The organism is Streptomyces sp. NPDC091412 (genome assembly GCF_044756885.1).
Classification (GTDB): domain Bacteria; phylum Actinomycetota; class Actinomycetes; order Streptomycetales; family Streptomycetaceae; genus Streptomyces.
In genome coordinates this window covers 1-114,341 of the sequence record NZ_JBIVTV010000013.1, presented here as the reverse complement: position 1 = coordinate 114,341, position 114,341 = coordinate 1, and the positions used below count along the sequence as shown (strand labels likewise).

The window sequence follows — 114,341 nt, the reverse complement described above, 5'->3', positions numbered from 1 at the left end:
GGCCGCCGCCTTGAACACCGCGAACTTCCCGGCGAAGCCGGAGGTCAGCGGAATGCCCGCGAAGGCCAGCAGGAACACCGCGAACACGGCCGCCACCAGCGGGGAGCGCCGGCCCAGCCCCGCCCACTTGGACAGGTGCGTCGCCTCGCCGCCCGCGTCGCGCACCAGCGTGACCACGGCGAACGCGCCGATCGTCACGAAGGAGTACGCGGCCAGGTAGAACAGCACGGACGAGACGCCGTCCTTCGAGGTCGCGATGACACCGGCGAGGATGAAGCCCGCGTGCGCGATCGACGAGTACGCGAGCAGCCGCTTGATGTCGGTCTGGGTGATCGCGACGATCGCACCGCCCAGCATGGTGACGATCGCGACCCCCCACATGACCGGCCGCCAGTCCCAGCGCATGCCCGGCAGCACGACGTACAGCAGCCGCAGCAGCGCGCCGAAGGCCGCCACCTTGGTGGCCGCCGCCATGAACCCGGTGACCGGGGTCGGAGCGCCCTGGTAGACGTCCGGCGTCCACATGTGGAACGGGACCGCGCCCACCTTGAACAGCAGACCCATCACGACCATCGCGGCGCCGATGAGCAGCAGCGCGTCGTTGCCCATGGTGTTGGCGAGCGCCGGATCGACGTTCGGCACGTTGCCGTCGACGACCTGCGCGATCCGGGCGTACGACACCGAGCCCGCGTACCCGTACAGCAGCGCGATGCCGAACAGGGTGAACGCGGAGGCGAAGGCGCCCAGCAGGAAGTACTTGACCGCGGCCTCCTGCGACATGAGCCGCTTGCGGCGGGCCAGCGCGCACAGGAGGTACAGCGGCAGGGAGAAGACCTCCAGGGCCACGAACAGGGTCAGCAGGTCGTTGGCCGAGGGGAACACCAGCATGCCGGCGACCGCGAAGAGCAGGAGCGGGAAGACCTCGGTGGTGGTGAAACCGGCCTTGACCGCGGCCTTCTCGCTCTCGCCGCCCGGTACCGCCGCCGCCTGCGCGGCGAAGGAGTCGACGCGGTTGCCGTGCGCCGCCGGATCCAGTCGCCGCTCGGCGAAGGTGAACAGGGAGACCAGGCTCGCCAGCAGGATCGTGCCCTGGAGGAAGAGCGAGGGTCCGTCGACGGAGATGGCCCCCATGGCCGCGATGTGCGCCTTGGTGGTGCCGTATCCGTCCGCCGCGAGCGCGACGACCGCGGCGAACGCGGCGGCGAGCGCGACGACGGACACGAACACCTGCGCGTAGTAGCGCGACTTGCGCGGGACGAACGCCTCGATGAGCATTCCGACGATCGCCGCGCCCACGACGATCAGGGTGGGCGACAACTGCCCGTATTCGATCTTCGGCGCCTCGATCTTCGAGATCGGGTCGGCCGCGGTTGTCCACAGGCTGTGGACGGCTGCTCCGCTCACTTGGCCGCCTCCACTGCGGGCTTCGGGTCGGTCTTGTGTACGTCGGACATGGTCTGCTGGACCGCCGGGTTGACGATGTCCGTGACGGGCTTCGGATAGACGCCCAGGAAGATCAGCAGCACCACCAGCGGTGCCACGACCACCAGCTCCCGCACCCGCAGGTCCGGCATGGCCGAGACCTCCGGCTTCACGGGGCCGGTCATCGTCCGCTGGTACAGGACGAGCGTGTACAGCGCGGCGAGCACGATGCCGAAGGTGGCGACGATGCCGATCGCCGGGTAGCGCGTGAACGTGCCGACCAGCACCAGGAACTCACTGACGAAGGGCGCCAGTCCCGGCAGGGACAGGGTGGCGAGGCTGCCGATCAGGAACGTGCCGGCGAGCACCGGAGCGACCTTCTGCACACCGCCGTAGTCGGAGATGAGCCGGGAGCCGCGCCGGGAGATCAGGAAGCCGGCGATCAGCATGAGCACGGCCGTCGACAGGCCGTGGTTGACCATGTAGAGCGTCGCTCCGGACTGGCCCTGGCTGGTCATCGCGAAGATGCCCATGATGATGAAGCCGAAGTGCGAGATCGACGCGTACGCGATCAGGCGCTTGATGTCCCGCTGGCCCACCGCGAGCAGCGCCCCGTAGATGATGCTGATCAGGGCGAGGACGAGGATGGCCGGCGTGGCCCACTTGCTCGCCTCCGGGAACAGCTGGAGGCAGAAGCGGAGCATCGCGAAGGTGCCCACCTTGTCGACGACCGCGGTGATGAGGACGGCGACCGGCGCGGTCGACTCCTGCATCGCGTTGGGCAGCCAGGTGTGCAGCGGCCACAGCGGCGCCTTCACCGCGAAGGCGAAGAAGAAGCCGAGGAACAGCCAGCGTTCGACGTCGGTCGCCATGTGCAGCGAGCCGTTGGCGCGGGCCTGCGCGATCTCGGTGAGCGAGAAGCTCCCGGCGACCACGTACAGCCCGATCACCGCGGCCAGCATGATCAGACCGCCGGTCAGGTTGTAGAGCAGGAACTTCACCGCCGCGTACGACCGCTGGGTCGACGCCGTCTCCTCGCCGTGCGCGTGGGCACGGTCCCCGAAGCCGCCGATGAGGAAGTACATCGGGATCAGCATGGCTTCGAAGAAGATGTAGAAGAGGAAGACGTCGGTGGCCTCGAAGGAGATGATCACCATCGCCTCGACGGCCAGGATCAGCGCGAAGAAGCCCTGTGTCGGCCGCCAGCGGCGGCTTCCGGTCTCCAGCGGGTCGGCGTCGTGCCAGCCGGCCAGGATCACGAACGGGATGAGCAGGGCGGTCAGCCCGACCAGCGCCACCCCGATGCCGTCGACGCCCAGTTCGTACCTGACGCCGAAGGACGCGATCCAGGAGTGGGACTCGGTGAGCTGGTAACGGGCGCCGCCCGGGTCGAAGCGGACCAGGACGGTGACGGCCAGCGCGAGCGTGGCCAGCGAGGCGACCAGCGCGAGCCACTTCGCGGCGGTGCGCCGGGCGGCCGGCACGGCGGCCGTGGCGATGGCCCCGAGAGCCGGGAGCACCGCCGTCGCTGTCAGCAGAGGAAAGGACATCGGTATCAGACCGCCCTCATCAGCAGGGTCGCGGCGACCAGCAGTGCCGCACCGCCGAACATCGAGACCGCGTAGGAGCGCGCGAAGCCGTTCTGCAGCCGGCGCATCCGCCCGGACAGGCCGCCGACCGAGGCCGCCGTGCCGTTGACGACTCCGTCGACCAGAGTGTGGTCGACGTAGACCAGAGACCGTGTGAGGTGCTCGCCGCCGCGGACCAGGACGATGTGGTTGAAGTCGTCCTGGAGCAGGTCCCGCCGGGCGGCCCGGGTGAGCAGCGAGCCGCGCGGGGCGACGGCCGGGACCGGCTTGCGGCCGTACTGGGCCCAGGCGATGGCCACGCCGACGACCAGGCACACCATCGTCGCGCCGGTCACCGTCCACGCGCTGAGCGGCGAGTTGCCCTCGCTGTGCCCGGTGACCGGCTCCAGCCAGTGCAGGAAGCGGTCGCCGATGCTGAAGAACGCGCCGCCCAGGACCGAGCCGACGGCCAGCACGATCATCGGGATCGTCATGGCCTTGGGCGACTCGTGCGGGTGCGGCTGGTTGCCGTTCTCGTCGGGCTGCCAGCGCTTCTCGCCGAAGAACGTCATCAGCATCACGCGCGTCATGTAGAACGCCGTGATGGCCGCGCCCAGCAGGGCCGCGCCGCCGAGGATCCAGCCCTCGGTGCCGCCCTTGGCGAAGGCCGCCTCGATGATCTTGTCCTTGGAGAAGAAGCCGGACAGGCCCGGGAAGCCGATGATGGCGAGGTAACCGAGGCCGAAGGTGATGAAGGTGACCGGCATGTACGCGCGCAGCCCGCCGTACTTGCGCATGTCCACCTCGTCGTTCATGCCGTGCATGACCGAACCGGCGCCGAGGAACAGCCCGGCCTTGAAGAAGCCGTGCGTCACCAGGTGCATGATCGCGAAGACGTAGCCGATGGGGCCGAGGCCCGCGGCCAGCACCATGTAGCCGATCTGCGACATGGTCGAGCCGGCCAGCGCCTTCTTGATGTCGTCCTTCGCGCAACCGACGATCGCACCGAACAGCAGCGTGACCGCGCCGACGACGGTGACCACGAGCTGCGCGTTCGGCGCCGCGTTGAAGATCGCCGCGGAGCGGACGATGAGGTAGACGCCCGCCGTCACCATGGTCGCGGCGTGGATGAGGGCCGAGACCGGGGTCGGGCCCTCCATCGCGTCCCCGAGCCAGGACTGCAGCGGCACCTGGGCGGACTTGCCGCACGCGGCGAGCAGCAGCATCAGCGCGACGGCGGTGAGCTTGCCCTCGGTGGCGCCGCCCACGAGACCGGGTTCGGCGTGGGTGCCGAGCAGCGGACCGAAGGCGAAGGTGCCGAACGTCGCGAACATCAGCATGATCGCGATGGACAGGCCCATGTCGCCGACCCGGTTGACCAGGAAGGCCTTCTTCGCCGCGGTCGCCGCGCTGGGCTTGTGCTGCCAGAAGCCGATCAGCAGGTAGGAGGCGAGACCGACGCCCTCCCAGCCGACGTACAGCAGCAGGTAGTTGTCGGCGAGGACGAGCACCAGCATCGCCGCGAGGAACAGGTTGAGGTAGCCGAAGAAGCGGCGGCGCCGCTCGTCGTGCTCCATGTACGCGACCGAGTACAGGTGGATCAGCGAGCCGACACCGGTGATCAGCAGGACGAACGTCATCGACAGCTGGTCGAGACGGAACGTGACGTCCGCCTGGAAGCCGCCCACCGGGATCCAGCTGAACAGGTGCTGGGTCAGCGTCCGTTGGTCGGCGCTTCTGCCGAGCAGGTCCGCGAAGAGGACCAGGCCGATCACGAAGGAGACGGCCGCGAGCAGGGTGCCGAGCCAGTGGCCGACGGCGTCGAGTCGCCGGCCGCCGACCAGGAGGACGGCCGCTCCGAGCAGGGGCGCCGCGATCAGCAGCGCAATCAGGTTCTCCACGATTCTTCCGACCCCTTACAGCTTCATCAGGCTGGCGTCGTCGACCGAGGCCGAGTGACGGGAACGGAACACCGACACGATGATCGCGAGCCCGACCACGACCTCCGCCGCGGCGACGACCATCGTGAAGAACGCGATGATCTGGCCGTCGAGGTTGCCGTGCATCCGCGAGAAGGTGACGAGCGCGAGGTTGCAGGCGTTCAGCATCAACTCGATGCACATGAAGACCACGATGGCGTTGCGCCGGATCAGCACGCCGGTGGCGCCGATCGTGAACAACAGGGCGGCGAGATAGAGGTAGTTCACAGGGTTCACTTCGACGCCTCCTCGGGCCGCTTGAAGGCCGTCGGCTCGATCGCGGTGCGCTCCAGTCGTTCCGCGGCGCGCTGCTCCAGGGCCTTGAGGTCGTTGAGGGCCTCGGCCGAGACGTCACGGATCTGCCCGCGCTCGCGCAGCGTCTTGCTGACGGTGAGCTCGGACGGGGTGCCGTCGGGCAGCAGTCCGGCGATGTCCACGGCGTTGTGCCGGGCGTAGACGCCGGGCGCCGGCAGCGGCGGTACGTGCCGTCCCTCACGCACGCGCTGCTCGGCCAGCTCGCGCTGGGTTTTGGCCCGCTCGGTGCGCTCCCGGTGGGTGAGCACCATGGCGCCGACGGTGGCCGTGATCAGCAGCGCGCCGGTGAGCTCGAAGGCGAAGACGTACCGGGTGAAGAGGAGGGAGGCCAGTCCCTCCACGTTGCCGCCCGCGTTGGCCCTGCCGGTGCCGTTGAACTCCTTCAGGGAGGCGTTGGCGATGCCCGCGACGAGCAGGACGCCGAAGCCGAGCCCGCACAGCAGGGCCAGCCAGCGCTGGCCCTTGATGGTCTCCTTCAGGGAGTCCGCCGCGGTCACGCCGACGAGCATCACCACGAACAGGAACAGCATCATGATCGCGCCGGTGTAGACGACGATCTGCACGATGCCCAGGAAGTAGGCGCCGTTGGTGAGGTAGAACACCGCCAGGACGATCATGGTGGCGGCCAGGCACAGCGCGCTGTGCACGGCCCTCTTCATGAAGACGGTGCACAGGGCGCCGATCACCGCGACGGTGCCGAGTACCCAGAACTGGAAGGCCTCTCCGGTGGAGGTGGAGTAGGCGGCGAGCTGCGCGCTCATGCGTCAGCCCCCTGTTCCTCGGCCGCGCCCGAAGGGCCCTCCACGTGCTCCTGTTCTCCCTTGGAGACGGCGACCTGGCGCACCGTGCCGGGCGCGGCCTCCGTCACCAGGCCGCGGTAGTAGTCCTGCTCGTCCGTCCCCGGGTAGATGGCGTGCGGTGTGTCGACCATGCCCTCTTCGAGACCGGCGAGCAGCTGCTCCTTGGTGTAGATGAGGTTGGCGCGGCTGGAGTCGGCCAGTTCGAACTCGTTGGTCATCGTCAGCGCGCGCGTGGGGCACGCCTCGATGCACAGGCCGCACAGGATGCAGCGGGCGTAGTTGATCTGGTAGACGCGGCCGTACCGCTCGCCCGGCGAGTAGCGCTCCTCGTCGGTGTTGTCGGCGCCCTCCACGTAGATGGCGTCGGCGGGGCAGGCCCAGGCGCACAGCTCGCAGCCGACGCATTTCTCCAGGCCGTCCGGATGGCGGTTGAGCTGGTGCCGTCCGTGGAAGCGCGGAGCCGTGGTCTTCTGCTGCTCCGGGTACTGCTCGGTCAGCCGCTTCTTGAACATGGCCTTGAAGGTCACGCCGAAGCCGGCCACGGGGTTCTGGAAACCGGGTTTGGTCTCCTTGGGCTCCTCAGCCATCGGACGCCTCCTTTCCATCCAGAGGTCCGTCACTGGCAGTGTCCGTCCCGCCACTGACAATCAACTCCCGCTCGCGGCGCGAGCGGCGCCGCGGCACCGGCGGCAGCTCCTGCCCCGGCAGCGGCGGTACGGGGAATCCGCCGGCCATCGCGTCGAAGGCGGCCGGCTGGGCTTCGGGCTGCTCGGCGCTCTTCGTACGCTCGCGGAACATGTCGGCGACGAAGGACAGAACCAGCACGACCAGCACGGCACCGGCGACGTAGAGGGCGATGTCGGCGAAGCCGTAGTTCTCGTTGCGCAGGACCCGGACGGTCGCGACGAGCATCAGCCAGGCCACGGAGACCGGGATGAGGACCTTCCAGCCGAGTTTCATCAGCTGGTCGTAGCGGACCCGCGGGAGCGTGCCGCGCAGCCAGATGAAGAAGAACAGCAGCAGCTGGACCTTGATCACGAACCAGAGCAGCGGCCACCAGCCGTGGTTGGCGCCCTCCCAGAAGGTGCTGATCGGCCAGGGGGCCCGCCAGCCGCCCAGGAAGAGCGTGGTCGACACCGCGGAGACCGTCACCATGTTCACGTACTCGGCGAGCATGAACATCGCGAACTTGATCGACGAGTATTCGGTGTTGAAACCGCCGACCAGGTCGCCCTCGGACTCCGGCATGTCGAACGGCGCGCGGTTGGTCTCCCCGACCATCGTGACGATGTAGAGGAGGAAGGAGACCGGCAGCAGCAGGATGTACCAGCGGTCGTGCTGCTGCTCGACGATCGCCGACGTCGACATCGAGCCCGAGTACAGGAAGACCGAGGCGAACGCGGCGCCCATGGCGATCTCGTAGGAGATCATCTGCGCGCAGGACCGCAGTCCGCCCAGGAGCGGGTAGGTCGATCCGGAGCTCCAGCCCGCCAGCACGATGCCGTAGATGCCGACGGAGGCGACCGCGAGGATGTAGAGCATCGCGATCGGCAGGTCGGTCAGCTGCATCGCGGTGCGGTGGCCGAAGATCGAGATCTCGTTGTTCGCCGGCCCGAAGGGGATCACCGCGATCGCCATGAAGGCCGGGATGGCCGCGACGATCGGCGCGAGGACGTACACGACCTTGTCGGCGCGCTTGACGACGACGTCTTCCTTGAGCATCAGCTTGATGCCGTCGGCGAGCGACTGGAGCATGCCCCAGGGCCCGTGCCGGTTGGGGCCGATGCGCAGCTGCATCCAGGCGACGACCTTGCGCTCCCAGACGATGGAGAACAGCACCGTCACCATCAGGAAGGCGAAGCAGAACACCGCCTTGACGACGACCAGCCACCAGGGATCGGTGCCGAACATCGACAGGTTCTCAGCGGCGAGGTACGGGCTCATGCCTCCACCTCCTTGGGGGCCTCGGTCGAGGACGTCGCCGGGCCGATACGGACCAGGGAGCCGGGCAGCGCCCCGGTGTCGGAGGCGACGCCCCCGCCGACGGAGTTCAGCGGGAGCCACACCACCCGGTCGGGCATCTCGGTGATCTCCAGCGGGAGCTCGACCGTGCCGGCGGGACCGGTCACGGCGAGCGCGGCGGAGTCCGCGACACCCGCCTCGGCGGCCGTGGCGGCCGACACGCGTGCGCGTGCGGCGTGCCGGGTCCCGGCGAGCGCCTCGTCGCCCTCCTGGAGGACACCCTGGTCGAGCAGCAGCCGGTGTCCGGCGAGCAGGGCCTCCCCGGCGGCCGGGCGCGGCGCAGCGCCCGCGCTGTGCACCGGGTCGTCGGCGCGCGGTCCGGTCCAGGCACCCAGCCGGTCCAGCTCCGCGCGCACGGTCCGCAGGTCCGGCAGGCCCAGGTGCACGTCCATGGCGTCGGACAGCATCTGCAGCACGCGCGCGTCGGTGGGCGACAGGGTGCGGGTCATCTGCTCCGGCTTGAGCGCGGCCTCGAAGAAGCGGACCCTGCCCTCCCAGTTGAGGAAGGTGCCGGCCTTCTCGGCGACGGCGGCGACGGGCAGGACCACGTCCGCGTGTTCCGTGACCTCGCTGGGCCGCAGCTCCAGCGACACCACGAAGCCCGCCTCGGTCAGAGCCGCACGCGCGCGTGCCGGATCGGGCAGGTCGGCGATCTCCACGCCCGCGACCAGCAGGGCCTGGAGCTGGCCTCCCGTCACGGCCTCGATGATCTGCCCGGTGTCGCGGCCGTAGCGGTGCGGGAGTTCGGCGACGCCCCAGAGTGCGGCGACCTCCTCCCGCGCACGCGGGTCGGTGGCCGGGCGCCCGCCCGGCAGCAGCGACGGCAGCGCGCCGGCCTCGACGGCGCCGCGCTCGCCGGCCCGGCGCGGGATCCACACCAGCTGTGCGCCGGTCGCGGCGGCGGCCCGTACGGCGGCGGTCGGGCCGCCGGCCACCCCGGCGAGCCGCTCGCCGACGACGATGACCGAGCCCTCGGCCCGCAGGGCCTCGGCGGCCCAGGTGCCGTCGTCCTCCAGTCCGACGCCGCCCGCCAGCGCGTCCAGCCACTCGTTCTCGGTGCCCGGCGCGGCCGGCAGCAGGGTGCCGCCCGCCTTCTCCAGGCCCCGCGTGGCGTGCGTGGCCAGCGCGAACACCTTCTGCCCGTGCCCCCGCCAGGCCTTGCGCAGCCGGAGGAAGACGCCGGGCGCCTCCTCCTCGGACTCGAACCCGACGAGCAGCACGGCGGGCGCCTTCTCCAGCGCGGTGTACGTGACACCGCTGCCGTCGAGGTCCCGGCCGCGGCCGGCGACCCGGGAGGCGAGGAAGTCGGCCTCCTCGCCGCTGTGCACGCGCGCGCGGAAGTCGATGTCGTTGGTGTCGAGCGCCACGCGCGCGAACTTGCTGTACGCGTAGGCGTCCTCGACGGTGAGCCGGCCGCCGGTGAGGACACCGGTCCGCCCGCGCGAGGCGAGCAGGCCCTGGGCGGCGATCTCCAGCGCCTCCGGCCAGGACGCCGGCACCAGCTCGCCCTCGGGGTTGCGCACGAGCGGCGTGGTCAGCCGGTCCTTCATCTGCGCGTACCGGAACGCGAAGCGCCCCTTGTCGCAGATCCACTCCTCGTTGACCTCGGGGTCGTTGGCGGCGAGCCGCCGCATGACCTTGCCGCGCCGGTGGTCGGTGCGGGTGGCGCAGCCGCCCGAGCAGTGCTCGCACACCGACGGCGAGGAGACCAGGTCGAAGGGGCGGGAGCGGAAGCGGTACGCCGCCGAGGTGAGCGCCCCGACAGGGCAGATCTGGATGGTGTTGCCGGAGAAGTACGACTCGAAGGGGTCGCCCTCGCCGGTGCCGACCTGCTGGAGCGCGCCCCGCTCGATCAGCTCGATCATGGGGTCGCCGGCAATCTGGTTGGAGAACCGGGTGCAGCGGGCGCACAGCACGCACCGCTCCCGGTCGAGGAGCACCTGCGTGGAGATCGGCACGGGCTTCTCGTAGGTCCGCTTCCTGCCCTCGAAGCGGGACTCGGCGTTGCCGTGCGACATGGCCTGGTTCTGCAGCGGGCACTCGCCGCCCTTGTCGCAGACCGGGCAGTCCAGCGGGTGGTTGATGAGCAGCAGCTCCATCACGCCGTGCTGGGCCTTCTCGGCGACCGGGGAGGTGAGCTGGGTCTTGACGACCATCCCGTCCGTGCAGGTGATCGTGCAGGAGGCCATCGGCTTGCGCTGGCCCTCGACCTCGACGATGCACTGGCGGCAGGCGCCGGCCGGGTCGAGGAGGGGGTGGTCGCAGAACCGGGGGATCTCGATGCCGAGCTGTTCGGCGGCCCGGATGACCAGGGTGCCCTTGGGCACGCTGATCTCGGCCCCGTCGATCGTCAGTGTCACGAGATCTTCCGGCGGGACCGCCGCCTCTCCCCCGCCCGCGGGAGCGTTGGTGGTCACGGTCATGCTTTCACCTCCGTGCGATCGGCCCAGGCCGTGGACTTGGCCGGGTCGAAGGGGCAGCCCCGGCCCGTGATGTGCTGCTCGTACTCCTCGCGGAAGAACTTCAGGGAGGAGAAGATCGGGGAGGCGGCGCCGTCACCGAGGGCGCAGAAGGACTTGCCGTTGATGTTGTCGGCGATGTCGTTCAGCTTGTCGAGGTCGGACATGACGCCCTTGCCGGCCTCGATGTCCCGCATCAACTGCACCAGCCAGTACGTTCCTTCACGGCACGGCGTGCACTTGCCGCAGGACTCGTGGGCGTAGAACTCGGTCCACCGGGTCACCGCCCGCACCACGCAGGTCGTCTCGTCGAAGCACTGGAGGGCCTTGGTGCCGAGCATCGAGCCCGCGGCGCCCACGCCCTCGTAGTCGAGCGGCACGTCGAGGTGCTCGTCGGTGAACATCGGCGTCGACGAGCCGCCCGGCGTCCAGAACTTCAGCCGGTGCCCGGGGCGCATGCCGCCGCTCATGTCGAGCAGCTGACGCAGTGTGATGCCGAGCGGGGCCTCGTACTGGCCGGGGTTGGCGACATGGCCGCTGAGCGAGTAGAGCGTGAAGCCGGGGGACTTCTCGCTGCCCATCGACCGGAACCATTCCTTGCCGTTGTGCAGGATCGCGGGAACCGACGCGATGGACTCGACGTTGTTCACCACAGTCGGGCACGCGTAGAGGCCCGCGACGGCGGGGAAGGGAGGACGCAGCCGCGGTTGACCACGGCGGCCTTCGAGCGAGTCCAGCAGCGCGGTCTCCTCACCGCAGATGTACGCGCCGGCGCCGGCGTGCACGGTGAGGTCGAGGTCGAGGCCACTGCCCAGGATGTTCTCGCCGAGGTAGCCGGCCGCGTAAGCCTCGCGCACGGCCTCGTGCAACCGCCGCAGTACGGGGACGACTTCACCCCGCAGATAGATGAAGGCATGCGACGACCTGATGGCGTAGCACGCGATGACGATGCCCTCGATGAGGCTGTGCGGGTTCGCGAAGAGGAGCGGGATGTCCTTGCAGGTCCCGGGCTCCGATTCGTCGGCGTTGACAACAAGATAGTGCGGCTTGCCATCACCCTGGGGAATGAACTGCCACTTCATCCCCGTGGGGAACCCCGCGCCGCCGCGGCCGCGCAGACCGGAGTCCTTGACGTACGCGATGACGTCGTCCGGCGACATGGCGAGGGCCTTGCGGAGTCCCTCGTACCCCTCGTGCCTCCGGTACACGTCCAGCGTCCAGGACCTGTCCTCGTCCCAGAAGGCCGACAGCACGGGTACGAGCAGCTTCTCGGGGCTGCTCTCGTCGATTTCCGGTGCCAAGGTCATCCCTCCCCCTCCTCTCCGACGTCTCCGACGGGTCCCTGCGGATGGGACGGATCGGAGGCCGATGTGGCCTGCGGCGCGTCGTGCGAGCTCAGGTGCTCGGACGGCGACGGCTGGTGCACGGCTGCGTCGTGCGGTCCTCCGTCGCGCGGGTGGACCACGCGCACGGGGGCGGCCTCCCCCTTGGCCAGGCGGAGGCCCACCAGCGAGGCGGGTCCCGCGCTGCCGCCGGCCTCCGTCGCCCCTTCGCGCTCGTCGGGGAAGCCCGCCAGGATGCGGGCGGTCTCCTTGAACGTGCACAGGGGCGCGCCGCGCGTGGGCGTCACCGGCCGTCCCGCGCGCAGGTCGTCGACCAAGCGCTTGACGCTCGCCGGGTTCTGGTTGTCGAAGAACTCCCAGTTGACCATCACGACCGGCGCGTAGTCGCAGGCCGCGTTGCACTCGATGTGCTCGAGGGTGACCTTGCCGTCGTCGGTGGTCTCGCCGTTGCCGACGCCGAGGTGCTCCTGGAGGGCCTCGAAGATGGCGTCGCCGCCCATCACGGCGCACAGGGTGTTGGTGCAGACGCCCACCTGGTAGTCACCGGACGGCTTGCGCCGGTACATGGTGTAGAAGGTGGCGACCGCGGTGACCTCGGCCGTGGTCAGGCCGAGCACGTCCGCGCAGAACCGCATTCCGGTGCGCGTGACGTGGCCCTCCTCCGACTGCACCAGGTGCAGCAGCGGAAGGAGGGCGGACCGGGAGTCCGGGTAGCGGGCGATGATCTCGCGCGCGTCCCGCTCGAGCCGGGTGCGGACGTCGTCCGGGTAGTCGGGCGCGGGCAGTTCGGGCATGCCCAGGCTGACGCCCTGCTCCGAAGAACTGGTGGTCACCGGTCGACGCCTCCCATCACGGGGTCGATGGACGCGACGGCGACGATGACGTCGGCGACCTGGCCGCCCTCGCACATCGCCGCCATCGCCTGAAGGTTGGTGAAGGACGGGTCCCGGAAGTGGACCCGGTAGGGGCGGGTGCCGCCGTCGGAGACGACGTGCACACCGAGTTCGCCCTTGGGCGACTCGACCGCCGCGTACGCCTGTCCCGGCGGGACGCGGAAGCCCTCGGTGACCAGCTTGAAGTGGTGGATCAGGGCCTCCATGGAGGTGCCCATGATCTTCTTGATGTGGTCGAGGGAGTTGCCGAGTCCGTCCGGTCCCAGGGCGAGCTGCGCGGGCCAGGCGATCTTCTTGTCGGCGACCATCACCGGGCCCGGCTCCAGCCGGTCCAGGCACTGCTCGACGATCCTGAGCGACTGGCGCATCTCCTCCAGGCGGATCAGGAAGCGGCCGTAGGAGTCGCAGGTGTCGGCGGTCGGGATGTCGAAGTCGTACGTCTCGTAGCCGCAGTAGGGCTGCGTCTTGCGCAGGTCGTGCGGCAGGCCGGTGGAGCGCAGGATCGGGCCGGTGGCGCCGAGGGCCATGCAGCCGGCCAGATCGAGGTAGCCGACGTCCTGCATACGGGCCTTGAAGATGGGGTTCCCGGTGGCGAGCTTGTCGTACTCCGGGAGGTTCTTCGTCATCTTCTTCACGAACTCGCGGATCTGGTCCACCGCGCCGGGCGGCAGGTCCTGGGCGAGTCCGCCGGGCCGGATGTACGCGTGGTTCATCCGCAGGCCCGTGATGAGCTCGTAGAGGTCGAGAATCATTTCACGATCGCGGAATCCGTAGATCATGATCGTGGTGGCGCCCAGCTCCATGCCGCCGGTGGCGATGCACACCAGGTGGGAGGAGAGCCGGTTCAGCTCCATCAGGAGCACCCGGATGATCTTGGCGCGCTCGGTGATCTGGTCCTCGATGCCGAGGAGTTTCTCGACGGCGAGGCAGTAGGCGGTCTCGTTGAAGAAGGACGTCAGGTAGTCCATGCGCGTGACGAAGGTGGTGCCCTGCGTCCACGTGCGGAACTCGAGGTTCTTCTCGATGCCGGTGTGCAGGTAGCCGATGCCGCAGCGGGCCTCGGTGACCGTCTCCCCGTCGATCTCCAGGATCAGCCGGAGCACGCCGTGGGTGGACGGGTGCTGGGGGCCCATGTTGACGACGATGCGCTCGTCGTCGGCGCGGGCCGCGGACCGGGCGACCTCGTCCCAGTCGCCACCGGTGACCGTGTAGACCGTGCCCTCGGTGGTCTCGCGCGCGGAGGCCGACGACGGGGTGTGCGTGCTCATGAGTACGACCTCCGCTGGTCCGGAGCCGGGATCTGGGCGCCCTTGTACTCGACGGGGATGCCGCCGAGGGGGTAGTCCTTGCGCTGCGGATGGCCCTGCCAGTCGTCCGGCATCATGATCCGCGTCAGGGCCGGGTGGCCGTCGAAGACGATCCCGAAGAAGTCGTACGTCTCGCGCTCGTGCCAGTCGTTGGTCGGGTAGACGGGGACCAGCGACGGGATGTGCGGGTCGGCGTCGGGGGCGCTGACCTCCAGGCGGACCAGCCGGTTGTGGGTGATCGAGCGCAGGTGGTACACGGCGTGCAGCTCGCGGCCCTTGTCCTGCGGGTAGTGGACACCGCTGACGCCGGTGCACAGCTCGAAGCGCAGGGCGGGGTCGTCGCGCAGGGTGCGGGCGACGCGCACCAGGTGCTCGCGCTCGATGTGGAAGGTCAGTTCGCCGCGGTCGACGACCGTCTTCTCGATCGCGTTCTCCGGGAGGAGGCCCTGTTCCTCCAGCGCGCCCTCGAGTTCGTCGGCGATCTCGTCGAAGCATCCGCCCGGGCCGCCGTAGGGACGGCTCGCCGGACCCGGGAGCCGGACCGAGCGGACCAGGCCGCCGTATCCGGAGGTGTCGCCGCCGTTGTTGGCGCCGAACATGCCGCGCTGGACGCGGATCTCCTCGCCGCCCTGGCCGCGCTGGCCGGGGAGGTTGTCGGCGGACAGGTCCTTCTCGGGGTTCACCCCGTTCGCGGACCCGTTCACGTCCTTGCCGTGTCCGTCGCTCATCGCAGCAGCCCCTTCATCTCGATCGTGGGCAGGGCCTTGAGCGCGGCCTCCTCCGCCTCGCGGGCGGCCTCCTCGGCGTTCACGCCGAGCTTGGTGGACTGGATCTTCTGGTGCAGCTTGAGGATCGCGTCCATCAGCATCTCGGGCCGCGGCGGACAGCCCGGCAGGTAGATGTCGACCGGGACGATGTGGTCGACGCCCTGGACGATCGCGTAGTTGTTGAACATGCCGCCCGAGGAGGCGCACACGCCCATCGAGATCACCCACTTGGGGTTGGGCATCTGGTCGTAGACCTGCCGGAGGACCGGCGCCATCTTCTGGCTGACCCGGCCTGCCACGATCATCAGGTCCGCCTGACGGGGCGAACCGCGGAAGACCTCCATGCCGAAGCGCGCCAGGTCGTAGCGGCCGGCGCCGGTGGTCATCATCTCGATCGCGCAGCAGGCGAGGCCGAAGGTGGCCGGAAAGACGGACGCCTTGCGCACCCAGCCCGCGGCCTGCTCGACGGTGGTCAGCAGGAAGCCGCTCGGCAGCTTTTCTTCGAGTCCCATGTCGTTAAAGGCCCCTCAGTCCCATTCCAGGCCGCCGCGCCGCCATACGTACGCGTACGCGACGAAGACGGTGAGCACGAAGAGCAGCATCTCCACGAGCCCGAAAACACCCAGGGCGTCGAAGCTGACGGCCCACGGGTAGAGGAAGACGATCTCGATGTCGAAGACGATGAAGAGCATCGCCGTCAGGTAGTACTTGATGGGGAAGCGCCCGCCGCCGGCCGGCGTTGGGGTCGGCTCGATACCGCACTCGTATGCCTCGAGTTTGGCGCGGTTGTACCGCTTCGGTCCGATCAGCGTGGCCATGACCACGGAGAAGATCGCAAAGCCTGCCCCGAGGGCTCCCAGTACGAGGATGGGCGCATAAGCGTTCACCGCTCCTCGCTCCTCTCAGTCGGCACTGACTGCTGGCGGTCGCCGGGCCCACGGCTGCCTCACCCGTCCCCTGTTCCCGGCCCGTCCGGCCAAGATCGAGAACATGTGAAGCAGGTCACAAGCCCAACTGCCTCGCATCTTATGCCCGACGCTCTGTGATCTGCGACACGGGGTATTGCATGAGCTTTGTGATCTCCACCACCTGACGAACGATCATCAAGTCGGATGAGCGGTGATCTTCGCACGCGAAGCACCTGTGTGATCACTACTGGTCACATTTTACCTCGTATTTGCAGGTCGGAGGGGGTGTGCACTATCAGATGCCCGGCGTGCGGCGCAAAGTGGCGAACGGTGTCAAGACCTTGATATGGGCCTGCTTTTCACACATCAGGGGGACGGCGACGCGAGATGTGGACGCGTTCACCCGTTCACAAGGTCGATGTGCGACTCGGGAGGCTGCTCGGGCGCAGTTTCACCAATGGGACTCAAGTGACAAATGGGACCAGTGAGTCCACCGCGCGGACGCGCCGCGAGGCGGTGACCGTTCCGTGACCTCCGTCACGTTCATGAGAGGAGTCTGAGAGTCGGGCTTGGCCAACGATCCGTGCGGATGGTAGGCCGAGAGCAATTCGGGCGTAACAGCGAAAGACCATGATCAAAGGCATGATCACGCACGCCCGCAATGTCCGTTACGGCGTCAATAAGGAAACTCGGCCCCGGGATTTGGCCGCCCCGTTGAGCAAATGTGGCGCAGCACACGTTTCTTGAAGATATGAAGGAGCCCCTGGTACCGGTTGTTCCCATGTCCCACACCGCTCACATACGCAGCCACCGGAAGCCTCGCCGTAGCGCGTCGAGAGTCGCGATGCGGGCCGGTGTTGCCGGCGGCGTCCTCGGCACCCTGGCAGTGGCCGGCACGTCGGCCTCGTCGGCGAACGCCGCCGAGCCGGTGACCCAGACGCTCGAACTGCCCACACTGACCTCCGACCTGGCCGCCCAGGTGGCCCAGTCGGCGGAGGCCACGGAGCAGGCCGCCGCCAACTACCGGCTGGGCGCCGAGCGCGACGCGGCCGCCGCAAAGGCCGCGAAGCAGGCCAAGGCGGACCTGGCCGACGCCAAGAAGAAGGCGGCGGCCCGCAAGAAGGCCGCCGAGACCGCCCGGAAGAAGGCCGCCGAGGCCGCCGCCCTGCGTGCCTCGCGCACGGCCGAGCGGCCGACGCTCAGCGCCTCGGCGAGCGTCGGCAGCACCTCCGCGAGCGTGTCCACGGCGACCGGTTCGGCCGCGGCCGTGGTCTCGTTCGTCAAGTCCCAGGTCGGCAAGGCCTACGTCTCCGGCGCCACCGGCCCGTCCGCCTACGACTGCTCCGGCCTGGTCCAGACCGCCTTCAAGCAGGTGGGCATCAGCCTGCCGCGTGTCTCCCAGGACCAGTCGACCGCCGGCACCCAGGTGTCGCTGTCCAACCTCCAGGTGGGCGACATCCTCTACTGGGGCGGCGCGGGCAGCGCGTACCACGTGGGTGTCTACGTCGGGAACGGTATGTTCGTCGGTGCGCAGAACCCGTCCACGGGCGTCGTCGAGCGCCCGCTGTCCTACGACCCGCCGTCCGGCGCGGTCCGGGTGCTCTGAGGACACCCGCGGACAGCCGTAACGGACTGAAGGGCCGCAGCCGCTCGGGGGCAGCGGCCCTTCCGGCTTTCCCGATTCGCCCGCTTCACCCTCGTACGACACGGAGGGGCCGGCTCGCCAACGAGCCGGCCCCTCCGTCGTCCCCGCGTGTGCTCACGCCTTCGGGGCCACCTTGCTCAGGCCGTTGATGATGCGGTCCATCGCGTCGCCGCCCGTCGGGTCGGTGAGGTTGGCCAGCAGCTTGAGGGTGAACTTCATCAGCACCGGGTGGGTCAGCCCGCGCTGGGCGGCGATCTGCATGACCTTCGGGTTGCCGATGAGCTTCACGAAGGCGCGGCCCAGCGTGTAGTAGCCGCCGTAGGTGTCCTTCAGGACGCGCGGGTAGCGCCGCAGGGCGAGTTCGCGCTGGGCCGGGGTGGCCCGGGAGTGGGCCTGGACGATGACGTCGGCGGCGAGCTGGCCGGACTCCATCGCATAGGCGATGCCCTCGCCGTTGAAGGGGTTGACCAGACCGCCCGCGTCGCCGACGAGCAGCAGGCCCCGCGTGTAGTGGGGCTGGCGGTTGAAGGCCATGGGCAGGGCGGCGCCGCGGATCGGGCCGGTCATGTTGTCCGGGGTGTAGCCCCAGTCCTCGGGCATCGACGCGCACCAGGCCTTGAGCACCTCGCGCCAGTCCAGTTCCTTGAAGGACTCGGAGGTGTTGAGCACGCCCAGGCCGACGTTGGAGGTGCCGTCGCCCATGCCGAAGATCCAGCCGTAACCGGGCAGCAGCCGGTCCTGGGGGCCGCGCCGGTCCCACAGCTCCAGCCAGGACTCCAGGTAGTCGTCGTCGTGGCGCGGGCTGGTGAAGTAGGTGCGCACCGCGACGCCCATCGGGCGGTCCTCGCGGCGGTGCAGGCCCATCGCCAGGGACAGCCGGGTGGAGTTGCCGTCGGCGGCGACGACGAGCGGCGCGTGGAAGGTGACCTCGCGCTTCTCCTCACCCAGTTTGGCCTTGACCCCGGTGATGCGGCCGGTGCGGTCGTCGACGAGGGGCGCGGACACGTTGCAGCGCTCGAACAGCCGCGCGCCCGCCTTCTGCGCCTGGCGGGCGAGCTGCTCGTCGAAGTCGTCGCGCTTGCGCACGAGTCCGTAGTCGGGGAAGGAGGCGAGGTCGGGCCAGTCCAGCTGGAGGCGGACGCCGCCCCCGATGATCCTCAGGCCCTTGTTGCGCAGCCAGCCGGCCTCCTCGGAGATGTCGATGCCCATCGCGACGAGTTGCTTGACGGCGCGCGGGGTGAGGCCGTCGCCGCAGACCTTCTCCCGCGGGAACTCGGTCTTCTCCAGCAGGAGTACGTCGAGTCCGGCCCGGGCGAGGTGGTAGGCGGTGGTGGACCCGGCCGGCCCCGCGCCCACGACGATCACATCGGCGGTGTTCTCGGAGAGGGGCTCAGTCACGGTCACGGCGGGATCTCCCCAAGGTTCGGAATCTGTGTGCCGACTGGCACTGGACATGGGCAGTCTATGCAGCAGAATTGATCACCCGGCTGAAGGGCTGCCCCGTGAACCGAGCTCTCCCCGTCGTACGTCTGCGTGTGCCCACCGATGAGGACGCCGTTGCCTGGCACCGGATCTTCGCCGACCCGGACGTCATGGAGTTCCAGGGCGGCAGTCCCGCGGAGCTTTCCGTCTACGAGGAACTCACCGCCCGTCAGCGGCGGCACGACGCCGAACGCGGCTTCTGCCTGTGGACGATGCTCGACGAGACCGGCCGCGTCATCGGCTTCACCGGCGCCCAGCCGTGGGAGCGGGACTGGGGTCCCACGGGCGAGATCGAGATCGGCTGGCGGCTCGGCCGCGAACACTGGGGCCGCGGATACGTCACGGCGGCGGCCCACATGACCCTGGAGCGGCTGCGCGCGACCGGCCTGACGAGCGTGGTGGCCATGGTCGACTCCCGCAACAAGCGGTCCATCGCGGTCACCGAGCGCCTCGGCATGCGGCTGGCGCAGACCTTCGTGACGCCGGTGTCGCAGCGGCAGGGGCACTGCTACCGGCTGGACCTGTGACCGCGACCCATTACCTTGCGTAATCGAGTGTCACAGAAAGGCACTTGGCGCTTCCGGGTGGCACCCCCGGCCGGTTACCCTGCCAGTACCGCTGGGGGTGACGTCTGTGTACATGACACCCAAGACGCCCGAAGTACGCGTGCCGCGCCTGGTCGGGCTGATGGCCGTGGACGCGCGCGAGACCGCCCGTGCCCAGGGCCTGTTCCTCAACGCGCCGGACCGCCCGGACTTCCATCTCGCGGTCGTCGACTACGTCATCCGCCAGTACCCGCAGCCCGGCGCCGAGGTGCCGCGGGACTCCATGGTGTACGTGTGGTTCGACTTCGGCACGGGCGAGGGCGGCGGAGGCGTCCGCGAGCCGCGCGTCCCGCGGCCGCCCACGGGCGGCCTCCAGCGCGAAGCCGACGAACCGGGCGATCCGTACGCGGTCAGTCCCGTCTGACGGCCCGCGCGGCCGTCAGCCCTTGAAACCCCGGTGCAGGGAGACGATTCCGCCGCTGAGGTTGCGCCAGGCCACCTTCGACCAGCCGGCCGTCCGCAGCAGCCCGGCCAGCGCGGGCTGGTCGGGCCAGGCCCTGATGGACTCGGCGAGGTAGACGTACGCGTCCGGGTTGGAGGACACCGCGCGCGCCACGGGCGGCAGGGCCCGCATCAGGTACTCGGTGTAGACGGTGCGGAACGGCGCCCAGGTGGGGTGCGAGAACTCGCAGATCACCACCCGGCCGCCGGGCCGGGTCACCCGGTACATCTCGCGCAGGGCCGTCTCCGTGTCCTGCACGTTGCGCAGCCCGAAGGAGATGGTGACGGCGTCGAAGGTGTCGTCCTTGAACGGCAGCCGCGTCGCGTCGCCCGCCGTGAACGGCAGCCAGGCGTGCCGCCGCTTCCCGACCTGGAGCATCCCGAGCGAGAAGTCGCAGGGGACGACGTAGGCGCCGGCGCGGGTGAAGGGCAGCGAGGAGGTGGCCGTGCCGGCGGCGAGATCGAGGATCTTCTGCGCCGGCCGGGCGTCGACCGCCCTGGCGACCTCCTTCCGCCACCGCCGGTCCTGCCCCAGGGACAGCACGTCGTTGGTCAGGTCGTACCGTTCCGCCACGTCGTCGAACATCGAGGCGACGTCGTGCGGCTGCTTCTCCAGGGATGCGCGGGTCACCGGCCCATTGTGGCAGGCGGGGGTGGCGGTTGACGGAAGTGCCCCGGCGGCACGGCTTTCGATGGCAGGCTCGGAACGCGGTTCCCGGTCCGGAGGCAGGCTCTCTCCGGACCGGGATCCCGCCGTGTTTGGATTCCCGTACGGACATCACGAGGGCTGGTGCATGCGCAATGAGGAGTTTCCTGACGCCGGTGGCCGGGCTCACCTGCCTGTTCGCCCTGGCCGCCACGGGCTGCTCCGCGATGTCCGACGGCACCTCGGACGCGGCCCCCAAGGCCCCTGAGTCCAGCACCTCGTACGCCCCGTACGTGAGCGCGACGACGGCCTCGGGCACCGACTCCGCGGGCTCGCCCGCGACGTACAACCTCGCCTTCGTCATCTCCGGCGGCAGCGGCTGCACACCCGAGTGGGACGGCATGATGGGGCTGGACGACGCCGAGGTGAAGTCCCGGATCGGGAAGCTGAGGAAGTCGGGCGCCACGGTGCGCGTCTCCTTCGGCGGGGCCTCCGGCAAGGAGCTGGCGACGACCTGTGAGAACGCCTCCGCGCTGGCGGACGCGTACGGGAAGGCCCTGGACGCGGCGGGCTCGACCCAGGCCGACTTCGACATCGAGGGCCGTACGCTGACCGACTCGGCCTCCGTCGACCTGCGCTCGCGGGCGATCGCCCTGCTGCAGAAGCGGCGCCCCGGCCTGGAGGTGTCCTTCACGCTGCCCGTCATGCCGTCCGGGCTGGACTCCCACGGCCTGGCCCTGCTGGAGTCCGCGAACGTGCACGACGTGCAGGTCTCGACCGTCAACCTCATGACGATGAACTACGCCGAGTCCTACACCGGCGACATGGGCGACTACGCCCTGTCCGCCGCGAAGGCCGCCCACACCCAGCTGAAGAAGGTCTTCGGGTTGTCGAACGCCGCCGCCTGGGAGGGAATGGCGCTCACCTCGATGATCGGCGCCAACGACATCGCCGGCGAGACCTTCACGCTCGAGGACGCGGCCCAGGTGCGCTCCTTCGCCGAGGAGAAGCGGATCGCCTGGGTCTCGATGTGGTCCACCTTCCGCGACCGGCAGTGCGAGAAGGGCGTCCCGTCCCGGGAGGACGCGGCGACGGATTGCAGCGGGGTGAAGCAGAAGCCGGGAGCGTTTGCTCGGGTGTTGGGCGGATGAGGCGGGGGCGGGCGCGCGAGGACGGGGGCGGGGGCGCCTGGAGGCGGGGGCGGCCGCCCGGAGGCTGAGGCGGGCTTCACGGCTTCAACAGCCGAGGGGGGCGGGCGGCGGCTGAGACGGGCGCCCGGCGGTGCGGCGGGTTTTTCGGCCAGCCGAGGCAGGCGGACAGCGGCTGAGACAGGTGCCCGGCGGCATGGCGGGCGGCCGGGGCTAAGGCGGGCCTCACGACTTCAACAGCCGAGACGGGCGGACAGCGGCTGAGACAGGCGCCCGGCGGTGCGGCGGGCGCCCGGGGCTGAGACGGGCCTCACGACTTCAACAGCCGAGACGGGCGGGCAGCGGCTGAGACGGGCGCCCGGCGGCGTGGCGGCCTTCGCCAGCCGAGACGGGCGGACAGCGGCTGAGACAGGCGCCCGGCGGCATGGCGGGCGCCCGGGGCTAAGGCGGGCCTCACGACTTCAACAGCCGAGACGGGCGGCCAGCGGCTGAGACGAGCGCCCCGCGGCATGGCGGCCTTCGCCAGCCGAGACGGGCGGCGGCTGGGACGGGCGCGCGGCGACATAGCGGGCGCCCAGCGGCTGGGGCGAGCGGGGCGCCTCAGCGTCTGCGGTGCACCAGGCGCCCCGCGCACACGGTGGCGAGGCAGGCACCGCCGTCGTCGAAGACGGCGAGGTCGGCACGGCCGCCCTCCACCACCGCCGCGGGCCGGGGTCCGGCGAGGACGACGACGTCGTTGCGGGCGGCGGCCTCCCGTAGTCCGGGCGCGTCCGCGTGCCCGGCGAGCACGGCCGTCGCGCCGAGCTTGAGGACCGCGTGGACACGCTCGCGCGGACTCGGCGCGTCCGGCAGCGGCCCTTCGTGGACGCGCGCGGGACCGAGCACGCCCGGCCAACGCCGCACGCGCGCGTGCGGAAACCGCCGCTCCAGCTCGGCGAGCGTCCCCACGGCCGCGACCCGGGCGCCCTCGACGGCGACCGCACCGCCCTCGACGGGTTCCGCGTCCCAGCCGGCGCGGAACTCGTCCGCCGCGTGAATCGTCAGCACCCGTACCTCAGTTGGAGGCGAGCAGCTTCAGCTCGGGGTGGGCCGTCCCACCCGCGATCGCCGTCGACGAGATGTGCGACATCACGCGGTCGTCGACCGGGTCGTTCGCCGGGTCGTCGTGGACGACGAGGTGCTCGTACGTCGTCGCCCGCTGCGCCGGAACCCGCCCCGCCTTCCGGATGAGTTCGATGATCTCCATCCGGTTGGAGCGGTGCTTGGCACCGGCCGACGACACGACGTTCTCCTCGAGCATGATCGAGCCCAGGTCGTCGGCGCCGTAGTGCAGGGTCAGCTGGCCGACCTCCTTGCCCGTGGTCAGCCAGGAGCCCTGGATGTGCATCACGTTGTCGAGGAAGAGGCGCGCGATCGCGATCATCCGCAGGTACTCGAAGAGGGTGGCCTGCGTACGGCCCTTCAGGTGGTTGTTCTCCGGCTGGTAGGTGTACGGGATGAACGCCCGGAAGCCGCCGGTGCGGTCCTGCACGTCACGGATCATCCGCAGGTGCTCGATCCGCTCGGCGTTCGTCTCGCCGGTGCCCATGAGCATCGTCGAGGTGGACTCCACGCCCAGCCGGTGCGCGGCCTCCATGATCTCCAGCCAGCGCTCACCGGACTCCTTCAGCGGGGCGATGGCCTTGCGCGGCCGCTCCGGCAGCAGCTCGGCACCGGCGCCGGCGAAGGAGTCCAGGCCGGCCTCGTGGATGCGCGTGATGGCCTCCTCCACCGACACACCCGAGATCCGCGCCATGTGCTCCACCTCGGAGGCACCCAGCGAGTGGATCACCAGCTGCGGGAAGGCCTCCTTGATGGCGCTGAAGTGCTTCTCGTAGTACTCGACGCCGTAGTCCGGGTGGTGACCGCCCTGGAACATGATCTGCGTGCCGCCGAGTTCGACGGTCTCGGCGCAGCGCCGCAGGATGTCGTCGAGGTCGCGGGTCCACCCCTTCGCTGTGTCCTTGGGGGCGGCGTAGAAGGCACAGAACCTGCACGCGGTGACGCACACGTTCGTGTAGTTGATGTTGCGTTCGATGATGTAGGTCGCGATGTGCTCGGTACCCGCGTACTTCCGGCGGCGCACGGCGTCGGCAGCGGCGCCCAGCGCGTGCAGCGGTGCGTGGCGGTAGAGGTCGAGCGCTTCCTCGGGGGTGATCCGTCCGCCCGCGGCGGCACGGTCGAGGACGGCTGTGACATCAGGAGATGTGAGGTCGGCCTTCTCGGTCACCGGCGTCCCTTTCGCAGGATTCGTAAGGGTTGTGGACAGACCGAACCAGCCTACGTCAGCCGTTTCGCGGTGCTGACCTCAGGTTGCGTACGCGCCGATCAGAACTCCCGTGAACGCCCCCGCGATCAGAAACGGCCCGAACGCGATGGCCGTCTTGCGACCGGCCCGCCGTACGACGACGAGCGCGCCGCCGTACAGCGCGCCGAACAGGAAACCGGCGAAGGTACCCAGCAGGACGACGGGCCAGCCGTACCAGCCGAGGACGGCGCCCGCCCCGAGGGCCAGCTTCACGTCGCCGAACCCCATCCCGGCGGGGTTGACGAGGAACAGCACGAAGTAGCCGCCGCCGAGCGCGAGGGCGCCGTACAGCGCGGTCGGCCAGTGGCCGTCGTGTCCGGGAACCAGGGCGGCCAGGCCGAGGAGCGCGAGGGCGGCGCCCGCGAGGGGCAGGGTCAGCACGTCGGGCAGCCGTCGCACCCGGAAGTCGACCACCGCGAGCAGCACGCCGACCGGCGCGAGCAGCAGCCAGACGGCGAGTTCGGGCCGGCCACCGGTGGCAGCGGCGAGCGCGCCGCAGACGAGAGCGGTGACGGCGGCAGCCGGCAGGGCGCGCGGGCCGTAGGAGGCGCGGTCGCGGACGGGAGTGGTGGCCGAGGCGTCGGCGGGGGTGGTGGCCGGGGCGTCGGCGGGGGTGGTGGCCGGGGCGTCGGCGGGGGTGGTGGCCGGGGCGTCGGCGGGGGTGGCGGCCGGGGTGCCGGCGGGGGTGGCGGCCGGGGTGCCGGCGGGGGTGGCGGCCGGGGTGCCGGCGGGGGTGGCGGCCGGGGCGTCGGCGGGGGTGGCGGCCGGGGCGTCGGCGGGGGTGGCGGCCGGGGCGTCGGCGGGGGTGGCGGCCGGGGTGCCGGCGGAGGCGGCGGAGGCGGCGGAGGCGGCGGAGGCGGCGGAGGCGGCGGCACACTGCCCGCACCGTCCGCGCCCGATCCAGCCCCGTACCGGATGTCCGCCCGGGCAGCGCTCCCGCCACGACTCCCCCGACGGCACGGAGAACCGGTACGCGGCCCGCGGCAGCGACGCGCCCGCCACCGCGCCCCACAGCGCGGCGGCGGCGACCAGCGGCAGACCGGTCGACGGCACGGTGCTCATCCCGCCGCGGCGACGGCGCTGCGCCAGGCCGGCAGCAGTTCGTCGAGCAGGGCCTCGGTGCGCGGCGGCAGACCGCGGGCGCCGCCGCGGCCGACGAGGTCCGCGGCGAGCGCCTGGAGGCGGGCGGTGTCACCGGTGGCGTGCGCGGCGCGCAGCAGCTCGTTCCACAGGCGCTCGTCGGCCGGGGCGGTGCGCAGCGCGGCGTCCAGCGCCTCGATCGCCTTCTCCGCGCGGTCCTTCTCCAGGTGGAAGGAGGACAGGGCGAGCCCGATGTCCGCGACGATGAGCGGCAGTTGGGCGTCGACGATCTCGTGGGTGAGCCACCGGTAGCGGCCCTCGGGCCGGTCGGCGAGCAGCGGTCCGCGCACCACCACCAGCGCGTCGGTGAGCAGCCGGCCGCGTACGGCCCGGCTGTCCGCGCCCTTGCCCTGTGTGGCCTCGTGGTACAGCGAGCGCAGCACGTCCAGGTCGGAGACGACGGACTTGGCGAGGGTGAGCCGCCCGGTGTCGTCCGTACCGAGCCGGGGGGTGCCGTCGGGGTCGGTGCCGAGCCAGGAGCGCAGCCGCTCGACGAGCGCGTCCCGCACGTCGTCGGTGACCCCGCGCGGCCACAGCGCGGAGGACAGCACCCGCGGGTGCACGCCCTCCCGGTGCAGGAGCAGCAGTGCCAGCGCCTCGTGCAGCGGCGCGCTGCGTTCGTCGTCCGGGGTGTCGAGGCCGATGATCTCATACGGGCCCACGAGCCGCGCGTACACCGCCGGCCGCCCCTGCTCGCTGATGTCGACGAGGAACGGCGGGGTGGGCGCCGGCCCGTCGGGCCCGCTCTCCGGGTCGGCCTCGACGAACAGCTCGACCACCGCCTGCTGTTCGGCCGACGGCAGCATCTGGGCGTCGAGTTCGAGCCCGAGCAGTGGGGCGAGCAGCCTGCCCTCGCTGGTGATCTCCATCTCCCAGGCGGCGCCCGGCAGTTCGTCGGACTCGGTGCCGACGAGGTAGCCGATGCCCAACCGGCTGGCGTCGGCGGCGAGTTCGGCGAGCCTACGGGCATCCTCGGCCGAGGGCTGAGCGGCCAGCAGCACCAGGTGCGGGGCCCAACGAGTGTGCTGCGCGGGCCCGGTGCGGCCGGTGAGCACGGAGTCGTGCCCGGCGGCGCCCAGCGCACCGCGCCGCTGCCGCGTCTCGGCCTCCATGGTCTCGAGGAGCGCCTCGATGCCGTCGAGGTGGCGCAGGCGGCTGGGAGCCAGCGGGGTCAGGTCCTGACCGAAGCCGACGAGGGTGACGGTCATGCGGTCCGACCAGCCGTTGGTGGCGAGTTCGGCGGCGACCGAGGCGAACACGGCGGCCCGGTCGGAGGCGCGGCCGCTCAGCGAGACGATGCCGGGCACGGCCTCCAGGTTGAGCAGCAGGCGGGAGTCGTCCATGGTGCCGAGGCTGACGAGCCCGGGGTACGGGGCGGCGGTTTCGGTCTCCTCGTACTGCTCGGCTTCGGCGCGCGCCAGCATCCAGAACGTCTCGTCCTGCCCGGTCCGCCAGGGCGCGGGCGGCTTACCGGCCGGCTGTGCGAGCTGGAGGTGCAGGTCGCCTCCGGTGAGCCAGGCGGCGTAGACGACGGGCAGCGGCCGGGACTCGGCGGCAAGAGCGGCGGCGAGGGCGCGCAGGGACCGGTCGAGCCGCCGTACACCCTCGGGGTCGGCGCCCACCAGCAGCGCGTCCTGCACGTCCAGCGCGTCCCCGGTCGGCGTCGGCGGCTCCATGCCGCGCCGCCCGCCGACGGCACCGAGCGCCGACTGCCACAGCGCCTGCCGGCGCCGGTGACCGAGTGCGCCCAGGAGACCGGCGGCGAGGAGCGGGGCGCCGAGGAGGGCTTCGGGCAGTCCGAAGGAACGCCCGGAGGAGGCGGGGGTGGCGGCGGTGGCGCCGTCGCCGGCGTGCCGCTGCCGGTCCTGCTCGGCGTCGGGGGCGGGCCGCTGGGCGGGTACGGAGGCCTGGGAGCCACCGCCCTGCTGATGGCCGCCGCCCTGCGCGTGGTCGCCCTCGCCCTGGGCGTGGTCGCCGGTCTTGGCGTAGTCGTGGATCTGCTGCCGCACCTGCTCAGAGACGTCCGGCGCGCCGTCGGGCATCTCGACGAGCTCGCCGCCGTGCGCGTCCGCGGGCATCTCCATGATCCAGCCGGGCCGGATGAGGCTGGCCTCGGACAGCCGGGAGCCGTCGGGCTGGACCCGGTCCTTGTTGAGTTGGTAGATCTCCTTGTACCGGCGCCCGTCGCCGAGGTGCCGCTGGGCGATCTCCCAGAGCGAGTCGTGGTGGCGTCCCTCGGGCGGCTGGATCCGGTAGTACTTCGTGTCGCCCTGCTTGGCCTCCGCCTGCGCGGCGGCGCTCGCGGCCTGCTCGGCGACGGCCGCCGCGGTGTTCGCGGCCTGCTCCCGCTGCTGCCCGAACAGCCCGCCCGGCGTCTGCTGCGCGACGGCGACAGTCCCCTTCTGGTTCCCCTCCAGGCCGTGCCCGAGCTGCGACAGCCCCGGCGTGAGGCTGGCGGCCGTGGCCCCGACGAGCAGCAGCGCGGCGACGAGTTGCCGCGCGAGCAGCTGGCTGGGGCCGGCGCCGGGAACCCGCCCCGGCACCCCGACCCCGGAGAGCGCGGCCTTCATCTCCACGAGCACACAGGCGGTGAACTGCGCCCAGGCGAGCCAGACGACGACCGTCAGGATGCTCAGGAAGGTCTGGACGGTGATCTCCTGCTGGAGCCAGTCCAGGCTCGGCACGCCGTGCGGGAGCGGCCACCCGAACTGCACGGCCAGCGCCAGCGGTACGCCGACGAGCAGGACGAGCAGGGCCAGGAAGGCGAGGAACGCCTTCACGAAGTCCCCGACCGTACGCCGCCGCACCCGCACCGGCTGGGGTGTCCGGTTCCTCGGGGCCGTCGAGCCTCCCGTCGGGCTTCCCGTCGGGCTTCCCGTCGAGCTTGAACTACGGCGTCGCGGCATGGCGGGTGTCCTGATGGTGTGTGAAGTGGGTGCGGTAAATGGGGCGTACTGAGCCTACAGAGATCCTATTGACGGGGGCGACACAGCTTCCGCCCCTCAACCCCGGACGCCCCCACGCCGTTCACAACAGCCACGCCGTACCTCTCGACTTCCCCCACAATCCCCTGCCGAGCACCCAAATCCTCTCCTGTCGCCCCTGATAGCTTCGTTGTCCGCTGCACACGTCGTCGTCCTCCGGGGGAGATCCACCGTGGCCCGCCGCGCCCTACCCGTAACCGCCAGCGCACTCACCGCCATCGCGACCCTCACGCTGACCGCGTGCGGCGGGGGCGGGGACGCCAAGTCCGATGACATCAAGGGTGTGGAGACGGCGGGTGGCAGTCCGTCGGCCTCCGCCTCGGCAACTCAGTCGTCCGGGGTCCAGCGCCCCGACATCAAGCTCCCGACGGAGTTCCAGCTGACGTTCGACCGTTGGACGAGCGGTGACAGCGTCGAGCACGCCATCCTCAACGACGCCAAAGAACAACTCCGGGCAGGTTACGCCGCGATCATCGCCAACGAACCGGACGGCGGAGACGCCCTCGCCTTCTACGACACCAAGCCGGGTCTGTCACAGGACCGACAGTGGATCAAGACCTATACGAGCAAGGACCTCACCGTCTTCGGCAAACTGCCGGCGTACGACCCCCAGACCATCCTCCTCGGTGACAAGAAGACGCGTGCCGTGGTGACGTACTGCACGGACGAGAGCAAGGCCTACACCCGGAACCGCAAGACGAAGGAGGTTCAGGGGAATCCCGCGGGTACGGACCCGAAGGTCTTCTACAGCGTCACACTGGCCAAGAACGACGACGGAGTCTGGCAGAACGTCTCCACCCGTGCGAAGCGGGGCGGCTGCTGAGATGAGGCCCAGGCACGCCATTCCGACGACGATCGTGTCTGTGGCCGGGATTCTCCTCGCCTCCACGCCCGCCGACGCCATCGGCGGCGGAGGCACCAACGACGGAACGCACGGCGGCACCAACCACAAGGACATCTACGCCTCCGCCACTTACTCCCGGATCAAGGTCCGCCAGGTGAGCGGCCCCACCGGCGGAACGCGCGGCGCCCTTTCCTCGGTGGATGTGAACTGGGAGCCGCCCGCCTGTTGGTACGAGCCCGTGTTCACCGGCGAAGAGCTCAAGGCGTTCGTCGACAAGACAGACGGCGACGGCGACGTGGGCATCCACGAATCCTGGTTCGGCAAGAGGCTCTGGACCGACCACTACCAGGACGGCAAGCCCGAAACCAACTTCGACGACGAGCACAGCACGGCCAGGGGCTACAAGGACTACAACGTCGGCAGGAACGGCTACTTCTGGCGCAGCGTCGCCCCGGACGCCTCGGACCCCAAATCCTGGGACTGCGGCAGGATCATGTTCTGGCAGGATGCCGGCCAGGTCCCGAAGATCCCGCACGCCCCGACGCCCGAGATGCTGGCCGACTACGCGTACAACAAGGTCAAGGTCCCCGACACCGAGATCGAACTGAGGCCCACCAACAAGTCCACGGTGAACCTGCCGACTTGGGTCTGGCTGGACAAGGGCACTTTCAGGGAGATCAAGGTCCGCGCGGAACTCCCCCGCACGAACCTGTGGGCGGAGACGACAGCCAAGCCGGTCGCCCTCCACCTGACCCCCGGCACGGACGAGTCCGAGACCTACCCGGCTTCCGGCAACTGCACGATCAACGACGACGGCTCGATCGGCGCCCCGTACGTGAAGGGCAACGCGGACAGGACCCCGCCGTGCGGCATCAGGTACCTCCGCGCCACGAACGGACAGCCGTACCGCCTCAAGGCATCGATCACCTGGCAGATCACCTGGCAAGGCACCGGCGGAAGCGGCGGCAACCTCCCCGACGGCACCTTCGAGACGACCCAGGACATGAACGTCCAGGAAATCCAGTCGATCAACCGCTGACGAGCTCCACGTCGCCAGCGACCGGATCAGGTCCTGCCATCGGCGAACAGCTCTTCCGGACTGCTCACACTCAACGCCCGGCTCGCCCATACCCTGAGCTGATCGGGATCGGATGAGGAGTTCACCCTCGCGCGCAGGTCATCCGTCACCGTGAGGGGACTCGCCTCCAAGAGGGCCAGGACCCACTCGGAAATCCTGTCCGTCGGCCACTTCTCCTCGGCAGTCAGCTCGATGAAGGCCCGCATGAAGGCCGGGTGCTCGAAGAGAGGCACGATCGGGCACGCGTTGTCCTCACATTGTCCATCCATCAGTTCTCCTTCCTGTCCGACGTGATCAACGAGCTACGCCGCCAGCAGGTCACACCACACGTACTTGCCCCGGTTGCCCTCCCTGGACAGCGGCTGCCAGCCCCACAGGTCGGCGCAGGCCCGGACCAGGGCGAGTCCACGTCCCTCCTCCAGGTCGACGACCTGCTCCAGCGGCGCCGGCGGCTCGGGCGGCGCAGGGTCGGTGTCCCACGCCCCGACCCGGAGCACACCCGCCGACCAGCGCACCCGCAGGGCGGCCGGCCCCTTGGTGTGCCGTACGGCGTTGGAGACCAGCTCCGTTGCCAGCAACTCGGCCGTATCGACGAGGCGGATGAGGCCGTGCATCGTGAGGATCAGCCGGAGGGTCCGGCGGGAGATGGTGACGGCGCGAGGGTCGTTCGGGATGTACAGGGTGTACTCCCAGGGTTCGTTTTCGGGCATGGGTCACTCCAGTGACGTGAGGCGGGGTGGGGATGACGCCGCGGTGGTGGGCGGTGGCCTTGTCGCAGCCGTCATGGCAGGACGGAGCGGTGCGCTTCCGGATCCCCGGGTAGCCGCAGCGTGTGCGCCGCCTCACCGACAGTAGGGGCCAATTTTGGTCCGGCGCAAGCCGTTGCGTAATCTGCCGCTCGAACGAGACACCGGTGCGGGACAGTTGGCCCCAGGGAGGAAGCCATGCCACGCAGGCAGCAGGCGACTGCACGCCAGGAGCGTCTCGGCGCCGAGCTACGAAAGCTGCGCGAGGCGGCGGGCCTCAACGGACGTGACGCCGCAGCGCTGATCGGAACCGACTCGGCACGAGTGAGTCAGATCGAGGCCGGGATCGCCGGCATCAGTGAGACCCGCCTGCGCCTGGTCGCGGCTCACTACTCCTGTGCAGAACAGGAATTGATCGACGCGCTGGTGAACATGGCGACCGACCGAACACGCGGTTGGTGGGAGGAGTACCGAGGCCTCCTCCCCAACTCGTTCCTGAACCTGTCCGAGTTGGAGCACCACGCCAGTCATCGATGGGACGTCGACTTCCTGCATGTTCCCGGCCTTCTACAGACAGGAAGTTACGCCCGCGCGCTCTTCTCCTACGTCAACCCGGACTTTCCGGAAGGTGAGGTGGAGCGCCGGGTGGAGCACCGCATGAAGCGGAGGATCATCATCGAGCGCTCCAACCCGATCCGGTACGAGACCGTCGTCCACGAGGCTGCTTTGCGCATCAAGGTCGGCGACCCCGCCACAGGCCGCGCCCAGCTCCTCCGGATCCTGGAACTCTCAGAAGCCGATCACGTCACCGTGCGGGTCATCCCCTTCGATCTCGACGGCTTCGCCGGAGCAGGCAGTGCCATGGTCTACGTCGGCGGCCAAGTCCCCCAACTGGACACCGTGGTACGCGACGGGCCCCACGGCACCGTGTTCATCGACGCCGAAGCCCAACTCAGGCGCTTTCGAACCCTCTTTCGTAGGGTAGAAGCCGTGTCACTCGAGCCCGCACGTTCGCGTGACTTCATCCACAGGCTGTCGAAGGAGCTGTGAGGCAAACCATGACCGCGCCCGACACCTGGCGGAAGTCGTCCTACTCCGGCGGAGGCGACGGCAACGCCTGCGTAGAGATCGCCCACCGCCGCACCCACATAGCCGTCCGCGACTCAAAGGCCCCGGCCCGAGCCACCCTCTCCTTCCCGGCCGCAGCCTTCGTCGCCTTCCTCGACTCCCTCAAAGCGGCGAAAGGGGATCGTTGAGTCTGCGGCGGCACCTCAGGAAGCTGCTGATCGAGAGCGACTTGTCGTACACGACAGAGATCCCCTGGCCGTCGCTCTGGAAGTTCGCGCAGTTCGCGTACCTCGCCGAGCAGTACGGCTACCGCTGCGCCGGACTGGATCCGGACCTGCGAGAGTCCAGCACGCCGTTCTTCGTCTTCCGGTGCCTACCGGACGAGCCTGAGCGGGCCGCGCGTACAAGGGAACGGTTTCCCGATGCCACCGGCGGCGGTCGGCTGCCCGGAATGCGTTCCTGGCCTGTGCTGGTGCTGACGCTGCCGGAGGCGCGGCGCGAGGTGAAACTGCTGCACGCCAGGATTGCCGTCGACTACTACGGTGCGATCGGGCGGCAGCCGTCGCGGCCGGAGCTCATCGGCATCCCGCTCGTCGTTCTTCTCGTTCTGCTGGTGAACGGCGAGATGCACGCCGCAGGACTGCACGTCGCGGCCGGTGCGGTCGCGGCTCTGCTACTCGCGCTGGGGGCCTCCCGGATGTTCATGCGTCGGCGTATCGCGGCGTACCGGCGGTTACTGTCAGAGTGAGAGCGTCTTCGCGATGTCGTCGGCCATCTGCTCGGCCGGCTCGTCCAGGACCGGTTCCGTCCAGGAGACCAGCATCGTGAGGGCCGCCTCCATACCGTCCGGGCGGACGCCGTAGAACACCGTGTGGATCACCGGGCGTGGGCCGAAGAAGCCCTTCTTCTCGCCGATCAGGTTCTGCCGGATGCGGACGGCGTCGCCGAGGGGGAGCCGTACCTCGCGCACGTCCGGTTCGCCGAAGTCGTGGCCGGACATGTGCTCGACCAGCAGGTCGAGGGTGACCTCGGGGAGCGTCTCGTCGGGGTGGATGGCGTCGAGTTCCATGATGGCCGCCACCGTCTCGTGGCCGCTCAGGTACCAGCCGAAGGCGGCCAGCGGATCACGGGTGTGGCAGTCGGCGGCCGTGCGCTTCAGGTCCCGTGCCAGGCGGCGGGCGTCGCCCGTCTGGCCGTCGTGCGCGTACCGCACGGCGAGTTCCTCGGCCTGGCTCTTGGCCCAGTAGTCCAGGTCCACGCTCCCGGCGACGGGGAAGGGCACCCAGTCCTCCGAGCACTCCAGGCCGAGGTTGGAAAGGTCGTCAGTCATGTTCTCGGTCAATCCGTCCAGGTGAAAGAGTCGGCGATCGCGTCGAAGAGTCCGGCCATCGCGTCGGCGATCGCCTCGAGCGGCGTGGAGAAGGTCAACAGCAGGAACGCGCTGGTGCCGGGGACGGGGAGGTGATACTCCACCAAGAGCGAGTTGTGCGGGGGCTCGGTGCCTTCCTCGTCGCTCTCCTGCGGTGTCAGCCTGCGGACTCGGACGGCGGGGCCCGAGCTCAGTTCCTCGATGCTCACCGATCCCTCGCCTTCGTCGGCGAACCGCTGTGCCAGGGCTTCGAGCGGCAGCGGCTCGGGGTGCCGCAGTGGCGCCAGGGTGACCAGCAGCGAGGCGGGAATGGTGATGGGGCCGACCTCCTGGAGGCTGAGGTACAGCTCGATACCACCGCTGCGGTGCGCCTTGGCGGTGCGGCGCCGCATGTCCCTGCGGAGTTCCTCCTTGAGGTGCGGCGCGTTGTCGATGCCGTGGAACTGGCGCTCCACGAGCGCGTCGATCGCCCTGTCCCGCTGCTCGGGCTCGAGGAGGATCCGGAACCACCCGTCGGGAAGCAGCAGCCGGTAGTCGCCCGGAGGAGCGGTCTCCTCGGTCTGGTTCATGCGGGTTGCTCCGTGGGGGTCTGAGTCGGTGCCGGTCGTTCCAGCCAGAGCCGGCTGCGTAGCTGGTGTGCGGCGTAGGGCACGGCCTGCAGGACGAGGCCGGCCGCCCCAATTAGGATCGCCGCCATACCTGCTCCGGGGTGTTCGTTCGCGATCCACCGGCCCTGGACGGTGGAGAAGTACGAGCCGACCGCCATGAAGGCGGTGGACAACCCGCCGACGATGGTGCTGGGGAAGCGGGCCAGTTCACGTGCCGTCCGGGCGGAGTCGGGCAGTAGGCCGAGCACTGGTCCCTTGGGCCATTGTTCCTTCCCTGTCAGCCTGCGCTCGGAGGTGGTCAGTCCCGTGGCCTGGCGCAGCCTGGACCAGCCCTGCGCGCCCCTCCCTCCGCCGAACCAGACCTGCCACGGAAGAACGGCTCGCACCTGGTCGTGCGGGCCGCACATTTCGACCCCGAGGTGCTGACCCGCCCGGTCGCGCACGAGCACTAGGGAGGTCAGGGCGTGTGGGCCTGTGAGCGGAAACCAGTATTCCCGCCCACCGAGGACACGCAGGACAAGATCGCGGTCCTGTATACGCAACTCCGTGTCCCGGTAGAACCTGACGGTCGCTGCCGTTCCTTCCCCTGGCGCAGGCCGGATCCGTTCCCGTACGGCGGGGACGCACTGCCGCATACGCAGCCGAGTCCACGCCCTCACCGCCAACCGCGCCACCGGAGCGACGAAGGCGGTAGCGGCCTGCAACAGAATGAGCCACGGCTCGCTCGTCCCGGAGAACAAGGTCACCGTGAACACGGTGAACCAGGCCATTGCGGCCACGACACGGAGTCGCCAGTACCAATGTGGGAAGTCAGGCCCCGGACCAAGAGACTTGGCTCGACCCCAGCGTGACCCGGGAGCCAGTAGTGGGTCGTTCCTGTCCTTCACCACGTGCAGGGGAACACGTGCGGCCTTGAGCAGGGCGGCCACGCCCGTACGGTCGAGTAGTTCCTCGCCCTTCACGTATCGCTTCGAGAGCGCAGGCGACTCCGGCAGCCATTTCTCGATGTCGAAGCTACCGACCAGCGCACCGTTGCGGTCCTGCAGTTGGACCTTCCCCCATGAGCCCGGGATCGTGGGCCCCACGCGTTCCATGTCGGCACCGGGGACGTCGAGGAAGACCGCACGCACGATCCCGCCGTCTCCGGTCGGAAGTCGCAGCATACGCGTGCGGCTCCGCAGGACGAGGTCGCTGCCGTCCCGGTAGAACCGTGACCGGTGGCACACTTCAAGGCCCGGGCCACGCGAGGAGGCGGGCCTGAGCGCCGGCTCAGAGATCACCAGGTGCCCCTGTCGTAGAGATCCGTCACTATCCATAGACACCCTCGTAGCCTGCGGCCAATCCCGTCGCAGTCGCTCCCGTCCAGACTTTGGCCTGCCCGGAGAAACTGCTCAGCCCGCGGGCGACTTCCGGCATCTCCCGAGCCATGGGCGCGAGTTTCTCGAGTTCGGCGGCTGTCTTCGCAAGCTCGGGGCTCAGTGAGCTCACTGAACCGGGTGCGGCCACCTCGCGCACTCCTTGCCGCCATGCTTCCTTGGAGAACGCGCCCTTGATCGACTTCACGCCGTCAACGGTATCCTTGTATATGGCGCGCGGGCTGAACCCCTCCCCGACATTGCTCCACGACGGCAACTTCCCCTTCGGCATACCCTCCAGGGCCTTGACCCCGGCCTTTCCGCGGAGCGCGCCTGGAATGGCGCGGTTGACGAAGTTCCACGCCTTGTTCGTCTTCATGCCCGAGGCGATGGCCTGCTTGTACAGGCTGCTGCGCGCCAGGACCTTGGTCCCGGCCGCCGTTCCCTTGGCGCCCGCCATCGCCGCCCGCCCGATACCGAAGGTCAGCAGCCCCACGGTGTCGAGCAGCACCGACGACAGGCTCCCCTCACCGCCCAGCCAGAGCACCAGGTCCGTGGCGAGCGCAACGACGCTGGCCAGCAGTGCCACCGCGTCGGCGATCGCGGCGATGAACTGGCCGATGACGGGGATCCACCCGAGGGCGAGGGACAACGCACCTGCCCACAAGGCGACTTTTCCGGCGATTTTGGACAGTTTATTGAGCCAGTCGGCATTCTCGTGGACCCAGTTCTTGAACTTGTCCTTGAAGCCGTCCTTTAGTCCGTCGCCCTCGATGACGTCGTATATCGCCTCGGCGGCCGCCTTCGCGGCGTTGTCGCGGATCCCCTTCGCGGTCTGGAGGGCTTCCTTCGCCGCCTTCAGGCTGGAAGAGGCCTGTTCCTTCTGCCGGTTGTACTTCTTGGTGTCCGGATCATCCTTCGGAGTGTCGTCCGGCTGCCCGTCGAGGGAGCGCTCCGCCGAGGAGAGGTCGCCGTGGGCCTGCTCCGCGTCGCCCAGGGCCTGGTCGGCCATCTGCTGGGCGCGATGCAGCTCGGAGGCGTACTCGTTGCTGCACACGTTCTCGCGCACCTGGGTGCCGAGGGCGGTGGCTGCCTCGTCGTAGCGCTTGAAGGCCTTGCGCAGCTTGTCGCCCGCGCCTTCCGCCGAGTCCTGGAACTCGGTGGCGGCCTTGCCCTTCCAGTTCTCGACGGAGGCCAGCGCCTTGATCTCGCGGGCCTCCTTCTCGATGGCCTCGGCGGTCTTGCGCAGTTGCCGGCCGAGCCTCGCGACCTCGTACGGGTCACCGGGTATCGGATCGGACGTCTCGTCCAGCACCGACCAGCGGTGAGCGGCGGGCCGACTTGTCACTTCTTCGCCCCCTTCTTCCCGTCTTTGTCCGCGTTCCGGAGCGCTTCGGCGAGTTCGTGATCGATCTTCTCGTACGACTCCGCCGCGGCCTTGGTGATGCCGTGCAGCGACTCCAGCTCCTCGGTGAGCTTGCGCCGGTGGATCTTCCAGTTGCTGTCGAACTTCGAGAAGGCGTCGAGGATCCGCTGTGAGCCGATCTCCGAGATGCCGAACCCTTGTGCCGGGTTGCCCCGTTCGGCGAAGGTGTCACGGATGCGCTTCAGTGCTCTGGAGCACTCCTTGATCCGGTCGATGTCCGCTTGCTGATCGCTCATGGATGCCGTCACCCCACCTCGTTCTTGGCCACCGCCCGGCCGTGGACCACCACGCTGCCGCCGTAGAACATGCCGGTGAAGACGGGCGAGTACGTCAGCTGGATCTCGACCTGTACCTGGTCGGCGTCGGCTGCCACACAATGGCTCGCGGCGATGTCGGCGCCCGTCATGCTCATCTCCCGGGCGAAGGCCTTCACGCGGGCGTCGCAGTTCCCGTAGTTGATCGGCGCCGGGCCGCCCTCGTCGTTGTAGAGAGCCTCGCGGTCGATGTCCTGCGCGGCGTAGCGGGCCGCCTGTTCGGCTATGTCCGCGGCCCGCTCGCGCTTGGAGATGGACAGGCCGCCGTCGATGACGAAGGCGGACAGAGCCAGGAAGACCAGGGCGAAGATGATGACCGCACCGGCGCCCGAGCCACGGTCGGACATCCGGGAGCGACGGGCCTGCCACCAGGTCTGTCGGGCATGCCTCACGCCGACCTCCGGAAGGGATCGAGGGGAGAACTAAAGCTCGCGGACAGCCTCGTCGGGATGTTCAGGCCCAGCGACGCCAGGCCGCGCACCTCGCAGCTGACCTCGACCGTGAACAGGGTGTCGGGGGCGAAGCCCGCACTCGTCTGCACCACGGAGACCGGGCCCGAGCAGACGTCGGCCAGGTCCGCCTCCGCCGCCTTGCGCGCCTCGGCCATCGCCGTCGGGTGGTCCTTCTGGATCGAGCCCGCGCGGGCCGCGTCCCGCGCCGCGCCGTCCACCGCACCGCGGCCCTGGACAAGCTGGCCGAAGGCCACCAGTACCAGGATGAAGAGGATCATCACCGGAGCAAGGATCACGACTTCGATGGTGGACAGTCCGGTGTCGCCACGGGACGGACGGAGCGCCGACGCGTGCACATGCCAACGAGGTTGCCAACAGGGACGGTTCATCTAGTTCGGGTCCCCCTTCACAAACCTCTCCACCGGCCCCGAGGACTGCGCGTGCACCGTCAGGTCCAGGCCCGGGAACACCGTCGGGATCCGCGCCGAGATCTCCACGCCCACGGTGTTCTGCTCCGGCTGGAGCATCTTCACGTCCGGCGACAGCACCAGCTGCGGGCCCAGCTGGCGGATGTAGGCGTCGACGACGTTCCGCGCCTCGCCCCGCCAGGCGCCGGGCTGCTCGTCGGCCGTGGCGCGGGCCTTGCGGGCGCCGGCCTGGGCCGCCGCCTGAGCGACGTGGTCGGCGAAGAAGTACAGCGCGAACTGCACCGTCGCGAAAATCATGAAGAACAGTACGGGGGTGAGCAGCACGAACTCGATCGCGGTCATCCCGCGGTCGCCGCCGGTGGCCGCGGCCTCACGCGCGGCCCGCACCCTGCGGCGTACCGCGCGTCGCACCCGTCCGCCCACGTCCGCCAGCATCCCCGTCCACCCCGTCGTGCTTCCTCGCCGTACGTGCGTCGTACGTGCGTCGTACGTGCACGCGTCCTACGTACGCTCGCCGTACATGCACTCGCCGTGCGTGCCCTCGCCGTACGCCCGGTCAGCAGGTCTTGCCCGCGTCCGCACCCTTGATGCAGTCGCCCACCTTGTTGGCGCCCTCGCTCAGCGCCGAGTTGATGATGGCGGCCACCACGCCGACGATCGCCACGACGACCGCGGAGATGATGACCCACTCGACCGCGGAGGCACCACGGTCCAGTTCGCCGGAGCGGGCGCGCTGCACACGGCCGCCCAGGAAGGTGACCAGGAAGTCCACGGCCGGGATCCCGGTGTGGAAGTCTCGTCCGTTCATGACAGTCGTTTCCTCTCGAATTCAGGGCAGTTGGCAGGGTCTGGCAGGGGCGGCGCTCACACCTGGAACACCCGCATCGCCGCCGGGAAGATCAGGAACACCAGGAAACCCGCGCACAGCAGCAGCTGGGCCACGAGCATCGACTGGGACTTCTCGCCCGCGCTGCCCTCGATCTCGGCCAGTTCGCGGTGGCGCATGGTCTCGGCGCGCGAGGCGAGCGACTCGCGCACCTTCGCACCGTCGTCCGCGACCAGGGCCAGGGAGGCCGAAAGATCCTTCAGCTCCTCCACGCCCAGCTCCTCGCCGAGCTGCCCGAGCGCCTGCCACTGGCTGATGCCGGTGATCCGGGCGTCGGCGAGGGCGTTGCGGATCCGCTGGTTCGCCCAGCCGTCGGACACCTCGGCCGCCGCCATCAGCGCCTCCGGCAGACCACGGCCGCCGGCCAGGCTCATGGACACCAGGTCCAGATACGCGCCGATGACCCGGCGCAGGTCACGGCGCTTGTCGGCCGCGTCCCGCCGGATCTCCAGATCGGGCAGGAAGAAGAACAGCGCCGCGCACAGCAGCGCCAGCCAGACCGGGATGACCGGGCTGCGGCCGAAGCCCAGTGAGTAGACCACGGCGAACAGCAGCGGACCGAAGAACAGCCCCGCGACCGACAGCAGCACCTTCGTCGCCAGGAACCTCTCCCAGCTGCGCTCCAGCACCGCGAGATCGGCGCGCAACGAACGCTGTTCCCAGCCCTGCTGAAGATAGAACTCGGCCACGCGAGCGCCGACCTGGGCGCGGAACGTACCGAAGCGGCCCGTCTCCTCCCGGGTCTGGTGCCGCGTCTCGTACGCCGCGCCCCGCGCCCGCATCGCGTCGATCCGCGCGACCTGCGCGACCGCGCTCCGCCTGGACGGCATCAGGGCGCGTACGAGGGCGTAGACGCCGAGGCCGAGGACCGCTCCGACCACGACCGGCATCGTCAGGTTCACCGGCGTACCCCTTCCTCCTGCTGGGCGGGTGTGCGCGGCCGTACGAACTGGACCGCCGCCTCGTCCCGCACCAGGAAGCGTTCGGGCGTCTCGATCGTGGACAGCTTGCGCAGCCACCAGAAGCCGAGCGCGAACAGACCGCAGACGACCGCCAGGACCAACTGGCCGACCGGGGTGCCGTACGGCGACACGAAGTCGCGGTTGAAGACGGACAGTCCGAGCACGAAGGCGACGGAGACGGCGACGACGATCTGCACCGAGCGCCGGGTCGAGGCCCGCTGGGCCATCACGCGCTGACGCATGTCGACCTCCTCGCGCGACGACTTGGCCAGTGCGCCGAGGACCTGGCGCAGACCGGGGCCGCGCAGCCGGGCGTTGAGGATGAGCGCGGCGACGATGATGTCGGCAGAGGCGTCGTCGATCTCGTCGGCGAGCAGTTGCAGCGCCTCGGGCAGCGGAGTGCGGGCGCGCAACCGGTCGACCAGTGCGTCCAGATGCGGACGCAGGACCGGGGCGGCGGCGCGCGCCGAGGCCGGGATGGCCTGCTCCAGGCCGACCGCGCCGGCGATCGTGTCGCGCAGCGACTCCGTCCAGGAGGCCAGGGCCTCCACACGGCGCATCGCGGCCCGTTCCTCCGCGGCACCGCCGAAGAGGCGGTCCCAGAAGAAGACGAGGACACCGGCCGCGATCCCGGCGACCGCCCACCGGGTGAGCAGCAGGACGGCGAGGCCGACGAGAGCGGCGACGGAGCCGCGCTGTCCGGCGAAACGGAGCAGCTCGCTCGCCCGCCGGCTCGCCCGCTGCTTCTCGTGCTCGGGCTTGGCGGGCAGTCCGCGTACGGCGACGACCAGCAGGGCGAGACCGCCGCCGACGGCGACACCGGAACCGATCGAGTACAGCACGGTGGTGGAGAACAGGCCCCCCATGGAGCCGAGCGGGGCCAGTGCGGCAGACGTCATGGTCACCCCCAGGTTCCGTGGGGCTGGTAACCGTGCGCCATGAGGTCCTCCAGGCAGGCTATGGGCGCGTGCGGCACGACCCGGCCGTCGGGCGTTTCGGCGAACACCTCGCTGGACAGCACGCGGCCGTCGACGCCGTTGACCTCGCGGACCGAGGTCACCATGCGCTGAAGCCGGCCGCCGGTCTGGAAGTTGTTGCGCCGCTGGATGAAGACGACGAAGTTCACCGCGCCCGCGATCAGCATCTGGCTGGCCTCGATGGGCAGCCGCTCCGTCGCCTGCAACGCGTAGGTGGAGATGCGGTTGAAGACCTCGCTGGAGCTGTTGGCGTGGATCGTGGACAGCGAGCCGTCGTTGCCCTGCGACATCGCGTTCAGCATGGTCACGATCTCGTCGCCGAGCACCTCGCCGACGATGACGCGGGAGGGGTTCATACGGAGAGACCGACGCACCAGCTCGGCCATGGAAATGGTGCCCTGGCCCTCGGAGTTGGGCAGCCGTTCCTCGAACGCCACCGCGTTGGGGTGCAGTTCGGGGAAGGTGTCCAACCCGAGCTCCAGCGCCCGCTCGACCGTGATGAGCCGCTCGTGCGGCGGGATCTCGTTGGCGAGGGCGCGCAGCAGCGTCGTCTTTCCGGCGTTCGTGGCGCCCGCGATCATGATGTTCTTGCGGGCGCGAACCGCGCAGGCCAGGAAGTGACCCAGCTCCGGCGCGAGCGTGCCGTTGCCGACCAGGTCGGAGATGAACACCTTGCCCATCCGGGCCCGGCGGATGGACAGCGCGGGCCGGCGGGTCACGTCCATGACGGCCGACAGACGCGAACCGTCCGGCAGCCGCAGGTCGAGCTGCGGGTTGGCGGAGTCGAAGGGGCGGGACGACAGGCCCGAGTAGGCGCCGAGCACCTGGATGAGCTCGATCAGCTCCTCGTCGGTCTCGGCGACCGGCTCGCCCTTGACCTCGCGCCCGTCGGCGTACCCGACGAACACCTGGTCGCAGCCGTTGATGTCGACGTTCTCGACCTGCGGGTCGTCGAGCAGCGGCTGGAGCCGGCCGACGCCGAACAGCGCCGCGTGCACGGCGGCCGCGTACTGCTCCTCGGTCTCGGCGTCCAGCGGCGTACGGCCCGCGTTGATCTCGGCGCGGGCGTACTCCTCCAGTATCTGCGCTATGACCGCGCGGGCGTACTGCCGCTCGTCCTCGCCGGACATCGGCGTGACGCCGTTGACCTGGTCGAGTCGGCGCTGCTCGGCGATGCGGTCACCGGCGTCCTGCCGGAACCGCTTGACCATCTGGTGGTCGACAGCGGTCATCGCCCGGCTCCTGGCTGACCATTCGTATGGGACTGGTACGGCTGCTGGGCCTGGGGCATCTGCTGACCCTGGGCCGCTTGCTGTGCTTGGGCCGCTTGCTGGGCATGGGGCGCCTGCTGCGTCGGGCGGGCTTGCTGAATCTGGTGGGCCTGCTGCGTCTGGTGGGCCTGCTGCGCCTGTGCGGATACGGCCCAGGCGGCGCCGTACTGCTGGTACAGGTCGGCGGTGACCTTACGGGCCGAGCGGATCAGCAAGGACTTGTCCAGGCGGCCACGCCTGCGCCCGGCCAACTGCTCGGCGCCCGCCGGGTCGTCGGCGATGGTGCCGACGACGCGGGCACCGGTCTGGGCGTGCACCAGCATGTCGTTGACCTGACCGGAGACCTTGCCCGCGGTGTTCGTGTCGGCGACCAGGACGACGCCGACCACCGGGGTCGCCAGGCTCGCGGCACCGCGCGGGCCGCCGTGCAGCTTCGCGGACAGCGCGGCGGCGCGGTCGCGGACGCGGGCGATGGCCTCCGGCTCGGTGCGCGAGATCAGCAGGAGGAGGGAGGCGTGCGGGAACAGTTCCACGGCGGGGGTGTCCCCGCTGATCCGGCCGCAGTCGGCGATGACGTCGGCGGGCGCGTTCGGGGAGTCGGCGAGCGAGGCGAAGGCGTGACCCAGGGTGGGCCACAGGCCGGCGAGTCCGGCGGCCTGCTCGGCGATGCCGAGCCCGACGAGGACCTCCAGGCCGCCGTTCAACGGCTGTACGTGATCCCAGAGTTGGTCCGGCACGAGTCCGCGGCGCGCGGTCGCGGCGATGGACAGCATGCCGACGTTCGGGTTGAGCGGCCCGCCGTGGGCCGCGGCGCTGCGGTAGACGAGGTCACCGCCGGCCGGGTCCGTCTCGGCGAGCAGCACGCGCCGCGGCCAGACCGCGGCCAGCGCGACGGCGGCGGTGGTGACGCCGGGCGAACCCTTGTCGGCGGCCAGTGCGATGAGGGCCATGGATACGCTGCCGCCCTCAGTTGCCGGGAACGACGACGACGGCGACGGAACCCACGGACGCGGCCTGGGCGACGGCGGCGGCGTCGGACTGGTCGACGAGGAGGGTGAGCGACAGGTTGCCGGTGCTCACGGCGGCGTCGCCGTTGTCGCTCTTGGAACTGACGCGCGCCTTGTCGACGATGAGGCTGCCGCCTGCGGACGAGCCCGTGGAACCGCTGCCGGAGTTGGAACTCGACGCGTGGTCGCCGACGCGGTAGACGGCGACGATGTCACCGTTCTTGATGTCCGCCGGGTACTGGCCCTCCTTGAGAGCGACACCGACGAAGGCCTTGCCGTCCGGCAGGCTGCTCTTCGCGCCGAACATCTGCCCCATCACGACCGTGTCCGCGTAGATGGTGGACTTGGCCTTGAGGGTCTTGAGGGTGCCCAGTTTGACCCACGGAATGTAGTTGATGGAGTCGTCCGCGGCCACCATCACCGAGGTCACGTCATCGGAGGTGACGGACTCTCCGGCCGGGATGTCCTTCGTCACCTTGACGACCTCGATCCGGTCCCCGGCCTGGAGCACGAGCATCGTGGCGCCCAGCGCGCCCACCAGGATGAGCAGTACCGCCAGGGCCGCGAGCGCCGGTTTGCGCTCGCGAGGCGATGCGGGAAGCCGGTCACCGACCGTCGGCTGAGCCGGAGCCGCGGCGCGTCCCGCGCCCGCCCTCGTACGCTCCTGGATCTTCACGCAACCGCTCCCCGTACACCCAAGATGTCGTCTGCCAAGCTCTTTGCCTGGGCTGCAAACCCGGACACTTCACCAGCGATCCGGGCGATGTCGCGACTATCCGGCGCGGTGTCGAGTGTCAAGCCATCGCACGGTATCAGCCGCACATAAGCCCCTCAAGGCGAGTCAGGCCCCGTGGGCCACAGTTGACTTGACGTTATCCGTCAGCAACTCGGGCATGGGCCTGACCCCATGGGGTGCGACCGAATTACAGTCAGGCCAGTGTGCGACCGCGAACCCGTCGTCACGGTGACCCTCTGGCGTCCCGGCTCACACCTGGCCCGCGACCACTGAGAACGCACCATGCCTGCACGAATTGCTCACAAGGGAGCGGATCAGTCATGCCGTGATCTTCCCCATGAAGCAAGCACCGCTGACCTTGACCGGCTCTGAGCTGGTCGCCGTCGCGCTGTCCGCCTGCTTGAACGATGCAGAGGACATCGCCGCCGCCGACAAGGCGACCGCCCCGCCGTGACCCACTGGCACCGCCGCCACTGGGCCGCTCAGCCTGCGCTGCATCACACCTTGGCAGCAAGAAGTCCGAAATTGACCTACCCGGAGAGGGGTCCGGCTTGGCGGAAGCAACCGCAGCACCGATACCGTCGAACTCCCTGACTAACTCAGTGCTCACGGGGAGTCACAGTGAAGCGACGCTCTTTGCCCGTTGCTGCCGCGCTCGTCGCAGCCGCAGCCTTGTTGACGACGGCTTGCAGTGGCGGAGGCGGCAACTCCAAGGCCGACGACGCAATCCCGGGCGCCGACACCCGCGGTACCCAGGCGTCGCCATCGCCCAGCGCTGACACTTCGGACGAGCCTCATCGACCAGACATCACGCTGCCCGGCGACGTCAAGGACGTCTTTGAGGGATGGCATACCGGCGATCCGACCAATGACGCCATCCTCGCCGATGCCGGCCGTGCACAGACTGCCACCAACTACGCAATCATCAAGGGGAACCCCGACGAACCGGCTCTCGGGTTCTACCGGCAGGGGAACGCTCTCGTCGGCGGCGCCAAGTGGGTCAAGTCCTTTGTAGATGCTGGGATCACCTACACGGGCACTGTGCGGTACTTCAACCCCGACGTGATCATCTACAGCAAGACCTCGGCAGGGGTGACGTTCTGCACGGATGAAACGAAGGCGTTCAACAAGGACACGAAGACGCAGAAGGTCGACAGGACGCCCCCGGACAGCGACTCGTACGTCTACTACAACACGCACCTGAAGCGGAACAAGGACGGCGTCTGGCAGACCACGGAGCTCGTTTCCGACAGGGGGAACGCGAAGTGCACGCCGTGAGGTTGCACCACGCGGGGGCTGCTATCGGCATCCTTGCCGCTGCATGCCTGCTGGTCTCGAGCCCCGCCTACGCGAAGCGCGGTCCGGGCGGTTCCGACGGCGGCGCGAAGACGTCGGGGACCAGATCGGGGAACACGCTTGAGTCACGCATCACCTATTCCGGCCGCATGGGTGGGGTCAACGGCACCTCGACAGGCAACGTAGCCCCCATCGGCAATTGGAACCCGCCCGCGTGCTGGTACGAACCCGTGTCAGCCAAGGATTTCCAGAACCAGGTCGAGAGCCAGTACGCCGAGGTCGTCAACGACCCACGGCAACCCAACTATGCCAAGGCGGCGACGGGCCAGTTCCGGAACACCTACAAGGATGACAAGTACAAGAACTACAATCTTGACAAGGCCGATGAAGGCAACTGGTGGGTAGCAGTCCAGGACCCCAACCGCCTCGACGACCCGGGTGCGTTCACCTGTGACAAGCTTCCTTTTTGGGTCCAAAACGGCGACACGCCGGCCGTACAGAACGCCCTCACGCCACAGGTCCTCGCGGAACTCGCCTACAGCAGAATCCTGCTCCCCGACACCAAGGTCACCCTCGCACCCCGGAACGTGACCAAGGTCAACCTCCCGACCTGGGCGTGGCTTGACCCGTCCGCGTTCAAGCCGGTCCAAGTGATCGCTTCCCTCAACGTGGCCGGCCTCAACATCCAGGCGACGACCACCGCCAAGCCGGTCTCCCTCAAGCTCCAGCCCGGAACCGCTGACGCAGAGACCTACCCCGCCTCGGGTGAGTGCTCAATCAATAACGATGGTTCGATCGGCGAGTCATACACCAGGGGCAAGTCCGACCAAGCACCACCTTGCGGAATCAAGTACCTCCGGTCCTCCGGCAACGGAACGTACAACCTCAAAGCGACCATCACCTGGCGGATCAACTGGACCGGCACCGGCGGCGCCGGCGGAGAGCTTCCCGATGGCACCTTCGGGGCGACACAGGACGTCACCGTCCAGGAGATTCAGTCCGTCAACCGTTGAGCAACTGATGCCATGTCGAGAACGAGGCAGAAGCGATGACAGGCTGTTCTCCCTACTCAACAACAGCGGCGCACAGCGCTTCCCGGCTGGTCTGTCCTTCACCGTCTCGTACGTCGATACCGCCGCGGGAACCGCCGGCATCGGCGCGAACTGCGCCGCGATGCCGATCGCGGTGTACAAGGACGTCCGGGTTGGCGACACGGTGGAGTTTGCGGGGGTGATGTTCGAGATGCCGGACCTCGCCAAGAAGGGCGTGTGGTTGAGACAGGCGAGCAAGTAGGACAGGAAGGCCGCGCCGCCGTCCGTGCTGCCTTCTATCTCCTCACCTGCCTAGCCCCGCGTCGAGCACAGCTCGAGCCTGTCACGGCGACGGGCCACCAAGGTTGTCCGCAGTGTCCAACGTGCCATCACCGAGCCTTTTCGGGCTCGGCCCCGCCGGGTTCGATGGTTCCTCTACAGTCGTGTCGTTCCCTGATGCACAGGTCGCGATAGGAGTCAGGTATGGCGTTCGGCAGGAGCAGCAAGGCGAAGGCAGCGGAAGAGCCCCCTGTCGAGCCTGTCGCATGGCAGAGCGTCCGGAGGTTCGTCGTGGGGTCGGTGGAACGGCCTCTGTCACCCAAGCGGTCCCAGGCGGTGTCGGGCAGGCCCGCCGTTCGTGTGCCCATGGGCTCCAAGGATCTGCCGGTTCTGGCACCATGCGCGTTTTTGGGATCGTCATCCCTAGTGCGCCTTCCGTCACGTCCGGACTTCACGCTGTACGAAGATCCCGACGCGCAGTGCCTTCTTTGCTTCGTCGAGGAGCCACAGGAGGCGGACGGCGAACGGCACTACGTCGTCCGAGACCCACAGGGGCAGGCAATCGGCACCCTCCGGCGGATCCCTCCGAAGCGGCCCTTCAAGCACACCTGGCGTATAGACCAGCCGGGACACCCGGAGATCGTCGGACGCAACGAGTTGGCCAGTGGCGGCGCGAAGGACATTGCCGGGCGGGCGGCGGGTCGCTTCGTCAACGGCCTCGTCGATGACCTGTTGAATCCCGGCGATGGTGACACACCGAGCAAAGGCCGCTCTTTGGAGTGGCGAGCCGGTGACGAGGTCGTGATGATCTCGGAGGGCAGTGCGGAAGTCCGAGTACGGAAGGACTGGGTGGACCGTCGGCTGGCCTTCGCCTTCGCTCTGGTGGGCGACAAGTGAGCATTGCGTGCACATCGCTGTCCGCGTCGTTTTCCTGATTCGCAGCATGACAAGCGCACGTAGGGTATGAGGCCCACCCGCGGCCACTCCGGTACCAGCGGGACAATGGACTTTAGGGGGACCGAACGTGAGGGTCGTCAATCCGGAAGACGTGGAGCAACTCGCCAAGCTTCTGGATGGTCGGGGCGGCCTTCAGGACAAGCTCGACGAAGCCTTCACCAGGGCCTCCCTGCTAGGCGTATCCAGCAAGTTGTCCTCGCTCAAGCCGCTACGGGGCTGGGTTACCGATACCGCGCCGGACCTTCGCAAGCGTGCGGCGATCGCCCGACTGGAAAGCGGCGACCCCGAAGCCGGGTTGCGCTGGGCCGGTTTCAGCGCCAAGGACATTGAGAGGTACCTCAAGGATCACAAGGACAAAGGCCTTTCCCCCGGCGAGATTCTTCTCGCCAACTCCGTTGCTGCCAGCGACGATCCAAACGCCGATGTCTTCAAGCGAGACCCCCACGAGTCCCTGGACGACTGGGTCTTGCGGATCAAGACTCACGCGCTGGAGCAGATCCCCGGGCTCAAGCCTCACGCCGCGACGATCATGAGCGTGATCGACCTCTACGGCGACTGGAAGTCGACCACCAAGACCATGGCCACCGTGACAATTCAGGGAACGGCTCTGACCAAGGTTCTCCTTTTCAATTCTCTCGCGCAAGGATCGCTGCGGACCTGGAAGACCCGCATCGGAGTCGCGCTCAGAGGGTCGAATAACGGGCTGCTGCGCTGGTCCGGAACAAAGCTGATCAAGATAACCCCCAAGGTCCGTTCCCTCGGCGCACCCGGCAGCTGGTTTCCCAGCAAACTCAGCCAATGGGCCCAAAAGATCCCGGGCACCAAGGGCACGATCATCGATTGGACGGGCAGCGCCTACGACGCGGTCCGGGGCCTGAAGATCATGGACTCCCCCATCTGGAAAGGGGTTTCTGTCAACAGGGCCATCAACTTCTTGGTGGGCTCGGACGAGCTGGCCAAGAAGTTCGGTGCGCTCACCCACTCCGGTCAGGCTGTGACGCGGGCGGGTAATGCGAATCTCCTGACAGTCACAAGCAAGGCGTTCGCAGAGTCACGCGGAGCCGGTCTCAGCCGTACGGCCGCGCTCACCAAGGGACTCTCGACCGCGGGTAAAGTCTCCGGCCTCCTGCGAGGAGCGGGCATCGCGGGAAGCGCGGCCTCGACGGTGTGGAGTACCGCCAACGTCATTTCGCAGGGCAACCCGGTCGATGCCTTCAAACGTAAGGGTGCCGGGTATGTGGCCGACGTAGCCGAGGTCGGCTTCAACGCCTCCCTGACAGCCGCGATGATTGCCCCCAACCCGATCACCATCGGCCTCGCCGTGGGAACCGGCGTCATCTACGCCGGCGCCAAGGTCGTCGAGCACTGGGACGACATCAAGAAGGGGGCGGGGAAGGCTGCCGACTGGGTGGGAAACAAGACGAAGGACCTGGGCAAGAGCATCGCCAAGTCCAAGGTGAATCCAATGAACTGGTTCTGACCGCGGGGAGCGGAACGAGCTACGCCCGCCGCCGCAGGCGCCCGTACAGGATGAAAGCCTCCATCGACACGAGCAACCCGCCGCTGACCCACACCTGAGACGGGGACACCCCGGTAACCTCCGTGTTCATGCGCGGGGCGAGCCAGCCCTGCGGGTCGGTCACCACCGTGACGCGCTGTCCGGTCTTGAGTTCCTCACCGCAACCGTCGGTACCGTCCACGTCGTAGGAGCGGGAACCAGCCTCCGCCGTGTCCAGCGGTACGACCGTGCACGTTCGACCGTCAGCTCTCGTGTGTCTTGTGCGATAGATGCCGGTCTCGACGATCACCGCGTCTTTCCGCAGCCCACGCTGGTCCAAGACGTAGTCGCCCAGCGCAGGCCCCACGAAGAGCATGAAGGCAAAGCCGGAGGCTGCCACGAGAGCACCCGGCCCCGCACCGCACATCGTCCAGGCGGTGACCAGAACGAGCATTGCCAAGAACGCTCCGAGGAGGAGCACGAGCGTCCCCTGCTTCTGTGCGAGCCATGAACAGCCCACCATCACAGCTGGAGTGAGGACCAAGACGGCCACGGTGCCGGGCCACCGGCGCGGCCTCGCCACGTGCAGTGCGGTCTCCGTCCCGGTCGCCGGTCGCTCACTCTTCCAGGTTGTCATCGTGTTGTTCGGTCCTTCAATGCTTCCCGGTCGGCTGCGGCGCCATCGTCACTCGCTGCCGATCAGAAGCTCGTTCCTGTCCGGCAGCAGGTCCGTGATCTTGTCCCAGACCTCGGCAGAATCGGATTTCACCAGGACGAGTGGACTGTCCGGGCCTACCTGACCCGGCATGATGGGCTCCTCCGGCTGCTCCCGGATCCAGTAACCGAGTGGACCGCAGTCCCAGACGGCCAGGGCTCGGATCATCGCGGCGCGCTCGCCGTCGTGCTCGCCGTCCCAGGCCGTGGTGATGCGCCAAGTGGCATTGAGGGAGACGACCAGATCCAGGAACTGAGCGAGTTGCGGGTCCTTGAGATCGGCGTCGGCCTCGGCCAGCGCCTTGCGTACCAGCGCGCGCGTCTTGTCGTCGTCGGCGTCCGGCTCCTCGAGTGCCACGAACGCGGCGTCCAGCGCTGCCATCGTCGTCCCGATGCGGACCTCGGGCGCACGTTCCTCGGGCTTGTCCCCCCGGTGCAGATTGACCTTGCGGGACAGGTCCCACACAAGTGTGTTGGGCTCGATGGAGACGTACTCGGACTCCTCCTCGCCCGGCCATCCGTCGTGCGAGATCACCGCCTCCTGGCCGACGACCACACCGTGGTTGACCGGGCCGTGCTCGCCCGTGATTTCCACTTGGACCATGACCACCGGGTCCGCCAGAGCGCCGAGCAGGTCGCGGAGCAGAGGGGCCAGTTCACCCTCTTCTCCCACCAGACCGATGCGCTGAAGCTCGACCAACGACTCCCACAACTCCTCAGGAGGCGTCTCACCGTCCAGCAGGTGGGCGAAGACGGCGATATGGCGATCGGCCAGCCGGAAGCGTGCTCGCGAGCTGTCGTACGAGGGCACTGGTCTGGATTCCTCCCCTGAGGCGGCGGCGCCGGCTCACTTCTTCTTTTCCTGTAGGTCCTTGGCGTCCTGAGTGCACTGGTGCGCTTCGTCCCGCAGCGCCTTCGCAACCGTGCCACACGTCGTCTGCCAGATCTTCAGCCTGCCGCGCACGTTGTCCGCGTTCGGGCCCGACCAGGTCTTCATCCCCGTGGTCGCGTGCTTCTTGGCAGTGTCGACGAGCGAGTCGATGTGGTCGGCCAGCGACCTCAACTGGCCGGCACGATGGTTGAGTTCCTGAATATCAGGATTTGCCATAGCAGCCTCCCCCGCTGTCTCAGGACCTCAGCATACTGACGCTGTCTCACTCGCTCCGCTCGGTCCCATCGGCCGGACCATCACCGTTCGTTCACCGGAAGACCCGATCTCCTGCGGCGCTGGACGAGAACCACGGATGGTGAGGTAGCGTCCACTGTTGCAAACGGACAGTCCGCTTGCGTTTGAACCAACGGGGAGGATCGTTATGGATCGCGGTGCAGATCTCCATCGGCTCCGGGAGCTCTCGAAGCTCTACGCCCGCAAGTCTCACGATCTGCAGGTGCTCATCAAGGAGCTGGACTCGGCGACGGGCAGCAGCGAGAGCTACTGGAAGGGCCCGAAGGCCGACCGGTTCCGCCAGGACTGGCACGACGTCAAGCCGACGTTCTCGAAGTGGGTCGACACCCTGCACGACGCCAGCAAGTCGGCCAACACGAGCGCCGACAACATCGAGCGCGCCACCTGATCCCAGGAGCCTCTTGCTCGTGCCACATTCTGACAGTGCACCGGGACCCCAGGCCATCGCGGCGGGGGCCGGTGCACTGGTGGTACGTGGACGCGCTCCGGAGGGTCAGACGCCCTTCTGGTACAGCCGGGCTTCGGCCGCTGGGACCTTGTCGGGCTCGTTACGAATGGCAGCGTCGACAATGGGGAGCAGCTTGCCCACCTCTTCACCCAGCTTCTTGTGACGGCCTTCCAGTTCCCGATGCCAGGCGCGAGCGTTCTTTCCGACCCAGACCTTGTCGCCGCCGATGTCCCGTGTCGGCCCCTGCAACGCCTTCGTGAAGGACTCGACGTCTCTCGCGAGATCGCGGCGCAGCTTCTCCAGGTCCGCTTTTCTGGGGTTTGCGACTTCAGGTTCGGAATCCGTCATCCCTGTCACCTTTCAGCCTTTGATGCCTTCAGCACCGTGCGACGCCGTATCGCAAGGAAGATCGCACCAGCCAGCAAAACTGGGGCCAGCACCACCGACACCAGCATGGGCAGTGTCATAGCCGGCGGATTCTGCACCCACTTCGTCGTCAGCACCCTGCTCGGGTCCCGAGGGTCATAGGTCACAGACACGGAGGAACCCGCGGCCAGACCAGCAGGACGCCTTCCTCCCCAGTCACTGAGAGCGGTCTCCTGCTCCCCGCGCTTGGGATCGTTGAACCGGATCCTGATATTTCCCGGACTACCGAACTTGTCCCGCGGCGAGTCCACGATTTCGGCGGCAACGGACACTCCTCGGGAACGCAGGTCGTCCACGAGCGAGTGCGAGGGAAGCCAGAGCACCAGGAAGGCCCCGGCGGCAGCCACGGCCATGAGGAAGATGGCCGCGACAAGCCGTCTCTGCGGCAGTGGCGTCTGCCGCCCACCGGCGCGTAGCTTGCGCACCTCGGCCTCGGCAGCCAGCCGTTCGGCGGATTTCGGTGGCGGCGTCCAGTCATCCCGCGACCGCTTCTTTTTTCCCACGAGAACGATTCTCCGTCTCAAAGCCCCAGCCAGCCACCGAGCTTCTGGGCTGCGTGGCCTATCCCCTTGCCGACCTCCGAGGCAGCATGACTGACGGCGTGCACAGCCTTCTTGCCGGTGTCGGTGTTCAGGGCGTAGTAGGCAGCGTAACCAAGCCCGGCACCGACCACGATGCCTGCCGCCACGCCCCAGCCGACCGGCCCCCCGCACGCCGCCACAGCAGCCACGCCGGCCCAGGTACCGGCCATTCCGGCTCCCAGAGACGCGACGTTCGAGACGACGGCCACATCCGGGTCCGAGTGGTTGACCGCGATGTCGTATGCGATACCGCCGACCGTCAGCAGCGTGCCCACCAAGGGAACCCGCCCGCCCGCTCTGAACATCTTTCCGAGCCAGCCGGCGTTCGCACCCGCCGGCGCCGCCCTGATGAACGGGATCTTGTCAGCGCACCAGCGGACTCCATCCCCGACCGAGGCCTCCATGAGCCTGGACAGCGACCCCATACCGTATTTGGAGAAGACACGCTCGGCCTCGCGGGAGGCTGTCTTGGAGGCCTTCGCGTTGAACCTCGTCTCCTTCCTGAACCTTGCACGCTCTGCGGGCGTCATGGCGTTGATTCGTTTCTCATAGGCCGCCTTGGCTGCCTTCGAGAACTCTTCCGCCTCGTCCCAGAACTTGTCCGCCAGGTTGGACTGGACGCCAATGACAGCGGCCATGAGCCCTGCGTGCACAGTCCACGTCGCCTTGGGGTCCCCCAGGTCCGTAACTGCCTTCGTCAGGTGCTTCCACGCGGTATCCCACAGGTCGGGGTCGTCACCCTGCATCAGCGCACGGTTGAAAACCGCCCCCGGCTCATCCTCGGGGATGTCACCGTGGAAGAGGTCCAGCACCTTGTTGAATCCGGGTGCCGGGCTGGGGGCGTTCGCCGCTGCCGTGAACGCGGCACCGAACGTCTTGGCGTCCTCCTTGGCCGTCGGCGCATTGGACAGAGCGATGGCCATGGGAAGGTTCTTGACGAGGTTCGGGTCCATCTTGGCGTAGAACGCCGAGGTGAAGTCCGGATCACCCTTGTGTTTCGCCAGTTCCTCGGCGATGCGGTGGAATTCCGGGCCGGCCTCCTCGGGTGACATCCCCGCGAGCCCGTCGGCTTCCTTGGCCAGATCCGCGCCCTCCGTCCGCGCCTGTTGCACTGTCCAGACGGGCTCGCGCAGTTGAACCATGGTGGGCTTGGGTCCCACGCCCTTGAACTCCATGGCTTCGGCCAGTGCTTGGCGACGACGGAGCATAGGCAGTTCGTCGTCGACCCAGGAGGCGATCCGATCGATCCGAGTCAGACTGCCGGTATCGAGTCCGAATCTCTGGAATCGACCGAAGTACGCACTCTTGCCCGAATGAAGGGTCTTACTGCTTGACGTGAGGTCGTTGATGGTCTTCAGGAGGTTCGCCGGATTGATTCCCGAGAAGTTCGGATCAACCATCTGTCGGGTTTCCCGCACTGCCAGGAAGTCGCGGGTCCATGAGGATGGCTCCGGCGCCCGACCCTTGCAGTACCGCCTCCAGCTTGTCGGTCGGGAGGGCGACCCACGGCTGTTCCTCGCCCAGCGCCTCGACCAAGCGCGCCACGGTGGAGAAGGCGAGGGCGACGAGTTGCTCCCCGCCTGACTCCGTCTGAAGAGGGATGAGCATCACATCGACCGTGCCCGCCAGGATTGGTGCACCGTCTTCGTCTCGCGGCAGATCCGTCATCGTGGGCAGCACCAGAACATCTGGAGTTTCTGGCGGTGGCTGCGTCGAATCCATCGGCCCATCGTACGAGTTGTACGCCGATCGAAGCATGAGGCGCACTAAGGCTTGGCAACTTCCCCGCAATTCCCGGCCGCCACCACGGGCCGGCCGGGGCTCCATCCGCTCGGATGGAGCCCCGGCGCCTGCACCGTCGTGCCGTCAGTCGTTGATGACGGCTTGGATGGGCATGAACGAGCCTCCCGACACGAACAGCCCGCTGCCGGCCGGTCCGGCGCCGCTGTTCGCCGGGAGCCGGATGCCGAACAGTTCGCCGTCCGAGGCACTTTGGGGGGTGAGGAGCAAGCCGTTTCGGGACTTGCGGGCCTCCGTGACGAAGCCGCGATACTGGCCCGAAAGGCTGTCCGTCATGCCGGCGGCGATGAGCCCGAGGCCTCCGTCCCCTCCCTTGCGGACCACGCTCTCCAACGCCTCGTCGAGCCGAGTGTCGTAGAGGAGTTCCGCGTCGTCGACGACGACGACGTACGGGCCTCCCTCAAGGTTCTCGACCAGTTCGTCGAGGTCTTCCTCTCGGCTGTCGGCGTTGAGGAATCCAAGGACACCGGCACGCCCCTCCAGAGCACGCAGCGGTGAACGGCGCGGCGTGACGACGACGACGTGGGTACCGGCCGCCAGGAGTGACTGGGTGGCGGCCCTCAACAGGGTCGAACGGCCGGACTTCGGCGGGCCTGCGATGACGAAGCCCGGACCGTTCTCCTCCAGGTCGATACCGACTGGGCGCAGTTCGTCGCCACCGACGCCCAGAAGTGCCCACAGTGGCGACGAGGGTGCGAAGTCGGGGTCCAAGGCCAGCGCCTCGGAGGCCGTGATCCGGGAAGGCAGTGCGTCTACCCGCATGGGGCGGTGCCCGACGGGCAAACGGCCGTGGCGTGAGGCCGCCTCCTCCGCGATGGCTCGCAACGCACGGACCTGGGCTTGGCCCGAGGGATCGTCGTCCAGTAGAGCAATCTGGGTCTCGTCGACACCGTCGTCGGTGACGCGCAGGGCACGGCCGGGCGGCATGTTCTTGGGCACTTCGCGAGCTTGGAGGCCGGCCGCGGAGTAGTCGTTCGGATCGGCGAAACGCAGAACGAGCCGGTCGGCGAAGGCCGAGGAGACGTGCCCGCTCAGGCCACTGCGGTCGGCGGTCATGACCACCTTCAGGCCCACCGCGGAGCCTTCACGGAAGATCCGCTGCATCAGCTCGATCATCTGACCGTAGTTGAAGTTCTCAAAGGTGGAGGTGAAGCCTTCCCAGCTGTCGAGAAGCAGCACCATCCACGGGAGCCGCTCCTCGGGCGCCGCGGCTGCGCGCTGTTCCGCGGCACTGGAGGTGCCTTCCATGGCCAGCAGTTGCTGACGCCTTGCGATCTCGGCCAACAGCCGGTCGATCAGGCGCCGCACCCGGTCGGGCTCGTCGCGGCTGACCACGGCGCCGACGTGCGGCAGACGCATCAACGGCAGCAGTGCGTTGGAACCGCAGTCGATGCCGTAGACGTGCACGTCATACGGGGACGTGGTGCGGGCCAGGGAGCCGGCCAGCGTGCGCAGGGCTGTCGAGCGGCCACAGCGCGCGCCGCCCACCAGCATCGTGTGCTCGCCGTGCACAAGGTCCAGGACCATGGGCCTACGGCTCTGCTGGGCCGGGAGGTCGACCAGGCCGAACGGAATGGGCGGCACATCCTCGCCGTGTCCCTTCTGAGCCGAAGGGGCCTCGCCGTATGTGGCCAGTTCTTCCAACGTCACCTTCTGTGCCAGCGGCTCCAGCCACGGGCTGCGCTGCTCCCCGAAGCCCATCCGCACCGCGCTGTCCGCCACAGCGTCGACGAGGACCGCCAAGTCGGTGACCATGGTGCCGTCGTCCTCGGACTCCGCCGCTTTCGGCAGCGGGCGGCCATAGGAATTCCAGGGCAGGTGGACCAGCGTCGCCTTGGGGCCGGTACGGCCCGTGGCGGGGCGGCGGCCGCCGATACGCGCCGACTGCACGCCGACCAGGGACTGGGCACCGGAGCGGACGTACATGCGTCCGGGGGTGGACTTCGCGATGGCGCCCGAGTCGGGGGCGTCGATGACGTCCACGGACTCCGAGGCGTCCGTCACGCGTAGCGCGATCCGCAGGTTGGTGTTGGCGCGGATGTCCGCGCTGACCACACCCGCCGGCCGCTGCGTGGCCAGGATCAGGTGCACACCGAGGGAACGGCCACGGCGGGCGATGTCGACAAGGCCCGCGACGAAGTCGGGTAGTTCGGCGACGAGCGAGGCGAACTCATCGATGACCAGGACGAGCCGGGGCATCGGCTCGAGCTCGGGGCGGATCTTGCGCGTGTCGTTGTAATCCTCAATGTCCTTGGCGGCGGCATCGAAAAGGATCTTCTCCCGGCGGTGCAGCTCGGCCGCGAGGGATGCCAGGGCCCGCTCGGTCAGGTGCGCGTCCAGATCGCTGACCATGCCGACTGTGTGCGGCAGCCGGGCGCAGTCCATGAACGCGCTGCCGCCCTTGTAGTCGATGAGGACGTAGTTCAGGGCGTCGGGACGGTTGGCGACGGCGAGCGAGGCGATGATCGTCTGCAAGAGCTCCGACTTGCCGGCACCCGTCGTACCCGCGACCAGTGCGTGCGGACCGTCTCGCCGGATGTCCAGGACGAACGGCCCGTCCGCCGCGATGCCGACGGGCGCGGCCGTCGTCGACCCGCGCGCCTTCCAGATCCGCTCCACATCCAGGCCCGTGGGATCGGGCAGCCCCAGCAGACTCAGCAACCGGGCAGAGGTGGGCAGGCTGCTGTTGGCGTCGTCACGGCTGACATCACGCACGGGCGCGAGGGACCGGGCGAGCAGTTCACACCACTCCGGTGTGACTTGGTCGGCCAGAACGTCCCCGACGGACTCCAGGCCGTACCCGCGCACTCTCACATGGTGCGCTGCTTCGGGTGACCAGGCCACGACGGCCTTGCACTCCTCGGGCAGCAGGCGCTCGTCCTCGTCGATGCAGAGAGCGAGGATGCCGTACTGCGGTCCCTCGGTCAGTAGTTGGGGCATGCCGGGTACCCGGCGCAGAAGGCGTGCTCCGTCGAGGACCAACAGGATGTTGGGGTCCGGGTACAGCTGACCCGTCATGTTGTTCTGATCGCGAGCCGCCTTACGGCGGGCCAGTTCGTTGAGGAGCTCGTTGACCCGACGGGTGATGCCCTCCGAGTCGAAACCGACCAACGCGACGCAGTCCTGCCCCTGATCGGGGTTGGTGTGGGGCAGCCAGTGCGTCCACTGCCATTCGGCTCCGGCGGCCGGGGAGGCGGCGAGCGTCACGAGCGAGAGGTCCCGGGGGCTGTGGAGGACGGCGGCCTGCACGCCGAGCCACCGGGCCGTGGCGAGAGCTCGAGCCCGGTCGCCGGCGATGCCGACGACTCCGATCCGGGCGAAGGGGAGGGTGACCGGCACATCCGGCAGGACCGGAGGCTCCGGAGCGTCCTCGCCGTTCGAGGTGCCGCCGTTCGCGAGGACGAGTTCGACGTCGGAGGGCAGGCCGCCGACCCCGACTCTCAGCTGCATCGCGTCCGGGTCCGTGAGCCGGCGCTCCCAGAGGCGGCGGCGCGGACCGGTGGCGAAGAGCAGGATCTCGGCCGGGTCGGGGGTGTCCTCGCGCCGAGCGCGCTGCTCCTCCTTGCCCAGCATGGCCAGTTCGGCCTGGTGAGCGGCGAGGTCCTTCTTGTACTGCTTGAGTGAGGTCTTGTGCTTCTTCTTGCCCTCACGGTTCTCGCTCAGCCACTGGCCCGCCATCATCAGCGGGCTCATGAGACAGAACGCCAGCATGTAGATCTGCTTGGTGACGAAGTACATGCCCAGCCCGAAGAGCAGGGGCATGAACGCCATGAGGAACTGGAAGCGTGCCCGCTCTCCCTTCGTGGGTGGCACCGGCACAACGAGTCGTCGTCGGGGACGCAGTGAGGAAAGGCGCGGGGGACGGTTGTAGGCGAGGCCGCCCTCGCTCATCGGGGACAGATGTGCGTCGGGCTCGGACACCTTGTCGAGGACCAGAAGCGAATCTCCGACGCGTACGACACCGCCGAACGGCCAGGTCCTCCCGGTCCCCGCCGACTCGTCGTCCAGTCGTACGTCATTGCTGCCTTCAGGGCTGAGTGTGGCGTTGCCCCGCACATCAATGGTGAGCCGTAGCGCGACCGGCGGCACAGCGGCGTCGGGCAAGGAGAGCGAGCAGGTGGGCGCCGATCCGACGGTGGCCACACCGACACCGAGCCGGATCACCCGGCCCGACGCGGGGCCGGCTGAGACCCTGAGCTCGTACTGACCAACCGGCTCACCCCGACGCAGAAGTGGGCCTATCGAGTCATCGACGGAGACGCGCATGCCGTCGCGCAGCACGGCGACCGCAGGGGCGTCCTGGTCGCAGGAGACGCCGTCCGCCCACAGCGACAACGTCCCGGATGCCACGGCGTCGTAGTCGGGCGAGAAGGCAGGGGATCTGCCGGGCATCGGCACGACGTTTCCCCGGGTTTCACCGGACGGGCGCACCGGGTGTTCGAGAGCCGCCCTCAGCGCCTCCGCGACGTCTCCGGCGGTGGCCGTGTCGTCGGTGGTGACCACGACGTCGTGCGGCTCACCACCCTCGCGCACGACCGTGACTAGCGTCTGCATGATGGTCTTCCTCCCCGTTGGCATCTGTGGCCACATTCGTTGATACAGCTGACGGAGACTAGTGGCAGCCCGGTTTGCCGCTCTCGGCCGATGACCTCTCAGAGTCCTCCTGGTCTTCACGTCGTTCGCCGCGAGTGGGTCGCCGCGGATCAGGAGCAGGCCGTCGTACGTGAGAATCGGTACGGCGCGACCGGTGCCGTCGTTGGTCGCCGATTCGTATGCCACCGCGAGCCGCGCGAGTCGGACCGCCGAGGTGCGCACTGTGTGCTCCGGCAACTTCCCGCAGGGCTCACCCGTCCTTCCGCGTTGCCCTGTGCCGCACTGCGGCGTGAGCGGTTGATGTGCTGTCGTTCGCTGCAGCAGACACAGTAGTGACAGCGGAGGCGGGAGAGATCACTGGGCCGCAGACGGGGAGACTTGCTGGATCCGTCCTTTTCTGGGGCTACTTGACCTTCGACAACCGCGCCACCGGATTCCCCTCCGCGGAGCTGTCTGCCGTGTACTTGAGGTCGTTGCCGACCGGGGTGAGGCGGACCGTGTGCGGGGCGGGGTTGCAGCCCGAGTGGTTGGTCCTGGCGCCCCGGGAGACGGCGACCAGCTGGGTGTTCGTCACCTGCTTCAAGGTGAGTACGTCGTCGCAGACGCCGCCGAGCTGGTCCGTCTGGTGGAGGGTACCCAGTTCCCGGCCCACGGCGGCCTGGTGGACGGTCAGCCGGAAGTCGCCGAGGGGCAGGGTGCCGTCGAGGGCGGTGCCCTGGCCCTCCCAGGTGCCGAGGTAGCGGGCGGGGACGGGTGAGGCGGTGGCGGTCGGCCCGGTGGAGCGGTGGTCGCCGCCCGCGGTGGCGGCCGGTGTCGGTGTCCCGCCGGGGCCGGCGCCGGCGCTGTCGGCATGGTCGTCCCGGAACGGGAACAGCCACAGCGAACCGACGGTCACCGCCGCCAGCGCGCCCGCGACCGCGAGGAGCACGGTGCAGCTCAGGCGGCGGCCCCGGCCGTCTGCGCCGGGCGCCGCCTTGCCGGCCACGGTGACGGAGAACCTGCCGGGAGCGGCCACCGCGGTGGTCCCCGGCGGGGGCGCGTCCTGCGGGTCGGCGTGGGCAGGGGGCGCCACGGCTCCCATGGCCGCGGCTCCCATGGCCGCGGGTCCCATGAGGGGTGGCGGGCCGAACCCGCCGCCGGGTGCGGCTTCCGTGGGCCGCGGGGGCTCATCGGTGGCGACCGGGGCGGGGCCCGGCACCGAGACTCGGCTGAACCCCAGTGGACCGGACGACGGCTGAGATGGCGGTTCCGCCGCCGTCGCCTCCAGGTTGAGCAGCGACACGGCGCTGCGGCTGACCTGTTCGACCAGGCGGGACGGGAGCCAGCCGGCCGCGACCAGGCGGGAGGCGCCCTCGGGGGCGAGGCGGCGGGCCACCTCGCCGGGGCCGGGCCGGGCGCCGGGGTCCTTGGCCAGGCAGGCCACCGCCAGATCCCGCACGTCCCCTGCCAGGGAGCCCAGTTCGGGTTCCTCGTGGACGACCTTGTACAGGAGGGACGCCGAGGAGCCGCCCGGGAACGGGGGCTCGCCCGTCGCGGCGTGCACCAGCACCGCGCCCAGGGAGAAGACGTCGGCCGCGCCCGTGACGCCCTTGCCGAGGATCTGCTCGGGGGACATGTAGCCGGGCGAGCCGACCGAGACACCGGTCGAGGTCAGGGAGGCGGTGCCGTCGGTGGCGCGGGCGATGCCGAAGTCGATGAGCAGCGGGCCGTCGAGGGTGAGCAGCACGTTGGACGGCTTCACGTCCCGGTGCACCAGGCCCAGTTCGTGTACCGCCGCCAGCGCCTCGGCCAGGCCCGCCCCCAGCACCCGTACGGAGTGCTCGGGCAGCGGGCCGGCGTCCGCGATCGCCGCGGCGAGGGAGGGGCCGGCCGCGTAGGCGGTGGCCACCCACGGCACCGGGGCCTCGGGGTCGGCGTCCAGGACCGGCGCGGTCCAGGCGCCGCCCACCCGGCGCGCGGCCTCGACCTCGCGGCGGAACCGGGCGCGGAACTCCTCGTCGAGCGCGAAGTGCGGGTGCACGATCTTCACCGCGACGGTGCGGCCGCCCGCACTGCGGCCCAGGTAGACACGGCCCATGCCGCCGGAGCCCAGCCGGCCGAGCAACCGGTAGGGACCCACGGTGGCGGGCTCGTCTGCTTCGAGCGGCTGCATGGCGTCCTCCCCCTCCCCCGTACGCCTCACAGCAGAGTAGTGCGCTACGGCCGCAGCAGCTCCACCTTCACGTCCGCCGGGAAGCCGGTCGTCGGGCCGACGCGGCGCGCGAACTCGGCCACCGCGGCGAGCTGCGGGTCGCCGAAGCTGAAGTCGAGGGTGGTGAAGTACCGCTCCAGGACCTCCTGGTCGAAGGCCTCCCAGCGGGCCGCCTGCTCGGCGACCTTGGTGACCTCCTCCAGGGAGAGGTTGCGGGAGGCCAGGAAGGCCTCGTGCACCTTGCCGGTGATGTCCGGCTCACGCTCGAGGTAGTCGCGCCGCGCCGCCCAGATCGCGAAGACGAACGGCAGTCCCGTCCACTCCTTCCACAGCTGCCCGAGGTCGTGCACCTCGAGCCCGTAGCGCGGGCCGTCGTGGAGGTTGGCGCGCAGGGCGGCGTCACCGATGAGCACCGCGGCCTCCGCCTCCTGCATCATCAGGCTGAGGTCGGGCGGGCAGGTGTAGTAGTCGGGGGCCACCCCGTACCGCTCGGCCAGCAGCAGCTGGGCGAGGCGGACGGAGGTCCGGGAGGTCGACCCGAGGGCGACCCGGGCGCCGTCGAGCCGGTCCAGCGGGACCTGCGAGACGATCACGCACGACATCACCGGACCGTCGCAGCCGACGGCGATGTCGGGAAAGGCGACCAGGTCGTCCGCGTGCTTGAGGAACTCGACGAGGGTGATCGGCCCGATGTCGAGTTCTCCCCGCACGAGCCGCTCGCTGAGCTTCTCCGGGGTGTCCTTCGTCAGCTCGAAGTCGAGGAGCGTGCCGGTTCTCGCGAGCCCCCAGTACAGGGGCAGGCAGTTGAGGAACTGGATGTGGCCGACGCGCGGCCGGGTGCGAGAATTGTCCACATCGTGAGGCTAGACCCTGGGCGGCGCCGTCCCCCCGCCGCCCCTGCCGCCGCCCCCGGGGACCCCGATTGGCGGAGTCCCCGCCGTCCTCCTGTGAGGCGCCGCCGATCTCACTGCGTCAACCTCTCACCCGAGCCTTCAAACATCCGAGTGAAGTGATCTTGACCTCTATTGCATTCGGTGGCCCACATGCTAGGCTCGCCAGCAAGTTGCAGTTTGGTTTCCCTTGCAGTACAGAGCCTGCGGAGCATGTGACCGCGGGCTCTGGTCGTTTTCAGACGTATGCAGTTGTGCGGCGATTTCGTTATCACACTTGCAGGTTCTGGAGCAGGGCGACCCTTTGAGCCCAAGGAGGGCTTATGGCTACCGGAACCGTGAAGTGGTTCAACGCCGAAAAGGGCTTTGGTTTCATCGCCCAGGAAGGCGGCGGCCCCGACGTCTTCGTCCACTACTCCGCAATCAACGCGACCGGTTTCCGCTCTCTCGAAGAGAACCAGCAGGTGAGCTTCGACGTCACCCAGGGTCCGAAGGGCCCGCAGGCGGAGAACGTCACCCCGGTCTGAGCGTTCGCGCGCAGTATCCGTTCTGAGTGCAGTACCCAAGGAGCCCCGCGCCGTCAGGCGACGGGGCTCCTGCCTTTTCCCGGCCGGGGCGTCCAGATTCCGGACATACCGCCCGGTGAATTCCGGGCGAACTCTTTCCGAGGCATCGCCGGCCGTCCCGGAAATAAATGCCGCGCCGCTCCGGAGATGACCGGAGCGGGGCAAAGGCCGCGACGGCCGTGAAGGGGGCGCCGCGGCGGTTCGCACCATTGCGGACGCTACGCGTACAACCCCTCCACCTCTTGTGCGAAGTCGCGCAGGATCGCCTCCCGGCGGAGCTTCATCGTCGGGGTCAGGTGGCCCGCCCCTTCCGTGAAGTCCACGGGGAGGACGGCGAAGCGGCGGATGGACTCCGGGCGGGAGACGAGTTTGTTCGCCTCGTTCACGGCACGTTGCAGCACCACCGCCAACTCGGGGTCGTCGACGAGGTGTTCGGCGGGGACGGGGTGCCTGCCGTTCATCTGCCGCCAGTGGGCGATGCCTTCGGGGTCCAGGGTGATCAGGGCGGAGATGTAGGGGCGGCGGTCGCCCAGCACCATGCACTGGGAGATCAGCGGGTGGGCGCGGAGCCAGTTCTCCAGGGGGGCCGGGGCGACGTTCTTGCCGCCCGCGGTGATCAGGATCTCCTTCTTCCGGCCCGTGATCGTCAGGTAGCCGTCGTCGTCCAGGCGGCCAATGTCGCCCGTCGGGAACCAGCCGTCGTGCGTCGCCGGCACCACCCCGCCCGCGTGCGGGTTCCAGTAGCCGCGCAGGACCTGACCCCCGGCCAGCAGCACCTCGCCGTCCGCCGCGATGCGCACCCGCGTGCCCGGCAGCGGCCAGCCGACCGTGCCCAGACGGGGTTTCTGCGGCGGCGTGACCGTGGCCGCGCCCGTCGACTCGGTCAGGCCGTAGCCCTCGTAGACCTCGACGCCGGCGCCCTCGTAGAACGCGGCCAGGCGGCGGCCCAGCGGGGAGCCGCCGCAGATGAGATAGCGCAGGCGGCCGCCGAGGGCGGCCCGGATACGGCGGTAGAGGAGGACGTCGTAGAGGGCGCGGGCCGTCCGCAGGGCGCGGCTGGGGCCGGGGCCCGTACCGTGCCGGCGGGCCTCGGCCGCCTCGCCGTAGCGGCGGGCCACGTCGGCCGCGCGGTCGAAGGACGACGCCCGGCCGCCGCGCTCGGCGGTGGCGCGCGCGTTGTTGTAGACCTTCTCCAGCATGTACGGGATGGCCAGCAGGAACGTCGGCCGGAAGCTCGCCAGGTCCTCCAGCAGATCCTCCGACTTCAGGCTCGGCGCGTGGCCCAGCCGGACGCCCGCACGGACGCAGGCGACCGCGACCATACGGCCGAAGACGTGGGAGAGGGGCAGGAAGAGCAGCGTCGCGGCCTCCTCCGACGTCCTCGCCTTGAAGGCCGGGTAGAGGACCTCGATGGCGTTGTCGACCTCCGCCAGGAAGTTGCCGTGGCTGAGCGCGCAGCCCTTGGGGTGGCCGGTCGTGCCCGAGGTATAGACCAGGGTGGCGAGCGTGTCGGGTCCCAGGACGCCCCGGCGCACGGTGACCTCCTGGTCCGGGACGTCCGCGCCGGTCTCCGCCAGGCGGTCGAGGTGGCCCTTCTCCATGACCCACACATGGCGCAGGTCCATCAGGCGCTCGCGTTCCGGGCCGAGGGCCGCCGCCTGCCGGGCCTTCTCCGTCACCAGGGCGACCGCGCCGGAGTCCTGGAGGATCCAGCGGGTCTGGAAGACGGAGGACGTGGGGTAGACGGGGACCGTGACCAGACCGGCGGCCCAGGCGGCGAAGTCCAGCAGGGTCCACTCGTACTTCGTGCGCGCCATGACCGCGATCCGGTCGCCCGGCGCCAGGCCCGCCGCGATCAGGCCCTTGGCCATCGCCAGTATTTGGTCGGCGAACTGCGCGGCGGTCAGATGCGTCCAGCCGCCGTCGGCGTCCCGGCGGCTGACGACCTGGCGACCGGGGTCGGCGGCCGCGTTCTCGAACGGCAGGTCGGCCAGCGAACCGTGCGTCACCGGCGGCACCAGCGGGGGGATGTACGCCTCGCGCACCTCGCCGTCCAGCCGGCGGGTCTGCGGCGGCACGAACGCCGGGACCGCGTCGGGGTCGTAGTCGAACCCCGACGAGGACGACGCGGCCGGGCCGTGGGACGACGGGGACGAGTACGAGAGAGGCATGGCGGCTCCTGGGGCTTGCAGCTGCGCGCTGCTCTGCTGCACGTGGTACGCGCTGCGCTTACCGAGTCGTTCACCGGTGGTGCGCGCTGTTGGGGTGTTACCGCCGGTTGCAAACGGGATCGTACGGGGCCGGGGTGGGGAGTTCGTGCGGGTTCGGGAAGGGTCCGGAGACGGTACGGGGCAGGGCTGCGCACTCCTCGGTCTCCGGTACACCCACGCTCCGACGTAGGCTTACCTCCGGTAACCTTACTTTCGGACGAGTGAGGCGAGCCTGTGGGGAGAGAGGACTTGGCCGACCGCTTCACGGGCTTCGCCCGCACCGTGTCCGCGCCGGACCTCCGCCTGGCGACGACTCTGGCCCGTGGCGCCCTGCGCTCCCCCTTCAAGCGGCCCCGCCCTGACGCCCCCTTCCCCCGCACCCGGCTCGTGCTGCCCTCCGTCCGCGTCGACCTCGCGCGGCTGGCCGCCTACGAGCGGGCGTGCGGCTTCGCGACCGGAGACGACACGCTGCCGATCACCTATCCGCACGTGCTCGGCTTCCCGGCGGCCATGAGCCTGATGAGCGGCGGGGACTTCCCGCTGCCGCTGCTCGGGCTGGTGCACACCTCGGTCCACATCACCCGTCACACCGTCCTGCCCGCCACAGGCGGGTACGAACTTGCCGTGCACGTCGCCGGGTTGGCACCGCACCGGCGCGGCACGGAGGCCGCCGTCGTCACCGTGCTGAGGGCGGCGGACGGAGTCGTCGTATGGGAGTCGACGAGCACGTATCTGGCCCGCCACCGCACCGACGGGCCCGCACCCGAGAGCGCGCCGCGAGAACGCGAACCCCTGCCCGCCGTCGCCGAGTGGCGCCTCGGAGCGGACGTGGGGCGGCGCTACGCGGCCGCCTCCGGTGACCGCAACCCGATCCACCTCCACCCGCTCACCGCCCGCCTGTTCGGCTTCCCGCGGGCGATCGCACACGGCATGTGGACCGTCGCCCGCTGCCTCGCCGCCCACGGCGCCCCCGAAGCCGCCCTGGTACGGGCGGAGTTCGGATCCCCGGTACTGCTGCCGGGCACGGTCGTCCACGCCGCCGACGGCGTCGGCCGCTTCGAGCTGCGCGATCCCGCCGGGCAGCGGGTCCACCTGAGGGGCGAGGTGCTTCCGCCGCTCACGTGAGTGCGGTCGGCGCGGTGAGATCGCCGGCGGGCGGGGTCCGGGGCCGGTCCTCCATGAGGTCGCCCAGGCCCGCCCACGCGAAGTTCATCAGGGTCGCCGCCGCTTGGCGGGCCGAGGCGCCCGGGGTGGCGTTGGCCCAGTCGGCGAGGGACTCGGCGGTGCCGACCAGGGCCTCGGCGAGCCCGGCGACCTCGCGCTCCGGCAGACCGGGGTCGTGGTGGCCTCACGGGCGGTGACGAGGATCAACCGGGTGACGAACTCCACCATCTCCGCGCGCATCGCGGCGATCCCGGCCGCGAACGGCTCCCCGTGCGTACGGGCCTGCGGACGGAGCACCGCCCAGCCCTCCGGGTGCCGCGCGGTATGCGGGAAGAACGCCCGCAGTCCTTCCCGGAGTTGACGGTCGGCGGGCAGCCCGGGGCGGACTCCGGCCCGGACCGCCTCGGTCAGGGCGGCGGCCTCGCGGCGGATGCAGGCGGTGAAGAGGTCTTCCTCGGAGTTCAGGTACAGATGGACCAACGGCTTGGAGACGCCCGCCGGTTCGGCTGTCTCGTCCATCGACGCGGCGGTGTGGCCGTGCCGCCCGAAGATCTGGACGGCGGCGTCGAGCATCTGCCGCTCGCGCACCGCTCCCGGATCCGCCTGGCCCTCACGGCACCCATGAGGGCAAGCTACGGTTCAGGCGCCGGCCCAACGGCCGCGCGGACGCCGCACCGACCGGATCAGGACGTCAGGACGCCTGCCCCTGAGCCTGCTCCCGGGGCTGCGCCTGGTCCCGAGCCCGGTCGTCGGCGAGGTCCTCCTGGCCCGCGTTGGCCTCGAAGTTCGCCTTCATGCGGTCCACCCGCTCGGACACCCGCACCGACGCCCGGTCGCGCTCCTTGCGCAGGACGACGAAGCTGATCGGGGCCGAGATCACCAGGGCGAGCGTGACGATCCACAGCCCGTTGGAGCTGCCGAGGCCGCGCGGGGCGATACCGGAGTAGACGAGGCCCCAGACGACCACGAGGCAGCCCACGAAGATCCCGAGGCGCATCAGTGTGTAGCGGAGCATCTCAATCCACTCTTCCGTTCCGAAGGTTCCCAAAGGGGCACCGTCCAGTGAAGCACGCCGGACGCCGGATCACGCAAGGGGGTGCCAAGGACCGGTAAAGCCTCAGGTCAGCGGCAGAAGCATGATCACGTCGTCCCGGTCGTCGCCCGGCTCCACCCGGATGGCGCCGGGCACCCGCCCGACCTCCTTGTAGCCGCAGGAGGCGTAGAACCGCTCCAGGCCGAGCCCGCCCCGGCAGGTGAGCCGGATCGCGTCGATGCCCGGGAAGCCGCCGGCCGCGTCCGCGGCGGCCGCCAGCAGGTCCCGTCCGTAGCCCCGGCCCTGATGGCGCGGGTGCACCATCACCGTGTAGAGCCAGAGCCAGTGCGTCATCAGCCGGTGAGTGTTGAAGGTCAGGAAGGCGGTGGCGGCGACCCGGCCCTCCTCGTCGTGGCCGACCAGCAGCCGGGCACGGCCCTCGGTCAGCGCGAGGAACTGCTTGACCAGTTCCGGACGTATCTCCTCCCGCGTCGCGGGCGGCACGAAGCCGACCGCCCCGCCGGCGTTCGTGACATCGGTCCACAGGTCGAGGATGCCGTCGCGCAGAGCGGGGTCGACGGAAGGATCAAGAGTGAAAGTAAGGGGCATCGGGCGATGGTATCTATTACACCAGGGCGTGCGCAGCCACTTTCAGGTCGGAGACCAGCCCCCGGTACGCGGCCTCCCGGTCGTCCGCGCGCAGCACGGACGAGGGGTGCACGGTCGGCACCAGCCGCTCCCGGCGCCCGTGGATCTCCTCCTCCAGCACCGTCCCGCGCACTTCGGTCACCCGGAACGAGGAGCCCAGCAGGGCCTTCCCGGCCGTCGCGCCCAGGACCACGATCAGCTCGGGCTCCACGAGCCTGAGTTCGGCCGCCAGCCAGGGCCCGCACGCCGCCGTCTCGCGCAGGCTCGGCGCCTTGTGGATACGGCGCTTGCCGGGCCCGGACCGGGTGAACTTGAAGTGCTTGACCGCGTTGGTGACATACGTCTCGCCCGGGTCGATGCCCGCCTCGGCCAGCGCCCGGTCCAGCACCTTCCCGGCGGGCCCGACGAACGGCCGGCCCCGCCGGTCCTCCTGGTCCCCGGGCTGCTCGCCGACGAGCATGACCCGGGCGCCGGTGTCCCCGGCGCCGAACACGGTCTGCGTGGCGTCCCGGTGCAGCGGGCAGCCCCGGCAGCCCGCCGCCGCCTCGCGCAGGGCGGTCAGGTCCGCGCGCTCGGGCACGAAGGGCGCGGCGGTGTAGGCGTCCTCGGGCGCCTTCGCGGTGGCCATGCCGGACGGGTACCCGCCCGGCCGGCGACGTCACGGGGTGCGCGGAACGCGCGGGCTCACACCCGCATCGGCTGCGGCGACTCGCGGCGCGCCGGGTCCGGGCCCTCGTACTCCCGGATGATCTCGTAGCGCGTGTTGCGCTCCACCGGGCGGAAGCCGGCGTCGCGGATCAGGTCCAGCAGGTCCTCGCGGGTCAGCTTGTTCGGGGTGCCGTAGTTGTCCGCGTCGTGCGTGATCTTGTACTCGACCACCGAGCCGTCCATGTCGTCCGCGCCGTGCTGGAGGGCGAGCTGCGCGGTCTGCACGCCGTGCATCACCCAGAACACCTTGACGTGCGGGACGTTGTCGAAGAGCAGCCGCGAGACGGCGAAGGTCTTCAGCGCCTCCGCGCCGGTCGCCATGGTGGTACGGGCCTGGAGGCGGTTGCGGACCTTGCCGTCCTGCACGTCGACGAAGTCGTGCTGGTAGCGCAGCGGGATGAAGACCTGGAACCCGCCGGTCTCGTCCTGGAGTTCACGCAGCCGCAGCACGTGGTCCACGCGGTGGCGGGGCTCCTCGATGTGCCCGTAGAGCATGGTGCACGGGGTCTTCAGGCCCTTCTCGTGCGCCAGCCGGTGGATGCGCGACCAGTCCTCCCAGTGGGTGCGGTGGTCGACGATGTGCTGCCGGACCTCCCAGTCGAAGATCTCCGCGCCGCCGCCGGTCAGGGACTCCAGACCGGCGTCGATCAGCTCGTCGAGGATCTCGGAGGCGGACAGCCCGGAGATCGTCTCGAAGTGGTGGATCTCGGTGGCCGTGAACGCCTTCAGCGACACGTCCGGCAGCGCGGCCTTCAACTCGCGCAGGGAACGCGGGTAGTAGCGCCACGGCAGGTTCGGGTGCAGGCCGTTGACGATGTGCAGCTCGGTGAGGTTCTCCGACTCCATCGCCTTGGCCAGCTTCACGGCCTCCTCGATGCGCATCGTGTACGCGTCCTTCTCGCCCGGCTTGCGCTGGAAGGAGCAGTACGCGCAGGACGCGGTGCACACGTTCGTCATGTTGAGGTGCCGGTTGACGTTGAAGTGCACCACGTCGCCGTTCTTGCGGGTGCGCACCTCGTGGGCGAGACCGCCGAGCCACGCCAGGTCGTCCGACTCGTACAGCGCGATGCCGTCCTCACGGGTCAGGCGGACGCCCGCCCTCACCTTCTCCTCCAGCTCGCGCTTGAGCCCGACGTCCATGCCTCTACCTCTTTCCTGAAGACTGCGACCACCGTACTCCCCCACCCTCCGGGCGGGGGTGCCCCCAAACGGCGCTCCGCGCCTGGAGGATCAGACCTCCTCGGGCAGCTCACCCACCCGGTTCTCCCACTTCGTGGACAGCACGATGGTGGTACGGGTCCGGGAGACGCCCTTGGTCCCGGACAGCCGCCGGATGATGCTCTCCAGTCCGTCGACGTCCGAGGCGCGGACCTTGAGCATGAAGGAGTCGTCGCCGGCGATGAACCAGCAGTCCTCGATCTCGGAGAGGTCCTTCAGCCGCTGCGCCACGTCCTCGTGGTCGGCGGCGTCGGAGAGCGAGATGCCGATCAGGGCGGTGACCCCGAGACCGAGCGAGGCGGCGTCCACGGTGGCGCGGTAGCCGGTGATGACACCGGCGGCCTCCAGCCGGTTGATGCGGTCGGTGACGCTCGGTCCCGACAGGCCGACGAGGCGCCCCAGCTCCGCATATGAGGCCCGGCCGTTCTCCCTCAGGGCCTGGATGAGCTGCCTGTCCACCGCGTCCATGCGATCGAAGCCTTCCACTGAAGAGATCCGACGAGAGATCTGAAGAAAGTTCCTGAAGTGTCGAGTGGTGCTGGTACTGCTGGAGAGCGCCGCCCGACGCTCACGCGGGCCGGGAGCCGCCCAGTTCGCCCTCCCAGCGACGGTAGAGACGGTGGGGCACACCCACCGCGTCCAGGGCCCGGCCGGCGACGAAGTCCACGAGGTGCTGGATGTGCGTCGCCCCGGCGTAGAAGGCGGGCGAGGCGGGCAGGACGGTGGCGCCCGCGTCGTCCAGTGCCACCAGGTGCCGCAGCGTCTGGCCGTTCAGCGGGGTCTCCCGTACGGCCACGACCAGCGGCCTGCCCTCCTTGAGGGTCACGCTCGCCGCCCGTTGCAGCAGATCCTTGGACAGCCCGAGGGCGACCCCCGCCACACAGGCCGTCGAGGCGGGCACGATCAGCATGCCCTTCGCCGGGTATGACCCCGAGGACGGACCGGCCGCCAGGTCACCGGCGCTCCAGTGCCGCACCCCGGTGATGTCCACGTCGAACGTGCCGGGCTTGCCGTCGGCGCCGAGGGACAGCCATTCACGCAGGTCGTCCCCCCAGTGAGCGTCCCGGAACGAGATGCCGGTCTCGTCGAGCAGGGTGAGCCGCGAGGCCCGGCTGACCACCAGGTCGACGCTCTGTCCGGCGTCGAGCAGCGCACGCAGCACAGCGGCCGCATACGGCGTGCCGGACGCTCCGGACACCCCCACGATCCAAGGCGCGCGCCGCGTTTCTCCTGGCTTCATGTGTGGAGCCTATCCGTCAGTGCTCATGATCCGAACCGCGAGGGATCAGACCGTGAGACCGCGCACCAGCAGATCCAGCAGCGCGCACACAAAAAGGGCGATACCGATGAACCCGTTGACGCTGAAGAACGCCCGGTTGAGGCGGGACAGGTCGTGCGGGCGGACGATCGTGTGCTCGTAGACGAAGGCGCCCGCGACGACGATCAGGCCCAGCCAGAAGAAGGCGCCGGCGCCGGTGGCGACCGCGTACCAGACGAACAGCGCGGTGGTGACGAAGTGGCAGGCCCGCGCTCCCCGGATGGCGGCGGGGACGCCGAAGCGGGCCGGGACCGACTTCACGCCGATCTCGCGGTCGGTCTCCACGTCCTGGCAGGCGTAGATGAGGTCGAAGCCGCCGATCCAGATGCCGACGGCCAGGCCCAGGATCACCGCCTCCCAGGACCAGCTGCCGGAGATCGCCAGCCAGCCGCCGATCGGGCCCATCGCCTGGGCCAGGCCCAGGATGGCCTGCGGGAAGTTCGTGAACCGCTTGCCGTAGGGGTAGACCACCATCGGGATCACCGCGATGGGGGCGAGGGCCAGGCAGAGCGGGTTGAGCAGGGCCGCGGCCGCCAGGAACACGACGAGCGCGACGAGCGCGCCCGTCCAGGCGTGCCGCACCGACATCGCGCCGGTCACCAGCTCGCGCTGCGCGGTACGCGGGTTACGGGCGTCGATCTCCCGGTCGATGATCCGGTTGACGGCCATCGCGAACGTACGCAGCCCCACCATCGCCACGGTGACGAGCAGCAGCCTGCCCCAGTGGATGGTCCTGTCCCAGTCGTACATCGCGGTCAGGGAGGCGATGTAGGCGAAGGGCAGCGCGAAGATCGAGTGCTCGATCATCACCAGGCGCAGGAAGGCCTTGGTGCGTCCCGGCTGAGGGATCGCGGCGGACGCCGAGCTCACAGGCCGTACTCCTTCCAACGGCGGTCCACCAGGGCGGCCGTGTCGGGGTCCGAGAGGACCATCTCCGGCCACCCGCCGTCCCGCGTGTAGCCCTCCTCGGGCAGCTTCTTCGTCGCGTCGATGCCCGCCTTGCCGCCCCAGAACTGCTGGTAGGAGGCGTGGTCGAGATGGTCGACGGGGCCTTCCACGACCGTGAGGTCGCGGGCGTAGTCCGTGTTGCCGAGGGCCCGCCAGGCGACCTCGTGCAGATCGTGCACGTCGCAGTCGGAGTCGACGACCACGATCAGCTTGGTCAGCGACATCATGTGTGCCCCCCAGATGGCGTGCATCACCTTCTGGGCGTGCTTGGGGTACTTCTTGTCGATCGAGACGATCGCGCAGTTGTGGAAGCCGCCCGCCTCGGGCAGGTGGTAGTCCACGATGTCCGGGACGATGATCTTCAGCAGGGGCAGGAAGAAACGCTCGGTGGCACGGCCGAGCGGCCCGTCCTCCGTCGGGGGGCGGCCCACGACGATCGACTGGAGCAGGGGCCGTTTGCGCATCGTCACGCAGTCGATGGTCAGCGCCGGGAAGGGCTCCTGCGGGGTGTAGAAGCCGGTGTGGTCGCCGAACGGCCCCTCGGGCAGCATCTCGCCGGGCTCCAGCCAGCCCTCCAGGACGACCTCGGCGTTCGCCGGGACCTGGAGCGGGACGGTCTTGCAGTCGACCATCTCGATCCGCCTGCCCGCGATGAACCCGGCGAACAGGTACTCGTCGATGTCGCCGGGGAGGGGCGCGGTCGACGCGTACGTCACGGCCGGGGGGCAGCCGAAGGCGATCGCCACCGGCAGCCGCTCCCCGCGCCGGGCGGCGACCTGGTAGTGGTTGCGGCTGTCCTTGTGGATCTGCCAGTGCATGCCGATGGTGCGCTTGTCGTGGCGCTGGAGGCGGTACAGCCCGAGGTTGCGGACGCCGCTCTCCGGGTCCTTGGTGTGGGTGAGTCCCAGGTTGAAGAAGGAGCCGCCGTCCTGGGGCCAGGTGAAGAGGGCCGGCAGGGTGTCGAGGTCCACGTCGTCGCCGCGCAGGACCACTTCCTGCACGGGGGCGTTGTCGGACTTCACCTTCTTCGGCGGTACGTGCGTCATCGCGCCGAGCTTGCCGAACGCCTCGCGCACGCCCACGAAGCCGTGCGGCAGCTCTGGCCGCAGCAGCCCGCCGATCCTGTCGGAGATCTCGCCGTACGACTTCAGGCCGAGGGCCTTCAGCAGCCGCCGGTCGGTCCCGAAGACGTTCATGGCCAGGGGCATCGCGGAGCCACGCACGTTCTCGAAGAGCAGTGCGGGGCCGCCCGACTTCTGTACCCGGTCGACGATCTCACCGACCTCCAGATACGGGTCGACCTCGGCCTTGATGCGCTTGAGGTCTCCCTCGCGCTCCAGCGCCCTGAGCAGGGAACGAAGATCGTCGTACGCCATGGGGTCCAGTATCCCCGAGCGGCTACCCTGGCCCCGTCACGGGGCCGGTGCAGGGCCCCTCCACCGCTTCCCAGGGGGCTTTCCGACATGCTCAGGGTGCTGCTGTACTACGTCGTGCCGCTGGCACTGATGATCTTCGCGTTCATCGACTGCCTGAACACGCCCGAGGACGAGGCGAAGCACCTTCCCAAGGTCGCCTGGGTCTTCATCATCCTGCTCTTCCCGATCGTCGGCTCGATCGCCTGGCTCGCCGCGGGCAAGGACCGCCGTCCTCCGGCGAACGGCCGCACGCCCTCGGAGTGGCACCGCAACCAGCGGCTCGACTACGTCGCCCCGGACGACAACCCCGCCTTCCTGAAGTCCCTCGCCGAGGAGAACAAGAAGGACGAGGACCTGCTGAAGAACTGGGAGGCCGATCTGCGCCGCCGCGAGGAGGAACTGCGCCGCAAGGAGAACGGCGAGGAGCCGAAGAGCACCTGAGCCGCCACCGGGGCGACGAGCCGCCCCTGTTCGCCAACTCTCCACATCCGCCACACAGTTGACGTTCGATACCGGCTTGCACCCAGGACACGGTACGGAGTTGATGATCCTCACTCAGTAACGGGGCACCAGCCGTACTCCAGGGGGACCGATGGACAGAGCCGAACCGCCGGGGCACTTCGACATCCCGCCCCCGTCGGCCTCCCGCACCGCCGCCGCCATTCCCCCAGCCCTTGTCCCGATCACCCGGCACCCACCATGCGACCGTACGCACGACGCCCGAACAGCCGCACCCCCTTCCGATGCGATCACCCCAAGCAGGTGACCGGGGCGGCCGCGCGCGGGGTCAGGACGGCGGTGCGGGCGCGGCTCTCCAGTGCCGTGACCGGAACGGTTCGCCGGGCGTCACGAGCCGGTGAACCTCTCCGGTCACAGCACTAGCGCAGCCGGGACGACGACAGGATCGACAGCAGGTGGGCCGGGACCATCACCCAGGTGATGGCGGCGAGGGCGATCAGCGCCCAGCGGGTGACGTCGGCGCCGCCGGTGACGGTGTCGCCGATGGCCGCGGCCAGCAGGAGGAGGGACGCCTCGATGCCGTTGGTCACCCGGTGGATCTTGAACGCGGCGGCCAGCCGGCGCACGGTGGCCACGCCCTGCGAGCGCGGCCGGGTCGACTCGTCGTCGGCGACGGCCAGCCCGCGCCGGGCCCGGGCCACGTCGACCAGGTCGGTGGAGGCCTTCAGCAGGACCACGCCGAGGGCGGTCGCCAGGCCCAGCGACACCCAGCCGCCGAAGCCGGACCGGGCCGCGTGGAAGCCGGCGCCCACCATCAGGGCGGCGTCCGCGAGGTAGGCGCCGAGCCGGTCGACGTAGATGCCGGCCGCGCTGTTCTGGCCCTTCCAGCGGGCGACCTCGCCGTCCACGCAGTCGAAGAGGAGGAACAGCTGCATCAGCACGACGGCCAGGACGGCCCCGGTCAGGCCCGGGATCAGCAGCGCGGCGCCGGAGGCCGTCCCGCACACCACCATGGTCCAGGTCAGCTGGTCCGGGGTCACCGGGGTACGCACCAGCTGCCGGGTGAACCGCAGCGAGATCCTCCGCATGTACAGGCGGCCCGCCCAGTGCTCGCCGTTGCGGCTCGCCAGTTTCGCCTGCGGCTGGCAGACGTCCCGCAGCTCCTCCAGAACCGGAGCAGCGACCATGACCGTTCCCTCCCACCCACCGGGGCCAACTGCCGCGCGTGCGGCGATGATCGAGTCAGGGTACAGAGTGCGGCGCGCGGTTGCCGGGGGCGGGCGCCGGCCGTTGCCGTACGACGCGCGCGTCAGCACAGTGAGAGCATGGATCAGGAACAGGCACGCTCATGGCTCGCCACCGCCCTTGCCGAGGCCCGCGCCGGGCTGGCGGAAGGGGGCATCCCCATCGGAGCCGCGCTCTACGGTGCCGACGGCACCCTGCTCGGCCGCGGCCGCAACCGTCGCGTCCAGGACGACGATCCCTCGACGCACGCAGAGACGGCCGCGTTCCGCGCCGCGGGACGGCAGCGCTCGTACCGCGGTACGACGATGGTGACGACCCTCTCGCCCTGCTGGTACTGCAGCGGCCTGGTCCGTCAGTTCGGCATCTCGCGGGTGGTGGTCGGTGAGGCGGCCACGTTCACGGGCGGGCACGGCTGGCTCGCGGAGCACGGTGTGGAGATCGTGGTCCTGGACGACGCGGAGTGCGTCGCGTTGATGCGGGACTTCACCGGGAGGCATCCGAATCTGTGGAGCGAGGACATTGGCGCGTAACCACTTCGATCAGACGTTCGAAGCGGGCTCGCCAGCGCGGCTCCGACTCCGTCTCGCCCCGGAACTCGTGGGTGAAGCGGAGCACGGAGCCGTCCGCGCCGTCGCGCTCCAGGTGGAAGCGGATGCGGCCGCCGCCCTCCACGGTGTACTCGGCGACCCGGTCCACGTCCCATGCGGTGATCCGCCCGCTGCCGAGACCGCGCAGGCTCACCGCGCCGCCGAGCCGGGGTTCCAGCTCGTCGGCGCCGGTGAACCAGCGCGCGAGGCCCTCCGGTGTGGTCAGCTCCGGCCAGACCTGCTCCATGGGTCTGGGGAGCCGTACCAGGAAGGTGAGGAGGTGCGTGTTCCCGTGGATCCGGCTGGTGCCCTGTTCGATGGAACCGGTCATGACACCAGTGTCGCCGAGGGGCCGGTCAGACGCCCGAGTACGAGTGCTTGCCGCTGACGAAGATGTTCACGCCGTAGTAGTTGAAGAGCCAGCAGCCGAACGCGATCAACGCGATGTAGGCGGCCTTGCGGCCCTTCCAGCCGGCCGTGGAGCGGGCGTGCAGGTAGCAGGCGTAGGCGACCCAGGTGATGAAGGACCAGGTCTCCTTGGGGTCCCAGCCCCAGTAGCGGCCCCAGGCGGACTCGGCCCAGATCGCGCCCGCGATGATCGTGAACGTCCACAGCGGGAAGACGGCGGCGTTGATGCGGTAGGAGAACTTGTCCAGGGACGCCGAGGCCGGCAGCCGCTCCAGGACGGAGGTCGCGAAGCGGCCGGGCTTCCCGCCGGAGGCGAGCTTGTTCTCGTAGGAGTCCTTGAACAGGTACAGCAGGGTGCCGACCGCGCCGACGTAGAAGACCGCGCCGCAGAAGATCGCGGTGGAGACGTGGATGTACAGCCAGTACGAGTGCAGGGCCGGGACCAGCTGGTCGCTCGCCGTGTAGAGCACGGTGACCGCGAGGCCGAGGTCGAGCAGGACGGTGGTGGTCAGGAACAGGCCGAGCCAGCGCACGTTCTTCTTCAGCGCGAGCAGCAGCAGGTAGACGCCGACCGCGACCGTGGAGAAGGTGATGTTGAACTCGTACATGTTGCCCCACGGCGCCCGCTGCACGGAAGCCGCGCGGGCGATCACGCCACCGAGCGCGAGGAGGAAGCCGAGGACGCTGAGGGACACCGCGATCCGGCCGTACAGGTCGCCCTTCTCGTCCCCGCCGTGCGCGCCGGGCCCGTCGGGCACGTCGCGGGCGCCGGCGGCGGACCGTACGACGACCTTGGGGCGCTCCAGCACGGCGGTGCCCCCGGCGGACTTCACCGCCACGGCCGGGCCCTGCGCCGTGGCCGCGCCGTCCTTGGCGGTCAGCGCGGCGGCCGTGCGGGCCACCTTGCTGCGGCTGCCGAAGAGCCATTCGGTGATGTACGCGAAGAAGGCCAGGGTGTAGACGGCCATCGCGGAGTAGATCAGCGTGTTGCTGATGTTGGCCAGGCTTTCGTTGGTCGCCGTGGCTAGCTCGGTCGCGGCGGCGAGAGTCATTTCTCCTCAGCCCCTTCGGCGGGTACGGGGGTGCCGGCGTCCGGCTCCCGGTCGGGGTCGGCGTCGGCCTGTGCGGGCGCCTTGTCGTGGACGAGGGCGGCCAGGTCGCCGAGCTCCTCGGGGAGTTTCGCGGACTCGCTGCGGCCCAGGCCCGCCATCTCGACGACGGTCACGCCGTCGGCGCCCCGCACGGCCCGCACCCAGACGCGGCGGCGCTGGATGAACAGGGAGCCGGCCAGTCCGGCGATGGCGGCGAGCGCGCCGGTGAGCGCCCAGCCGGTGCCGGGCTGCTGCACGATCTGGAAGCCGGCCCACTCCTTGATGTCCTTGTCGAAGGTGATGGAGCCGGCGCCGTTCGGCAGCGTCATGGTCTCGCCGGGCAGCAGCCGGGCGGCGATGGGGTTGCCCTTGGCGTCCTTGAACTGCTTGAGGTTCGGGTTCTTGGTGTCGAGCTGGTAGACGTTCTGCGGGACGCCCGCGTCGACGCCCAGGTCGCCGTGGTAGCCGGTCAGCGCGAGGACGGGGAAGTCCAGCGCCGGGAACTGGGAGAACATCGTGCCCTTGCCGGCACCGGCGAAGGTCGGCACGAAGAACGCGGAGAAGCCGAGCTGCTCGGTCTTGCCCTGGGCGTTCTTGTAGCCGTCGAACACCTTGATCGCGCCCTGCGAGGTGACGTTGGAGTCGACCGGCAGCAGCGGCACGGCCTGGCGGTAGACCACCTGGCCCTTGCCGTCCCGGACGGTGACGGTGGGGGCGTAGCCGTGGCTGACGAGGTAGACCCGGGCGTCGTCGACGCTCAGCGGGTGGTTGGGCGAGATGCTCGCCTTCCGCTCCTTGCCGTGGGCGCCCAGGCTGTAGGTGATGTCCGCCCGGTACACGCGCGGCGTGCCCTTCTGCGGGCCGGTGCGCTCGTAGGTGCCGGTGAACTTCTTCAGGTTGAAGCTGAAGGGCACCAGGTCGTCGTCGTTGAAGAGGTTGCCGGACTTGAAGTCGTCGTACTGGGTGAGGGTGTTGGCGAAGCCGTCGCCCTCGACGATCAGCTTGTTGCCCTCGGTCTTGTACAACTGGCCGCAGGCGAAGGCGATCAGCATCACGATCAGCGCGATGTGGAAGACGAGGTTGCCGGCCTCGCGCAGGTAGCCCTTCTCGGCGGCGACGGCGTCACCGTCGTGGAGGGCGCGGAAGCGGCGCTGCTTGAGGATCTTCAGCGCGGCCCCGCGGACCTCCTCGGGGGCGGCGGCGGTGCGCCAGGTGGTGTACGCGGGCAGCCGGTCCAGCCGCTTGGGGGCGCCCGGCGGGCGGCCGCGCAGCTGGCCCACGAACTGCCAGGTGCGCGGCACGATGCAGCCGATGAGGGAGACGAACAGCAGGATGTAGATCGCGGAGAACCACACCGAGCTGTAGACGTGGAACAGGCCGAGCTTGTCGTAGACGGGCGCGAGCGTCGTGTGCGCCTGCCGGAAGGCCTCGACCTTCAGCGCGTCGGTGCCGCTCTGCGGGATCAGCGAGCCGGGGACGGCGCCGAGGGAGAGCAGGAACAGCAGCATCAGCGCGACGCGCATGGAGGTGAGCTGCCGCCAGAACCAGCGGGCCCAGCCGACGGTCTCCCGCCAGGTCCAGGCGAGCCGGCCGGCCAGTCCGGGCGCCCGGTTGCCGCCGAAGGAGCCGGGGACGGACGTCTCGGTGGGGGCGGTGGACAGCTGGGACCCGGCGGCGCCGAGGTCCTCGTCGCCGGGCGGCACCACCACCGGGGTCTCGTCGTCCGTCGTACTGGTTGGCGTCTTGCTCATGAATCAGATCCCCACAGTGAAGCCGGTGGACCACGTCTGCATCTCCTGCACCAGCCGGTCCCAGGCGCCGGTCAGCAGCAGCACGCCGGTCACGATCATCATCGTGCCGCCGACGCGCATCACCCAGACATAGTGGCGCTTGACCCAGCCGAAGGCTCCCAGCGCCTTGCGGAAGGCGATCGCGGTGAGCACGAACGGGATGCCGAGGCCGGCGCAGTAGGCGACGGTCAGCAGGGCACCGCGCCCGGCGCTGGCCTGGGTCGAGGAGAGCGCCACCACGGAGGCGAGGGTCGGGCCGATGCACGGGGTCCAGCCGACTCCGAACAGGGCCCCGAGCACGGGTGCGCCCATCAGGCCCGTGGTGGGGCGCATGTGGAAGCGGAACTCACGCTGGGTCAGCCAGGGCATCAGGCCCATGAAGAAGACGCCCATGAGGATCATGAGCACGCCCAGCACCTTGGACAGGGTGCCCTTGTAGTCCTGGAGGGTCTGCCCGAAGAACCCGAACAGCGCCCCGCCGGAGACGAAGACCACGGTGAAGCCGAGGACGAAGAGGGCGGCGCCGACGGCCATCCGTCCGCGCCGGGCCTCGGCCAGGTCCGTGCCGGTGACCCCGGTCACATAGGAGAGGTAGCCGGGGACGAGCGGCAGGACGCAGGGGGAGAAGAACGAGACGAGTCCGCCGAGTACGGCGACGGGCAGCGCGAGCAGCAGGGCTCCGCTGAACACCGTCTGATTGGGATCAGTGGCTGCGGCCAGTAGCACGGCGGCTCACTTCTCCGCGACGACCGGGTCGAGCATCTTGCGCAGCTTGTCCTCGCTGAGCGCCTGGAGAGCGCGCGCGGCGATCTTCCCGTCCCGGTCGACGATGATCGTGGTGGGGATCATCTGCGGGTTCAGGGTGCCCTTCTGGAAGCGGAGCATGAGCTTGCCGGTCGGGTCGTACAGGCTCGGGTACGACACGTCGAACTGCTTCTCGAACGCGAGGGCCGGCTGGGTGCTGGTGTCGCGCGTGTTGATGCCGACGAACTGCACGCCCTTGCCGGCGGTGTCCTTGGCCACCTTCGCCAGGTTGGGCGCCTCGGCGCGGCACGGCGAGCACCAGGAGCCCCAGACGTTCAGGACGACGACCTTGCCCTTGTAGGCGCCCATGTCGAGCTGCTTGCCCTCGAGGGTCTTGCCGGACAGGTCGGGCGCGGGCTTGCGGTCGCCCTTCGGCACGGTCGCGATGCCGTCGGCGCCGGTGATGAAGTTGGTGTTGCCCGAGCCGCCGGAGGTGCCGCCGGAGCCGCAGGCGGACAGGGCGAGTGCCAGTGCGGCGCCCCCGGCGGCGAGCAGGGCGGCGCGGCCACGGACACGGCTCGAACGCGTGCGGCGCGGACGGGGCGTGCGGTTCGCCCGGTTCGAGCACTGGGGGGCACGACTGACGGCACTCATGTGAAAAGTTTCGCATGCCCCTTCCGGGGATCTTGCGCACCCCCCTCACGGCCGGAAAAGTGCATTTCAGGCCGCCTTCGAGGGGCCCTCCGTGCTCGGCGTGCCGGCGCTTCCGGCGTCCCCGAGGAACTCCTTCCAGTCACCGGCCGGCCGCTGCCCGACGTCGAGGGTGCGCAGCTTGGCCAGCACTTCCGGCTTCTGCACGTCCATCCAGTCGACGAACTGCCGGAAGGAGACCATGCGCACGTCGGCGCCCTTCTCCTTCTCCCGCGCGATGTGCTTGAAGGCCTCCTCGACGGAGTCCATGTAGATGCCGCCGTTCCACTGTTCGAAGTGGTTGCCTATGAAGTACGGCGCCCGGTTTGTCTCGTATGCCCGCCTGAAGCCCTGGATGTAGGCCTGCGTGGACTGCCTGCGCCAGCCCGGATGGTTGTGGGCGGGAGCGTTGGTGGAGTTGACGGACTGGTTCGCGAGCATGTTGTAGTCCATCGAGAGGACCTCGAACCGGCGTCCGGGGAACGGTATCTGCTGCAACGGCAGGTCCCAGATGCCCAGCCGCTTGTCCGGCCACACCTGGCGGCCGCCGGGCGAGGAGGCGTCGTAACGCCAGCCGAGCTCGCGGGCGGTGGGCAGCAGCTGGTTCTGGCCGAGCAGGCAGGGGGTGCGGCCGCCGACGAGTTCCTTGTCGTAGTCGAAGGGCAGGGCGGGCAGATCGGTCCAGCCGGTGTTGGTCCGCCACTCCTTCACGAATGCCTTGGCCTGGTCGATCTCGCTGCGCCACTGCTTGGGCGTCCAGCCCCCGACCGAGCCGTGGCCGGAGCAGAAGTGGCCGTTGAAGTGGGTGCCGATCTCGTGGCCCTCGAGCCAGGCGCGGCGGACGTTGGTGAGCGTGGCCTTGACGTGGTCGTCGGTCAGATAGCCGATGTCGGAGGCGCCGCGCGGGTTGTTCGGCGGGTCGTACAGGCGCTTCTTCGACTCCGGCAGCAGGTAGAGCCCGGAGAGGAAGAAGGTCATGTGCGCCTCGTGCTGCCTGGCCAGGTCCAGGAAGCGCGGGAACAGCCCGTTGCCGACCTCGCCGGCCCCGTCCCAGGAGAAGACGACGAACTGCGGCGGGGTCTCGCCCGGCTCCAGCGGGACCGGCGCAGCCGGCTGGTGCGGCTGCTTGCCGGTGAACGAGGTCGAGCCGTCGCCGATGAGGCGCGCGGGGGCTGTCGTACGCGCACGCGGGCTGGGCGTGCTCGCGCTGGGGGAGGCACCGGTGCGGCCCGGGTCCGAGGACTTGACGCTGCCGCAGCCCGTGAGCCCGACGGCGGCCGCGGCCCCCGCGCCGAGGCCGAGTAGTCCCCTTCGGGAGAAGGTGCGCATGAGATCCCCGATCCGTCACTGCCGCTGGTGGTCACTCACTCAGAGGCGGCGACGAACACGGGGGTTCCGCGAGTCGATATGAATTTCACAACAAACACAAAGGAAGGGTGCGGCAACGGGCGGGACCGTGCGGTCCCCGCCCGTGCCGCACCCTTCCTTACGCGCGCTTCGTTACGCGCCGAACGCCTTGCCCTGCCCCTTCACCGGCTTGGCGCCCGCGAGGAGATGGGCCGGCACCAGATCGCGGGCCGGCTCGGTGTAGCCGACGGAGACGATCCGGTCGCCCCGGTAGGTGAACGTCGTCAGCGAGGCGAGCGTGCACTGCCGCTTGCGCGGGTCGTGCCACAGCCGCCGCCGCTCCACGTAGGAGCGCACGATCCAGATCGGCAGCTGGTGGCTGACGAGTACCGCCTCGTGTCCGCGCGCCTCGTCCTTCGCCGCGTTCAGCGCGCCCATCATGCGCACCACCTGGTCGATGTACGGCTCGCCCCAGGACGGCTTGAACGGGTTGACCACGTGCTTCCAGTTGGCGGGCCGGCGCAGCGCGCCGTCGCCCACACCGAAGGTCTTGCCCTGGAAGACGTTGGCCGCCTCGATCAGCCGCTCGTCGGTGGCGAGGTCGAGTCCGTGCGCCTTCGCTATCGGCGTCGCCGTCTCCTGCGCCCGCTCCAGCGGGGAGGCGACGACATAGGTGATGTCGCGGGGGGCGAGGTGCTCGGCGACCCGCTCGGCCATCTTCCGTCCGAGCTCGGACAGGTGGTAGCCGGGCAGCCGCCCGTACAGGATCCCGTCCGGGTTCTCGACCTCGCCGTGCCGCATGAGGTGGACGACGGTGATGTCGTCCCGGCCGTTCTTGTCGGGGGTGTCGCTCATGCCGTCGCCTCCGCCGCCGCACGGGCCGCCGCCGGAAGGGCGTCGGCGATCCGCTGGAGTGCCGTCTCGTCGTGCGCGGTGGAGACGAACCAGGACTCGAAGGACGAGGGCGGCAGGTAGACGCCGTTCGCCAGCATCGCGTGGAAGAACGCGGTGAAGCGGTACGACTCCTGCGCCTTGGCGTCCTCGTAGTCGCGCACCGGGCGGTCCGTGAAGAACACGGAGAACATGTTGGAGGCGTTCTGCAGGGTGTGCGCCACGCCCTCCTTGGTCAGCGCCTCGGAGACCATGGCCTGGATCTGCTGCGAGACGGAGTCGACCTTGGTGTACGCCGCGTCGTCGAGCAGGCGAAGCTGGGCGAGCCCGGCGGCGGTGGCGATGGGGTTCCCGGAGAGGGTGCCGGCCTGGTAGACGGGCCCGGCGGGGGCGAGGTGCGCCATGACGTCGGCGCGCCCGCCGAACGCGGCGGCCGGGAATCCGCCGCCCATCACCTTTCCGAAGGTCATCAGGTCGGGCTCGACCCCGTCGACGCCGTACCACCCGGCCCGGCTGGTGCGGAAGCCCGTCATGACCTCGTCGGAGATGTACAGGGCGCCGTTCTCGCCGCAGAGGTCCTTGAGTCCCTGGTTGAACATGGGCAGCGGCGGCACCACGCCCATGTTGCCCGGCGAGGCCTCGGTGATCACACAGGCGATCTCGCCCGGGTGCGCGGCGAAGGCGGCGCGCACGGCGTCGAGGTCGTTGTACGGCAGCACGATCGTGTCGCCGGCCTGGGCGCCGGTGACACCGGGGGTGTCGGGCAGGGCGAAGGTGGCGACCCCCGACCCGGCCGCGGCGAGGAGGGAGTCGACGTGCCCGTGGTAGCACCCGGCGAACTTGATCACCTTGGACCGCCGGGTGAACCCGCGGGCGAGCCGGATCGCGGACATGGTGGCTTCGGTGCCGCTGGAGACCAGCCGCACCCGCTCCAGCGGGCCGACCCGGTTCACCATCTCCTCGGCGAGGGCGACCTCGCCCTCACCGGGCGTCCCGAAGGACGTGCCGTGCGCGACCGCCTCCTGCACGGCGGCGATCACCTCGGGGTGCGCGTGCCCGAGGATCATCGGACCCCAGGAGCACACGAGGTCGACGTACTCCCGCCCGTCGGCGTCCTTCAGGTACGGACCGCTGCCGGAGACCATGAACCGGGGCGTGCCGCCCACGGCGCGGAAGGCGCGCACCGGCGAGTTCACGCCGCCGGGCGTGACGGCCGCCGCACGGTCGAACAGCGCCTGCGAGACAGGGGCTTCGTAGGGATATGGCAGTTCGCTCATGACCTGCGACTTCTCCGACTTCTCGGGGGTTCTCCGAATACGGTGGGCAGTGACCTGTTCAGGGTAGGCCAGTGACGGCGGCGGACCCGGGGCGGAGCGGCCGGGTCCGGCCGGATCCGGGTGCGCCGAGCGGCGGATTCGAGGATTCGGAGCGGCCCATCTGCGAAACTGGGCTCCGCGTACGTATGAACAAGCGAAGGGTCGTGTCGGGGACCGCCTGGATCCCGCGGGCAGAAGTTTCGGCGCACGTTTCGGCGGGCGGCCGCGGGGGAGGTCACTGACACGATGATCGGGTTGCGCGGCGGGGGCCACGCGTCCTAGAAAAGCAGTCGGGTGGAGATATGCATCGCGGTGGCGGACTGGGCGAGGGGACTGACGGCCTGGGTCCTCGACGTGCCCGGCGGGGAAGGCACCGGCGCGACGCTGAGGAAGCGAGCGAAGCCCGCCAGGCACGGGATGTACCGAGTGAGTCCGAGCGGACCGACCGGCGAGGCGAGGGCCGGTCCGAGCTGCTGGGAGCAGGGAGCAGGAATGGTGGTCGGGTGGGGGTGACGTACAAGTACTTCGGCGCGCCCGACGGCGCGACGGCGGCCCGCGTCCCGATCTCGATGCGCCCCGAGGAACTCGGCGGCGACGAGCTCGGCATGGGCGGCATGTTCACCAAGATCAAGCCGGAGACGATGGCCGCCATGGTGCTGACCGGCATCGAGGGCGTGCCCCTGCACAAGGTGCCGCCGCTCGAGCTGGTCGTCCTGCACCCCGACTACGCGGTGGTGAAACTCCCGACGACCGCGGTCGACCCCCTGCGCGACATCGGCGAGGAAGCGGTCGGCGCGGCCGCCTTCATCTGGTCCACGGTCCCGGACCGCGGCGGTCCGCGGGACGCGTTCAACGTGTACCAGCTGCTGCACGAGTGGCAGGACTTCAGCCACCGGCTGCATGAGGCGGGGCATCAGCCCTATTGCCTTGTGTGGCCCTGAGCCGGGGTTTCGCGGGGCTCGGGCGGACGCGTCCGGAGGGTACGCATGCAATCGGCGCGCGCAGCCGCGACCGGTCGCCCGGTCCGGACGCGGCTGCGCGCGCCGATGCCGTACTAAGTACTCCGCACTAGTGCTGTGGCCGGAACGGTTTGCCGGGAAGCTCGCGGCGTCCGGTGCTGGGGGCACCTCCCACGCCCTTCAGGCAGTGGGGGAACATCGCAAGGCGGAGCATTGCCCGCGTACGGGATGCACTCGGGTGATGCGACAACCCGGCGTGGGGGTACCCCCGGCCGAAGGCTGGGGGAGTGCCGCGCCGGGCGCCGCGAGCCGGTGAACCTGTCCGGTCACAGCACTAGGTGGCGGAGCCACGACGGTCGGAGCCGCGTCCGCCCGCGCCGGAAGAGCCACGGCCGCCCGTGCTGGAGGAGCCGCGTGTGGCTCCTCCGGGCGCCGGGCGGCGGCCCGGGACACGGGCCGAGTTGCCGGAGGCGGAGCCGGTCGCGGACCGGCGGTCGGAACCGCGGCCGCCCGTGCCGGCGGCACCACCCTTGGCCCCGCCGGATCCCGACCGGCCGGCGGCACCGGCCCCGCCTGATCCCGCTCGGCTCACCGCACCGGCCCCGCCTGAACCCGCTCGGCGGGCGGAACCGCGGCCGCCGGAGGCGGCCGTGCCGGCAGCCGTACCGGCCGCTGCCGCCCCGGCCGGGGCACGGCGGGTGCGGGCGCCCGGGTCGGTGGCGGCGCCGGTCGCCGGGCCGGTTCCGCCGCTGTTGCGGCGTCGGCGGCCGGAGCGCCGGCCGGGCTCGGTGCCGGTCTTGCGGGCCGGGCGGGACGCCGTCGGTGGCGTGGGCTGGGGTACCTCGATGGTGACGGCCACCCCGGAGGGCTCGCGGGCTCCGGTGAGGGTGGCGAGTTCCTCGTCGTTCGACTTGACGCTCGCCGTCCGGGGACGGATGCCCGCGTCCGACATGAGCCGGGTGACGTCCCGCCTCTGGTCGGGCAGGACCAGCGTGACCACGCTGCCGGAGCCGCCGGCGCGAGCCGTGCGGCCGCCCCGGTGGAGGTAGTCCTTGTGGTCGGTGGGGGGATCGACGTTCACCACGAGGTCGAGGTCGTCGACGTGTATGCCCCGGGCCGCGACGTTCGTCGCCACCAACGCGGTGACCTGGCCGTTCTTGAACTGTTCCAGGGTGCGGTTGCGCTGCGGCTGGGAGCGGCCCCCGTGCAGTGCCGCCGCGCGGACACCGACGGCGAGGAGACGCTTGGCGAGCCGGTCTGCGGACCTCTTGGTGTCGAGGAAGAGGATGACGCGGCCGTCACGCGCCGCGATGCGCGTGGTGACCGCCTTCTTGTCGGTCTCGTCCTGGACGTGGAGCACATGGTGCTCCATGGTGGTCACCGCTCCCGCGGACGGGTCCACGGAGTGCACCACCGGGTCGGTCAGGAACCGCTGCACCAGGCGGTCGATGTTGCGGTCCAGGGTGGCCGAGAAGAGCATGCGCTGTCCGTCGGGCCGCACCTGCTGGATCAGCTTGGTGATCTGCGGCAGGAAGCCCATGTCGGTCATCTGGTCGGCTTCGTCCAGCACCGTGATGCGTACGCCGTCGAGCACGCAGTCCCCGCGTTCCACGAGGTCGTTGAGCCTGCCGGGGGTCGCCACGAGTACCTCGGCGCCGCGCCGGAGCGCACCGGCCTGCTTGGTGATGGACAGCCCGCCGACCACCGTGGCCAGCCGGAGGTTCACCGCCGTCGCGTACGGGGTCAGCGCGTCCGCCACCTGCTGGGCGAGTTCACGGGTGGGCACCAGCACGAGGGCGAGGGGCGCCTTGGGCTCCGCGCGCAGTCCGGCCGTTCGGGCCAGGAGCGCCAGCCCGAACGCGAGGGTCTTGCCGGAGCCGGTACGACCCCGTCCCAGCAGGTCACGACCGGCGAGGGAGTTCGGGAGCGTGGCGGCCTGGATGGGGAAGGGCGCGGTCACGCCCTGCGCGGTGAGGGTTTTCAGCAGCCCCGCGGGCATGTCCAGACCGGCGAAGTCCTCGACGGGGGGAAGAGCGGGCGTCGTACTTTCCGGCAGCCGGAATTCCCTCGGCGACGACGGCGACGAGGACGACGGGCGGGACGAGGCGCGCCGGTTGTTCGGCTTCTGGGGTCTGCGGGACATGCGGTGGGTGGTCTGCCTTCCTGGAAACAGCACAAACCGGGGTCCGCACCATGTCGGTGCCGACCCCGGTGAGCAGATACGCGCCCGGCGATCAGGCGGGGACGATGTTCTCCGCCTGCGGGCCCTTCTGGCCCTGCGTGACGTCGAAGGAGACCCGCTGGCCCTCCTGGAGCTCACGGAAGCCCTGGGTCGCGATGTTCGAGTAGTGGGCGAAGACGTCGGGGCCGCCGCCGTCCTGCTGGATGAAGCCGAAACCCTTTTCGGCGTTGAACCACTTCACGGTTCCCTGTGCCATGACTTTCTCCTTCTGTAGGCAGAGGCCCCATCCGGAGATGCCGGAAAACAAATAATGCGCCTGTAGGAGAAACATTCCCGTCAGGCGCACATAGGTTCATGGGTACCACAACTGCAACGCCAAAACCGTAGCACAGTCCGGCGGACCCGTGCCGGATGGGCGAGCGCGCCATGGGAGTGCCGGGGTGTGATGCGGGCAGGAGACGGTTGACGGATCCGGGTGTGCGCCCCCTTGTGACGCCGCGCGCCCGCCCGTGAACCGATGATTCGCCCAAGGCACAACCGGTAAAGCTCCGGGATACGCATGACCCGTGTACCGGGCGCATGCGCTTCGTACGCTGGTTCACAGGTGGGCGCCGTCCGGTACGACGGCCGCACGCGGGGGAAGGGACGGGGCAGTGGTCAACGGGGAGATGACGGGCGCGTCGCCCTTGGGGCGGGTACGCGTTCTGTCGGCGCGCGGGTCCGTGCACGGGGCCGGGGTTCTGGTACGGCCGGGCACCGTGCTGACCTGCGCGCACGTGGTGACGTCGGCCCTCGGGGCGGCCGGCGGGCAAGCCGGGGGCGCGCCTCGGGGGTCCGTCGTCGTGGACGTTCCGGGGCGGCCGGACGCCGAGGCCGGTGAGGCCGCCGTCGTGCCGGACGGCTGGTTTCCCGGTCCGCTGGCCGGCGGGTCGGACGGGGATCTCGCCGTTCTGAGCACGGACTGGTCGCCACCCGCCGACGTGCTTCCGGCGCGGCTCGGCCCGTGCGGGGAGCCCGACCAGCGCGAGGTCGGCGTGTACGGCCACCCGGCCGGGGCGCCCGACGGCCTGTGGTCCTCCGCCCGTCTGACCGGGCGCGGCGGGCCGCACCGGGACTGGGTCCAGCTGGAGGGACTCGGCACGACGGGCGTCCCGGTGGAACGCGGGTTCAGCGGAGCCGGCGTATGGGATCCGGCGGCGCGGCGGGTCGTCGGCCTGGTCACCGCCGCCTACACCGACCGGCAGGCCAAGGTGGCCTGGATGCTCCCGCTGGAGTCGGCGGCCCGCCTGTGGCCGGCGCTCGCCCCGGCCCTCGTGCCGCCCCGGTCGCGCGCACCGCGGAGGTCCCCCGAACCGCCGTCCGACAAGAGCCAGTTCGCCCTGGCCGACGCCCTGCTGAACGTGCCTCAGGTCGAGGACGACGACGCGGCGGCGCTGCGCCGCCTGCTGCCGGCCCCCATCCGCCGCGCCGTCCGCACCAGCCCGCGCCCCCGGCTCCAGCTCTTCTACGTCGTCCAGGCCTGCGCCGACCACCGCGACGGCAGGCAGGCCCTGGTCGACGCCCTGCGGCTGCTGGACGGCGACTCGGCGCCCGCGGGTACCGTGCTGGAACTCATCGACGAACTGTGGCCCACCACCGCGGGGGGTGAGGCTCCGTGACGCTCGCCCAGGGGGCCTGGGGGCCGCCCAAAGTGCTGCTCGACGCGCTGGACGCCGTCCCGTGCTTCGAGGAGTCCGGACTGCTGCAGGAGTGCGCCCGCCAGGTGGGCCGCGCGCTGGGGGTCACGATCGCCCTGCCCGACAGCAGCCGGCGGCGGTTCTCGCTGCTGATCCTGCTCAGGGAGGTGATGCCGTATCCGGACGGCATCCAGGTGCTGGGCAGCGTGGTCTCGACGCTGGAGGGCGAGACCCGGCACATGGGCCGGGTGCGCACCGCCATCGCGCTCGCGGAGGTGCCGCTCTTCCCGCCGCAGAGCTGGGAACGGCTGATGTCCCTGCTCAGCGGTCTGGAGGTGCTGGACGTCCCGGGCATCTTCCGGGAGGCCCTGGGGCGCCCGGATCCACTGCCGGTCCACTGCGCGGAGCCGTGGTCGGCGGTGCTGCACGCGGCGACGTTCAACGCCCGCCCCGGCGAACCGCTGCCCTGCGTCCTGCTGGTCGAGCACCTCGCGCACTACGCCAAGGGCCAGCAGCAGCAGGACCTGTTCGACTGGGTGGAGGAACACCTGATCCGCCCCGACATGTATCCCGGTGCGCCGGCCGCGCACCCCGTCGGGGCCGGCGCGCAGACCACGGCCGCCTCCGCCGCCCCGGCCAGGGCGAGTGCCGCCGCGGTGCCCGTAGCCGCCCGGGTCGGCGGCGATCTGCCGGCCGGCGCGGGCAGCTCCCCCGTGGCCATGGACGTGACCACCCGCCCCGCCGGCGCGCCGGCCGCCGCCTCCGTCCCGCTGCCGGAGGACGACGCCGCGGACGCCGTCTGGGCGCCCGGCGCCTGCCTGCTGGTCCGGCTGCGCCCCCTGCCCGACCCCGATCACAGCGGGGAGCGGCTCCTGTCGTACTGGTGGCAGATCGACGGACCGGAGCCGTACCCGGTGCGCGGCGGGGACGTGCGCGTCGATCTGGCCGATCTGCCCGAGCGGGTGAAGACGCTGGTGGAGGAGGCGGAGACGGGCTGGGCCTACTTCTGGAAGGAGGACCTGACCCTGGAGTTCCTGCTGCCCAGGGACCTGCTGGACCTGCCGGTCGAGAGATGGGCGAAACAGGGCTTCCACGGCGCGGACGGCGCCCTCGGGGAGGACCACCCGGTGGTACTGCGCAGCCTCGAAAGGATGGAACGCGCGGACACGCATGGACGCTGGGCCAAACGCTGGGACGCCCTGGTGACCGCCTGCGGAGGGCCCGTGCACTGGTTCCCCGACGAGGGCCGCGCCCATCTGCTCACCGAGCCGCAGCCGGTGATGGTGGTCCTCAGTGATCCGCCCGGGGGCGGTGGCGACGGGGGCCCCGGGGTCGATGAGCTGGGTGAGTCCCTGCGGGCGGGTGTGCCGATCGTCGTCTGGGACCGGCGCGGGGGAGTCGATCCAGCCTTTCGGGACGAATTGCGGGAACTCTCCTCCCGCAAGGGCATACACCGACTACCCGACGCTCTCAGGTCGTTGCGCATAGAGGCCGGGGGCGAGGATCCTGCTGGGGGCGGCTCCTCTACGCTCGGTCGCCACGCAGCTTTGCTCTGGGACGACCCGTACCGCCTACCGAGCGGTCGGTCAGACGCGGCGGATTCATCCGCGCAGGGGGGAGGGTAGGACGAGATGCTTCCCGAGGACGGCGCATCCGGGGGGACGCGTCCGAACGGCGACCGGGTGGCGGGGGGTCCACCGCGGTCGCACGCGAACGGCACCGCGGGCCCCGTGCCCGACGGTGCGGTGCGGGGCGCCTCCGACCAACGGTGGTGGATCTACCGCGGTACGGGGCAGCCCCTGTACGACACCAGCCTCGACGAACTCCTGCCGCCCCCGCCGCCCTGGCGCCGGTTCACCGGCGGTCCCGTGGTCGACCCGCCCCCGGCGGACGACGAGGAGATCGAGCGCCGGCTGGGCCGCGTCTCGGCGTTATCCACGGGTTCCGACCAGCTCAGGCGCGAGGCCGACATGGTCAACGCGGCCCTGCTGCTGCGCCGGCCGCTGCTCGTCACCGGCCGCCCCGGCACGGGGAAGTCGTCCCTCGCCTACCGCATCAGCCGGGAGCTGAAGCTGGGCCGCGTACTGCGCTGGCACATCACCAGCCGCACCACGCTGCGCTCCGGGCTCTACGAGTACGACGCGATCGGCCGGGTCCAGGACTCGGCGGCGTTACGCGCCGCGCACCGGCCGTACGACACGGACGGCGCGACCGCCACGGACGGCGCGGGCCACGGCGCTCCGCAGGGCCGCACACCGGGCGAGGAAGGCCTTCCCGGGATCGGCGACTACCTCCAACTCGGCCCGCTCGGAACGGCGTTGCTGCCCTACAAGCTGCCCCGGGTGCTCCTGATCGACGAGCTGGACAAGAGCGACCAGGACCTCGCCAACGACCTGCTCGGCGTCTTCGAGGAAGGCCAGTACCCCATCACCGAACTGGTCCGCGCCCGGCGCCTGCACCCCAGGGTGACGGTGATGACCGACGATCCGCACCGCAGCGCCGAGATCGCCGACGGCGTCGTCAAGTGCAGGGCGTTCCCGATCGTGGTGATCACCTCCAACGGCGAGCGCGAGTTCCCACCCGCCTTCCTCCGCCGCTGTCTGCGGCTCCGGATGCCGGACCCGGACCGTTCGCAGCTGGTCGACATGATCACGGCCCATCTGAGGGAGGCGGCGCGGGGGTCGGCGAACTCCGCCCGGGCGGACGAGCTCGTCGACCGGTTCCTGCGCAACAGCCGGGAGCGGGGCGGCCTCGCCGTGGACCAGCTGCTCAACGCCGTGTTCCTGGCCACCTCGGGCCGTTTCCCCGGCGAGGACGAGGAGTCGCTGGAACACCTCGTGGACGCGCTGTGGCACCGGCTCGACGGAGCGGGGGCGGAAACGAGGGCCGGATGACGGCGTCCCCCGGAACCCCCGCCCCACCCGACCGGCCGGAGGGGGGAAGCCGGGCTGCCCTGGACCGGGAGCTGCCGACCTGGACGGAACTGGCCGACGCGTTGTACCTGGCGGCCTGTCAGGACGCGGCCGTACCGCTGTTCGACGTGCCCGGCCGCGAGGCCCGGGAGCGCGGCGAGCGGTCCCGCCGGGAGAACCGTCCCAGCGAACGGCCACCCCCGTCGGAGCGCCACGGCTCCCCCGGGCCCGTCGCCTCCCAGCCGCCCGGGGACCCCGGCGGCGACCCGGCCGCGGGATCCGCCACGCCCGAGGACCGGGACATCACGCCCCCGGACCCCGAGGGCGGCACGGGCGACCGTCACCCGTCCGGCGAGACCCCGGCTCCGGGCGACTCCCGCACACCCGACGACGACTCCCGCACCGCCGACCACGATTCCCGGGCACCCGGCGACGACTCCCGCCCGCCCCACGACGATTCCCGGACACCCGAGGCGCAGGACGACGGCCACGGCCTCGGATCCGACGACGAACTGCTCCTGCTGGAAGAGGGGCTGACCACCCTGACGGACGCGGCCCGCCCGCTCTTCGCCACACTCCCCGCAGCGAGGCCGGCCGGTCCGCGGACCCGCCCCGCACCGCACTCGGACGAGTGGCCCACCGAGCAGGCCGGCTGGCCCGCGTCCCCCCGGCTGGCCGACTCCCTGGCCCTGGGCAGATCGCTGCGCCCGCTGCGCCTGTTCCTCGCCTCGCCCCACGAGCTGGAGCTGGACGAGGAGGCGACCGCCGAGCAGGCGGCGCTGGCCGGGGTGTGGACACCGGTGTGCCGGCCGGTCCCGGAGCGGCGGCTGGACCTGCTGCTGCTGGTGGACGACAGTCCCTCGATGGCCCTGTGGTCGCACACGGCACGGCAGATCGCCGAGCTGATGGAGCAGACGGCGGCCTTCCGCACCGTACGGCGGGTCCGCTGGGACCCGGACGGCGGCGACGCGGCGACGGCGGGCCTCACGGAGGCCGAACTCCACTCCGGCGACCGGCAGTTGGTGCTGGTCGTCACCGACGGCGGCCACAGCGCCTGGCGCACCGGCCGGGCGGCCGCGCTGCTGCACCGGCTGGGCCGGCACTCCCCCGTCGCCGTACTGAGCCTGCTGCCCCAGCACCTGTGGGACCTGACGCTGCCCACGGTCACCCGGACCCGTCTGCGGGCACCCGCCCCCGCCGCGCCCAACCGCTCCTACGACGCGGAGTGGAAGCACCCGCACGCGGACCCGCTGGGCCCCGAGCCGGAGTTCGCGCCGCACCCCGGCCTGGGGACCGCGATCCCGGTGCCGGTCGTCGAGTTGCGGCCGACGTCGCTGGCCCGCTGGGCCCGGCTGGTGGCCGCGGCGGGCAGCGGCGAATGGCACGGGCTGGCCGCGCTGTGGACCGCGCCGGACCGGGACCTGCGCTCGGCGGTGATCGGCCCGGTCCCCGAGCGGCTCGCCACCATCGTGGCGGAGCCTCCGCACCCCGGACATCAACGGACGGCGCCCCACCGCGCGGACCCGCCCCGTCCCACGGAACCGCGGCGGGCCGGCGCCGGCGCGGACGAGTCGCCCGCGGTCCGGCGGGCCAGGCGGGCCGCCACCACGGTGCGCCGGTTCCGCGCCACCGCCTCCCCGGCGGCGTACGCCCTCGCCCAGCGCCTGGCCGCGGCCCCCCTGAACCTCCCCGTGATGCGGCTGCTCCAACAGGCCCAGCCCGGCGCGAGATTCTGGAACCTGGCCGAAATCGTGCTGCTGGGCCTGGTGCGCCGCACCGACGACACCGCGGACGTCGAGGACCCCCACCGGGTGTCCTTCGACTTCGCGGAAGGCGTGCGGGAGGAACTGCTCGCCCTCGGCAGCCGGGCCGGGACCATCCGGGCGCTGGACGAGGTCCGGCGCCATCTCGGACCGGTGCTGGAGGAGGTGTGGGGGGAGGGCGCGAGCGCGCTGGTCGCCCCGGAGGGGGATCCGGCGGACCCCCCGATGACGGAGCAGACCCGCCCGTTCGTCAGCCACCTGTACACGGCGCTGTGCGCGGTGTCCGGGCCCTACCTCGCTCGTGCCAACCACCTGGGCCGGCTGCTCCAGCGCACGGTCGTCCCCCACCAGGCCGGAAAGGCCGCCGCCAGCACAGCGCCCATACCAGGGCACAAGCGGCCATCAGGGTATTCATCCGTAGAAATGCGATCAGAATTGAACATTGCGCCCACCGACGCGCTACATTACGGGCCGCGAACGTCTCAAGCCCCGCAACCGGCGAACGCCCCGCAACCGGCGGGGAATTCACCCGCGGAACCGTCGTCCGCCCCCGTTCCGCCCACCCAGCCCAGCTTCTCCCCCACCCCCTCCCCCGCGCCCGCGTCCGCGCCCGCGCGTCCACGACAAGGAGGCATCGCCGTGACTGCCGGTCTGCCCGTTGCCACGGGCCCGCGAAGCCCGCACGACCCGCCCCGCATCTGGGGGAACGTACCGCAGCGGAACCGGAACTTCACGGGGCGCGAGACGCTGCTCGAACGGCTCCAGGAACGGCTGAGCAGCGGTGTCACCGCGGTCCTGCCGGAGGCCCTGCACGGCATGGGCGGCGTCGGAAAGTCGCAGATCGCCATCGAGTACGTCTACCGGCACAGCCGGGACTACCGGCTCATCTGGTGGATCCCGTCCGAGCAGGAGAACCAGATCGTCCAGTCGCTGATCGAACTGGGCGAGCAGATGGGCCTCCAGGCGGGTTCCGAGATGAGCGCGGTGCCCGCGGTGCTCGACGCCCTGCGCCGGGGCGAGCCGTACCGCGACTGGCTGCTGGTGTTCGACAACGCGGAGAACCCCAAGGAGGCACGCAAGTACTTCCCCAGCGACGGGCCCGGACGCATCGTCGTGACCTCGCGGAACTTCCAGTGGTCCACCGACGCCAGCTCGCTGGAGGTCGACGTGTTCGCACGCGACGAGAGCGTCGCCCTGCTGCGCCGCCGCAGCCCCCAGCTGCCCGACGACGCCGTGGACCACCTCGCCGCCGCCCTCGGCGACCTGCCGCTCGCGGTGGAACAGGCCGCGGTGTGGCTGGCCGAGACCGGTATGCCGGTGCAGCAGTACCTCGAGGTCTACGAGCGCAACTTCACCGAACTGATGCAGTCGGAGCCGCCCGGCGACTACCCGCTGTCGGTGGCGGCCGCCTGGAACGTCTCCCTCGGCCGGCTGCGCGAGACCCGCCCCGACGCCCTCCAGCTCCTCCAGGTCTGCGCCTTCTTCGCTCCCGAGCCCATCGAGTGGGACCTGTTCTCCGCGGTGCGCGGCGTCTCCGTCCCGCAGGAACTCCAGGCCGCCCTGGACGACCCGGTCAAGCTGGGCCGGGCGGTCCGCGAGATCGGCCGGTACGCGCTGGCGCGGATCGACCACCGGCAGAACACGGTTCAGCTGCACCGACTGGTCCAGCGCGTGCTCGTCGAGCAGATGAACACGCAGGAGCGGGCGACGATGCGGCACGCGGCTCACCAGCTGCTGGCGCACGCCGACCCCAGGAACCCGCAGCGTGCCAGCTACTGGCCGCGGTACTCCGCTCTCCTCACCCACGTGCGGGCGTCCAACGCGGTGGAGTGCGAGGAGCCGTGGACCCGCCGTCTGGTCCTGAACGAGGTGTGGTTCCTGCGCGCCCGCGGCGACCACGCGGCGGCCCTCGAACTGGGCGAGCGAGCCGCGCGGATCTGGCGCGGAACCCTGGGCGAGGACCACGAGGAGGTCCTCGCCATCGACCAGCAGATCGCCGAGGCGCTGCGCGAGCAGGGCACCCATCTGCGGCGGGCGTACGAACTCCAGGCCGGGCTTCTGGAGCGCTTCCGCAGGGTGCTGGGCGACTCCCACGAGGACACGCTCCAGGCACAGAGCTTCATGGCCATCCACCAGCGCAACCGCGGCAACTTCAACGAGGCGCGCGAGCTGGACCAGCGCGTCTACGAGACCAGTCTGCGGGAGTTCGGCGCGGACGACCCGGCAACCCTCCTCGCCGCCCACAACTACGCGGTGAGCCTGCGCCTGGCCGGCGCCTCGGAGACGGCCCGGCAGCACGACTACGACACCTGGCAGCGCGGGATCGAGGCCCTGGGCGAGGACCACATCCGCACGCTGTCCACCCGGGAGGCCTATCTGCTCGACCTCCAGGAGGTCGGCCGCTACGAGGAGTCCCTGGACGGGTACGAGCGGCTGGCGGAAGAGGTCACCGAGAAACTGGGCGAGCGCCATCCCTTCACGGCGCTGGTCAACCGCAACCGGTGCGTCATCCTCCGCAAGATGGGCGACCACGAGGGCGCGTACGCGTTGTCCCGCCGCTACATCGAGCTGATCGCCGAGATGCTCGGCACCGACAGCCGCCAGTACCTGCTGATCGCCGTCAGCCACGCCAACGACCTGCGTCAGGTTGGCAAGCTCCAGGAGTCACGCGCGCTGAGCCAGCAGGTGCTGGAACGGCACCGCGAACGGTACGGCCGGGAGCACCCGCACAGTTACGCGGTCGCCATGAACCTCGCGGTGACGCTCAGGCTGCTCGGGCAGCCCGAGGCCGCGCTGGAACTGGACGCGGAGACGGTCGAGGGCCTGACCCGTGTGCTCGGCGCAGGACACCCCCGTACCCTGCTCGCCCGCATGAACCTGGCCAGCGACCACTTCGCCCTCGGCCACCCCGAGGAGGCGTACACCATCGACGAGGCCGTGGCCGAGGAGTCGGCACGGCTGCGTGAACACCACCCGGCGAACGTGGCCATGCAGCTCAATCTGAGCTATGACCTCAAGGCGCTGCGCCGCACGGAGGAGAGCCAACGGCTGTACGCCGCGGCCCTGGAGCGCTACCGCAACGAACTGGGTCCCTCCCACCCCGCCACGCTCGACGCCGAGAAGGGCCTGCGGGCCAACGCCGACATTGACCTGCTGACGCTCTAGGCGCCGTTCGCGGCAGGGTCGTCGACCGTCGCGCCGAGCCAGGTGGCGAGGTCGAGGGGGGCGGGGAACCCGCCCCCTGCGGCGGCGACGGCCCGGCGGACGCCGGCCACCGCCTCGGGCCGGTCCAGCAGCAGCGCGGCGCCCGGACCGCGGGCGGGCTCGGGAACCGCCAGCGCCGCGCCGATCCACGCCTCCACGTCGTGCGGATCGAGTTCGGTCCACTCCGCATAGCAGAGCGCGGCCTCGTCGGCGTCGCCCGCGACCGCGGCGAACTCCGCTCGCCGTGCCGGGTCCCCGCCCTTGTCCTCCTCCCTGCGCCGACGGGCGAAGCCGCCGGGTGCGGACAGGCGGTGCCGGGCGAGCGGTCCGAACGTGTCGGGGCGGATCAGGTCGGGACGAGGGTGTGGGGTCGGGGGTGGCAGCTCGGGCGCCGCCTGCCCGGCCGCCCACGCGGCGGCCAATCGCTCCGCCGACGGACGGGCGATCTCCAGGTGCCGCGCCCGCCACACGGCACGCCGCAGCGCGCAGTAGTGACGGGCCAGCGCGCGCGGCCCGGACGGCACGTCGTCCTGCTGCCACCCTCCGACGAGCGTGGCGATCCCGTCGACGAAGAACCGGCCGGCCTCGGTCAGCGCCGCGTCGGCCGCGAGCGTGGTAACGGCCTCCTGCACCTGCTCCCTGAGCACGGCGAACTCGAAGTCCGCGCGTTCCGCGTCCGGCCCGGTCACATGCGCGCGGTGCGTGCGCCAGAACGCCGCGACCCCCGCGAACGCGAACACCCCGTGGAGCAGACCGAGCACCGGCCTGGGGTCGCTGCGCCACGGCGCGTAGTGGAGCCGGTCCGCCCCGGTCCCACCGAGCCCGTCCCCGCCGGGCTCCACCAGCCGCAGAATGCTCTGCAGCGCGTTGAGCTGCTGATGGCGGGTCTCGTGCACCAGGACCGCCGCCGTCTGCGTCGTGTCGTACGGCAGGGACAAGGTGACCACGCCGAAGGCGTCCAGCGAGGACGCGCTGGCCACCAGGCCGCCCCGCGCCGTACGGAACGGCCGCGGCACGAACGTCCGTACGAGCGCCCGCAGTGCGGCGGCGTCCGCCGGTGACTCCTCGTCGAGCAGGGCGTACGCACCGGCGAGCCGGTCCTGCCAGAGCCGTAATCGCCGCTCGCCGGCCCGGCCGGGAGAGCTGGGGTACCGGGTGAAGTCGCGGTACGGCGTCACCGTGTCGAGCCACGGTCCCGCCGCCGGGCCGGCGGCAGGCGTATCGCCGTGCACCAGCCGCAGCGGCTGCCAGCCCGTCGCCCGCTCCGTCAGGGCGCCGGGCAGCCGCACCTCGGCAAGCTCCCCGCGCACGAGGGCGCCGCCCCGCTCCACCCGTACCTCCGCCTCGCTCCAGCGGCGCCGGGCCACCGGACCCGCCACGCCCGCGCCGGGCACCCAGACCATGCCTCGGTGCACGGGCACCCGCAGCACGGCGGGGACCTGCGCGCGTACGGCCGCAGCCGCGGCCAGCGACTGGAACTGGCCAAGGTCGGCCCACAGCGGGGCGGCAGGCGGCCGCGGTCCGGCGGCTCCGCCGAGGCGCCGCAGCAGGCGCAGGGCCCAGGCCATGACGGTGGGGTCACCGAGCACGGTCTCGACCGCCTCGGGAACGTCCTGCTGGATCGCGCACAGCAGGTGCCAGGCCTCCTGGGCCGCGGCCGCACCTCCCACGTGCCGGCTGTGGCGGTCCGCTTCGCCCAGGCGGTCCAGCAACGCCCTGAGGATCAGCAGGAGTTGACTGCGCTGAGCGGAACGCAGCAGGTGCAGGTCGGCCTCGGTCGTGTCACCCGCCGCCATGGCTCTGAGCGACTCCCGGGGGACCCGGTGAACGTCCAGCGGCGCAGCGGTCACGATCGCCACTGACCCGCCTGACGCCCCGGAAGGCAGCTCATCTCCTCGCTCTGGCTGTCTCCCGCGAGGGTCCCGTGGGCGAGGCTCGCCCTGTGATCCGCCCGGCTCAACGCGCGTCGCAGTGCCGGATCGTCGCAGGAATGCAGCTCCGCCAAAGAGATCCCGGACAGATCGACGAGGTCGGAACAGAAGTCCTTCGCAGACTCTGCCATACCGTGGTTCCCCCTGACGTGGTGGTTTGGCGGCTCGGGGTGCGCTTCCATGGTGGCTGCAATGGCCCGCCAGTGGAAGACGGCCGCAGGTCATACAGCGTGGGGCCGTGCGCGGGGCCGGACGAGGCATCAGGAGGGGGCGGACATGACGCGGTTGCTGCGGTTCCCGGCACAGGACGGTGACGGTTTCCTGGTCGTGGAGGTGGCGGAGGACGAACCGGGCGTGGTCGAGGTCTCCCGCGCGGGCGACGCGGTGGCCGACGCCGCGGCGTCGTTCGAGGAGGGCGTCGACCGGATCCGGAACGCGGCCGGGGCCGCGCTGCGACGGCTGCGGGACATGCCGAGCCCGCCCAGCGAGGTCGGCCTGGAGTTCGGGGTGCGGTTCAACGCCGAGCTGGGCGCGGTCATCGCCAAGTCGGAGGCGGAGGCGCATCTGAAGGTGACGATGACGTGGCGCTCGGACACGGCCGGTGACTGAACCGGTTTCCCTCCGACAGCGGCCCTACGTACTGTAGGGGGTCGGCTCGCCATTCAACCACCGACGGGGGACCCATGCAGGAGGCACGTGGTACGGGGCGGCCCGGTGCTTCGCCCGGGGAGGACGCGCAGGGCGGGCTCGGTCCGACCGTCGTCCTGCTCGTCGTCAGCCTCACCGTCGCCGCTGTCGGGGTCTATCTGCTGTGCGGCTTCGGGCTGCACAGCCTCAACCCGCGGCCGCGGCTGTTCCGGGCCGGTTTCGCCACGGCCGGGGTGATCGTCGCCACGGTGGCGGCCGGCGCGGCGGTGGGCAACCTGGCCTGGCTGCTGACGGCGTCCCGCAGACGCGCGGCCGCACCCGCCGAAGGCCGGCGCGCCCCCGCCTCGCTTCCCACCGAGTAGGCCACCGAGTAGACCCCGGGCCCGACCCGTCCCACCCCGCACCTTCGTTCCTTTTCCTTACCTTTTCCAGACGCTCGGCGGACAAGGGTCCGACGTATCCCCGTTACCCTACAGACCGTAGGGTCGGTGCCATCGCCATTGGCCGTACGACCGCCCACCCTCCGGCTGTCCCCTTTGTTCCCGCCGGTTCCGTCCCCGCCGGCTTCCCCGGCCCGCTCCGAGGTGACGTGTCACCCATGCCCGCACAGCAGTCGCTCCTCGTCCCCGCCCAGCGTGACGCCGGCGCCTCCCCCTCTCCCCCGCCGGGCCTGCGGCTACGGGCGCGGGCCGCGGCGGCCACCGTCTGGTACCTGCGGCTGCTCGCGGTGCTCAACATCGTCGCCGTGGTCTCCCTGCCGTTCCGCGAGGAGGTCCACGAACACAACGGCGGTGAGTTCTTCACGCCGTACCTGGCCACCGCCGGCCTGGTCTCGGCGGTGCTCGCCCTGTTCCTGGCCGTGGTGATGCGGCGCCGCAAACGCGCGGCCTGGGTGTTCAACCTGCTGCTCGCCGGGCCCCTGTTCGTCCTCTACGTCCTCGCGCTGACCCAGGACCGGTTCCACGACCACGTCTTCAACTGGGTCTCCGCCGCGCTCACCGGCCTCTTCGTGACCGCGCTGCTGATCGGCCGGCGCGAGTTCCACGCCGTCGGCGACCGCTCCAACCCGAGGCTCGCCCTCGCCGTCGGCGTCTGCGGCGTCCTGGTCAGCGCGGGCCTCGGCACCTGGCTGGTGGACGCCACCAACAGGGCGCACGGCGGCGCCTCCCTGACCGAGCGGATCGGCTACGTCCTGCTGCGCGGCGTCAGCGTCGGCCCGCTCGCCGACCGCGTACCGGCCGTGCACGCGCCCCACTGGGTCGACATCACCATCAACCTCTCGATGGCGGCGACCTCCCTCCTCGTCCTGTACGCCTGCTTCCGCTCCCCCCGCGGCCGCGCCCTGCTCGGCGAGGAGGACGAGAAGCGGCTGCGCGCACTGCTCGGCGGGCACGGCGAGCGGGACTCCCTCGGCTACTTCGCGCTCCGCCGCGACAAGGCCGCGATCTTCTCCCCCACCGGCAAGGCCGCCGTCACCTACCGCGTCGTCGGCGGGGTCAGCCTCGCCTCCGGGGACCCCATCGGCGACCCGGAGGCGTGGCCCGGCGCCATCGACGCCTGGCTGGCCGAGGCCCGCCGGCACGCCTGGACGCCCGCCGTGATGGGCGCGAGCGAGGAGGCCGGCACGATCTACGCCCGGCACGGCCTGGACGCCCTCGAACTGGGCGACGAGGCCGTCGTCGATGTCGCAGACTTCGGGCTGGAGGGGCGTGCCATGCGCGTCGTGCGGCAGGCCCACAACCGGGTCCGCCGGGCCGGCTACACCGTCTGCGTCCGCCGGCACGAGGACATCCCCGACGAGGAGATGGCGCTGCTCGTCGAGCGCGCCGACGGCTGGCGCGACGGTGCCACCGAGCGCGGCTTCTCCATGGCGCTGGGACGGCTGGGCGATCCGGCCGACGGCCGCTGCGTGATGCTGGAGTGCCGGGACGCCGACGGGGTGCCGCGGGCGCTGCTGAGCTTCGTCCCGTGGGGCGAGCACGGGCTGTCGCTGGACCTGATGCGCCGCGACCGCGACGGCGAGAACGGCCTGATGGAGTTCATGGTGGTCGAACTTCTGCTGCGCGCGGAGGAGTTCGGGGTGCGGCGGGTGTCGCTGAACTTCGCCATGTTCCGCTCGGTCTTCGAACGCGGGGCGCGGCTGGGCGCCGGGCCGGTGCTGCGGCTGTGGCGCTCGGTCCTCACCTTCTTCTCCCGCTGGTGGCAGATCGAGTCGCTGTACCGCGCCAACGCCAAGTACCGGCCGGTCTGGGAGCCCCGCTTCCTGCTGTTCGCCAAGAGCAGCGACATCCCGCGCATCGGGATCGCCAGCGCCCGCGCCGAGGGCTTCCTCACCGCGCCCGCCCTGCCGTCCCTCGCCCGCCGCAAGGAGTCCCGGCCGGCCGGGGAGTACACCGACGCGTCCTCCTTCCGGTCACAGCACTAGAGGGCGGATCCCGTCGCCGTCACGGCCCCGGCGGTGTCCCGTCTCAGGTGCCGCGGCCCGGGTCCCGGCCCGGACCGCGGGATCCGGTCGCCGTTGCGCCCGTGTCGTGGTGGCCCCGTTCCGCGCCCGCGGTGAACCCGATCACCGATCCGCCGCCCTCGCGGCGGAAAGCGAACGGCGCGCCGCCGTGGGCCAGGGCCACCTCGCGGACGATGGACAGGCCGAGGCCGGAACCGGGCAGGGAGCGGGCGTCGGCGGCGCGGTAGAAGCGGTCGAAGACGCGTATCAGGTCGCCCGCGGCGATACCGGGCCCGCGGTCGAGGACCTCGACGCGGACCATGCCCGGCCGGGCGGGCCCGGCGACGGCGATCTCGATGGGCGCCCTGCCGCCGCGGTCGAACTTGGTGGCGTTCTCCACGAGGTTGGAGATGGCCCGCTGGAGCATGCCCGGCCGGCCCTGGATCGTGGTGTCGCCGCTGGAGCGGACCACGATGTCGCGTCCGCTGCGCCGGCGCGCCAGTCCCGCGACGTCCTCGGCGATGTCGGCGACGTCGACCCGCTGCACGGGCTCGGTGTCGGACTGCCCGGCCGCGAGGTCGACCAGTTCGTTGACCAGGTCGGTCAGCTCACGGGCCTCCTGGGTCAGGTCGGCGACCAGTTCCTCGCGGGTGGCGGGCGGGAGTTCGTCGATGCGGCGCAGCAGGGAGATGTTCGTGCGCAGGGAGGTCAGCGGCGTACGCAGTTCGTGGCCCGCGTCCTGGACCAGGCGGCGCTGGTCCTCCTCGGACTGGGCGAGCCGGCCCAGCATGCGGTCGAAGGAGCGGCCGAGGCGGCCCACCTCGTCGTAGCCGGTGACGGGCACCTCGATGCCGAGCCTCCGGGTGCGGGCGACGCCCTCGGCGGCGGAGGTGAGGATCACCAGCCGGCGCGTGATGCGGCGGGCCAGCCACCAGCCGCACAGGCCGGCGGCGACCACCACGGCGCCCATCAGGATCAGCGTGCGCTGCTGGAGCGCGCGCAGCAGGTCCTCGGTGTCGCTGAACTCCTGGGCGACCTGCACGGCGCCGTGGCCCTGGCCGAGGGCGACGGTCGCGATCCGGTACACCTCGCCCTTGACGTGCACGTCCTTGTACTGGACGGCCTTGCCGGCCTTCGCGGCGGCGGCGACGGCCTTGTCCCCGGCGGTCACGGGCAGCGGCGGTGTGCCGTGGTCGACGATCTCGCCGTGCGCGCCGAGCACCTGCACGTTGGTGCGGTTGGGCCGGACCAGCTCGTGCCCGGGGCGGGAGGAGGTGAAGTCCGCGGGCATCAGCTGGTAGCGCCGTACCTCGTCCCGTACGTCCTGCACGACCTGGGTGAACACCGACTGCTGGTCCACCCGCACCAGCCGGGCGGCGGAGTTGTACGACAGGATGCCGACGAGGACGGTGACGGCGGCGGTCACCACGGCGAACGACACCGCGAACGTGGTCCGCAGCGACGACAGCCGGGGCCGCGGTCTGTCCAGCAGCCGCGCGAGGCGGCCCACTCAGTCCTCCCGGAGCACGTAGCCCACGCCTCGGACGGTGTGGATCAGCTGCGGCGCGTTCGGCTCGTCGAGCTTGCGGCGCAGGTAGCCGACGTAGACGGCGAGGTTCTTGGAGCCGGGGCCGAAGTCGTAGCCCCAGATCCGGTCGTAGATGGTGGAGTGGTCCAGCACGATCCCCGCGTTGCGGACGAGCAGTTCGAGGAGTTCGAACTCGGTGCGGGTCAGCTCCAGCTCGCGCGTGCCCCGCCACACCCGGCGGGCCTGGAGGTCCATGCGGATCCCGGCCGCCTCGATCTGCCGCTCGGGCACCTGCGGCTCCTTCGCCGGTACGTCCCCCGCGCCGCCCGCGCCGACGCCGACCGGGCTGGTGCGGCGCAGCAGGGCGCGCAACCGGGCGAAGACCTCCTCGACGTCGAACGGCTTGACGACGTAGTCGTCGGCACCGGCGTCCAGGCCGGCGATCCGGTCGGCGGTCTCCACCAGGGCGGTGAGCATGAGGATCGGGGTGCGGTCGCCCTCGGCGCGCAGCACCCGGCAGACCTGGAGCCCGTCGATGCCCGGCATCATCACGTCGAGGACGAGGACGTCCGGCGGGCTCTTGTGGGCCTGGGCGAGTGCCTCGACGCCGTCGGCGACCGCCGTCACGTCGTAGCCCTCCAGTGTCAGGGCACGCTCCAGGGCGTGACGGATGGCACGGTCGTCTTCGGCGAGGAGCAGAGTCTGAGGCACCCGTCCAGTCTGCCAAGGCCGCGGGCCCGCGACGGAGACGAATGGGCCTACGATCACCCTTTTTACCCGCCTCTCACCGACTCGGAGGCAACGCGGCGGGTCGCCTACCGTCCTCTCACCATCGACGGCGGCGCCCGCCCGCCCGCGGCCCTCCCGAGCAGCGGATACGCGTCACTTCCGCAGCGCCGCCAGCTGCTCCTCGAACGGCACCACCGTGAACCCGCCGGCCTGCGCGGGCGCGGCCTGCTCCGGCACGGTGGCCCGCTCCGGCCGCCGCCCCGCAGACAGCCCCGTCATCAGCGCCGCCAGTTCCCGCGCGGCCCGCGCGATCCGCTCGGGCAGGCCCTCGGCGCCCCAGTCCTCCGAGGCGGCGTAGACGCCGGTGGGGACGACGACGGCCTTCAGGTACGCGAAAAGCGGGCGCAGCGCGTGGTCGAGGACCAGGGAGTGCCGGGCGGTGCCGCCGGTCGCGGCGATCAGTACCGGCTTGCCGGCCAGCGCGCCCTCGTCCCGTACCCCGAGCACGTCGAAGAAGGACTTGAACAGTCCGCTGAAGGAGGCGGAGAACACCGGCGTGACGACGATCAGCCCGTCCGCCTCCGCGACCGCGTCCAGCGCGTCCGCCAGGGCGGGGCCGGGGAAGCCGCCCGTGAAGTTGTGCGCGATCTCCACGGCCAGGTCCCGCAGTTCGATCACCCGCGTGTCCGGCGCCCCGGCGTGCTCGGCGGTCGCGGCCGCCAGCCGGTCGGCCAGCAGCCGCGTGGAGGACGGGACGCTCAGCCCCGCCGAGACGACGACGAGCTTCATACGGTGCTCACCTCTTCCTCGTCGCCGGACCGGCTCGCGGCCAGCAGGGAGCCATGGTTCGGCGCGTCCGGCACGTCCGCCGGGCGGCCCTTGGCGAACTCCTCGCGCAGCACCGGCACGACCTCCTCGCCGAGCAGGTCGATCTGCTCCAGGACGGTCTTCAGGGGCAGGCCCGCGTGGTCCATCAGAAACAGCTGGCGCTGGTAGTCGCCGACGTACTCGCGGAAGGACAGCGTCTTCTCGATGACCTGCTGCGGGGAGCCGACGGTCAGCGGGGTCTGGGCGGTGAAGTCCTCCAGGGAGGGCCCGTGGCCGTAGACCGGCGCGTTGTCGAAGTAGGGACGGAACTCGCGCACCGCGTCCTGGGAGTTCTTCCGCATGAACACCTGGCCGCCGAGCCCGACGATCGCCTGCTCGGGCGTGCCGTGCCCGTAGTGGGCGTACCTGCTCCGGTACAGCTCGACCATCCGCCTGGTGTGGTCGGCCGGCCAGAAGATGTTGTTGTGGAAGAAGCCGTCGCCGTAGTACGCGGCCTGCTCGGCGATCTCCGGGGAGCGGATGGAGCCGTGCCAGACGAAGGGCGGTACGCCGTCCAGCGGGCGGGGCGTGGAGGTGAAGCCCTGCAACGGCGTGCGGAACTTGCCCTCCCAGTCGACGACGTCCTCGCGCCACAGGCGGTGCAGCAGGGAGTAGTTCTCGACGGCGAGGTTGATGCCCTGCCGGATGTCCTTCCCGAACCAGGGGTAGACCGGCCCGGTGTTGCCGCGCCCCATCATCAGGTCCACCCGCCCGTCGGCCAGGTGCTGCAGCATCGCGAAGTCCTCGGCGATCTTCACCGGGTCGTTGGTGGTGATCAGGGTGGTGGAGGTGGAGAGGATCAGCCGCTCCGTCCGCGCCGCTATGTAGCCGAGCATGGTAGTCGGGGACGACGGCACGAACGGCGGATTGTGGTGCTCACCGGTCGCGAAGACGTCCAGGCCGGCCTCCTCGGCCTTCAGCGCGATGGCGACCATGGCCTTGATCCGCTCGCGCTCGGTCGGCGTACGCCCCGTGGTGGGGTCCGGCGTGACGTCGCCGACGCTGAAGATCCCGAACTGCATGGCCACTCACCCTCCTAGTTGTTGACGGTTCAACTATACCTGCCCAACCGTCCCCGTCCCGGAAGTATTCCGCCCCGCCCGCATACGACGACCGAGGTGTGCCGGGCGCTGCCCCGGCACACCTCGGTCGCTCTACGGCCCGCTACCCGAGCGGGAAGGACGTCACGACCCAGACGACCCCCACGAGGGCGGCGAAGACCCCGACCAGCCGGATGGTTCCGGTGGTGGCCTGTCCCGGGTTCATGAACGAGGTGAAGAAGGCGTGGATCCGGGTCGCGATCCCCCCGAGGTCCGCGATGAGGCAGACCCCGAAGGCGATCAGGGCGATCCCGATGATCAGACTGAACACGTGCGGACCCTTCTGGCTGTCATCGGGTGAACCATCTGCCGCTCCACGTCCTGTTCACGCCGGCGTATCCCTCGTACTCAACACCCAGGCCGATGCCCAGCTCAAGCGAGGTCACCTGCTCCCCCCGGGAGTTGTACGTGCCGATGGCGGTCTCGTGGTTGACCGTGCCGCCGAGTCCGCTGAAGAAGGACGCTCCCACGTCGCGGCCGTTTCCGGCGAACTGGCCGATGTCGTCCGCGTTGCTGTGGAGCGTGGAGACGTCACCGCTGATTCCGAAGCCGAACCCGCCGACGCTGGCGGACCTCGTCCACCCGAAGTCCACGTGGCCGTCCGGCCTCTTCGTCATCACGAGGCAGCCGGAGATCTCACCGGTGACGAAGAAACCTCCTCCCAGGCTGGCGCACGAACCTCTGGAGTCGTCCATCCCGAGGGCGCCGAACGCCGCCCCCAGGAGCCTCTCCTTGAAGCCGCCGGGCGTCGTGGCGAACGAGTCGGCCGCACGCTGGTACCACTTCTTCCGGGCTTCGGGCTTGGGGCTGGGCGGGGCGGTCTTCAGCCAGCCCTTGGGAGCCGACTTCGAGGGCGTGAGATTGCGGCGACCCGGAGTACCGCCGAGGCCGGTGGGCTTGGTCTTGCCCTTGACGAGCACGGGACGTGATCCGCACCGGCAGGCCCGGACCGGACCCTCGGAGCCGCTCGACTTCGACGCGCTGCTACGGACGTTTCCGGGCCCGCACTTCTCCCAGCCGTCACGGCACTGCGTGCCGTCGGGGTTCATCCTGATGGCCCCGGACGGGTCGCTGTAGGTGACGGGGTTCCCGCCGGCGTAGCCGTAGCCGTTGAGGCTCTGCGGGTCCCCCGTGTCCAGGACGGGGTCGACGGAGAGGAACCGGCCGGTGGCGGGGTCGTGTTCCCGGGCGCCGAGGTGGGTCAGGCCGGTGACCTGGGTGTCGTCGGTGCCGCCGACGAAGCCCTTGGTGCCGGGCCAGGAGTCCGGCCCGGTGCCGCGGGTGCCGCCGAAGGGCAGGGTGCGGCGCTGGGTGAGCTTCTGGGTACCGGCCTCGATCGCGAGCTGCGCGGTGCCGTGGTGGTCGGCGAGGGTGAAGGAGACGGCGCCGTCGTCGCTCTTGACGGCCTGGTTGCCGTCGCCGAGGTCGTAGTAGCGGGTGGCCTTGGGCGTGGTGGAGCCCTTGGCCAGGGTGATCTCGGTGGCGCCGAGGTAGAGGGTGGTACCGGTGGGGGTGCGGCCGATCAGGCGGTTGCCCTCGCTGTCGTAGAGATACTCGGTGACCTTGCCGCTGCCGCCCGCGACGGGTTCGGTCACCTTCGCCAGGTGGCCCTCCGCGTCCCATTCCAGGCTCTGCGTGGTGCCGCCCACCGTGCGGCCGGTGGTGTTGCCGGTCTCGTCATAACCGTAGGAGTCCTTCACCGTCCCCGTGGGACCGGTGCTGGTCACGGAGTTCAGCGTGTGCGGCTGGTCCTTGCCCGCGTCGGGGTAGGCGTAGGCGCGCTTGACGTCCTTGGCCGCGTTCCCCGTGGGGTCGTGGAGGGTTTCTGTCGAACGGTTGTTCGCCAGGTCATAGGTGTAGGAGTGCCAGTACGGGGCCGGGCCGCCGAGCACGCCGCCGCTGGGTGCGGTGGCGCAGCCTGTGCTGTTCTGGGTCCAGGCCTCGGTCAGGCGGCGCACGTGGTCGTAGGTGAAGCACTGGTTGTCGGTGCCGGAGCGGGAGACGTCCGAGACGGACAGGACGTTGCCCGCCTCGTCGTAGCGGTAGGTGCTGTTCTGGTCGACCCCGGCGATGTCCTGGCGGTCCACGCGGGAGGTGGCCAGACGCCGGGTGCCCCACTCGTAGGTGTTGGTGGCCCAGGTGGTCTTGCCGCCACTGGTGTTGGAGATCGCGTACTGGAGGGGCTTGCCGGTGAGGCTGTAGCTGGTCTCCGCCTTGAAGCCGTCGCCCAGCAGGGAGATGGGCCGCAGCGTCTCCGGATCGTACGTGAACGACTGGCCGCCGCCCGGGAGCGAGCCAGCCGCGGAGAAGCTCACGCCGCCGACCAGCCCGGAGGTCAGGTAGGAGGTACCGCTCTGGTAGGTGCCCTTCAGGGCGCCCTCCCGTTCGGGGACGACCACCGCGGTCCTGACCGGCCGGTAGAGACGGTCGTACTGGGTGACCTTGGTGGTGTAGGCGGCGCCGTCGACGTAGCGGGTGGACTCGGCGAGCTGCCCCTTCGCGCCGCTGACGGTGTCGTAGGTCCAGCCTGCGCGCAGGGTGCCGGTCGCCGAACCCTCACGCAGTTCGGTCTTGCGGCCGAGGTCGTCGTAGCCGTTCCACAGGACCGGGGTGCCCGGGCGGGCGTCCTTGGTGGTGACCAACTGGCCGCGGTCGTCGTACTTGTTGGTGGTGGTGCCCTTGTCGGGGTCCGTCGCCGTCAGCTGCCGGCCCATCGGGTCGTAGGTGTACGACCAGTTGTTGCCCGCCGGGTCGGTGAGCCTCAGCAGCTCGCCGCGCGGGGTGTAGGTGTACTTGGTGGTCTCGTAGGCCGCCTCCGCGCTGCGGGCGACATGCTGGCGCAGTTCGGTGGTCCGGCCGCGGGCGTCGGTGACGGTGGTGGTGGCGGTGCCGCCGACCGGCGGGATCACCGTGGTCCGGTCACCGCCGTGGATCGTCCGCGTGGTGCCCAGCACGGTGCCGCCGTCGCCGTTCCCGGCGATCTGCCTCGATTCCGTCTCGCGTCCCAGACCGTCGTAGGTGTACCGGTTCTGGCTCTCCACCCCCAGCGCGTCCTCGGGCTTGAACAGCGTGGTGGAGGGAGCGCCGGTGGCGTAGTAGGTGGCGAACTCCTTCGCGGTCAGGCCGCGTTCGTCGTAGAAGGTGTCGGCCAGCAGACGGCCGCCGTCCGGGCCGGGCTCCTGGGTCTGGCGGGTGCGCAGGAAGCCGTCGTAGAGGGTGTAGGAGGTGCGCTGGGCGCCGTTGTTGCCCAGCGTCCTGGTGCCCACGGCGACCGGCCGGCCGTCGGTGACGGTGTAGGTGTACTGGTAGGTCGGGGTCTGACCGGTGAGCCGGTCGGCCAGCCACACCTTGGCCGTGCGGCCCAGGGCGTCGTAGGCGTAGTCGACGGCGTTGCTGTTGGTGTCGGCCTCCTTCACCGGCACCCCGCGCAGGATGTCCTGGGTGGTGGTCGTCGTCTGGGCGGTGGTCGCGTTGCCCGCCTTGGCCGGGGGCGTGGTCACCTTCACCGTGGCGGCGAAACCGGTCGCGGGACCGTATTCGGTCGTGGTGGTACGGCCGTCCTTGCGCGCTGTGCGCGTGACCGTCCCCGTCGCCGTGGCGGTCACGTCGGCGGTCAGGTCGGTGCTGGTCAGCTCCCGGCCGTAGGAGTCGTACGTGGTGCCGGACTCCAGGTAGAGGGCGGTGGTGCCGTTGTAGTCCTTCAGCGCCGCGCTCGCCGTCGCGTCGCCCTTGGTGGGAGCCGCGTCGTACGCGCCGCCGTCGTAGGCGGTGCGGACGTCGGAGATCACATCGGCGGGACGGCCGGCACTCGCGCTACAGGCCTTCGCCACCGTCTCCACCCGCGAGGGCAGGTTGAGGATGTTGTCGGTGGTGTTGGTGGCGTAGGTGGTGCGGGTGCAGGTGTCGTCGGTCGCGATGCTCGTGTCACCGCGGTCCTCGACCTGGGTGACGCGCCCGGCCACCGTGTCGAACTCGTTGATGGTCTCGGTGGTGCGCCACTTCGTGCCCGCGCCGTCGTCCAGCGACGTCCACGACGTGCTGCTCTTGGTACCGGTGAAGTTGGCGGTGACAGTGCCCCAGCTGCGGGTCTTCTTCGCCGTCTGGTGGTGCCAGGGCCGGTCCACCGTCTTCTCCAGGACCTTGCCACCGGGCCCTGAGTAGCGCACGGACTTGTAGGCGAAGCCGGCCGCCGACTCGTGGTCGGTGATCGGATCGCCCTCACCGGCGCCCAAGGTCACACTCACCGGCTTCGTGCCGCCACTGGCGTCCTTGCGGTCGCCGTCCATGCCCCGCAGGAAGTACGTGTCGTCCTGCGACCTCATCGCCGACGCGCCGCCCTGGCCACCGGTCTGCACCCGGACCTGACCGTAACCACGCCACTGCGACCAGGTCTTGAACTTCTCCTTCGTCAGCCCGTCGTCATCGTCGTAGTGCCAGGCCGCACCACCCAGATACTGGAACGTGCTGACCTCGTCCGGCGCCCCACCCGTGCGGTCGGTCGCCGTCACGGACGTGACCACGTACTTGTTGAACCACTGCTGCTCCGGATCGGCCGACGAACTGCCGCCGAGGTACTGCGGGAAGCAGCGCGTGGTGTTGGACTGCGGTGTCGGCAGCGCGGCGAAGTCACAGGCCGGAGCGGAGTAGTTGACGTCGATCTGGCCGCCGTACTCATCGGCGACCGTGGACAGTCGGGCCTTGATGAACGGCGGGTAGCCGTCACCGGTCCTGTCCAGGCGGTTGGCCAGTTGGGTGTACGCGAAGGTGGCCTTCGGCAGGGTGACCGCCGGGGTCGCGGTGTGGCCCGTGCGCTGGATCGAGTCGAGCAGCAACTGGTAGTCGGTGTCGGCCATGCCCCAGCGGTGGGTCAGCTTCCAGGAGTCGACGGTCTGGTAGGCGCTGCCGTCGAAGACCTGGGTGGTGATCTCGCTGAGCCGCTTGCGGGTGAAGAACACCGGGAAGAGACGGCCCTTGTCGCAGTCCTTGCCCGCCTCGCAGTTCAGGTCCCACGGCGTGTCGTACCAATACGCCGCGTCCTTGCCGATGTCGGTGCAGGTGGTGGAGGAGTCGGGCAGGCAGCGCTCGGCGTCGGTGAAGCTGACCTTGGCCAGCGCCTTCGTGCCGTACATCGAGGAGGACTTCAGACCGTACTCGATCCGGTCCAGCGTGCCGCCGCGGACATAGGGGGTGTTGTCCTTGGCCTTCAGGTTGCGGCCGTAGGAGTTGGTCTCCTTGTTGTAGTAGTAGGCGATGGCGTTGCCGTGCACGTCGACGGCGTAGTCCAGGTTCCACCGCCAGGCCTGCTGGCACCAGGAGTCGGCGAACGCCGCGGCATGGCAGGGCTCACCGGAGTCGTTGCCGAACACCGGAACCGTCCAGGCGGAGTTCGTCACCGGCTTGCCGTCCGACCAGCCCGGCAGCCGGTTGTAGCCGAAGTAGTAGCGCGTGCCGTCCGGGTCGGTCAGCCGCCAGTACTCGCCGTCGTTGTCCCCGTTGCCACGGTCGCCGGAGGTCAGCCGGTCGATCCTGGTGCCGTCGTCGTCCTTCAACTTCCACGAGTCGGTGCCGGTCGGGACCAGCTCACCGCCCTTGCCGTTGAACGTGATGAACGCGTTGTCGTACGCCCAGCACAGGTCACCGGGCTTGCTGCCGTCCGCGTTCTTCACCCCGTCATCCGCACACGGCTTGTACCGCCGCTCGATGGAACCGGGCCACAGGCTGAAGCCGTCACCCACCCACGACGCCTGGTTGTTCGTGGACCCGGTACGCCCGTCGACGGAGCCCGAGGAGTACGACAGACCGACACTCGGAGCCAGTTCGCCCGGCACGTCCGGTACCGGAATGTCGTACGACCAGGAGAAGTCACCCGTGTTCAGACTGGTGCTCCAGGTCGCCGAGGGCGACAGCGGCGTCGCGGTGTAGTCACCGCTCGCACTCTGCGCCTCCGCCACCGCCGCGAGCACCGTCGGAGCGGCCGCACCGAGCGTCACACCCTGCGCGGTCAGCGTCTGCTTCCCGGCGTCGTTGACGGTCTCCACCGGCACGCTCGTACGGCAGCGGGCCTCCTCCGGAGTCGTCAGCGCACACGCGGGCAGCTCCACCAGCGTCAGCCGGGAGGCATAACCACCGCCGAACGCCCCCGCAAAACCGGAGTAGTCGAGCCGGGCGCGCAGCCTGCCGGGCTGGGACTGCTTCCGGTCGCCGCCGGACCGCAGGGTGAACAGCACGCCGTCGACACCGGCGTCCTCGGCCGTCTTGCGGCTGAGAACACGGGCCTCGATCTCACCCCGGGCGGAGTTCTTGCCCGCCCCCGGCGGGACGTCCAGCGACAGCGGGAATCCCTTGGCCCGCGGCGCCGTGGACGCGGCGCTCCCGCTTCCCGCCGCGGGCAGCTCCACCAACGCGCTCGCCGCCGCCGGCCAGACCGCGTCGGGCGCCCTGCCCGGGGTGCGCGGCCCCTTCGTCAGGGTGCGGGGTTTGACGCTGCCGGCCGAGCCGGGAACCGGCCGCTCGGACGACGGCAGCGCGGGGCGGCCCTTCCCGTTCTCCGCCGCGGCGGCGGACTGTGCCGTCAGTCCCTGCACGAGCGTGCCGACCATGACCGCGGCCGCGGTCAGCGCGGTACCTCGTCGCAGCATGCCGAGCCACTTGCTCGATCTGCCGTTCATCCTCTACTTCGCCCTTCGCTGCGAGCCCCGCCCCGTGCGCGAGGCACGGGGTGGGGCGAAAGCTGGATGCTGGATGCTGGATGCCGGTTGCCAAGCCCGGCGAGGGCCGTGGCCGGCCGCGGAGGAAGCAGGCCGGCCACGGAGAGGGTCACTCGCCCCCGGGAACCTCGGTGGCCATGCCGAACTGGCCGGTGGCAAGCTGCCTGACCTGCGCCTCGGTCAACGTGCCTTGGAAGGCCCACACGTCGGACACCGAACCGGGCCAGTACGCCCCCCAGGTGCTCGGCCCGGTCAGCGCCCGGCCCAGCTGCAACGGGCGTGTCGCGGGGAACGACAGCACGTCGTCCGCCCAGGAGACCCGGTCCGCGCAGGCGGAGCCGTCCGCCGTGCCGTCGCCGTCGCCGTCGCCGTCGGCGCACCCCACCTCTTCGAGCTCACCGTTCACATAGAGCTGAAGCTGCTTGGTGAAGCCGTCGTAGACCAGGGCCAGGTGCGTCCAGTCGGTCGGGCTGAAGAACTGGCCGTTGTCGACCTGGGCGACCGTGGCGCCGGTGCTGTCGGCCGACGCCACGGCGATCCGCCATCGGCCCGGATCCCGGTCCGGATCGGCACTCGGCTCGTACCGCACCGCGAACGCGTCCTGTGTCGCCCCCGGCATGCTGAGCAGGGCAACGCCCTTGGCCGGGACGGCCGCCGCCTGGGCCCAGGCGGTGACGGTGAAGCTGGCGCCGGTGTCCACGGGCACGGCGGACGTCACCCCGTAACCGTTGACGCCGTCGAGGCTCACGCCGCCGTCGACCCAGCCGAAGTCGAGCTGCGCACCGCCGTACAGCGTCATGCCGTTGCCCGACGCGGACTTGTCCGGCGTCACCAGCGGGGAGCCCGACGCCGTCTCGAAGGTCCAGCGCCCCTTGACCAGCGGACGCTGCCGGAACAGCTGCTGGGCCTCGTCATCGGTGACCGGCCGGTCGAAGAGACGTACGTCGTCGACCTCCCCGGCGAAGTAGTCGACGTACTTGCCCGTCCAGATGGTGCGGCCGACCTGCACCGGCCCCTGGGCCTCCCAGGTCTTGGGCGCGGCGGAGCTGCCCTGCAACTGCCCGTTGACGTACAGGCGGATCTGCTGGGCGTCGACGTCGTGGACCGCCATCAGGTGGGTCCACTCACCGGGCCGCGCCGGCTGGTTGGCCCGCACCCGCTGATCGCGGATGTTGCCCGACTCCACGTCCTCCAGCGAGGTGCGCAGGCTCCACGTGTTCACCTCCCCCTCGTAGGAGAGGTAGAACGGGCTGTAGTAGGTGCCGCTCTGGCTGAGCACCGTGCGATTGCCGCTGGTGCCTCCCGCGGGCAGCTTCGCCCAGGCGGAAACGGAGTACGAGCGGGCCGTGTTGAGCACGGGCAGGTCCGTGGCCGCGTAGCCGCTGGTCCCGTCCACCTTCAGGGCGTTGCCCGCGACCCCCTTCACGCCCAGGTTCGCGCCGCCGTGCAGGGTCAGCGGCTGCCGGGCGGCCGTTCCCGCCGCTTCCTGGGCGGTCGCCTCCTCGTCCAGCGGGAAGACCGCACGGGCCGGACGGCCGGTCGTGAGTTCCTGGTCCTGGTACAGCCGCCCGGCCTCGGCCGCGCTGACCGCCCGGTCGAAGATCCGCAGATCGTCGACGGTGCCCGGGAAGAAGGACTTGTGGACACCGCTGTAGATCCCGGCGCCCAACTGAAGCCCGCGGCGGGCCTCCCAGGCGGTGGTGTACGCGGTGGCACCGGCCTGCGTGCCGTTCACGTAGAGCCGCAGCTGCTTGGCCTTGCCGTCGTACACGCCCACCAGATGGGTCCATGCGCCCGCCTTGGCGTCCCCGGGCGCGGCGGCCATGGCCCGGGCGATGGAAGCCCCTGCGGTGTCGGAGGTGTACTGGTTGAACACCCACCGGTCGTAGGACTGGGAGTAGTACAGCTCGAAGCCCGGAGAGTGGTTGCCCGGCTGGGCGGCGATGATCGCCGCTGACGTCGGCATCCGGTCGAGCCGTGCCCAGGCCGCCACGGAGAAGCTGTCCGAGGTGTCCACCACGGTGAGGTCGGAGTCGGCGTACCCGGACGTGCCGTCGAAGTGCAGACCGGTGCCCTTCCTGCCCGCGGCGCCCAGCGCGGCGCCGCCGTGCAGCCGCACGGTCCGCGGCGTGGTCGTGGACACGGCCGTGGTGGCCCCTGTGGCCTCGTCCATCTGCCACATCGCGCGCTCGGGCTGTCCGGCCTTGACCCGGAACTGGTAGGTGCGGACCTCACCGGCGTTTCCGGCCTGGTCGAAG

At 70.3% G+C, this 114,341-nt stretch carries 101 protein-coding genes and 1 pseudogene (1 of these 102 running past the window's edge); 27 read left to right on the top strand and 75 right to left on the bottom strand.

Annotated features, from left to right (window positions below):
• The 14 genes in view from nuoN to ACIQMV_RS27095 are tightly spaced (at most 15 nt apart) and all read right to left on the bottom strand, a layout consistent with a single transcriptional unit that may run on beyond the window.
• Positions 1–1,404: the 5' portion of an NADH-quinone oxidoreductase subunit NuoN gene (nuoN, locus tag ACIQMV_RS27160; protein WP_141359453.1), read on the bottom strand. The gene continues 246 nt to the left of window position 1, outside the view; the window shows 1,404 of its 1,650 coding nt (coding positions 1–1,404); the start codon lies at positions 1,402–1,404; its stop codon lies beyond the left edge, outside the window.
• Entirely contained in the window at positions 1,401–2,972 is a 1,572-nt protein-coding gene (locus ACIQMV_RS27155) for an NADH-quinone oxidoreductase subunit M (RefSeq protein WP_141359454.1), read from the bottom strand. Before ACIQMV_RS27155 ends, nuoN begins: the two co-directional genes overlap by 4 nt.
• Positions 2,973–2,977: 5 nt before the next feature.
• Positions 2,978–4,891 carry an NADH-quinone oxidoreductase subunit L gene (nuoL, locus tag ACIQMV_RS27150; RefSeq protein ID WP_402596063.1) on the bottom strand — a complete coding sequence of 638 codons (1,914 nt, stop codon included), beginning with the start codon at positions 4,889–4,891 and terminating at the stop codon, positions 2,978–2,980.
• A gap of 15 nt (positions 4,892–4,906) precedes the next feature.
• The gene (gene nuoK / locus ACIQMV_RS27145; protein WP_100569676.1) at positions 4,907–5,206 is read right to left on the bottom strand and encodes an NADH-quinone oxidoreductase subunit NuoK; all 300 of its coding nucleotides are present in this window, start codon (positions 5,204–5,206) and stop codon (positions 4,907–4,909) included.
• Complete coding sequence (locus ACIQMV_RS27140) at positions 5,203–6,045, bottom strand: NADH-quinone oxidoreductase subunit J (RefSeq protein WP_141359456.1); 843 nt, start codon at positions 6,043–6,045, stop codon at positions 5,203–5,205. The genes nuoK and ACIQMV_RS27140 overlap by 4 nt, the downstream gene beginning before the upstream one ends.
• Entirely contained in the window at positions 6,042–6,671 is a 630-nt protein-coding gene (nuoI, locus tag ACIQMV_RS27135) for an NADH-quinone oxidoreductase subunit NuoI (protein WP_402596062.1), read from the bottom strand. The genes ACIQMV_RS27140 and nuoI overlap by 4 nt, the downstream gene beginning before the upstream one ends.
• Positions 6,664–8,028 (bottom strand): NADH-quinone oxidoreductase subunit NuoH, encoded by a 1,365-nt coding sequence (gene nuoH / locus ACIQMV_RS27130; protein ID WP_141359458.1) that lies wholly within the window; start codon positions 8,026–8,028, stop codon positions 6,664–6,666. Before nuoH ends, nuoI begins: the two co-directional genes overlap by 8 nt.
• A complete protein-coding gene (locus ACIQMV_RS27125) occupies positions 8,025–10,529 on the bottom strand; it encodes an NADH-quinone oxidoreductase subunit G (protein WP_402596061.1) in 2,505 nt (834 codons plus the stop codon). Before ACIQMV_RS27125 ends, nuoH begins: the two co-directional genes overlap by 4 nt.
• Positions 10,526–11,872: an NADH-quinone oxidoreductase subunit NuoF gene (gene nuoF / locus ACIQMV_RS27120; protein ID WP_141359460.1), complete on the bottom strand. Its 1,347-nt coding sequence runs from the start codon at positions 11,870–11,872 to the stop codon at positions 10,526–10,528. Before nuoF ends, ACIQMV_RS27125 begins: the two co-directional genes overlap by 4 nt.
• Positions 11,869–12,741 (bottom strand): NADH-quinone oxidoreductase subunit NuoE, encoded by an 873-nt coding sequence (gene nuoE / locus ACIQMV_RS27115; RefSeq protein ID WP_141359461.1) that lies wholly within the window; start codon positions 12,739–12,741, stop codon positions 11,869–11,871. The genes nuoF and nuoE overlap by 4 nt, the downstream gene beginning before the upstream one ends.
• A complete protein-coding gene (locus tag ACIQMV_RS27110) occupies positions 12,738–14,069 on the bottom strand; it encodes an NADH-quinone oxidoreductase subunit D (RefSeq protein ID WP_141359462.1) in 1,332 nt (443 codons plus the stop codon). The genes nuoE and ACIQMV_RS27110 overlap by 4 nt, the downstream gene beginning before the upstream one ends.
• Entirely contained in the window at positions 14,066–14,836 is a 771-nt protein-coding gene (locus ACIQMV_RS27105; RefSeq protein WP_141359463.1) for an NADH-quinone oxidoreductase subunit C, read from the bottom strand. The genes ACIQMV_RS27110 and ACIQMV_RS27105 overlap by 4 nt, the downstream gene beginning before the upstream one ends.
• Positions 14,833–15,387: an NADH-quinone oxidoreductase subunit B family protein gene (locus ACIQMV_RS27100; protein ID WP_009190037.1), complete on the bottom strand. Its 555-nt coding sequence runs from the start codon at positions 15,385–15,387 to the stop codon at positions 14,833–14,835. Before ACIQMV_RS27100 ends, ACIQMV_RS27105 begins: the two co-directional genes overlap by 4 nt.
• Before the next feature lie 15 nt (positions 15,388–15,402).
• On the bottom strand, positions 15,403–15,762 hold the full coding sequence (locus tag ACIQMV_RS27095) for an NADH-quinone oxidoreductase subunit A (RefSeq protein ID WP_100569667.1): 360 nt from the start codon (positions 15,760–15,762) through the stop codon (positions 15,403–15,405).
• A gap of 802 nt (positions 15,763–16,564) precedes the next feature.
• Here ACIQMV_RS27095 and ACIQMV_RS27090 point away from each other — a divergent pair.
• Entirely contained in the window at positions 16,565–17,389 is an 825-nt protein-coding gene (locus ACIQMV_RS27090; RefSeq protein WP_141359464.1) for a C40 family peptidase, read from the top strand.
• 153 nt (positions 17,390–17,542) lie between these two features.
• On the opposite strand, the gene ACIQMV_RS27085 is transcribed toward ACIQMV_RS27090, so the two are convergent.
• A complete protein-coding gene (locus tag ACIQMV_RS27085) occupies positions 17,543–18,883 on the bottom strand; it encodes a geranylgeranyl reductase family protein (protein ID WP_402596060.1) in 1,341 nt (446 codons plus the stop codon).
• Between the two features lie 47 nt (positions 18,884–18,930).
• Between ACIQMV_RS27085 and ACIQMV_RS27080 the strand changes: the two genes are divergently transcribed.
• Both ACIQMV_RS27080 and ACIQMV_RS27075 read left to right on the top strand, forming a co-directional pair.
• A complete protein-coding gene (locus ACIQMV_RS27080) occupies positions 18,931–19,437 on the top strand; it encodes a GNAT family N-acetyltransferase (RefSeq protein WP_401775741.1) in 507 nt (168 codons plus the stop codon).
• A 112-nt stretch (positions 19,438–19,549) separates the two neighbouring features.
• Positions 19,550–19,879 carry a PASTA domain-containing protein gene (locus ACIQMV_RS27075; RefSeq protein WP_402596059.1) on the top strand — a complete coding sequence of 110 codons (330 nt, stop codon included), beginning with the start codon at positions 19,550–19,552 and terminating at the stop codon, positions 19,877–19,879.
• A gap of 15 nt (positions 19,880–19,894) precedes the next feature.
• Here the strand turns inward: ACIQMV_RS27075 and ACIQMV_RS27070 are convergent, their stop codons facing one another.
• A complete protein-coding gene (locus ACIQMV_RS27070) occupies positions 19,895–20,587 on the bottom strand; it encodes a demethylmenaquinone methyltransferase (RefSeq protein WP_141359468.1) in 693 nt (230 codons plus the stop codon).
• A gap of 170 nt (positions 20,588–20,757) precedes the next feature.
• Here ACIQMV_RS27070 and ACIQMV_RS27065 point away from each other — a divergent pair, with 170 nt between their 5' ends.
• Positions 20,758–21,753 carry a chitinase gene (locus ACIQMV_RS27065; protein WP_402596058.1) on the top strand — a complete coding sequence of 332 codons (996 nt, stop codon included), beginning with the start codon at positions 20,758–20,760 and terminating at the stop codon, positions 21,751–21,753.
• 597 nt (positions 21,754–22,350) lie between these two features.
• On the opposite strand, the gene ACIQMV_RS27060 is transcribed toward ACIQMV_RS27065, so the two are convergent.
• The 4 genes from ACIQMV_RS27060 to ACIQMV_RS27045 all read right to left on the bottom strand — a co-directional run bounded on the left by ACIQMV_RS27060 (position 22,351) and on the right by ACIQMV_RS27045 (position 28,143).
• A complete protein-coding gene (locus tag ACIQMV_RS27060; RefSeq protein ID WP_402596057.1) occupies positions 22,351–22,797 on the bottom strand; it encodes an imidazolonepropionase-like domain-containing protein in 447 nt (148 codons plus the stop codon).
• Positions 22,798–22,804: 7 nt separating this feature from the next.
• On the bottom strand, positions 22,805–24,019 hold the full coding sequence (gene mqnC / locus ACIQMV_RS27055) for a cyclic dehypoxanthinyl futalosine synthase (protein WP_141359471.1): 1,215 nt from the start codon (positions 24,017–24,019) through the stop codon (positions 22,805–22,807).
• A 78-nt stretch (positions 24,020–24,097) separates the two neighbouring features.
• Positions 24,098–25,159 (bottom strand): prepilin peptidase, encoded by a 1,062-nt coding sequence (locus tag ACIQMV_RS27050; protein ID WP_402596056.1) that lies wholly within the window; start codon positions 25,157–25,159, stop codon positions 24,098–24,100.
• Positions 25,156–28,143, bottom strand: coding sequence for a BTAD domain-containing putative transcriptional regulator (locus ACIQMV_RS27045; protein WP_402596055.1), 2,988 nt, complete (start codon positions 28,141–28,143; stop codon positions 25,156–25,158). The genes ACIQMV_RS27050 and ACIQMV_RS27045 overlap by 4 nt, the downstream gene beginning before the upstream one ends.
• 250 nt (positions 28,144–28,393) lie before the next feature.
• On the opposite strand from ACIQMV_RS27045, the gene ACIQMV_RS27040 reads away from it, so the two are divergent.
• Both ACIQMV_RS27040 and ACIQMV_RS27035 read left to right on the top strand, forming a co-directional pair.
• On the top strand, positions 28,394–29,044 hold the full coding sequence (locus tag ACIQMV_RS27040) for a hypothetical protein (RefSeq protein WP_402596054.1): 651 nt from the start codon (positions 28,394–28,396) through the stop codon (positions 29,042–29,044).
• Position 29,045: 1 nt separating this feature from the next.
• Entirely contained in the window at positions 29,046–30,104 is a 1,059-nt protein-coding gene (locus tag ACIQMV_RS27035; RefSeq protein ID WP_402596053.1) for a hypothetical protein, read from the top strand.
• A 26-nt stretch (positions 30,105–30,130) separates the two neighbouring features.
• Here the strand turns inward: ACIQMV_RS27035 and ACIQMV_RS27030 are convergent, their stop codons facing one another.
• Together ACIQMV_RS27030 and ACIQMV_RS27025 are read right to left on the bottom strand one after the other, a co-directional pair.
• Positions 30,131–30,412 carry a hypothetical protein gene (locus ACIQMV_RS27030; protein WP_402596052.1) on the bottom strand — a complete coding sequence of 94 codons (282 nt, stop codon included), beginning with the start codon at positions 30,410–30,412 and terminating at the stop codon, positions 30,131–30,133.
• Between the two features lie 33 nt (positions 30,413–30,445).
• Complete coding sequence (locus tag ACIQMV_RS27025) at positions 30,446–30,853, bottom strand: ATP-binding protein (protein ID WP_402596051.1); 408 nt, start codon at positions 30,851–30,853, stop codon at positions 30,446–30,448.
• A gap of 234 nt (positions 30,854–31,087) precedes the next feature.
• Between ACIQMV_RS27025 and ACIQMV_RS27020 the strand changes: the two genes are divergently transcribed.
• Genes ACIQMV_RS27020 through ACIQMV_RS27010 form a run of 3 tightly spaced genes read left to right on the top strand, consistent with a single transcriptional unit; the run spans position 31,088 to position 32,705 of the window.
• The gene (locus ACIQMV_RS27020; RefSeq protein WP_402596050.1) at positions 31,088–31,939 is read left to right on the top strand and encodes a helix-turn-helix domain-containing protein; all 852 of its coding nucleotides are present in this window, start codon (positions 31,088–31,090) and stop codon (positions 31,937–31,939) included.
• 8 nt (positions 31,940–31,947) lie between these two features.
• Entirely contained in the window at positions 31,948–32,145 is a 198-nt protein-coding gene (locus ACIQMV_RS27015) for a DUF397 domain-containing protein (protein WP_402596049.1), read from the top strand.
• Complete coding sequence (locus tag ACIQMV_RS27010) at positions 32,142–32,705, top strand: hypothetical protein (protein WP_402596048.1); 564 nt, start codon at positions 32,142–32,144, stop codon at positions 32,703–32,705. The genes ACIQMV_RS27015 and ACIQMV_RS27010 overlap by 4 nt, the downstream gene beginning before the upstream one ends.
• On the opposite strand, the gene ACIQMV_RS27005 is transcribed toward ACIQMV_RS27010, so the two are convergent.
• The 14 genes from ACIQMV_RS27005 to ACIQMV_RS26940 all read right to left on the bottom strand — a co-directional run bounded on the left by ACIQMV_RS27005 (position 32,697) and on the right by ACIQMV_RS26940 (position 43,688).
• Entirely contained in the window at positions 32,697–33,287 is a 591-nt protein-coding gene (locus tag ACIQMV_RS27005) for a hypothetical protein (RefSeq protein WP_402596047.1), read from the bottom strand. The genes ACIQMV_RS27010 and ACIQMV_RS27005 overlap by 9 nt on opposite strands.
• Positions 33,288–33,295: 8 nt before the next feature.
• Positions 33,296–33,895: a hypothetical protein gene (locus ACIQMV_RS27000; protein ID WP_402596046.1), complete on the bottom strand. Its 600-nt coding sequence runs from the start codon at positions 33,893–33,895 to the stop codon at positions 33,296–33,298.
• The gene (locus tag ACIQMV_RS26995; RefSeq protein WP_402596045.1) at positions 33,892–35,097 is read right to left on the bottom strand and encodes a hypothetical protein; all 1,206 of its coding nucleotides are present in this window, start codon (positions 35,095–35,097) and stop codon (positions 33,892–33,894) included. The genes ACIQMV_RS27000 and ACIQMV_RS26995 overlap by 4 nt, the downstream gene beginning before the upstream one ends.
• A 145-nt stretch (positions 35,098–35,242) precedes the next feature.
• Entirely contained in the window at positions 35,243–36,604 is a 1,362-nt protein-coding gene (locus tag ACIQMV_RS26990; RefSeq protein WP_402596044.1) for a putative T7SS-secreted protein, read from the bottom strand.
• Positions 36,605–36,633: 29 nt separating this feature from the next.
• Positions 36,634–36,951 (bottom strand): hypothetical protein, encoded by a 318-nt coding sequence (locus ACIQMV_RS26985; RefSeq protein WP_402596043.1) that lies wholly within the window; start codon positions 36,949–36,951, stop codon positions 36,634–36,636.
• A gap of 8 nt (positions 36,952–36,959) precedes the next feature.
• Positions 36,960–37,376 (bottom strand): pilus assembly protein TadG-related protein, encoded by a 417-nt coding sequence (locus ACIQMV_RS26980; protein WP_390725276.1) that lies wholly within the window; start codon positions 37,374–37,376, stop codon positions 36,960–36,962.
• A gap of 41 nt (positions 37,377–37,417) precedes the next feature.
• Complete coding sequence (locus tag ACIQMV_RS26975; protein ID WP_402596042.1) at positions 37,418–37,870, bottom strand: TadE/TadG family type IV pilus assembly protein; 453 nt, start codon at positions 37,868–37,870, stop codon at positions 37,418–37,420.
• Positions 37,871–38,344, bottom strand: a complete 474-nt coding sequence (locus ACIQMV_RS26970; RefSeq protein WP_402596041.1) for a TadE family protein — start codon at positions 38,342–38,344, stop codon at positions 37,871–37,873.
• Positions 38,345–38,465: 121 nt separating this feature from the next.
• Positions 38,466–38,717: a hypothetical protein gene (locus ACIQMV_RS26965; protein ID WP_402596040.1), complete on the bottom strand. Its 252-nt coding sequence runs from the start codon at positions 38,715–38,717 to the stop codon at positions 38,466–38,468.
• Positions 38,718–38,773: 56 nt separating this feature from the next.
• The gene (locus ACIQMV_RS26960) at positions 38,774–39,697 is read right to left on the bottom strand and encodes a type II secretion system F family protein (RefSeq protein WP_172632887.1); all 924 of its coding nucleotides are present in this window, start codon (positions 39,695–39,697) and stop codon (positions 38,774–38,776) included.
• Positions 39,694–40,623, bottom strand: coding sequence for a type II secretion system F family protein (locus ACIQMV_RS26955; RefSeq protein WP_402596113.1), 930 nt, complete (start codon positions 40,621–40,623; stop codon positions 39,694–39,696). The genes ACIQMV_RS26960 and ACIQMV_RS26955 overlap by 4 nt, the downstream gene beginning before the upstream one ends.
• A gap of 35 nt (positions 40,624–40,658) precedes the next feature.
• Complete coding sequence (locus tag ACIQMV_RS26950; protein ID WP_402596039.1) at positions 40,659–41,966, bottom strand: CpaF family protein; 1,308 nt, start codon at positions 41,964–41,966, stop codon at positions 40,659–40,661.
• Positions 41,963–42,955: a hypothetical protein gene (locus tag ACIQMV_RS26945; RefSeq protein WP_402596038.1), complete on the bottom strand. Its 993-nt coding sequence runs from the start codon at positions 42,953–42,955 to the stop codon at positions 41,963–41,965. The genes ACIQMV_RS26950 and ACIQMV_RS26945 overlap by 4 nt, the downstream gene beginning before the upstream one ends.
• A gap of 16 nt (positions 42,956–42,971) precedes the next feature.
• Positions 42,972–43,688, bottom strand: a complete 717-nt coding sequence (locus ACIQMV_RS26940) for an SAF domain-containing protein (protein WP_402596037.1) — start codon at positions 43,686–43,688, stop codon at positions 42,972–42,974.
• A gap of 681 nt (positions 43,689–44,369) precedes the next feature.
• Here ACIQMV_RS26940 and ACIQMV_RS26935 point away from each other — a divergent pair.
• From ACIQMV_RS26935 to ACIQMV_RS26915, 5 genes are all read left to right on the top strand, one after another.
• Positions 44,370–45,026, top strand: a complete 657-nt coding sequence (locus ACIQMV_RS26935) for a hypothetical protein (RefSeq protein WP_402596036.1) — start codon at positions 44,370–44,372, stop codon at positions 45,024–45,026.
• The gene (locus ACIQMV_RS26930) at positions 45,023–46,057 is read left to right on the top strand and encodes a hypothetical protein (RefSeq protein ID WP_402596035.1); all 1,035 of its coding nucleotides are present in this window, start codon (positions 45,023–45,025) and stop codon (positions 46,055–46,057) included. Before ACIQMV_RS26935 ends, ACIQMV_RS26930 begins: the two co-directional genes overlap by 4 nt.
• A gap of 7 nt (positions 46,058–46,064) precedes the next feature.
• The gene (locus tag ACIQMV_RS26925) at positions 46,065–46,337 is read left to right on the top strand and encodes a hypothetical protein (RefSeq protein ID WP_402596034.1); all 273 of its coding nucleotides are present in this window, start codon (positions 46,065–46,067) and stop codon (positions 46,335–46,337) included.
• Between the two features lie 383 nt (positions 46,338–46,720).
• The gene (locus ACIQMV_RS26920; protein WP_402596033.1) at positions 46,721–47,251 is read left to right on the top strand and encodes a hypothetical protein; all 531 of its coding nucleotides are present in this window, start codon (positions 46,721–46,723) and stop codon (positions 47,249–47,251) included.
• A 127-nt stretch (positions 47,252–47,378) separates the two neighbouring features.
• Positions 47,379–48,791: a PE-PGRS family protein gene (locus ACIQMV_RS26915; protein WP_402596032.1), complete on the top strand. Its 1,413-nt coding sequence runs from the start codon at positions 47,379–47,381 to the stop codon at positions 48,789–48,791.
• 19 nt (positions 48,792–48,810) lie between these two features.
• On the opposite strand, the gene ACIQMV_RS26910 is transcribed toward ACIQMV_RS26915, so the two are convergent.
• Genes ACIQMV_RS26910 through ACIQMV_RS26900 form a run of 3 tightly spaced genes read right to left on the bottom strand, consistent with a single transcriptional unit; the run spans position 48,811 to position 50,631 of the window.
• Positions 48,811–49,446, bottom strand: a complete 636-nt coding sequence (locus ACIQMV_RS26910) for a hypothetical protein (RefSeq protein ID WP_402596031.1) — start codon at positions 49,444–49,446, stop codon at positions 48,811–48,813.
• Positions 49,447–49,494: 48 nt separating this feature from the next.
• Positions 49,495–50,334, bottom strand: a complete 840-nt coding sequence (locus tag ACIQMV_RS26905) for a hypothetical protein (protein WP_402596030.1) — start codon at positions 50,332–50,334, stop codon at positions 49,495–49,497.
• Between the two features lie 36 nt (positions 50,335–50,370).
• The gene (locus ACIQMV_RS26900) at positions 50,371–50,631 is read right to left on the bottom strand and encodes a WXG100 family type VII secretion target (protein ID WP_402596029.1); all 261 of its coding nucleotides are present in this window, start codon (positions 50,629–50,631) and stop codon (positions 50,371–50,373) included.
• Positions 50,632–50,836: 205 nt separating this feature from the next.
• On the opposite strand from ACIQMV_RS26900, the gene ACIQMV_RS26895 reads away from it, so the two are divergent.
• Positions 50,837–51,097: a WXG100 family type VII secretion target gene (locus ACIQMV_RS26895; protein WP_141359484.1), complete on the top strand. Its 261-nt coding sequence runs from the start codon at positions 50,837–50,839 to the stop codon at positions 51,095–51,097.
• Between the two features lie 105 nt (positions 51,098–51,202).
• Here the strand turns inward: ACIQMV_RS26895 and ACIQMV_RS26890 are convergent, their stop codons facing one another.
• The 7 genes from ACIQMV_RS26890 to ACIQMV_RS26860 all read right to left on the bottom strand — a co-directional run bounded on the left by ACIQMV_RS26890 (position 51,203) and on the right by ACIQMV_RS26860 (position 61,602).
• Positions 51,203–51,505 carry a hypothetical protein gene (locus ACIQMV_RS26890; protein WP_141359485.1) on the bottom strand — a complete coding sequence of 101 codons (303 nt, stop codon included), beginning with the start codon at positions 51,503–51,505 and terminating at the stop codon, positions 51,203–51,205.
• Positions 51,506–51,510: 5 nt separating this feature from the next.
• Positions 51,511–52,086, bottom strand: coding sequence for a DUF3592 domain-containing protein (locus ACIQMV_RS26885; RefSeq protein WP_402596028.1), 576 nt, complete (start codon positions 52,084–52,086; stop codon positions 51,511–51,513).
• Positions 52,087–52,103: 17 nt separating this feature from the next.
• Positions 52,104–53,564 carry a hypothetical protein gene (locus tag ACIQMV_RS26880; RefSeq protein WP_402596027.1) on the bottom strand — a complete coding sequence of 487 codons (1,461 nt, stop codon included), beginning with the start codon at positions 53,562–53,564 and terminating at the stop codon, positions 52,104–52,106.
• The gene (locus ACIQMV_RS26875; RefSeq protein WP_141359488.1) at positions 53,557–53,886 is read right to left on the bottom strand and encodes an SAV_915 family protein; all 330 of its coding nucleotides are present in this window, start codon (positions 53,884–53,886) and stop codon (positions 53,557–53,559) included. The genes ACIQMV_RS26880 and ACIQMV_RS26875 overlap by 8 nt, the downstream gene beginning before the upstream one ends.
• 144 nt (positions 53,887–54,030) lie before the next feature.
• Positions 54,031–58,518: an FtsK/SpoIIIE domain-containing protein gene (locus ACIQMV_RS26870; protein WP_402596026.1), complete on the bottom strand. Its 4,488-nt coding sequence runs from the start codon at positions 58,516–58,518 to the stop codon at positions 54,031–54,033.
• Positions 58,519–58,960: 442 nt separating this feature from the next.
• Positions 58,961–60,709: a protein kinase gene (locus ACIQMV_RS26865; RefSeq protein WP_402596025.1), complete on the bottom strand. Its 1,749-nt coding sequence runs from the start codon at positions 60,707–60,709 to the stop codon at positions 58,961–58,963.
• A gap of 44 nt (positions 60,710–60,753) precedes the next feature.
• Positions 60,754–61,602: a menaquinone biosynthetic enzyme MqnA/MqnD family protein gene (locus ACIQMV_RS26860; protein ID WP_141359491.1), complete on the bottom strand. Its 849-nt coding sequence runs from the start codon at positions 61,600–61,602 to the stop codon at positions 60,754–60,756.
• A gap of 359 nt (positions 61,603–61,961) precedes the next feature.
• Between ACIQMV_RS26860 and ACIQMV_RS26855 the strand changes: the two genes are divergently transcribed.
• Positions 61,962–62,165, top strand: a complete 204-nt coding sequence (locus tag ACIQMV_RS26855) for a cold-shock protein (RefSeq protein WP_004984723.1) — start codon at positions 61,962–61,964, stop codon at positions 62,163–62,165.
• Positions 62,166–62,422: 257 nt separating this feature from the next.
• Here ACIQMV_RS26855 and ACIQMV_RS26850 read toward each other — a convergent pair whose 3' ends face one another.
• Positions 62,423–64,375: an AMP-dependent synthetase/ligase gene (locus ACIQMV_RS26850; RefSeq protein ID WP_402596024.1), complete on the bottom strand. Its 1,953-nt coding sequence runs from the start codon at positions 64,373–64,375 to the stop codon at positions 62,423–62,425.
• Between the two features lie 288 nt (positions 64,376–64,663).
• Here ACIQMV_RS26850 and ACIQMV_RS26845 point away from each other — a divergent pair, with 288 nt between their 5' ends.
• A complete protein-coding gene (locus ACIQMV_RS26845; RefSeq protein WP_402596023.1) occupies positions 64,664–65,539 on the top strand; it encodes a MaoC family dehydratase in 876 nt (291 codons plus the stop codon).
• Here the strand turns inward: ACIQMV_RS26845 and ACIQMV_RS26840 are convergent.
• From ACIQMV_RS26840 to ACIQMV_RS26800, 9 genes and pseudogenes are all read right to left on the bottom strand, one after another.
• A pseudogene (locus ACIQMV_RS26840) lies at positions 65,532–66,201 on the bottom strand (TetR/AcrR family transcriptional regulator). The gene ACIQMV_RS26845 and the pseudogene ACIQMV_RS26840 sit on opposite strands and share 8 nt — an antisense overlap.
• A 68-nt stretch (positions 66,202–66,269) precedes the next feature.
• Positions 66,270–66,593, bottom strand: coding sequence for a DUF4229 domain-containing protein (locus tag ACIQMV_RS26835; protein ID WP_402596022.1), 324 nt, complete (start codon positions 66,591–66,593; stop codon positions 66,270–66,272).
• A gap of 102 nt (positions 66,594–66,695) precedes the next feature.
• On the bottom strand, positions 66,696–67,220 hold the full coding sequence (locus tag ACIQMV_RS26830) for a GNAT family N-acetyltransferase (RefSeq protein WP_401873879.1): 525 nt from the start codon (positions 67,218–67,220) through the stop codon (positions 66,696–66,698).
• 16 nt (positions 67,221–67,236) lie between these two features.
• Complete coding sequence (locus ACIQMV_RS26825; RefSeq protein WP_402596021.1) at positions 67,237–67,887, bottom strand: UdgX family uracil-DNA binding protein; 651 nt, start codon at positions 67,885–67,887, stop codon at positions 67,237–67,239.
• 56 nt (positions 67,888–67,943) lie between these two features.
• A complete protein-coding gene (gene mqnE, locus ACIQMV_RS26820) occupies positions 67,944–69,107 on the bottom strand; it encodes an aminofutalosine synthase MqnE (RefSeq protein WP_141359497.1) in 1,164 nt (387 codons plus the stop codon).
• A gap of 90 nt (positions 69,108–69,197) precedes the next feature.
• Positions 69,198–69,653, bottom strand: coding sequence for an Lrp/AsnC family transcriptional regulator (locus ACIQMV_RS26815; protein ID WP_141366372.1), 456 nt, complete (start codon positions 69,651–69,653; stop codon positions 69,198–69,200).
• A 100-nt stretch (positions 69,654–69,753) separates the two neighbouring features.
• A complete protein-coding gene (locus tag ACIQMV_RS26810; protein ID WP_388482436.1) occupies positions 69,754–70,425 on the bottom strand; it encodes a UbiX family flavin prenyltransferase in 672 nt (223 codons plus the stop codon).
• A gap of 45 nt (positions 70,426–70,470) precedes the next feature.
• Positions 70,471–71,373: a menaquinone biosynthesis prenyltransferase MqnP gene (gene mqnP / locus ACIQMV_RS26805; RefSeq protein ID WP_141359499.1), complete on the bottom strand. Its 903-nt coding sequence runs from the start codon at positions 71,371–71,373 to the stop codon at positions 70,471–70,473.
• Positions 71,370–72,827: a menaquinone biosynthesis decarboxylase gene (locus ACIQMV_RS26800; RefSeq protein ID WP_402596020.1), complete on the bottom strand. Its 1,458-nt coding sequence runs from the start codon at positions 72,825–72,827 to the stop codon at positions 71,370–71,372. The genes mqnP and ACIQMV_RS26800 overlap by 4 nt, the downstream gene beginning before the upstream one ends.
• Positions 72,828–72,914: 87 nt before the next feature.
• Between ACIQMV_RS26800 and ACIQMV_RS26795 the strand changes: the two genes are divergently transcribed.
• A complete protein-coding gene (locus ACIQMV_RS26795; protein WP_141359501.1) occupies positions 72,915–73,307 on the top strand; it encodes a PLD nuclease N-terminal domain-containing protein in 393 nt (130 codons plus the stop codon).
• A gap of 437 nt (positions 73,308–73,744) precedes the next feature.
• Here the strand turns inward: ACIQMV_RS26795 and ACIQMV_RS26790 are convergent, their stop codons facing one another.
• Entirely contained in the window at positions 73,745–74,512 is a 768-nt protein-coding gene (locus ACIQMV_RS26790) for a CDP-alcohol phosphatidyltransferase family protein (RefSeq protein WP_388482447.1), read from the bottom strand.
• Positions 74,513–74,650: 138 nt separating this feature from the next.
• Here ACIQMV_RS26790 and ACIQMV_RS26785 point away from each other — a divergent pair, with 138 nt between their 5' ends.
• Entirely contained in the window at positions 74,651–75,100 is a 450-nt protein-coding gene (locus ACIQMV_RS26785) for a nucleoside deaminase (protein WP_402596019.1), read from the top strand.
• Here the strand turns inward: ACIQMV_RS26785 and ACIQMV_RS26780 are convergent.
• From ACIQMV_RS26780 to hemL, 8 genes are all read right to left on the bottom strand, one after another.
• Positions 75,054–75,488 carry an SRPBCC domain-containing protein gene (locus ACIQMV_RS26780; protein WP_402596018.1) on the bottom strand — a complete coding sequence of 145 codons (435 nt, stop codon included), beginning with the start codon at positions 75,486–75,488 and terminating at the stop codon, positions 75,054–75,056. The two genes, ACIQMV_RS26785 and ACIQMV_RS26780, sit on opposite strands and share 47 nt — an antisense overlap.
• A 25-nt stretch (positions 75,489–75,513) precedes the next feature.
• A complete protein-coding gene (gene ccsB / locus ACIQMV_RS26775) occupies positions 75,514–76,617 on the bottom strand; it encodes a c-type cytochrome biogenesis protein CcsB (RefSeq protein ID WP_402596017.1) in 1,104 nt (367 codons plus the stop codon).
• Entirely contained in the window at positions 76,614–78,407 is a 1,794-nt protein-coding gene (locus ACIQMV_RS26770; RefSeq protein WP_402596016.1) for a cytochrome c biogenesis protein ResB, read from the bottom strand. Before ACIQMV_RS26770 ends, ccsB begins: the two co-directional genes overlap by 4 nt.
• A gap of 3 nt (positions 78,408–78,410) precedes the next feature.
• Positions 78,411–79,172, bottom strand: coding sequence for a cytochrome c biogenesis CcdA family protein (locus ACIQMV_RS26765; RefSeq protein WP_402596015.1), 762 nt, complete (start codon positions 79,170–79,172; stop codon positions 78,411–78,413).
• A gap of 6 nt (positions 79,173–79,178) precedes the next feature.
• Positions 79,179–79,844 carry a TlpA family protein disulfide reductase gene (locus ACIQMV_RS26760; RefSeq protein ID WP_401781942.1) on the bottom strand — a complete coding sequence of 222 codons (666 nt, stop codon included), beginning with the start codon at positions 79,842–79,844 and terminating at the stop codon, positions 79,179–79,181.
• Positions 79,845–79,910: 66 nt separating this feature from the next.
• Positions 79,911–81,209, bottom strand: coding sequence for a hypothetical protein (locus ACIQMV_RS26755; protein ID WP_402596014.1), 1,299 nt, complete (start codon positions 81,207–81,209; stop codon positions 79,911–79,913).
• 171 nt (positions 81,210–81,380) lie between these two features.
• Positions 81,381–82,082: a histidine phosphatase family protein gene (locus ACIQMV_RS26750; protein WP_402596013.1), complete on the bottom strand. Its 702-nt coding sequence runs from the start codon at positions 82,080–82,082 to the stop codon at positions 81,381–81,383.
• A complete protein-coding gene (gene hemL, locus ACIQMV_RS26745) occupies positions 82,079–83,395 on the bottom strand; it encodes a glutamate-1-semialdehyde 2,1-aminomutase (RefSeq protein ID WP_402596012.1) in 1,317 nt (438 codons plus the stop codon). The genes ACIQMV_RS26750 and hemL overlap by 4 nt, the downstream gene beginning before the upstream one ends.
• Before the next feature lie 341 nt (positions 83,396–83,736).
• Between hemL and ACIQMV_RS26740 the strand changes: the two genes are divergently transcribed.
• Complete coding sequence (locus ACIQMV_RS26740) at positions 83,737–84,375, top strand: hypothetical protein (RefSeq protein ID WP_141359512.1); 639 nt, start codon at positions 83,737–83,739, stop codon at positions 84,373–84,375.
• A gap of 352 nt (positions 84,376–84,727) precedes the next feature.
• On the opposite strand, the gene ACIQMV_RS26735 is transcribed toward ACIQMV_RS26740, so the two are convergent.
• Together ACIQMV_RS26735 and ACIQMV_RS26730 are read right to left on the bottom strand one after the other, a co-directional pair.
• Positions 84,728–86,536 (bottom strand): DEAD/DEAH box helicase, encoded by a 1,809-nt coding sequence (locus ACIQMV_RS26735; RefSeq protein WP_402596011.1) that lies wholly within the window; start codon positions 86,534–86,536, stop codon positions 84,728–84,730.
• A 91-nt stretch (positions 86,537–86,627) separates the two neighbouring features.
• A complete protein-coding gene (locus ACIQMV_RS26730; RefSeq protein ID WP_023544341.1) occupies positions 86,628–86,831 on the bottom strand; it encodes a cold-shock protein in 204 nt (67 codons plus the stop codon).
• A 412-nt stretch (positions 86,832–87,243) separates the two neighbouring features.
• Between ACIQMV_RS26730 and ACIQMV_RS26725 the strand changes: the two genes are divergently transcribed.
• The 4 genes from ACIQMV_RS26725 to fxsT all read left to right on the top strand — a co-directional run bounded on the left by ACIQMV_RS26725 (position 87,244) and on the right by fxsT (position 96,091).
• Positions 87,244–88,233 carry a trypsin-like peptidase domain-containing protein gene (locus ACIQMV_RS26725; RefSeq protein ID WP_402596112.1) on the top strand — a complete coding sequence of 330 codons (990 nt, stop codon included), beginning with the start codon at positions 87,244–87,246 and terminating at the stop codon, positions 88,231–88,233.
• A complete protein-coding gene (locus ACIQMV_RS26720) occupies positions 88,230–89,876 on the top strand; it encodes a hypothetical protein (RefSeq protein WP_402596010.1) in 1,647 nt (548 codons plus the stop codon). Before ACIQMV_RS26725 ends, ACIQMV_RS26720 begins: the two co-directional genes overlap by 4 nt.
• Before the next feature lie 105 nt (positions 89,877–89,981).
• A complete protein-coding gene (locus ACIQMV_RS26715) occupies positions 89,982–91,145 on the top strand; it encodes an AAA family ATPase (protein ID WP_402596009.1) in 1,164 nt (387 codons plus the stop codon).
• Positions 91,142–96,091 (top strand): FxSxx-COOH system tetratricopeptide repeat protein, encoded by a 4,950-nt coding sequence (gene fxsT / locus ACIQMV_RS26710; protein WP_402596008.1) that lies wholly within the window; start codon positions 91,142–91,144, stop codon positions 96,089–96,091. Before ACIQMV_RS26715 ends, fxsT begins: the two co-directional genes overlap by 4 nt.
• Here fxsT and ACIQMV_RS26705 read toward each other — a convergent pair.
• The gene (locus tag ACIQMV_RS26705; protein ID WP_402596007.1) at positions 96,088–97,980 is read right to left on the bottom strand and encodes an aKG-HExxH-type peptide beta-hydroxylase; all 1,893 of its coding nucleotides are present in this window, start codon (positions 97,978–97,980) and stop codon (positions 96,088–96,090) included. The two genes, fxsT and ACIQMV_RS26705, sit on opposite strands and share 4 nt — an antisense overlap.
• A 357-nt stretch (positions 97,981–98,337) precedes the next feature.
• On the opposite strand from ACIQMV_RS26705, the gene ACIQMV_RS26700 reads away from it, so the two are divergent.
• The 3 genes from ACIQMV_RS26700 to ACIQMV_RS26690 all read left to right on the top strand — a co-directional run bounded on the left by ACIQMV_RS26700 (position 98,338) and on the right by ACIQMV_RS26690 (position 101,134).
• Positions 98,338–98,670, top strand: a complete 333-nt coding sequence (locus ACIQMV_RS26700; protein ID WP_141359518.1) for a CU044_2847 family protein — start codon at positions 98,338–98,340, stop codon at positions 98,668–98,670.
• A 74-nt stretch (positions 98,671–98,744) separates the two neighbouring features.
• On the top strand, positions 98,745–99,071 hold the full coding sequence (locus ACIQMV_RS26695) for a hypothetical protein (RefSeq protein ID WP_225078125.1): 327 nt from the start codon (positions 98,745–98,747) through the stop codon (positions 99,069–99,071).
• A 236-nt stretch (positions 99,072–99,307) separates the two neighbouring features.
• Complete coding sequence (locus ACIQMV_RS26690; RefSeq protein WP_402596006.1) at positions 99,308–101,134, top strand: phosphatidylglycerol lysyltransferase domain-containing protein; 1,827 nt, start codon at positions 99,308–99,310, stop codon at positions 101,132–101,134.
• 43 nt (positions 101,135–101,177) lie between these two features.
• On the opposite strand, the gene ACIQMV_RS26685 is transcribed toward ACIQMV_RS26690, so the two are convergent.
• The 7 genes from ACIQMV_RS26685 to ACIQMV_RS26655 all read right to left on the bottom strand — a co-directional run.
• Positions 101,178–102,662 carry an ATP-binding protein gene (locus tag ACIQMV_RS26685; RefSeq protein ID WP_402596005.1) on the bottom strand — a complete coding sequence of 495 codons (1,485 nt, stop codon included), beginning with the start codon at positions 102,660–102,662 and terminating at the stop codon, positions 101,178–101,180.
• Entirely contained in the window at positions 102,663–103,379 is a 717-nt protein-coding gene (locus ACIQMV_RS26680; protein WP_263638281.1) for a response regulator transcription factor, read from the bottom strand. It abuts the gene before it with no gap.
• 183 nt (positions 103,380–103,562) lie between these two features.
• Positions 103,563–104,198: a CE1759 family FMN reductase gene (locus tag ACIQMV_RS26675; RefSeq protein ID WP_402596004.1), complete on the bottom strand. Its 636-nt coding sequence runs from the start codon at positions 104,196–104,198 to the stop codon at positions 103,563–103,565.
• Positions 104,195–105,298 carry an LLM class flavin-dependent oxidoreductase gene (locus ACIQMV_RS26670; protein ID WP_402596003.1) on the bottom strand — a complete coding sequence of 368 codons (1,104 nt, stop codon included), beginning with the start codon at positions 105,296–105,298 and terminating at the stop codon, positions 104,195–104,197. The genes ACIQMV_RS26675 and ACIQMV_RS26670 overlap by 4 nt, the downstream gene beginning before the upstream one ends.
• Positions 105,299–105,440: 142 nt before the next feature.
• Positions 105,441–105,647, bottom strand: coding sequence for a hypothetical protein (locus ACIQMV_RS26665; RefSeq protein WP_141359524.1), 207 nt, complete (start codon positions 105,645–105,647; stop codon positions 105,441–105,443).
• A gap of 19 nt (positions 105,648–105,666) precedes the next feature.
• A complete protein-coding gene (locus ACIQMV_RS26660) occupies positions 105,667–112,044 on the bottom strand; it encodes an RHS repeat-associated core domain-containing protein (RefSeq protein ID WP_402596002.1) in 6,378 nt (2,125 codons plus the stop codon).
• Between the two features lie 148 nt (positions 112,045–112,192).
• Positions 112,193–114,341 (bottom strand): LamG-like jellyroll fold domain-containing protein (locus ACIQMV_RS26655; RefSeq protein ID WP_402596001.1); only part of this gene is annotated, 2,149 nt, incomplete at its 5' end.

Coding starts and splice junctions, on each gene's coding strand:
- ACIQMV_RS26965 (WP_402596040.1), bottom strand. CDS start 38,717: ATGAACGGACGAGACTTCCACACCGGGATCCCGGCCGTGGACTTCCTG.
- ACIQMV_RS26825 (WP_402596021.1), bottom strand. CDS start 67,887: ATGGCCACCGCGAAGGCGCCCGAGGACGCCTACACCGCCGCGCCCTTC.
- nuoH (WP_141359458.1), bottom strand. CDS start 8,028: ATGAGCCCGTACCTCGCCGCTGAGAACCTGTCGATGTTCGGCACCGAT.
- ACIQMV_RS26900 (WP_402596029.1), bottom strand. CDS start 50,631: ATGGCAAATCCTGATATTCAGGAACTCAACCATCGTGCCGGCCAGTTG.
- ACIQMV_RS26895 (WP_141359484.1), top strand. CDS start 50,837: ATGGATCGCGGTGCAGATCTCCATCGGCTCCGGGAGCTCTCGAAGCTC.
- ACIQMV_RS27000 (WP_402596046.1), bottom strand. CDS start 33,895: ATGAACCAGACCGAGGAGACCGCTCCTCCGGGCGACTACCGGCTGCTG.
- ACIQMV_RS26880 (WP_402596027.1), bottom strand. CDS start 53,564: ATGGTTGATCCGAACTTCTCGGGAATCAATCCGGCGAACCTCCTGAAG.
- nuoF (WP_141359460.1), bottom strand. CDS start 11,872: ATGACCTTGGCACCGGAAATCGACGAGAGCAGCCCCGAGAAGCTGCTC.
- ACIQMV_RS26910 (WP_402596031.1), bottom strand. CDS start 49,446: ATGACAACCTGGAAGAGTGAGCGACCGGCGACCGGGACGGAGACCGCA.
- ACIQMV_RS26815 (WP_141366372.1), bottom strand. CDS start 69,653: ATGGACGCGGTGGACAGGCAGCTCATCCAGGCCCTGAGGGAGAACGGC.
- mqnE (WP_141359497.1), bottom strand. CDS start 69,107: ATGGACGTCGGGCTCAAGCGCGAGCTGGAGGAGAAGGTGAGGGCGGGC.
- ACIQMV_RS27030 (WP_402596052.1), bottom strand. CDS start 30,412: ATGGATGGACAATGTGAGGACAACGCGTGCCCGATCGTGCCTCTCTTC.
- ACIQMV_RS27065 (WP_402596058.1), top strand. CDS start 20,758: ATGAGGAGTTTCCTGACGCCGGTGGCCGGGCTCACCTGCCTGTTCGCC.
- ACIQMV_RS27140 (WP_141359456.1), bottom strand. CDS start 6,045: ATGAGCGCGCAGCTCGCCGCCTACTCCACCTCCACCGGAGAGGCCTTC.
- ACIQMV_RS26755 (WP_402596014.1), bottom strand. CDS start 81,209: ATGCGCACCTTCTCCCGAAGGGGACTACTCGGCCTCGGCGCGGGGGCC.
- ACIQMV_RS26955 (WP_402596113.1), bottom strand. CDS start 40,623: ATGGGGGGCCTGTTCTCCACCACCGTGCTGTACTCGATCGGTTCCGGT.
- ACIQMV_RS26695 (WP_225078125.1), top strand. CDS start 98,745: ATGCAGGAGGCACGTGGTACGGGGCGGCCCGGTGCTTCGCCCGGGGAG.
- ACIQMV_RS26980 (WP_390725276.1), bottom strand. CDS start 37,376: ATGTCCGACCGTGGCTCGGGCGCCGGTGCGGTCATCATCTTCGCCCTG.
- ACIQMV_RS27045 (WP_402596055.1), bottom strand. CDS start 28,143: ATGCCGCGACGCCGTAGTTCAAGCTCGACGGGAAGCCCGACGGGAAGC.
- ccsB (WP_402596017.1), bottom strand. CDS start 76,617: ATGACTCTCGCCGCCGCGACCGAGCTAGCCACGGCGACCAACGAAAGC.
- ACIQMV_RS26875 (WP_141359488.1), bottom strand. CDS start 53,886: ATGGATTCGACGCAGCCACCGCCAGAAACTCCAGATGTTCTGGTGCTG.
- ACIQMV_RS26670 (WP_402596003.1), bottom strand. CDS start 105,298: ATGCAGTTCGGGATCTTCAGCGTCGGCGACGTCACGCCGGACCCCACC.
- fxsT (WP_402596008.1), top strand. CDS start 91,142: ATGACGGCGTCCCCCGGAACCCCCGCCCCACCCGACCGGCCGGAGGGG.
- ACIQMV_RS26800 (WP_402596020.1), bottom strand. CDS start 72,827: ATGGCGTACGACGATCTTCGTTCCCTGCTCAGGGCGCTGGAGCGCGAG.
- ACIQMV_RS27105 (WP_141359463.1), bottom strand. CDS start 14,836: ATGAGCGACGGACACGGCAAGGACGTGAACGGGTCCGCGAACGGGGTG.
- ACIQMV_RS26920 (WP_402596033.1), top strand. CDS start 46,721: ATGGGCTCCAAGGATCTGCCGGTTCTGGCACCATGCGCGTTTTTGGGA.
- ACIQMV_RS26870 (WP_402596026.1), bottom strand. CDS start 58,518: ATGCAGACGCTAGTCACGGTCGTGCGCGAGGGTGGTGAGCCGCACGAC.
- ACIQMV_RS26770 (WP_402596016.1), bottom strand. CDS start 78,407: ATGAGCAAGACGCCAACCAGTACGACGGACGACGAGACCCCGGTGGTG.
- ACIQMV_RS27090 (WP_141359464.1), top strand. CDS start 16,565: ATGTCCCACACCGCTCACATACGCAGCCACCGGAAGCCTCGCCGTAGC.
- ACIQMV_RS26925 (WP_402596034.1), top strand. CDS start 46,065: ATGCCATGTCGAGAACGAGGCAGAAGCGATGACAGGCTGTTCTCCCTA.
- ACIQMV_RS26675 (WP_402596004.1), bottom strand. CDS start 104,198: ATGAAGCTCGTCGTCGTCTCGGCGGGGCTGAGCGTCCCGTCCTCCACG.
- ACIQMV_RS26795 (WP_141359501.1), top strand. CDS start 72,915: ATGCTCAGGGTGCTGCTGTACTACGTCGTGCCGCTGGCACTGATGATC.
- ACIQMV_RS26690 (WP_402596006.1), top strand. CDS start 99,308: ATGCCCGCACAGCAGTCGCTCCTCGTCCCCGCCCAGCGTGACGCCGGC.
- ACIQMV_RS26945 (WP_402596038.1), bottom strand. CDS start 42,955: ATGGCCCTCATCGCACTGGCCGCCGACAAGGGTTCGCCCGGCGTCACC.
- ACIQMV_RS27075 (WP_402596059.1), top strand. CDS start 19,550: ATGACACCCAAGACGCCCGAAGTACGCGTGCCGCGCCTGGTCGGGCTG.
- ACIQMV_RS26660 (WP_402596002.1), bottom strand. CDS start 112,044: ATGAACGGCAGATCGAGCAAGTGGCTCGGCATGCTGCGACGAGGTACC.
- ACIQMV_RS26750 (WP_402596013.1), bottom strand. CDS start 82,082: ATGAGCGACACCCCCGACAAGAACGGCCGGGACGACATCACCGTCGTC.
- hemL (WP_402596012.1), bottom strand. CDS start 83,395: ATGAGCGAACTGCCATATCCCTACGAAGCCCCTGTCTCGCAGGCGCTG.
- ACIQMV_RS26790 (WP_388482447.1), bottom strand. CDS start 74,512: ATGGTCGCTGCTCCGGTTCTGGAGGAGCTGCGGGACGTCTGCCAGCCG.
- ACIQMV_RS26780 (WP_402596018.1), bottom strand. CDS start 75,488: ATGACCGGTTCCATCGAACAGGGCACCAGCCGGATCCACGGGAACACG.
- ACIQMV_RS26865 (WP_402596025.1), bottom strand. CDS start 60,709: ATGCAGCCGCTCGAAGCAGACGAGCCCGCCACCGTGGGTCCCTACCGG.
- ACIQMV_RS27110 (WP_141359462.1), bottom strand. CDS start 14,069: ATGAGCACGCACACCCCGTCGTCGGCCTCCGCGCGCGAGACCACCGAG.
- ACIQMV_RS26950 (WP_402596039.1), bottom strand. CDS start 41,966: ATGACCGCTGTCGACCACCAGATGGTCAAGCGGTTCCGGCAGGACGCC.
- ACIQMV_RS26995 (WP_402596045.1), bottom strand. CDS start 35,097: ATGCTGCGACTTCCGACCGGAGACGGCGGGATCGTGCGTGCGGTCTTC.
- ACIQMV_RS26760 (WP_401781942.1), bottom strand. CDS start 79,844: ATGAGTGCCGTCAGTCGTGCCCCCCAGTGCTCGAACCGGGCGAACCGC.
- ACIQMV_RS26890 (WP_141359485.1), bottom strand. CDS start 51,505: ATGACGGATTCCGAACCTGAAGTCGCAAACCCCAGAAAAGCGGACCTG.
- ACIQMV_RS26975 (WP_402596042.1), bottom strand. CDS start 37,870: ATGAACCGTCCCTGTTGGCAACCTCGTTGGCATGTGCACGCGTCGGCG.
- nuoI (WP_402596062.1), bottom strand. CDS start 6,671: ATGGCTGAGGAGCCCAAGGAGACCAAACCCGGTTTCCAGAACCCCGTG.
- ACIQMV_RS27050 (WP_402596056.1), bottom strand. CDS start 25,159: ATGAGCACCGTGCCGTCGACCGGTCTGCCGCTGGTCGCCGCCGCCGCG.
- ACIQMV_RS26985 (WP_402596043.1), bottom strand. CDS start 36,951: ATGAGCGATCAGCAAGCGGACATCGACCGGATCAAGGAGTGCTCCAGA.
- ACIQMV_RS27155 (WP_141359454.1), bottom strand. CDS start 2,972: ATGTCCTTTCCTCTGCTGACAGCGACGGCGGTGCTCCCGGCTCTCGGG.
- ACIQMV_RS26735 (WP_402596011.1), bottom strand. CDS start 86,536: ATGTCCCGCAGACCCCAGAAGCCGAACAACCGGCGCGCCTCGTCCCGC.
- ACIQMV_RS26970 (WP_402596041.1), bottom strand. CDS start 38,344: ATGCTGGCGGACGTGGGCGGACGGGTGCGACGCGCGGTACGCCGCAGG.
- ACIQMV_RS27085 (WP_402596060.1), bottom strand. CDS start 18,883: ATGTCCAGTGCCAGTCGGCACACAGATTCCGAACCTTGGGGAGATCCC.
- ACIQMV_RS26700 (WP_141359518.1), top strand. CDS start 98,338: ATGACGCGGTTGCTGCGGTTCCCGGCACAGGACGGTGACGGTTTCCTG.
- ACIQMV_RS27020 (WP_402596050.1), top strand. CDS start 31,088: ATGCCACGCAGGCAGCAGGCGACTGCACGCCAGGAGCGTCTCGGCGCC.
- ACIQMV_RS26835 (WP_402596022.1), bottom strand. CDS start 66,593: ATGCTCCGCTACACACTGATGCGCCTCGGGATCTTCGTGGGCTGCCTC.
- ACIQMV_RS26855 (WP_004984723.1), top strand. CDS start 61,962: ATGGCTACCGGAACCGTGAAGTGGTTCAACGCCGAAAAGGGCTTTGGT.
- ACIQMV_RS27005 (WP_402596047.1), bottom strand. CDS start 33,287: ATGACTGACGACCTTTCCAACCTCGGCCTGGAGTGCTCGGAGGACTGG.
- ACIQMV_RS27015 (WP_402596049.1), top strand. CDS start 31,948: ATGACCGCGCCCGACACCTGGCGGAAGTCGTCCTACTCCGGCGGAGGC.
- ACIQMV_RS26850 (WP_402596024.1), bottom strand. CDS start 64,375: ATGCCTCTCTCGTACTCGTCCCCGTCGTCCCACGGCCCGGCCGCGTCG.
- ACIQMV_RS27100 (WP_009190037.1), bottom strand. CDS start 15,387: ATGGGACTCGAAGAAAAGCTGCCGAGCGGCTTCCTGCTGACCACCGTC.
- ACIQMV_RS26730 (WP_023544341.1), bottom strand. CDS start 86,831: ATGGCACAGGGAACCGTGAAGTGGTTCAACGCCGAAAAGGGTTTCGGC.
- ACIQMV_RS26810 (WP_388482436.1), bottom strand. CDS start 70,425: ATGAAGCCAGGAGAAACGCGGCGCGCGCCTTGGATCGTGGGGGTGTCC.
- ACIQMV_RS27125 (WP_402596061.1), bottom strand. CDS start 10,529: ATGACCGTGACCACCAACGCTCCCGCGGGCGGGGGAGAGGCGGCGGTC.
- ACIQMV_RS26785 (WP_402596019.1), top strand. CDS start 74,651: ATGGATCAGGAACAGGCACGCTCATGGCTCGCCACCGCCCTTGCCGAG.
- ACIQMV_RS27035 (WP_402596053.1), top strand. CDS start 29,046: ATGAGGCCCAGGCACGCCATTCCGACGACGATCGTGTCTGTGGCCGGG.
- ACIQMV_RS26740 (WP_141359512.1), top strand. CDS start 83,737: ATGCATCGCGGTGGCGGACTGGGCGAGGGGACTGACGGCCTGGGTCCT.
- ACIQMV_RS27025 (WP_402596051.1), bottom strand. CDS start 30,853: ATGCCCGAAAACGAACCCTGGGAGTACACCCTGTACATCCCGAACGAC.
- ACIQMV_RS26725 (WP_402596112.1), top strand. CDS start 87,244: ATGACGGGCGCGTCGCCCTTGGGGCGGGTACGCGTTCTGTCGGCGCGC.
- ACIQMV_RS26830 (WP_401873879.1), bottom strand. CDS start 67,220: ATGCCCCTTACTTTCACTCTTGATCCTTCCGTCGACCCCGCTCTGCGC.